Source organism: Bifidobacterium avesanii (assembly GCF_009299475.1).
Lineage (GTDB): Bacteria > Actinomycetota > Actinomycetes > Actinomycetales > Bifidobacteriaceae > Bifidobacterium > Bifidobacterium avesanii.
On the sequence record NZ_WBSN01000008.1, the window covers coordinates 1 to 103216 of the forward strand.

The window sequence follows — 103216 nt, forward strand, 5'->3', positions numbered from 1 at the left end:
GGCTGGGACTGGGCGGCTTCGGTTGTGAATGCGGCTGCGAATGCGGTTGCGGATTTGGCTTCGGTCATGGCGGATCCTTTCTTCCGTGCGGGCCCGGAACGCCGCATTATTCATGCGCGGCTGCTTGCGCACGCTTTGCATACGCATTGCACGCGCTGTTGCGTACGTCGCGCGCATCAAACGCACCGCGCTCGCCACATGCAACGCGTATCCCATGCGCACATCCCGCGCACATCCCGCGTGCCGCACCAGCTTGCCGCGTTTGACGCGCCCAACGCGTTGCCGCATCCGGGCCCTGCACCGTTTTCGGCCGCACCCTTGAGGTACAACCTTGTACTTATCAGTCTCAACCAATCTATCACGCGACACACCGGACAGACAGACCACGGGCTTCCAGACCGGGCGCAATTTTCCGGACCGGGCGCGGGCACTCCCCGTCCAGCATCATCGCAAACCGCCATTTTCCAACGTTTTGTCCCTCGCTGGACAGGGAGCGGGCACTCCCTGTCCGGGAATGTCCGGGAAAGCGCTCCCTGTCCAGAAAGGCGTTTCCCATCCGGGAAACACTCGCGTCGGGAAACCGCTCCCGGTTCGGAAGATCACACCCCGCCCGGGAAATCACGCCCCAGTCCAAACAACCGCTCCCGGTCCGGGGAACCGCCCGCCCTGCAGCCCGGCCCGCCGCCAAACCCAAAATCACCCGAAACACGACACGCCAAACATCCGTCAAGCCATGCCGGCTTCCAGTAATTGCAAGGGAATAACACGTTCGACCACCGCCCCTGCTGAAATTGCCCCACATTGCGGGACGGGATAGGTTCGGCACATGAATGGGTCATCGCAAGTACACGCCACAACGCCAGCACCGGATGATCAGCGGACGGTTCCCCGGGATTATCTGGCCCGTTCGCTTGCGCAGACGCAGAAGGAAACCCTGAGCCGATGCGCCGATCATCTGCACGCCGCCACGGCAATGCACGCCATCACCTACACCGGCTTCACCGCACTGAAACTCTGCGGCATCGAGACGCCGCACTGCCCCCGACTGCGCGATACGGAGTTTCATGTGCTCTATACCGCCCGCCAGCAGCGGCCCAGAAGGCTCAACACCCGGTATCTGAAACTGCCGGACGCGTTCCGGAATTGCTCGGTCATCATCTTTCGCCACGGTGAAACCACCGTTCGATGCACGCATCCCTTGGTCACTTGGGCCATGCTCGCGACATTCCTCACGCAAACGGAAACCATCGCCTTGCTCGACGCCATACTGCGCGCGGGCTCCCGATCGGCTTTCCCCAACGGAATCCCCCTTACCATGGGCAACGTCTCCGCATTTCTCGACAACGCCGGCGATTTCCCCGCGCTGAAACGCTGCCGCGCGGCCGTCCCGTTCATCGGCGTCGTCACCGATTCCATCATGGAATGCCGCACTCTGCTGGCGCTGCTGAGGTATGGATTGCCGTATCCGTCGGTCCATCTGCGTGTGTACATCGCATCGCTGGACCTCACCGTACCGGTGGATATGGCGTACGGGAACGGAAAGGTAATCGTCGAGTATGACGGCGACGCGCATCGGCAGGACCAACGCCAATACCGCTGGGACGAGCGCAAGCGTCAGGCGTTGCGCGCTCAGGGCTGCACGGTGATTGTGGCCTTTGCCGACGATGTGACGACGGCGTCGGGACGATGGGCGCTGGCCGACCGTGTCGCCGATGCGCTTGGCGTGACGCTGGACGGCTGGCCTCAGACCCCATACCGGGTGCTGATCGACGATGACCGCAGGGCCGAGGACCGCGACCGCAAACGTCGGGAACGCCGTAAGGCCCGGGCGGAGGGACTCGCCTGACGACTCCGGTAACGGACCGGGAGTGACTTTTGGGACAGGGAGCGCCCACTCCTTGTCCAACGGGATCAAAATCGTTGAAAAATGGCGGTTTTTGAGAGTGACGGACAAGGAGCGGGCGCTCCCTGTCCGGAAATCCGCCCCACACGCCCCGCAACCGACCCGCTCAGATGAGGCGCATGTTGTAGCGGGCGGCGAGGGCAGGGATGTCCGGCACGCCCCACTTGGCCACCAGGTCGAGCCACTCGCGGCGGTTGGACTCGCCGAAGCGGGCGGCGCGCGCGGTGTAGGCGTCCACGGTGAGGAACTTGGGCGGCACCGACTTGCTGTGGAACTTGTCGGCGTACATGACGACCTCCTGCTCGAGGTTCACGGGCACGTAGTCGTCGGGCGGCAGCGGCAGGCCCTGTTCGAGCACCGCCGCGCACGTGAGCCCCACGCCGGTGTGGTTGCGGGCGAACTGGGCGATCGACTCGTCCACGCCCTCCTTGAGCAGCAGCTCGTAGCCGTTGAGCCCGTGCAGGATGTAGCGCTTGTTGCTGAACTTGAGCGGTTCGCCGTCGGTGCCGTCGTGCTTGAGGACGGTGTAGGTGCCGATGTCGTGCAGCATGCCGCCGATCACCGCCAAGTGCTCATCGATGAGACGCGGCGGGACCGTGCCGCCCTTCACCGCGCCGGAGTCGAAGCCGCCGTTGCGCTCCGGGGCGTCGGCCGGCAGCGTGCAGCGGCGCATGAACAGCGCGTTCGCATGATGCGCCACCTGCCGGGCGATCGTGGCGACGATCACGCAGTGGGTGTGGATGAGGTCGTACGCCGCTTCGCTCGGCGCGTATTTGCGATGGAGTTCGTCGATCTGCTCGACGGTTGGAATCATGCCCATGCGGCCCATCCTAGTAGGGTTCCGACGGGGTCGGACGGCGGCGGACGCGCGCGGGCGCAGACCCCAGCATATGGCATGAATCGAACACGCGCGGGTGTTTGCCCGTACAATCGGGAGCGTCTGTGTTTATCGCAACGTTTATTGCGACGTTCATGTGCGACACGATTGTGTGCAAGGAGGGGATATGGCTTGGACCAATCCGCTGCGCGACCCGCGCGACATGCGCCTGCCGCGCATCGCCGGCCCGTGCAGTCTCGTGATCTTCGGCGTCACCGGCGATCTGGCCAAGAAGAAGCTGCTGCCCGCGGTGTACGATCTGGCCAACCGCGGCCTGCTGCCGCCGAGCTTCGGCCTGATCGGATTCGGCCGGCGCGAGTGGAGCAACGAGCAGTTCGCGAACTTCGTGGAGGAGCACGTGCGCGAGCGCTGCCGCACGCCGTTCAACGAGGACACGTTCGCACAGCTGAGGAAGGGCCTGCGCTTCGTGACCGGCACCTTCGACGACGCCGACGCGTTCACGCGCCTGTCGGACACCGTCTCCGAACTGGACCGAGATCTGGGAACCCGCGGCAACCACGCGTTCTACATGTCCGTGCCGCCGCGCGCGTTCCCCGTGGTGTCCCGCCAGCTCGCGGCCTGCGGTCTGGCGCATTCGACCGAGGGCGCGTGGAGGCGCGTGATCATCGAGAAGCCGTTCGGCCACGACCTCGCGAGCGCCAAGGAGCTCGACCGCGTGGTGTCCGAGGTGTTCGCGCCCGAATCGGTGTTCCGCATCGACCACTATCTGGGCAAGGAGACCGTGCAGAACCTGCTGGCCCTGCGCTTCGCGAACACCATGTTCGAGCCGATCTGGAACGCGAACTATGTGAGCCACGTGCAGATCACCATGGCCGAGGACATGGGCATCGGCGGCCGCGCGGGCTACTACGACGGCATCGGCGCGGCGCGCGACGTGATCCAGAACCACCTGCTGCAGCTCATGGCCCTCACGGCCATGGAGGAGCCGGTCTCGTTCACCGCCGCGGACCTTACGGCCGAGAAGACCAAGGTGCTTTCCGCCATCCGCGTGCCGCACGACCTCGCGGCTCACACCGCCCGCGGCCAGTACGCGGCCGGCTGGCAGGGCTCCGAGCGCGTGGTCGGCTACTTGGACGAGAAGGGCATCGACCCGTCGTCCACCACCGAGACGTACGCGGCCGTCCGTCTGGACGTGGACACCCGCCGCTGGGCCGGCGTGCCGTTCTACCTCAGGACCGGCAAGCGTCTGGGCAAGCGCGTCACGGAGATCGCCGTGGTGTTCAAGCGCGCCCCGCACCTGCCGTTCGAGACGACCGCAACCAAGGAGCTCGGCCGCAACGCCGTGGTGATCCGCGTGCAGCCGGACGAGGGCGTGACCATGCGCTTCGGCTCGAAGGTGCCGGGCACCGCGATGGAGGTGCGCGACGTGAGCATGGACTTCAGCTACGGCCGCTCGTTCACCGAGGCGTCGCCGGAGGCCTACGAGCGCCTGATTCTTGACGTGCTGCTGGGCGACCCGCCGCTGTTCCCGACCACGCGCGAGGTGGAGCTGAGCTGGGAGATCCTCGACCCGATCGAGGAGTTCTGGTCCACGCTCGGCCAGCCGCAGCCGTACCGCGCCGGCACGTGGGGCCCCGAGGAGGCCGACGCCATGCTCGCCCGCGACGGACACCATTGGAGGATGCCATGATTTTGGAACTGCCGGACACTTCGACCGGCGCGATTTCGCGCAAGATCGACGAACTGCACGAGGAGCGCGGCGAGGCGGCCCTGGGCCGCGTGCTCACGCTGCTCATCACCACGGACGCGGCGAACTTGGAGAATTCGCTCGAAGTGGCCAACGCGGCGAGCCGCGAGCATCCGTGCCGCGTGATCGCCATCGTGACCGACGGGCACGTGGACACGGACATCTCCGACCACAGCTCCACGCTGGACGGGCAGATCCGCTTCGGCGCGGACGCGGGCGCGGGCGAGATCATCGTGCTCAAGCCCACCGCGGCGCTGACCCGTCATCTGGACACGCTGGTCATTCCGCTGCTCGTGCCGGACGCGCCCGTGGTGGCGTGGTGGCCGACGCGCGCCCCGGAGAACCCGGCCGCCGACCCGATCGGACGCATGGCCCGCAGCCGCATCACCGACGCCATGCGCGCCCCGAACCCGGAGGCCGCGTTCACGGCCCTGCGCGCACACTACAGCGAGAAGGACGTGGACCTTTCGTGGACCCGCCTGACCATTTGGCGCGCGCTGCTGGCCACCATGCTCGACCAGCCGCCGCACCTGCCCATCGAGTCCGTGCGCGTGGTGGGCCCCACGAACGACATCCCCACCGAGCTGCTGGTCTCGTGGCTGGCGCTGCGTCTTGACGTGCCGGTGCGCGTGGAGCGCGACCCGGACGCGAAGGCCGTGCAGGGCGTGTACTTCCAGCGCGAGGACGGCGAGGTGGCGCTGCTGCGCCCGGCCGACGACCAGGCGACGATCCGCCAGCCCGGTCAGGCCGACCAGACCATGTCCATGCCCGCCCGCCCGCTCGAGGACTGCCTGAGCGAGGAGCTGCGCCGGCTCGATCCGGACGAGATCTACGCCGAGGTGGTCACCAAGGGCTGGCCGCTCGTCGATCACGAATAGGCAGCCACGAATAGGCACTCATCAGCCAAGGAGCCGCAATCATGTCTTCGTCCGTTTCTTCCGCGCCCACCGCGCTTGCCGCGCCGCGCACGGTCGTCGTCTATCCGGACCGCGTCACCCTGCATCAGGCCGTGGCGTCCCGTCTGCTGCTGGCACTGTCCGACCGACTCGCCGTGGCCGACCGGGCGGACATCGCGCTGACCGGCGGGCGCGACGGCAACGCGATTCTGGCCGCCCTGCCCGCCCATCCGCTCAATCCGATCGTCGATTGGTCGCGCGTGCATCTGTGGTGGGGCGACGAGCGCTTCGTGGCCGCGGACGATCCGGACCGCAACGCCCGTCAGGCGCGCGACGCATGGTTCGGCGCACTGGTGGCGTCCGGACTGATTCCCGAATCGCACGTGCACGAGATGCCGGCCGACGCTCGTCCCGCCGAGGAGGTGGCCGCCGCCACGGACGCGGAGAACGACGCGATTCTGGCCCGCGCGGCCACCGACTATCAGGCGGAGATCGAGCGCGAGCTCGGCCCGGACGGCGCGTTCGACGTGGCCATGTTCGGCATCGGCCCGGACGGCCACTTCGCCTCGCTGTTCCCCGATCATCCCGAGGTGCTGGTTGACGACCCGGCCGCCAAGGTGATCGGCGTGAACCACTCCCCCAAGCTGCCGCCGCTGCGCGTGAGCCTGACGGTGCCGTTCATCCACGCCTGCCGCGCGGTGTGGATGATCGCCTCCACACCGGGCAAGTCGGACGCGGTGGCCGCGGCCCTCGTCGGAGCGGCGAACGGCGGCGATCCGCACGTGCCGAGCTCCTTCGCGGCCGGGCGCGACCAGTCCCTGTGGCTGCTCGACGCCTTCGCCAGCGCCAAGCGGGGCTGAGAGGATAGAATCGCCGCCAATCCGAAATGGAGGCGATTCCGGACTCATCCGCGCCCTTCTGTGTCTCAATCCGCATCCGGTTTCTGAATTGGATGCGATCTGAGACACAGGAGGGCCTTTTCATGTCCGGCATCACCACCAAATATGGAAATGGATGCGATCGCGGACAAAAACGCCCCTCGCCGTGTCCCGATTCGCATCCGATTCCAGTAATGGATGCGGATTGAGACACAGACGAGGGGCATATGGCAGCAGCCAATCAGCAGCCGGTCAGCCGTCGCCGTCAAACCATTCAGGCCTGCTTGATCTCCTTGCGGCCCGGCTCGGCCCACAGGGTGTGGAACACGCCCGGCTCGTCGACGCGGCCGTAGGTGTGCGCGCCGAAGAAGTCGCGCTGGCCCTGAATCAGGGCGGCGGGCAGGCGCTTGGAGCGCAGGCCGTCGTAGTAGGCCAGGGAGCTCGAGAACACCGGAACCGGGATGCCAGCCTCGGCGGCGCGGGCCACCACGCGGCGCCACGACGCCTGAGCGCCCTCGACGGCCGCCTTGAAGAACGGGTCGAAGAGCAGGGAGCCGAACTGCTCGCCGGAGTCGTACGCATCGGAGATGCGGTTGAGGAACTTCGCGCGGATGATGCAGCCGCCGCGCCAGATGCGGGCCACGGCGCCGAGGTCGATCTTCCAGTTGTATTCCTTCGCGCCCTCCTCGATCTCGTTGAAGCCCTGCGCGTAGGCGACGATCTTGGAGGCGTACAGAGCCTGGCGCACGTCCTCGATGAACGCGGCGCGCTCCTCCGGGTCGGCGGCGATGGCGCTGAACGCACCCTCCGGCTCCGGGCCGGCGAGGCCCTTGGTCTGGGCTTCGGCGCGCAGGTCGGCCTCGGAGGACAGGCCACGGGCGAACACGGCCTCGCCGATGCCGGTCACGGGGGTGCCGAGGGACAGGGCGGTCTGCACGGTCCACGTGCCGGTACCCTTCATGCCGGCGCGGTCCACGACGATGTCGAGGAACGGCTTGCCGGTCTTGGCGTCCTTGTGGCGCAACACCTCGGCGGTGATCTCGATGAGGTAGGAGTCGAGGTCGCCCTTGTTCCACTCGGCGAACACGTCGGCGAGCTCGTCCACGCTCAGGCCGAGGCCGCGGCGCATGAGGTCGTAGCTTTCGGAGATGAGCTGCATGTCCGCGTACTCGATGCCGTTGTGCACCATCTTGACGAAGTGGCCGGCGCCGTCGGAGCCGATGTGGGTGACGCACGGCTCGCCCTCCGCCTGCGCGGAGATGGTCTTGAGGATCGGGCCGAGGGTCTTCCAAGACTCCTCGGTGCCGCCGGGCATCATGGACGGGCCCTTGAGAGCGCCCTCCTCGCCGCCGGAGACGCCGCAGCCCACGAAGTGCAGGCCGCGGGCGCGGATCGCCTTCTCGCGGCGGATGGTGTCCTTGAAGTACGCGTTGCCGGCGTCCACGATGATGTCGCCGGGCTCCATGAGGTCCGCAAGCGCGTTGATCATCTGGTCGGTCGGGTCGCCGGCCTTGACCATGATGATCGCAGTGCGCGGCTTGGCGAGCGACGCCACGAACTCCTCGAGCGTCTTGGAGGGGATGAACTTGCCCTCGTCGCCGTGCTCGTTGATGAGCGTTTCGGTGCGCGAGTAATGACGGTTGTAGACGGCCACCGTGTTGCCGTGGTGCGCCAGATTGCGCGCCAGGGACGCCCCCATCGCGGCGAGGCCCACCACACCGATGTTTGCCAGTTCTTCAGCCACAGCTCCACCTTTCGTGTCGATTGCTGATTGCTCCACGACCAGTGTACGGGACATGCCACATGTTGGGAACGGGATATTTCGATGGGCGGAGCGCGGGCGGGAGTGCCTCAGACGAGCTGATGGCGGGTCCAGCGTCCGGTGCGGTAGCGCAGGTAGAACAGGAACGCGCGCACGCCCCATTCGGTCAGCCATACGGCCCACAGGCCCACGATCTGGTAGTTGAGCACCACGGAAACGAGGTAGCCCACGCCGATGCGGTAGATCCACATGGAGCTCAGCGAGCAGATGGTCGTCCACTTGCCGTCGCCGGCGGAACGCAGCATGGACGGCAGCACGGACTGCGCGGAGAACAGGAGCGGATAGGCGACCACGTTCATCCACATGAGGGTCCACAGGATGCCGTACGTGGCCGGGTCGGCGTGGTAGAACGACGTGATGGCCCACGGGAACAGGCCGGCGAGCAGCAGGCCCATCACGCCGGAGACCGCCGAGCCGGTGAGGATGAACGATCGCATGATCTTGCGCGTGTACTTCACGTCGCCCGCACCCATGGACGCACCGGCGATCGGCACGATGGCGGTGCTCAGCGTGCGCGGGACGATCTCGATCAGGTGGCACCACGAGCCGATGATGCCGTTCGCGGCGAGCTGAAGCGTGCCAAACGGGACGATGAACATCTGGATGATGAGCTTGCCGCCGTTGAAGAACAGGTCCTCGAGGATGAACGGCAGGCTCACGGACAGCACGTTGCCGACGCGCTTCGCGTCCACACGCAGCAGCATGGCCCGCTTGAGGTACAGCTGCGGCGCGTAGCTTTTCAGCAGCACGACGCCCATCACCGCGCCGACGAGCTGCGAAAGCACCACCGACCACGCGAGACCCGCCACGCCCATACCGGCCCACATGACGAACACGATGTTGAGCAGCATGTTGGACCCGTTCGCCACCACGGACAGGGCGAGCGTGACGCGCGTGCGCCCGATGCCCCTCAGCGCGCCGGCGATGGCGTTGTACAGGCCGCGCAGCGGGTAGCTCACCAGCAGGCCCAGCAGGAACACGTGGATGTTGGCGAACACGTCCGGCTCGGCCGACCCGAACAGGAACGTGATGATCCGGTCCTCGAACGCGAGCACGAGCGCCGAGTACACGATCGTCACGGCGAGCATGGCGTGGATGGCCGCCGCCGTGACGCGCCCGATCTGCTCGCGGTGCCCGGCGCCGAAGTGCTGCGCGACGAGCACGCAGGTGCCGAGCGCGATGGAGTTGAACGTGCCGAACATGAGCCAGTGGACCGCGTTCGCCGTGTTCACCGCGCCCACGGAGGCCGGGCCGTCGGAGCTGATGATGCCGGTGTTGCAGAATTCGACGAGCGTCATGAAGACGGTGTCCACGAAGATGGGCAGCACGAGGTTGTAGATGTCCCGCGCCGAGTAGTGCTCGCCGCGGAAGGCGTTGAGGACATGCTGGTAATGGACGTTGGAGGCGAAGTCCGGCCGGTGCATGCGTTGCCACGCTCCTCTGGTCGTCGGCGGGGGGCTGTGCGTGCCGGGCCGCCGTGCGGTCGTCGTTGACGGAAGATTTGGTGTGTTGTGGGGTGCCGTTGGGGACGGTCATCCATTGTAGTGCAACGTTGTGCCAACCGACGCGCCGGTTGCCGCGGGTTGCTGGGACTGCTGAGGTTGCCGGGACCGCTGGGGCGACGGCGACGCGACTGCGATCGTGACCGCGACCATGACCGCGACCATGACCGCCCATGTGGCAAAGTCCGTGACGGAGACCGGGCGGCCATCGTCACACGCGCCCGCAACCGTTGGAATACCAGGGATCCTGATCATGGGGCCACTGCGATGAACGGTCTCCGTCACGGTCTCCGCCACAATCCGGTCACCGTCACGCCCAGAGTCCCAAGCCGCGGCGAACGGCACGGCCGCACGGGCACCGCGCCAACGCTAGCGCCAGCACCAGCGCCACGGACCGGGAGCGGCTTCCCGGACAGGGAGTGCCCGCTCCCTGTCCGCACGAGTTCAAACCGTTGAAATTCCGCCGATTTGCCGCCGACCGGACCGGGAGTGGGCACTCCCTGTCCAAACAAGCGCTCCCTGTCCGGGCCAAGCGCACTCAGTCCGGAGAAGCCTACCCCGTCCTAGCCAGACACTCCTCGCCCGGGCAAAACGCGCACAGAACCCGCGGCCACCACGCCCTACAGGGTGCGCAGACGGAACGCGCCCGTGCGGTTGGAGGCCACGATCATGTGGTCGTTCGGCAGCTCGGTCCACCCGTATTCGGCGGGCTGGTCGAAGCCGGAGGACGCGGCCACCACGCCGCCGGTGTTGAGCTTGCGGTAGCGGATCACGCGGTAGTCGTGGGCGTACTGCTCCATGCCGTAGGACTCGTACAGCTCGATCACGCGGTGCGAGACCTCGGTGCGCTTGCACGCGCGCAGGACCACCAGCTCGTTCTCGCTCTGCAGCATGCAGTTGTATGAGCTCAGCGGGTAGTACCGGCGCAGCAGGGCCACGGCCTGGGAGACGGATTCGGGCAGAGTGCAGCCCATGCGCACGCGCTCGAGGATGAGCGCGAAGTAGATGGCGGAGTCGCTGCGGCCGCCGGTTTCCGCGAGGATGTCGCGGTCGACCGGGAAGTCGTGGTTGGTGACGATGTTGAGGCCGGTCTCGTCGGAGGAGATGTCGCCGTTGTGCATGAAGCTCAGCCCGTCGCAGAAGAACGGCTGCTGGTTCTCGATGATGAGCGGCAGTCCGGAGGACGCGAGGCGCAGATGGTAGATGCCGCCGCGCGCGCCCTGACGGGAGACGATCGGGTAGATCTGGTCGAAGCGGGCCGCCACGGTGGACTTGTACACGCGCGTGGCGGTCTCCGGCGTGCGGGCGCCGCCATCGGAGAAGTGGCGGGTCACGGTCGGCTCGGTGACGAGCGCGCAGCCCCAGCCGTCATTGTGGATCATCGACTGCTGACGGTACTGTTCGGCCAGCCGCGTCCCCAGCACATCCTGAAGGCTGAGGTTGCGGCCCGACGTAGCGTACCCAAGCAATCTGCACATAATCCTCCACTCTAACGGCCGATCGACGATCGGACACGCACCTCGTTATAACAACTTTTTATTACCCCGTATTCGGCGCCCCGGCCAAGCGGCCAAGCGGCCAAGACCGGCCGAGCCCGCAGCGCATCACCGCCGACCGTCACCGCCGCACGCCCACGCGCACCAGGCCGGGCACGCGCCGCGTGGACACGAACAGTGGCTGCGTCTCCACGAGCGGATTGTACGGCGCCAGACCGAACCACTTGACGGGCGAGCCGGCCACGTGGCGGATCGCGTACTTGATCTGCAGCGAGAGGGCGCCGCGCGACGAGATCTTCGACTCGGGCATGAGCGCCTTGTGGATCAGCACATAGCGGATCGTGCCGATCTTCGGGTCGGCGTCCACCTTCGGGTAGATGGACTTCTGCTGCGGCAGTTCGCCGGAGCGCGACAGATCGTGCATGATCTGGTGCAGGTACGCCGGGATGGACTGGTTCACCTTGAAACCGAGGCGGATGCGCACGCGGAACAGGTAGTTGGTGCCGAAGTTCTCCACCGAGTACTCGCGCGTGAACGGCTCGTCGGTGGTCTGCACGGACACGGCCCACCACGCGCGCGCCCGCTTGGGGTGGTCGGCGAAGATGGAGAAGAAGATGTCCGTGTCGAGGCGCTTCATCTCCGCGTCGGACGTGAGGTACACGATGTTGTCCGCGAAGTACGGGATGCGGAAGTCGCCGTGCAGGCGCTCCAGCGCGGGCAGGCAGTCCTTGGGGGCCATGTGCCGGCGCTGGGCGCGCTCGAGCTTGGTGCCCTCGTTCCACGTGTACATGATCGTCAGGATCGCCACGGTGAGCAGCAGCGTGAACCAGCCGCCGTGCAGGAACTTCGCCATGGATGCGATGAAGAACAGGATCTGGATGGCCAGGAACACCACGGTGAACACGACCGCGCCGAGTCGGCTGGAGTTGTGCCACAGGTAGACCGCGAGCAGGATGGTCGTGGTGATCATGGTGATGGTCAGCGCGAGGCCGTACGCGGCGGAGATGTGCTCCGAGTCGCGGAAGATGGCGAGCACGACCAGCGTGGCCGCGCACAGCACCACGTTGATGGTGGGGATGTACAGCTGGCCGCGCGTGCGGGCTGGGTAGCGCACCTGCAGGTGGGGCATCCAGTTGAGGCCGGTCGCCTCGGAGACCATGGTGAACGCGCCGGTGATGAGGGCCTGCGAGGCGATGATGCCGGCGGTGACGGACAGGATCACGGCCGCGTAGCGCACGCCCGGGGTCATCATCTGGAAGAACGGGTTGACGGTGGGCAGGTTCGCGAGCGCGGGATTGTCCTGGTTCCTGAGGATCCACGCGCCCTGGCCGAAGTAGTTGAGCACGAGCGCGACCTTGATGAACGGCCAGGTGAAGTAGATGTTGCCGCGGCCCACGTGGCCCATGTCCGAGTAGAGCGCCTCGGCGCCGGTGGTGGACAGGAACACCGTGCCCATGAGCGCCACGCCGGCCGCGTTGTGCGGGCTGAACAGGAACTCGACGCCGTACACCGGGTTGAGCGCGGCGAGGATGCTCCAGTCGCCGCCGATGTTCGCCAGCCCCGCCACGGCGAGGAAGCTGAACCACACGAGCACGAGCGAGCCGAACACCTTGCCGATGCTCTCCGTGCCGCGCGACTGCACGGCGAACAGCGCCACGATGATCACCACGGTGATCATGAGCGTGAGGTTCTCGTTCTCGCGGAACAGGCCCTCGAGCTGCGGCAGGGTTTTGAGGCCCTCCACGGCGGAGGATATGGACACGGCCGGGGTGAGCACCGAGTCGGCCAGGAACGCCGCGCCGCCGAGCATGGCCGGGATGGCCAGCCACGCGCCGTAGCGGCGGATCAGCGAATACAGCGCGAAGATGCCGCCCTCGCCCTTGTTGTCGATGCGCATGGCGATGAGCACGTACTTGACGGTGGTGATGAGCGTGATGGACCAGAACACCAGCGAGAGCATGCCGTACACGGACTCCTCGTTGGCATTGGCGAGCCCGCCCTGACCGGACAGGAACGTCTGGGCCGTGTACAGCGGCGAGGTGCCGATGTCGCCGTAGACCACGCCGAGCGCCACGATCGCCATGGAGAACGTGACCTTGTCGGGCCCGGACTGCACGCGCGCCCACCAGCGGCCGATCGGCCCGCGGGACTCGGCCTTCGCGAGTCGTTCGGCCTCCCTGCGCTGCTGCTCCTTCTGCTTGGTGAGCTCGGCGCGCTCCTCCTTGGTGAGCACGCGGCGGGACACCTTGGGCGCGTTGGTGAAGTTGCCGCGGGGCAGCACGACGGTGTCCGTGATGTCCGCCTTGGTGCGCTTGTGGGCCTGCGGCGCTCGAGGCGCGGCCTTGCGGTCCCACGCGGGGTGGTCGCTGGCCGGCTGCTGCGGTTTGGGCTGATTCTGCCGATCGTCCCGCGGCTTGGCCTGCCGGGACTCGGTTTGGGACTGAGCCGCGGGTCTCGGTTCGGACCGCTGGGGGCCGTCCGGCTGAGGCCCGACATGATCTTGTTGTGCTGCGGCATTCCGCGGGTTCTCCCGCCGCGCATCCCGCCGATCATCCCGCCGAACCATGGGTCTGACGTCGGACGGTTTGGCCGTCGCACCCGGCTCGGCATCCGCAGTCCGCTCCCCCCGCGCTGCGTGCTGTTGCTCTTGCACCATGACCCCTTTCGCGTGCCCTTCACGATACACACACATATTGCAGTGCGCGATGTTAGTACGCTTCGGCGTCCTTGGGAAATCGGGAGCGTGAATGCCAGCTGAATTACGGGCCGAAAAGGACGAAATCCGGGATTCCAAGCGCCAAACCCCCGCCGGGGCGTCCGTTTCAGCCCGTATGTTGCGCGCGCAGTACGGTTGCGCGCGCAGTACGGTCACACGCCGTAGACCGCGCGCACGGTCCGGCGGGTGGCCTGCGCGACGGTCGTGAGCGGCAGGTCCATCGCGTCGGCGAGCGCGGCGAGCGTGTACGGGATCATGTACGGCGCGTTGGTGCGCCCGCGGTACGGCATGGGCGTGAGGTACGGGGCATCGGTCTCCACCATGATGTGGTCGAGCCCCACGAGCCGGGCCGACTCGCGGATGCCGTCGTTGCCCTTGTAGCTCACCGTGCCGGAGAAGCTCAGGTACCAGCCGTGTTCGCGCGCGATCTCGCCCATCTCCGCGTCGCCGGAATACGAGTGGAACACCGTGCGTTCGGGGGCGCCGTCCGCGAGCAGCGTTTCGATGACTTCGCGGTGCGAGTCTCGGTCGTGGATCTGCATGGGCAGGCCGAGCTCCTTGGCGAGCGCGATGTGCGCGCGGAACGCCTCGCGCTGCAGCTCCTTGGCGCCCTCGCCGGTGCGGAACAGGTCCATGCCGGTCTCGCCGATCGCCACCACCTGATCGGGGTGCTGCGTGGCGAGCCGATGCACCTCCGCGAGCGCGTCCTCGAAGGGGACGTCATGCCATGGCTTGTACTTGAGTTCCAGACCGTCCGGCCCGGGCACGCCGCGGTGCCCGTGGAGCACGGATTCGTTGGGATGGATCGCGAGCGCCGCGTGCACAAGACCCGGGTGGTCGACGGCCATCTGGACCGCCGTCCTCAGGTTCGGCAGCTCGCAACCCACGTCGATAATACCCTCGACGCCGACAGCCCGCGCCTGTCCCAGAATTTCATCCACATCGTAGACCGGCACGGGCGGCTGGCCCTTCGCCTCGGCCTCGTGGCTCATGGCCCTGGAGAACGGGACGACGGAGGCCACGTGCGTGTGGTCGTCGACCGTCCACGCCTCGCGCGGCAACGGTTCGGGGGCGGGCGCCCAGCTGCGGTCGCGGTGATGATGCTTGCTCATGCCACCCACCTTAGCGGGTGGGTCGCCGTCTCTAGGCCACCGCCGCCTTGATCATGGCGTACTGCGACTCGTACAGCCGCCAGTACGCGCCCTTGCGCCTCAGCAGCTCGGCGTGCGAGCCGCGCTCCACGATCTGCCCGTGGTCGATGTACAGGATCTCGTCCGCGTTCTCGATCGTGGACAGGCGGTGGGCGATGATGAAGCTCGTGCGCCCCTTGAGCAGGTGGGCGAGGCCGGCCTGCAGCGCCTCCTCGGTGCGCGTGTCGATGTTGGAGGTGGCCTCGTCGAGGATGAGGATGCGCGGGTCGGCGAGCAGCACGCGCGCGAACGCGATGAGCTGGCGCTGGCCGGCGGACAGGGTCGAGCCGCGCTCCTCCACCACGGTGTCGTAGCCGTCGGGCAGCTCCATGATGAACTCGTGCGCGTGCACGGCCTTCGCGGCGGCCTCGATCGCCTCATCCGTGGCGTCGAGTTTGCCGTAGCGGATGTTCTCGCGCACGTTGCCGGAGAAGATGAAGGTGTCCTGCAGCATGACGCCCATCTGGCGGCGCAGGGAGGCGAGCGTCACGTCGCGCACGTCGTGGCCGTCCACCTTCACCGATCCCTCGGACACGTCGTAGAAGCGCGACAGCAGGCTGATGATGGTGGTCTTGCCGGCGCCGGTCGGGCCCACGAGCGCGATCGTGCGGCCGGGCTCCACGTGGAAGTCCACGAGGTTGAGGATGTTGCGCCCGTCGTCCTCGTAGCGGAACACCACGTCGCTGAAGTCCACGCGCCCCTCGATCGGCGGCAGGTCGCGCGCGCCCGGGCGGTCCTGGATTTCGGGGACCACGTCGAGCGTCTCGAAGATGCGCTCGAGGTACGCGGAGCAGGTGATGAGCTGGTTGTAGAAGTTGCCGATGTTGATCACCGGGTTCCAGAAGTTGTTCGCGTAGCCCACGAACGCGATGAGCACGCCTGTGGTCACGTCCACGCCGCCGAAGCCCATGACGCCCACGAAGTAGATGAACGAGATGGTCATCACGGAGATGGTCTGCACGCCCGGCCACATGAGGAACTGGATGTGCACGGCCTTCATCCACGCGGCGCGCACCTCGCCCTGCTGCTCCTGGAAGTTGCGGAACTGCGCCTGCTCCTGCGCGAACGTCTGCGTGGTCTTCACGCCGGCGATCGACTCGTGGATGTACGCGTTGAGGTTCGACTGCTTGTTGGAGAGCTTCTGGTAGGCGCGGCGCTGGAAGATCTTGAGCCCGTACACCCACGCGAGCAGGGCCGGGAACAGCACAAGGCTCCACAGGGCCAGGCGCCAGTCGATCGCGAACATGACCACCAGCGTGATCACGAACGTGAACACGTCGGAGATCACGTTGATCAGGCCGGAGGACAGGGTGTCGGACAAGGTGTTCACGTAGTTGACCACGCGGATGAGGATCTTGCCGTGCGGGCGCGAGTCGAAGTAGCTGAACGGCAGGGTCTGGATGTGCGTGAAGATGTCGCGGCGCATGTCCTTGAGCATCATCTGGCCCACGCGCGTGATCGCCACCGTGCGGTAGCGCAGGGCGAACTCGTAGACGAGGATCAGCGCGGCGAGGATGCCGGCGAGCAGGCCGAGCTGGCCCAGATCGCGGTGGGGAATGGCCTCGTCGATCGCCACCTTGGTCAGGTACGGGACGGACACGAGGATGCAGCTCATGGAGATGACGACGGCGAGGATACGGGCGACCTGCCCCGCGTACGGCTTCAGGTACTTGCCGACGCGCAGGATGTCGTGGACGTTGATCGACTCCTCGAGCTCCTCGTCCTCGCGGTAGGTGTTGCGTTGCTGTGCCATGCGAAAAGTCCTTACGCTCCCTGTTTGCCTAGAATCGTTTCCCTAGAATCCCTGCGCCGAGCCCGACTGCATGCCGAGCTGCTTGTGGTAGATCTCCCAGTACCGCCCGTGCGCGGCCACGAGCTCCTCGTGCGTGCCGCGCTCCACGACCCGCCCGTGCTCGAGCACGAGGATGAGGTCGGAGTCCTTCACGGAGGAGATGCGGTGCGCGATGGTGATGATCGTCTTGTCGCCGTCCATCTCGCGCAGGTGGCGCTGGATCTCCGCTTCGGTCTCCATGTCCACGGCGGAGGTGGTGTCGTCCATGATCAGGATGGCCGGGTCGTCGGCGAGCGCGCGGGCGAGGCTCAGGCGCTGCTTCTGCCCGCCGGACAGGCCCACGCCGCGTTCGCCCACCACCGTGTTGTAGCCCTCCGGCATGGAGCGGATGAACCCGTCCGCGCCGGCGATCTCGGCCATGCGGCGGATGTAGCGCTCGTCGCGGGCCGCCTGCTCGGACGCGCCGAAGCCGATGTTGCTGCCGATCGTGTCGGAGAAGAGGAAGGTGTCCTGCGCCACGATGCACACCTGCGAGCGCAGCGTGGCGAGCGGCCAGTCGCGCGCGTCGATGCCGTCGATGAGCACATGGCCCACGGTCGGGTCGTAGAAGCGGGCCACGAGGTTGACGAGCGTGGACTTGCCGGAGCCGGTCTCGCCCAGAATGCCGAGCTTCGCGCCGGCGGGCACGGTGAAGTCGATGTCCTTGAGGATGGGGGTCTCGGGGTCGTCGGGGAACGCGAAGCTCACGTGGTCGAAGCGGATCTGGCCGCGGATGCGCTCGGGGGTGATCGGATGCGCGCCGCCCACCTGCTCGGCGATCGCCACGGCCTGCTTGACGGCCGCCTCGGCGTCCGGCTTCTCGGTGATGTGCGATTCGGCGGTGAGCAGCCTGCGGATCTTGATGCAGCTGGCGTTGAAGCGCTGCCAGTCGTTGATGAGCCAGCCGGACTGGCGCACCGGGCCGTCGATCATCCACAGGAAGGAGTTGAAGCTCACCAGGTTGCCGAGCGTCATGTCGCCCCTGATCACGAGGAAGCCGCCGAGTCCGAGCGTGATGAGCTGCAGCGCGAAGCCCAGCCCGTCGAGCCACGGCAGGTACTTGCGCGTGTTGTAGGCGAGGGCCATGTTGCGCTGCATGTAGTCCTCGTTGCGCTCGTCGAACTTCTCGGTCTCGTACGGCTCGCGCACGAACGCCTTGACCACGCGGTTGCCCTCGATGTTCTCCTCGACCATGGAGTTGAGCGAGGCGAGCGAGTTGCGGATCGCGTAGAACAGCGGGTGGGCGTGCGACGACAGGCCGCGCGTGAGCACGAACAGGAACGGCGTGACGCACGCGAGCGCGAGGGCCAGACGCCAGTCGATGGAGAACATGACGCACAGCGCGCCGACGAACATGACCACGCAGTCGAGCACGTTGTAGCTCACCCAGCTCAGCGCGTGGCGGATCGCATCGGTGTCGGAGGTCATGCGGCTCATGATGTCGCCGGTGCGCGTGTGGTTGAAGTAGGTGAAGTCAAGCTCGTGCAGCTTCTCGTACTCGTCGGAGACCAGACGGTACACGGAGTTCTGGCCGAAGCGCTCCATCCACATCTGGTAGCCGTAGCGGGCGCCCACGCGCACGATCGTCATGCCGATCATGAGCATGCACAGCTTGACGAGCAGGTCAGTTTCGCCGCCCGTGATCACCCGGTCCACGATCATGCCGCTCAGCAGCGGGATGCTCAGGGCCATCGCGTTGTTGAGGCAGAACAGCACGAGCGCGCCGGCCACGCGCGGCAGGTCGGGCTTGCAGTAGGGCAGGATCCACCGGAGGTTGCCCTTGTCCTGATTGCGGTTCGGATCGACGTACATTGGGGGAATCCCTCGCGTTCCTTGGCTTCTTCTCCGGCCTTCTCAGGCCTGGTCTTCTCTGGCTTCCGGGCGCCGGGGCTTCCTCGCCGTCCACCGCGCCCGGCCCGCCGACGGACGCCGACCAGTCTATTCGCCGCCATACCCAGTGCAACCTTGTACCGGTGCGGCGTGTTGTGGGACCATGCGACGCCGGGGCTGGAAGACCGGTCCTCCGCCCGTCCGTCAACCCCGTCCATCACCCGATGCGCCACCTGCGTCTACGCAAATGGGCGAGGCATTTCCGCCCCGCCCATTCAGTCTCACAACTTCTCAGTCTTTCTCAGCCTCTCAGCTCAGTCCGCAGGCCGTCGCCTCACTCGAAGTCCGCGCCGAGCTGGTCCAGCTTGCCGCGGAAGTCCGCGTAGCCGCGGTCGATGAGCGAGATGCCGTGCACGTCGGACGGGCCCTTGGCCGCGAGCGCCGCGATGAGGTGCGAGAAGCCGCCCCTGAGGTCCGGCACGTCGATGTCGCGACCGGTGAGCGGGGTGGGGCCGAAGATCACGGCGGAGTGCTTGTAGTTGCGCTGCTGGAAGCGGCACGGCAGGGAGCCGAGGCATTCGCGGTACAGCTGGATGGTCGCGCCCATCTGCACAAGCGGCTTGGTGAAGCCGAAGCGGTTCTCGTACACGGTCTCGTGCACGATGCTCAGGCCGTTCGCCTGGGTGAGGGCCACCACGAGCGGCTGCTGCCAGTCGGTCATGAAGCCGGGGTGCACGTCCGTCTCGATGGCCACGGGCTTCAGGTCGCCGCCCGGGTGCCAGAAGCGGATGCCCTTGTCCGTCACGTCGAACTCGCCGCCCACCTTGCGGAACACGTTGAGGAACGTCATCATCTCCGGCTGGGTGGCGCCCTTGACGAAGATGTCGCCGTGCGTGGCAAGCGCCGCGGACGCCCAGCTCGCGGCCTCGATGCGGTCCGTGAGGGACGTGTGCGTGAAGCCCTTGAGCTCCTTGACGCCCTCGATGCGGAACGTGCGGTCCACGTCCACGGAGATGATCGCGCCCATCTTCTGCAGCACGGCCACGAGGTCCATGATCTCGGGCTCGATCGCCGCGCCGGACAGCTCGGTCTTGCCCTCGGCGAGCACGGCCGCGAGCAGGGTCTGCTCGGTGGCGCCCACGGACGGGTACGGCAGGTGGATCTTCGCGCCCTTGAGGCCGTTCGGGGCGGTGATGTGGATGCCGTCCTTGTGCTCCTTGTCCACCGTGGCGCCGAGCTTGCGCAGCGTCTCCAGATGGAAGTCGATCGGGCGCCCGCCGATCGCGCAGCCGCCGAGGGCCGGAATGAACGCCTCGCCCAGACGGTGCAGCAGCGGTCCGGAGAACAGGATCGGGATGCGCGACGAGCCGGACAGCGTGTCCACGTCCGCCACGGACGCGAGCTTGACGTGCTTCGCGTCGATCGTCACCACGCCCTTGTCGCCGTCCACATTCACGGTCACGCCGTGCAGGCGCAGCAGGTCGGAGACCACATGCACGTCGCGGATCTCCGGCACGTTCTTGAGCACCGAGGTTCCGGGGGCGAGCAGCGCGGCCACCATGGCCTTGCTCACGAAGTTCTTGGCGCCACGAACCTTGATGGTGCCGTTGAGCGGTTTGCCGCCGTTCACATGGAGGATGTCCTTGGAATCCTTTGCCACGTCGTTTCTCCTCTGATGACTCTGATGATCTTGCTCTTGCGATCTTGCTTCAGTCTGCCACAGCGCGTGTGGGGACATGGTGAAATGCGCCCGTAGCCGAACCGGGAATGATCACTCCAGCGACGCCTTGATCTCGCGCGCCAGATTCGCGTCCCACATCGCGCCCGTGGCGGACATCACGGCATCCGCGCCGGCCGTGCGGTAGGCCGCGTAGTCGCCCGGCTCGATCACGCCGCCCACGCCCACGATCGCGAAGTCGAGGCCCATCCGTTCGCGCACGGCGGCGAGGCGGCGGACCATGTCGAGGCCGGCCGAGCGGATCGCCGCGCCGCACACGCCGCTGCGCTCGCGCCCCTCGCCCGGCAACGCCTGGTTGCCTTGCGCGTCCACGAGCTTCGCGCTGATGGTGTTGATGGTCGCGAATCCCTGCACGGTGCCGCGGGCGGCGGTTTCGCGGACCATGCGTTCCACGTCCAGATCGTCCGGCAGATAGGCGAGCTTCACGATGAGCGGGCGGTCGCCGATCTCGTTCTTCACGGCTTCGGTGATCTCGCCGACCAGATGCGCGTCGTGGCACAGCAGGCGGTTGTGGCCCTCGTTCGGGCAGCTGGTGTTCATCTCCATGAGTCCGGCGCCGGTTTCGCACACCAGCCGGGCCGTGCGCACGTGGTCGGCGATGTAGTCCTCGCGGCTCATGCCCTCCACGCGGGAGCCCTGGAAGCTGGGGACGAGCAGCTGGCCCGGGCCGGCGGCGGCGATGGCGTCGCGCATGTCCGGCTGCCACACGTCCGGGTCGCGGCTCGGCACGCCGAAGGAGTTCGAGATGGAGATGGGCAGCTGGTAGTTGGTGTCCGCTAGCACGCCTTCGTCGAGTTCGGCGCTGCCGGGCGCGAGCTCGCCGTTCGCGGCCTTGGGATGCACGGCCAGCACGTTCGGGAACGGGTTGCAGCCCCACGCGCGGGAGCGGACGGTCTTGTACACGGCCAAGTCGAAGCCCATGCGGAACGCGGCCGTGGTGAAACGGGAGTTGAGCAGCGGGCCGGCGGGAATGCCAAACGGCAGGTTCACGTCGAAGCCGAGGAATGACTCGCGGGCTTTATCGGGGGCGGCGGCATCTTCGGCGGCGCCGGCCGGGGTCCCCGGCTCCTCCCGCAAAGCCGTGGCGAACGCCCCGAACGGACCGTCCGCGTAGTTCTCGTCATAGGTGCGGTTCACATCGTAAAACGGCTCGAAATCACTCATGCTTCAAGGGTACGCGAGCCCGCGGTCACCGTGGTGGCCCCTGCATTGATTCTGCATACGACGTTTCTTCCCCCTATTCCGCCTTCCGAGGGCAGATTCAGGGTTTTGCGGACATCTACTCCACTTTCCGAGGGCACTTCGCAACGCAGCAAATCCCATATGCGCCCATATATGCCCCGAAATTCCGCGTAAAATGAGGCCTCCCCGCCGGATTGTTCGCCGTCGAGGTGCCCTAGAAAGGCGGAGTAGATGTCCGCATATGGAAAAATCTGCCCTCGGAAGGGAGAGTAGCCTACGCCGCCAGCGCCAAACCGATCAGCGACATCGCGATGACCAGCGACTCCAACGCAATGAACACGATGAACCACGGGGACGTCCAACCCCAATAAGTGCCGTGCGGCGAGCGGTTGAACCGCGCGTAGGCCCGCATCTCCCGCCCGTGGCGCACGAACACCACGATGCCGCCGACGATGCCGACTCCCAGCAGCGCCAGCCCATACACCACACCGCCCGCGTCACCGTACCGCGCGGCAAGCTGGGGCAGCGCGCCGCCCAGCACGGCGTTGTTGAACACGTGCAGTGCGATCGACCACGTCAGCGAGTACTCCATGGCGACGAATCCCAGCAGCAATCCCATGAAGAACGCGAACGTTCCCTGCGCCAGATCGCCGTGGTAGAACGCGAACATGGTCGCGGAAGTCACGATGGCGAAGTTGCGCCCGTACGGCGCGAGGGACTGCATGAGCACGCCGCGGAACAGGAGCTCCTCGAACACCGGCCCCACAAGGCCGATGTACAGCCACATCTGCCACGTGACCGCCGAGTCGTCGAGCGACTGCAGCGCCGGGGACACCGTGGTGACGCCCAGCGCCGCGAACAGCGCCTGCGTCAGGCTGAACACGGCCTGCGCGCACAGGGTGAGGCCGAGGAAGTCAAGCGCCCAGCCGGCCCGCATGCGGCGGACCTCGCCGCGTTCGCCCGTCCAGAAGCCGCGCCGGAAGACCATGCGCCGATTGGCGATCAGCAGGAACACCATGGCCGTGCCGAACCCGATGAGGCTGATCACGCCCGCATATTGCACGCCGCTGCGCACCGCCTCGCTCATTGAGGCGGCCCCGGCCCCGCTCTCCATCCGCCTGATGGCCTCCATCGCGCCCACCACGCCCATGAGTATGAAGGCGAGCCCCTGCGCAATGGCCCAGCACGCCAGCACCATGCCGGCCGGCCGGTTGACGGCCCGGCGCATCGTGCGGCGCGCGGCCTTGACCGGGGAAAATGGGGAGACCGGCGGAAGCGGCGGGTACGGATATGGATACGGGGCGTAATGCGGCGGCTGTGGCATCGACATGACACCAGCCTACCGGGCGGTTCCCACAAACGTGTGATTCATGCCCTCTGACGATGACCGAACCGCCGTTTGAGCCGTCAGAGGGCATTTTCGACAAACTTGCGACGTATGGCCGCCGCCGCACCTACGCCTCGGCGCGGTGGGCCTTCCAGATCATGTAGGAGGCGAGCGTGATACCGTCCATGATGCCGCCGTCCGCGATCATCTGGTCGATCTCCTCGGGACGCAGCCACGCGAACGTGGATTCGGTGGTGCGCGGGATGCCGGCGTCCTCGGCGGGGTCGACGGTCACCTCGACCACGGCCACCGAATCGCGCAGCTTGCACGTGTCGGCGTGGATCATCTGCAGCAGACGGCGGCCCGTGGCGTGCACGCCGGCCTCGTCGAGCAGCTCGCGTTCGGCGGTCGCGCTGGCGATCTCGCCGGCCTCGCCCATGGCGCGCGGAAACTCCCACTCGAACGAGTTCGTGGCGATGCGCCAATGCTGCGCCAGCAGCAGCTTGCCGTCGCGCACGGCCACGCACACCGCGCTCGGCTGCCCGCCGCGCACCTGCGCGAACAGGATCGGATACGTCTCCTCGTCGTTGCCCGGCGCGCTCACCGTGGCCTCGATCACCGTGAACGAGGCGTCGTCGCCCCCGCGGAACACCTCCTTCTCCTCGTGCACGAGCAGCTGCGGCTCCAGACCGCTGCGGATCGCGGAGACGGGATTGGCGGGACCGTTGGCGGGCACGGCATTGGCGGAATCGCCGGCCATGGCGTTGTTGGCGTCGACCATACTGGATATACCTCACTGACGTAATTACGTAACTTTCCTCATTGAGTGCGTATCAGCCTACCGCATACCCCCGCACCCGTCCACCCGAAGGCGGTGCAGGCGATGACCGGGGCGGCGGTGCAGGCGACGACCGCGTGGTCGTTTGTATAATGAATGCCATGCCGAACGTCAAGAACGCCAAGGATTCGCAAGCCCCCCAAGCCGCGCAGGCCCCCGAGTGGGAAGTCGTCAACCGCGTGGTCTATCCCGTCAAGGACCAGGACCTCACCATGCCGCTCTACGTGGTCGAGTGGACCCGCCCGCATCTGACGGATGCCGTGTTCGACCCGCGCGTGGACATCCACCGGATCGACTTCCAATCCATGAACCCGTCCGGATTCCAGCGACTGGTGAACGAGAGCGTGGTGCCGCGCTCGAACGTCTCCGCGAAGGGCGTCTTCATCGTTGACGGCCGCAACAGCATGACCGTCCAACCGGGCAGGCACGTCTCGCTGTGCACGTTCTTCAACGCGTTTCCGGCGAGCTACTGGAAGCGCTGGACACGCATCGACGCGGTGCGGTTCACCGCGCGAGTCAAGGGCCGCGGCGAGATCACGGTGTTCAAGTCCAGCGGCCGCGGACTGTTCTCCCCCGTGCAGACCATCGCGGTCGACAGTGCCGAAAACTTCACCACCGTCGAAGCGGTCATCCCCATGACGGGCCTGATCGACGGCGGCTACTTCTGGTTCGACGCCGAGTCCGCCGACGATGCGCCGCTTACGGTCGAAGAAGCCTCCTGGGCCGCGCCGCGGGCCGCACGAACCGCCGATCACCCCACCAAGCTGTCCATCGCCATCACCACGTTCAACCGCGCGCCCTACTGCATGAACCAACTGCGCACCATCGCGGCGGAACAGTCGGTGCGCGAGCGCCTCGACACGATCTATTGCACGGATCAGGGCACCGATCTGGTGCAAAACCAGCCCGGGTTCGATGAGGTGAGCGAGGAGCTTGGCAGTCAGCTCACCTACATCCGGCAAGCCAACATGGGCGGCTCCGGTGGCTTCTCCCGTGGCATGTACGAGACGGTCAGGGCGGGCCGCAGCGACTACGTGCTGCTGCTGGACGACGACGCGATCAGCGAGCCGGAGGCGATCGTGCGCGCGGTGCAGTTCTCCGACTACGTGCGCACGCCAATGCTCGTGGGCGGCGGCATGCTGCACCTCGACAACCGCACGGTGCTGTACACGCAGGGTGAGCGGTTCAACATGGCCACGATGTGGATGTACGGCTCGCAGGGTCTCGGCTACAACCACGACTTCGCCTCATCGCCGCTGCGCGACGCATCCGAACGCCACCGCCGCATCGACACGGACTACAACGGCTGGTGGATGTGCCTCATCCCCGCCGCCGTGATCCGCGACATCGGTCTGTCGCTGCCGGTGTTCATCAAGTTCGACGACATGGAGTACGCGATCCGCGCCCGCGAGCACGGGTACCCGAGCGTGTGCCTGCCCGGCGTCGCCGTGTGGCATCAGGCGTGGCACGACAAGGATCCCTCGCGCACATGGGAGGAGTACTTCTTCCAGCGCAACCGCTGGATCTGCGCGTTGCTGCACTGCCGCAAGCCGAGCCTGCGCTTCGCGTACGAGATGCTCTACGGCGACGTGAACGTGGGTCTGAAGTTCGTATACTCCGCGCTCAAGCTGCGGCACATGGGCCTCGTCGACATCATGAGGGGACCGGGCTACATCGTCGATTCCATGCCCGGCAAGCTCGCCGAGGTGCGCAAGGCCCGCGAGGGGTTCGCCGACACGACCGTCAGCAAGGACCAGTCCGACTTCCCCGAGCCGAAGCGCGAGTTCGTCTCCCGCGCCACGCCCAAGACCTCCCGCGCGGTGCAGCTCGACGGACTGAAGGCGATCGCCAAGGCCGTGGTCTCCCGCGGCGACGGCACGCACGACGAGACTCCGGACATCGCCATCCCCGCCAAGGACGCGATCTGGCGCTCGTTCGTGGGCGTCAACTCCGCGCTGGTGACATCCCCCGACGGCAACTCCGTCTCGTGGTGCCGTCGCGACAGCAAGCTGTACCGCCGCGAGCTGCGAGAAGGTCTGGCGCTTTCCCGCAGGCTGCTGCGCGACTGGGAGCGCCTCAGCAAGGCCTATCGCAACTACGACATGGCCAGTATGAAGGTGTGGGAACGAGTCTTCGAGGAGACCAGCGCGGACAGGGATTAAAGCCTCATCCCATGGTTTCCTGCCTCATATATCGCAAAGATGATGCAGAAAACCATGGGATGATGCAGAAAATGAGGTAGAAAACACAAATGGGGAGTGGAATCCGGATGATTGCGCCGAATTCCACTCCCCCTGCAGTTTGATGCACAGTCTGATGCGATTGACGCCTCAGCCGCGGTTCACTCGGCCTCACCGGCGTTGATGCGCAGCTGGGCCAGCAGACCCGGATCCACAATCTCCACGCCGCTTTCCTCGGCGGTCGGCGTGATCGTCATCGCGCGGTCGCTCAGCAACGCGTAGTCGCGGTTGCGCTCGTCGCGGATCACGAAGGTGCAGGCGTTGTCGTCGATCGCCACGGCCACCAGATCGGTGTTGTTGGGGTCGACGGCGCTTTGCGTGCGCAGCGAGGTGAACAGGCGGAACTCGCCGTTGTTGAACAGGTTGAGCGGCATTTCGAAATGCACCGTCTGATGTCCGTGCTTGGTCATCTTGAACGTCTTGGCGCCCGTGTCGTACGTGATGCCGCCGCGCGCGATGTCGTGCAGGGCAATGGCCAGATAGAAGTCGCCCGGTTCGTCGTACTGGTATTCCACATCGAAGCGGAACGTGTCGGAGCTTTTGCAGATGAGCGGCGAGACGTTGATCGTGCGCAGCAGCGGGCAGTGCTCGTTCAGGCCGTTCGGGTACAGGCCCTTCTGTTCCTCCTTGGCGCGCTGCTTCTCGGCCTTCTTCTGCTCGGCCTCGAGGTTGGCGAGCGTGTACTGGTCGGCCACGGACTCCTTGTCGCCGATGGCCGCGACCTCGCCGTCCTTGATCATCATGGCGCGCGTGCAGTATTTCTTGACCGATCCCATGTCGTGGGTCACGAGGATCACGGTCTTGGTCGGATCCTTGCGCACGTCGGTGAAGAACTGGTCGCACTTGCGCTGGAACGCCTCGTCGCCCACGGCGAGCACCTCGTCGAGCACGAGGATGTCGCCCTGCGCCTTGATGGCCACCGAGAACGCAAGGCGCACCTGCATGCCGGACGAATAGTTCTTGAGCTTCTGGTCCATGAAGTCCTCAAGCTCGGCGAACTCGACGATGTCGTCGTACATCGCGTCGATCTCCTCGTTGGTGAAGCCGAGGAGGCAGCCGTTGAGGTACACGTTCTCGCGGCCGGTGAGCTCCGGGTTGAAACCCACGCCCAGCTCGATGAACGGCACGAGCTTGCCCTTGACGCTCACCGTGCCCTGATTCGGGTAGTAGATCTGCGAGATGATCTTGAGCAGCGTGGACTTGCCGCCGCCGTTGCGCCCCACGATGCCGAAGAACTCGCCCTGATGCACCTGGAACGAGATGTCCTTGAGCACTTCCTGGGTCTTGTAGCCCTTGATGCCGCGCGTCCAGTTGATGAACGCCTGCTTCAGGCCGGTGGCCTGCTCGGTGGGCAGCTTGAAGTTCTTGTAGACGTGGTCCACGGAAAGGACCACGGGCTTGTCCTCGAACGTCATCGTCTTCGTCGTCATTTCCTCGCTCATCACATGACCTCCGCGAACTTCTTGCTGTTCCTGCGGAACACGTACACGCCCACCACGATCAGCACCACGGTCAGCACGATCGGGAACAGGCGGGGGATCCAGCCGCCGAACTGGTTCCACACGGTCGGCTGGGTGGCCGGCGCGATGAAGTTGTGGCGGATGTCCTGAATGGACTGGGCGATCGGGTTGAGCAGCTCCAAGCGCGCAAACTTGCCGATCTCGCCGCCCTTCTCCTGCGCGTAGCTCAGCGGGTAGATGATCGGCATGCCGTAGAAGATGATCTGCTGGAGCACTTCCCAGATGTGCGCGATGTCGCGGTAGTAGGCGTACATGGTGCTGAAGATCAGGCCGAAGGCGAGCGCCAGCACCCACAGCTGGAACACGTTCAGGGGCAGCAGGAGCACGCGCCACGTGAACTGCACGTGGTTGAAGAACGCGAAGACGAGTACCACCACGTAGTTGATGCCGAGGCTGATCATGGAGCCCAACGTGGCGGAGACCACCACGATGTAGTTCGGGAAGTGGATCTTGCGCAGCAGGTCGCCGCGGTCCACGATCGAATGCAGGGCGATCGACGTGGCCTCGCCGAAGAAGTTCCACGAGCAGATGCCGAGCAGCAGCACCACCGGGTAGGTGGGCGTACCGTCCGTCATGCGCAGGAACTTGCCGAACACCACGTACATCACGGCGAACAGCATGAGGGGCTTGAGCACGGACCACGCCACGCCCAGGAACGAGCCCTGGTAGCGCAGTTTGAAATCGGTCTTCACCAGTCCGCGAAGGATTGTGAGCCCGTAGCTGTATCGATCGCGCAGTTGTTCTATCGCCTTCATCACGGGGATTATCCTATCAGCGCCGCCCCATATCAGCGAATTCGCCGCATTGCGTCTCCACCGCCGCTGATAGAATTCTGCCCATGCCGAAACTTTCCATCATTGTGCCGATCTACAATACCGAGGCTTTTCTGAGGCAGTGCCTCGACTCCATCAAGAACCAGACCTTCACGGATTGGGAGTGCCTGCTGTTCTCCGACGGCAGCAAGGACCACTCCATTGACATCATGAAGGAATTCGCCGCCGCGGACGACCGCTTCAAGGTGATCGAGAAGCAGAACGAAGGCTACGGCGCCACCTGCAACCGCGGTCTCAACATGGCCACCGGCGAATGGGTCGCCATCGTGGAGCCGGACGACTTCCTCGACCCGAACATGTACCGCCGACTGCTCTCGCGCACGTCGTCGCCGAACGGCAACCTCGACATCGTCAAGGGCGCCTATTGGGAGTATTACGACGCCAACGGCAAGTATGAGGAGGCGCTGCTTTCCCCCAACCTGTCGAACTTCATGCCCAAGCGCCGCTGCGAGTTCAGCCTCGAGGAGTTCCCGGCCCCCTTCTACCACCATCCGTCCATCTGGTCCGCCGTCTACCGCCGTGCGTTCCTCGACGGCGACAACAAGAACGGCATGAAAATCCGCTTCAAGGAGGTTCCGGGCGCCGGTTGGACCGACAACCCGTTCTTCGCGCAGACCATGGTGCTCGCCGACCGCATCGCGTGGATGCCTGGCCGTTACTATTACTACCGCCAGACCAATCCGGGCGCCTCGGTGTTCCTCAAGGACTACCACCTGCCGTTCGACCGGCTGCGCGAAATGCGCGAGTTCCTCGAATCCCAGCACGTGTCCAAGGAGATCATGCGCGCCTTCTACTCGCGCGAATTCGACTACGTCACATCCGTGATCGGCGAGTTCGGCTACACGGACAAGGGCTCGGACATCCGCGCGCTCATCCATGAGGTGTTCGCCTCGATGGACCGCAAGGAGGTCTTCCTCATGGAGGGCCTGCGCCCGGAGTTCCTCGACTATTACATGGACTTCATGGGCGACTCCTACGACGTGCATGAGCATGACGCCGAGGAACACCCGGACCTGTCCATCGTGCTGCTCATGAAGGACGCCCGTTCGTGGATCGTGGACACGCTCGAGGCGTTCACCAAGTACTCCAAGCTCAAGTGCGAGTTCATCATCGCGGACGGCGGCTCCTCCGACAGCACCATGACGGTGGCGCGCGAGTTCGCCAAGAAGGACCATCGCTTCGTCATCGCCGGCGGCCCGGACGACGGGGACCGCTCCATCACCAGCCGCGCACGTGACGCCATCGGCTTGGCCCGCGGCGCGTACACGATCTTCGTGCCGTCCAACTTCATCATCAGCGAGGACATGCTCGTGGCCGCCTGCTCCGGCGCGGAGAAGGCGAACGCCGACGTGGTCCTGCTGGACGCGGGCAGCGTGCACTACGACTATCTGGCGGAGAAGCTCATCGACCGCGGCGTCGACCCGGAGTACTTCATCGACCGCGCCGACCGCGAGCACGGAGCCATGTACGGCCCGTTCCAGGCGGGAGAGCTCAACGACACCGCGCTCATGTTCGATTGGGACTACGGCTGGCGCAAGCTGTTCCGCACCGACTTCCTGCGCGACAAGGGCATTGCCGCCGGCCCGCACGACATCGCGGACAACATGTACGAGTTCGGCGCACGCGCCCTGCTGGCCGCACAGTCGCTGTACGTGCTGGACCTCAAGTTCGACTGGGGCATCGACAACACCAAGCGTCAGCGCGTGGGCTCCGCGTTCTGGCTGAGCCTGGTCAAGAACATCCCGTACACGAGCCAGCCCCAAGCCGACATCGACTCGGTGCTGTCCACCGGCGAGTGGCTCAGGGAGACCGGCGCGTACGGCGAATACGAGAAGGGCTACCTCAACGCCCTGCTCAGCAGCTTCATGTACGGCCTGCGTTCGCGCTACACGCCCGAGGGCATTCAGGCCTATCTGAACGCCTATAAGGACAAGGTCAGCGGCATGCTGGACATCAAGAGCCGCGGCGCCCTGTACTTCGACGACACGGACGCGTTCAACGACTTCCAGAAGATCACGCTCGGCGGTTCGCTGGACCTGTGGCTCGAGGAGCGCGCGCTACGCGACGAGGACGGCCTGTTCGACCGCGACAAGCGCATCCGCGACTACGAGAACTCCGCCCGTCTCAAGGCCGGCACCGCGATCATCGCCGCCGCCAAGAAGCTCTCGCCGTCCTGGTTCGTGGCCAAGGCACAGGAGAAGGCGCATATGATGAAGCGCACGCGCTGATTCATTTACGAATACGCGCTGCACCAACACGGAAACGGGGTTGCCGCACATGAATGTGCGGCAACCCCGTTTCCGTGTCCCGGTACGTTGTCTCAAAATGCCATGAACATGTTGGAGAAAATAAAATACAGCTGCGGACGTGTGTCGATCAGACTGTAATAGCGGTTCTCCATGAACAGCATGAGGAGCTGAACGATGAGGGAAAGCACCAGCAGCGCCATGAAGCAGCGGAACGTCAGGCGTGAAACCTGTGCGCGTGACACCTCTTCGCTTTCCACGCCTTCAACAGCACCATCGCGAACGCTGCGCTGGGTGTCCGCATCGATCCGGTACATAACGAAAACAGTCGGGATCATGAACAGCCACGCGAAATCCGTGTAGTACCGCCAGCTCGATCCGCCCAGCATCCCGTCCGCGGCCAGCACGGCCAAAGCGCAGGCCAGAGCAAGCCACGACAGAGCCAGCGGAGTGCGGTCCTCCAACCGCTTCAATTGCATGATCAGTGCCGCCGCCAACATGAAGGGTGCAATCATGAGGATGCCGCCGGGCAGGGGCTCCGTGGGCACCCATGTACGGTACGTGGCCACCTCGGCCGAGAAGAACGGGAAATAGCCGGTGAAGTTCAACGGCTGCAACAGATAATAGAAGACCATCGGGAGCAAGCTGGTCCATGAGATGACCGGTGAAGTCGCATCGAAGCCGGTGAGATTGTACTGACTGCCAAATGCCAGAGGATTGCCGAAGCGCATCTGGTTGTATGCCAGAATCGGAATGAAGACCAGCAAGAACGGCAACAGAGCGGCAAGCGTAGCCTTCCATCCCCGAACGGACAGCAGCAGACGATCCCTCACCAGTTCAGTCCAGAACAGCGGGATCGAGAGCAATGCCACGAGGATGAATTGGGGTCGACAGCCCAGATTGCAGGCAATGCACAGACTGCCCAGTGCAACCCAGCCCGAGGATAGACGTCCCGGAACGCGTTTGGCTCGCAACCACGCCCATAGACCGGTCAGGCTGAAGGCCAGCGACGCCATGACCGGCACGGCGTAAAAATTCGGCGAGAACATCTGACACAGCATGTTGGAGCCCAGAACGAACGCCAGCGATAGTGCAGTGGTCATACCGATGCTGGCAGTGCCCTTGAACCAAGCACGGGCGACGCGCACCAGCAGCAGGTTCAGCGCGATCACGGAGATCATGGCGAACAGCCACACCACATACGTGGTGGGTAGCATCCGTCCGCGCAGCAACTGATAGGGAACAAACACCAACACGGCCGGGATGACGCCGAAATATGAGTAGTATTTGCCGCCATAGTAAGCGTAATCCCAGTAGATGGGACCGTCGCCGTTTGCGATGGCGGCGTAACGGGTTGCCGGACTGTACGGATTACTCAACTGACTAAGCCCGTCGGAAACCGGAATATCCAGATACGCACGTCCATGAAGCAACGATTCGGCGAGATGACCATACTGATCCCAGTCCACGGTATGGCCACCCACACCGGTCGTCACGCCACGGTACCCATGAATGCCGTTGCCGGCAAACATCCAGATCGCCGTCAGCACGAGCATTTCCGCCATGGTCAGACCGGCCATCCACACCCATTGCCGCCATTGCGACTGACCGCCGTCCTGCAATCGCCATGCAAACAGTTCGGACTTCGGACGCAACAGCACGGCAAGCCACAACAGACCGATCACCAGCGCCACACGCACCGAATTGATGCGGAACGGCACTTGCGGATTAACGGTGATGTCGGTGATCGGAATGTTGTCGCCCACGTTCTTGGGCTGCAGCAGCAGCTTGACGATGCGGGATTTGCCGCCGACCTTGACGTAGCCGGATGTCGGCGACACGGGCGCGTAGTGAATCGATCTGCTGCCGGAGTAATAGCCGGAATCCGTCTCCTGCTGAGTGGACAGCAGGAAGGAAATGGTCTCATTGCCGAACTGCGCGGCATTGTCCGTGCTCAACAGCAGGTAGTCGATGTCCTCGTCGGAGGTCACTTCCAAGTAGGTGTTGCCGCTGAACGCCGTAACGTCATACGTGCCGTCGGCGCGGGGATCCAAATCGGCCCCCACATCAATCGTCGCGGCCTGACCGACGTTGCCGCGAGTATTCCAATAGGGAGCGTTGAAGACGCCGACCTCCAACAGTCCGGCCAAAAGCACCGCCACCAGCATGAGGACCGTCGTCATCGATCGACGGCTGTGTTTCATGAGCTTCGTTTCCATATCGTACCGTCACCTCCCGCACATCACATCATCAGGAACCAGTCGGCCACTTGGAAGTAGGCCACGGGGTTCAATTCCATAACGCTGTAGTACCTGCTCGTCATGAACAGCAGGCCGAAATGCGCGAGCGCCGCCACGAACAGGGACACCACCAGAAACGTCATCACGCACTTGGCATAGGGCGTCCACGACACGGCATCGCGATCCTTCCGCTCCGCATCGATGGAAAACACCACGAACGTCAGCGGCAGCAGCAGCAGCCATGTGAAATCCAAATAGTACCGCCATGAATAGCCACACATCTCGGCATCCACGAACACCACCGCGGCCGCAAGCACCAAGCATGAGATAGCAACGGCGAACATCGTACGGTCTTCCCGCTTGCGCAGGCGCGCCACCAGCAGCACCGCGAGCAACGCGGGCATGAGCATGATCACGCCGCCCACAGCCGGTTCATTTGGCGCCCACAGATCCAGCGGAGTGCCGGGAGACGAGAAGAACGGGAACATCCCCTGAATGCTGGGGGGCTGGATCAGGTAGTACATCGCCACCGGCAACATCAAACGCAATGGACGGTTGATGTTGGTCATGTCAAAACCCGTGAGATTGTAGTTGCTGCCAAAGTCCAAGAACGATCCAAAACGCGCGTAGTTGTAGGCGAGCAACGGCAGAAAGACCAGGAAGAACGGCACGATCGCCATAACCGTGGGCAACAGCCCGCGTTTGGAGAACAGCAGGCGTTTGTGCACGATTTCATTCCAGAACAGCGGCAGCGCCAGCGCGCATGCCAGAACGAACTGCGGTCGGCAGCCCAGATTGCACGCCATGCACAGAGATCCCAAAAACACCTTGGTCGAAGACACTCCGCCCGATCTGGTTGGGCGCTTGGCTGAGATCCACAGGCTCAGGCCAATGAGCGTGAACATCATTGACGACAATCCGGGCACCGAGTAGAAATTCGCGCCGGTGACCTGACACATCATGAAGGTGCCCATGGTGAACAGGAAGTACATCATGACCGTTGCGCCCACGGAAGCGGTCTCCGGGAAGAAGGAGCGAGCGATTGCGACCATCAGCGCCATGGCGGCGACCAGCACGATGACGGCGAACACCAGCACGGCGATGGAGGTGACAAGCCACTTCCCGGTGATCAGCTGATACGGCATATAGGCGATGATCGCCGGAATCACGCCGAAGTAGCTGTAATACTTGCCCTGATAATACGCGTGGTCCCAGTACACCGGCGTCATGCCGGCGCTGATCGCGTCATACCGGGAGGGAGCATCATACGGATTCTCGAGCGCGCTTAACTCCGGCGGCACTTCCAACGAGAGATTGGTATGGCCATGGATGAGCGCATCCGCCAGATTGGCATATTGGTCCCAGTCGAAATCATGCCCGCCGATGGCGCTCTGCTCCTGAATGCCTCGGAAAGAGTCAGAACCGCCCGCCGCTTGCCACGCCACCACGCACAGTAGGATCTGAACCGCCACGGGCACGGCCAGCATGGCACAACGCCGACGGGAGCCATCGAACAAACGCATCCGATATAGTTCCGATCCCGGGCGCAGCAGCACCATGGCCGCTAATATGCCCGCAACCAGCAATGCACGCACCGCATTGAACGCGAAGGGAATGCGCGGGTTCACCGTAATCTCATCAATGCCAAGCGGCTGATCCGCACCCGCATGGAACCGCAATCTGACCGCTGAAGAGCGCGCCGCAACATGTACGTAGCCGGCGCGATCCGTCGCGTTGGAAACGGTGGATTGGGCCGTGGATTCATACCATGTGGTCGTGGTTCCGTTTCCCTGAGCCGTCAGCACGTCGAAGGACACCACATCCGGCTTGGATTTCGTCTGCCCGTGATGATCGGTTTCGGTTGCCCAACGTTCGGCGTTCAACGGCAATACGGTGACGTTGAGGTAGTCGATGCTGGCGCCGGAATCCGTGCGGATCTCCACATATTGTTCGTTGCCTTCCGCCTCTTCGGCGCCAACGAGGCGCCCATCGTCTCCATAAGAGACGCCAGACCCCAAAATGATCTGTGCAGACGGTCTCTCGTCAAAAGCCGTTTGCCATGTAGGCAAATTGAACACGAAGATTTCAAGGGTTAGCGCAACCAACACAGCAACGGCCAGCAAAGCACCCGTGACGGTGCAGCGTACAGGACAACGCGGTCCCGGCACGTGGCCATCGGTTCGACGCGGCAATGCCATTCACGTCACCTTTCACAACTCTTCAGGCCACGCAAGGATGCTCCGAGCCTGTCTCCTAACCGGCTGGCAGCCGACTCTCGTGTGGACATCATACAGATTTCACCAGATCGTCTCATCCCCATCATGTCAATTTCTTGCCGTCTGTCTACATTAGAGAAAAAGAGCATGATGTTCGAGAGAAAGAGAAAACCGCGATGAGGCCGCGCGCCACTTCGTTCAAGCGTTTATCCGTAACCGTAGTTTGTCTGTTTACCGTGTGCGCGACGTTGTCGCCCGTAGCGGCGCAAGCCGCCGATTCCGGCACTGCGCAACGGCAAACGCAAACACAGCAGACGCAAACGACAACGCCGTCAACCAAGTCAACTGCCACTGCCAAGCCCACTTCAAAACCCACAACCACGGCGAAGCCAAGTACAAAGCCGGCGCAGCCGACATATGCGGTCAGCGGCGCAATCGCGAAGAAATACCAGTCGCTCGGCGGGGAGAAGGGCAAACTCGGCAAGCCCACGGCCAACATGAAAACCGGTCTCAAGGACGGTGGTATGGCCCAGCAGTTTGAGCATGGCCGCATCTACTGGTCTCCGAAGACCGGCGCATGGGCAGTGACCGGAGCCGTGCAGGATCATTGGCGCGACTTGGGCTGGGAGAACGGACAGGCCGGATACCCCGTCGGCGACGAAACCAAAACCGCCAACGGCGTCTACCAGCTCTTCCAGCACGGCACCATGTACTGGACCCAGAAAACCGGCGCACACTACGTGCACGACGGCATCTTCGTCGCCTACCGCAACCACGGATTCGAACACGGCCAACTCGGTTTCCCCACCACCGACGAACGCAAGATCAACGGCGGAACCACCCAGAGCTTCGAACACGGCGAAATCCACTGGACGCAAAGAACCGGCGCACACGCCACAACAGGCGCAATCCGCGATTACTGGGCGGCAAGTGGCTGGGAGAATGGCTGGCTCGGCTATCCGATCGGTGACGAGCTCACGAGACTGCGCGACGGCGGCGCCTCCCAGACGTTCCAATACGGCATCGTCTTCTGGTCCCCCGCCACCGGTGCGCATGCCACCAGCGGCGGCATCAATGACCAGTACGCGGCGCAGCGCTGGGAGGGCGGCAACCTCGGCTACCCCACCAGCGACGAATACGATTCAGGTCAGGGCCGCGCCCAGAACTTCCAGCACGGCACATTGCATTGGTACGGTTGCGGCAAGAAGGGCTGGCAGAACCCTGGCCAGTACTTCCAAGTGAGCTCCTGCAACGTATCCGTGCCGAACCGCAGCATCTTCGGTTATGCCTCGCCATCGCGCATTGGCATGAGCGCCACGCGCGAGCAGGCCATCGAGGCCATGATCAGCCGCGCCTACGACTATCTGGGCACCCGCTACGTGTGGGACTACGCCCTGCAGCCCGGCGTGGGCGTCGACTGCGCCGGCTTGGTGATGCAGTCGCTCTACGCCACCGGCATGGATCTCAAGGAGTACAACCCCACCAACCACTGGTACGACCCGTGGCACAGCCACGACGCCAACAACATGGCGGCGGATTCGCGCTTCAAGCACGTCTCCCTTGCGGAACGCCAGCGCGGCGACCTGATCTTCTGGCCGGGGCACGTGGCGATTTACCTCGGCAACGACCAGATCATCGAGGCCAACGTGCCGTCGGTGCGGCTCAACAACATGTGGAACAACGGCTCCCCAACCGCCGTCGCGCGCCCGTTCGTCTGATCGTCTGATTGTACGGCGTCTTCATACAAGGCGCCGTACAATCGCTATAAAAGAAAGGTTTGACTCATGGACGAGCATTCCCATAACGGCAAATCCCGCACGAGCGCGGTGATCATCTGCGCGGTGGCCGCGGTGGCGATCATCGCGGTGGCGGTGGCATGGTACGTTCTCGCCGGTGGCAACAAGCAGCCGGCCGCCGAGCCCACCACGCCCGTTCCGTCCTCGCAGACCACGACCACGTCGCCGTCATCGACCGGCTCCGCGTCCACGTCCGCACCCGTCGAGACGCCGTCGCCTTCGCAATCCGAATCGTCGCAGGTGCCGTCGTCCGCCCTCGCTCAAACGGATGCCTCGTGCAACCCGCACAACACGTTCAACGCGGAGGATCCTTCCAAGGAGACACTGGTCTACGACGAATCCTCGAAGTCGCTCACGCTGTTGTCCGGCAGCGGATCGGATTTCTCGACGTTCTCGTGCGTGGCGGACGCGCTGCAGATGCCCGCCGAGGATCGCACACAGATCGAGGCCAAAGCCGACCAGCCGGTGCAACAAACTGCCACGTGGAATAATTTGACCGCCACATGGAGCTACAACCAGCACAGCGGTCTGAACCTGTACGTCACGGAACAGTGAGACGCCAAACACCGTTGATGCCACAACGATCATATGTCATGCCGCATCGTTCAGTAAGATGGGATCCTATGCAAGAAAAGACTGAGAAGCCGACTGTCGCGGTGTTGTTGCCGTGTTATAACGAGGAGGTCACGATCGGCAAGGTCGTCCAAGACTTCCAGGCCGCCCTGCCCGGCGCGGACATCTACGTGTACGACAACAACTCCACCGACCACACCGCCCAAATCGCCCGCGACGCCGGGGCCATCGTCCGCAAGGAGCCCCGCCAGGGCAAGGGACACGTCATCCGCGCCATGTTCGAGGAGATCGACGCCGACGTGTACGTCATGGCCGACGGCGACGACACCTACCCCGCCGACGCCGCCCCGGCCATGGTCCAAAAGGTCCTCGAGGGCTACGACATGGTCATCGGCGACCGCCTGTCCTCCACGTACTTTAAGGAGAACAAGCGGCCCTTCCACAACTTCGGCAACCGGCTCGTGCGCGGGTGCATCAACCGCCTGTTCGGCGCGAACGTGCGCGACATCATGACCGGATACCGCGCGTTCTCGTTCACGTACGCGAAGACCTACCCCGTCCTCTCCCGCGGCTTCGAGGTCGAGACCGAGATGACGATCCACAGCCTCGACAAGAACGTCCGCCTGTACGAGACGCCCATCCAGTACCGGGACCGGCCCGCCGGCTCGGTGAGCAAGCTCAACACCGTGGGCGACGGGATCCGGGTCATGGGCACCATCTTCCGCCTGATCCGCGAGTACAAGCCCCTGCCGTTCTTCACGGTCCTGGGCGGCCTGATCGGCCTGGCGGGGGCCGGGTTCCTCGGCTCGGTGGTCGCGGAGTTCTGGGCCACGGGCCTGGTGGCCCGGTTCCCCACGCTGATCGTGTCGGTCCTGCTGATCATGGTCGGGCTGCTTTTGATCGTGTCGGGCGTGATCCTCGACGTGCTCGCCAAGAAGGACCGCAAGCAATACCTCATCGACAAAAACCTCTTCGCATACCAAAAACGACACACACACTGAATGATGTTTTAGGACGAGATATTAGGGGCCTGCATCCACAGATCGGATGCAGGCCCCTAATTCGTATGCACCGGCGCACGCGCTTACTTATTGCGCCAACGCAGCCGTCCGTCACTCGCAGTGGCACACACCAGAATGCGGTTGTCCTGATCGCCGTTGCCAACGGCACCGTTTGCGGAGCAGAACGCGCCACGATGGACACGTCCCACATAGGCGGATGTGTATACATGACCATCAGATCGGCGCCAATGCACGGCGCCATGCTGGAAGATCTGTGTTACGCCTTCATTGGTGTTCTGTTCGCCGCTGGTCGGATACCCGAGCCAACTGTTCTCCCAACCGGTGGACGCCCAATAGTTCTGGATGCCACCGCGGGTGAAATGTGCGCCGGCCGTCGGAGTCCAGTGAATCTGACCGTTCTGGAACGACTGCGAGGCGCCGTTGTTCAGTCTGCGTTCCTCCGACGTGGGGAACCCGAGGATGCCCTGCTCCCAGCGCAAGTTCGCATATTCACTCAGGATGCCGCCCTTGACGGCCTGTGTGCCGGTCGAAGGGCTCCAGAACTGCGTACCGCCTTGGAAGGTCTGCGAGGCGCCGCCGCGGACGGTCAATTCGTCACCGGTCGGATACCCGAGCCAACCGTTTTCCCATCCAAGGGCCGCCCAATGGTCCTGAATCGCACCGCGGGTGAAATGCGCGCCCAGCGCTTGGGTCCAGTGGATCTGGCCGTGCGCGAACGACTGGGACGCGCCGCCGCGCAGCTGGCGCTCGTCGGAGCTCGGGAACCCGAGGATGCCCTGTTCCCAGCGCAGGCTGGCGTATTCGCCCTGGATGCCGCCCTTGGTGGCGTACGTGTTGCCGGTTGCGGACTCCCAGAACACCGTGCCGTTCTGGAACGACTGCGAGGCGCCGCCCTTGACCTTCAACTCGTTGGCCGTCGGAGAGCCAAGCCATGCGTGGGCGTTGCGATAGATGCCGATCGCTCCCTTGGTGGTGTAGGTGGGTTTGCTGACATTCGGCTTGCTGTTGTTCGGCTTGCTCGCCGACCCGCCCGAATTCGAGTTCCCCGAGCTCGTCACGGTCCGCTGACCGAACGCGTTCACGTCCACGCTGCCGCCCACGCCGTTGATCGAGCCGACGGACGTGTACTGCCAGCCGCGCCAGTTCGAGGAGAACGCGGTGTAGGTGATGCGGCTCGAGTACTGGGCGACCCACGTGGTGCGCTCGTGGATGTAGCTCGCGTTGAGCGGGCCGTTGAGGTAGCTCGTGTACGAGTAGATGCCCAGATGGCTGCCGTAGCCGGCGTTCTGTAGCTTGGCGTACCAGGCGCGCGCGATCTGCTCGTAGGCGGACGGGCTGGTGGGCGGCTTGTGGCCGGTCCACGTCCATTGCTCGAGGTCGTAGTAGACCGGATAGGAGAGGTTTGACGGGGAGACGCCGAACTTCTTGAGCAGACGGACCGTGTATTCGCCCTCGTCGGCGGCCATGGCGGTGGTGTCCGCGTAGGAGTAGAGGTACACGCCGAACGGGATGCCGAGGCGCTTGCATTCGCTGATGTTGCGCTGTGCCTGCGAGTCCATCTGCGCGGTCACGTTGTCGTTGCTGGCGCCGAAGCCGATGCGGATGATCGCGCCCTCCACGCCGGCGTTCTTGGCGGCCTGCCAGTCGATCGTGCCGTTGTGGCGGGAGACGTCGATCACCTTCTTGGCCCGCTGCACGAACAGCTGTCCGTCGCCCTGGAAGAACGCCTTGGAGCCGTTGTAGGTGCCCCAGTAGGCGCTGGAGGCCCTCTCGGCGGCGGGCGTCACGGCGAACTGGTCAAACTGACCGGACTGCCCGTTATCCACGTAGCTGGCGAAGCTGACGACCGGTTCCGCGGTGGCCACGATGGCGTCCGCGGTGCCGGCCCCATTGGCCTCGGCATCCTTGGCCTCTTTGGCGTCCTGCACGCTGACCGGGATGTACGTCTTGCCGTCGGTCTTCTCCAGCGGGTCGGGCGGCGTCGCCTCGGTGCCCACGAGCCGCGGATCGGTCACCGTGTCGCCGGTCTTCACGTCCTTGACCGTACCGTCGTTCGTGACCGCCAGATCGGGCGACACGATCGTGGCGTCGTCCGGGATCGCCTCGCTCACCGTCTCCGGCAGCTCCTGTGCAGCGGCCTGATCGGATTGCGCCTGATCCGTCTGACCGGACTGATCCTGCGCGGAGACGACCCACGCGGCCCCGTCGAACGCGTCGGCCGACGCCCCGGACAGACCGAAGCCGGCCGTCATGCACACCGCGACCGCCGTCGCGCCCAGCGCGGTCAGTCTCGCACCCAAATTCTTCTTCATGATTGTTCTTTTCGCCTTCCCGCCCGGCAAACTCGCACGGCATCGGATCGGTGGACACTCCCAACCATCCAACCTACCGCAACACGCCGTCAACGGCCACCGGTCGTGACGCTCCGGTCGCACATCTCCGCGCGCCATTGTTTCCGCCACCGCACCCGAATGTGAACGACGCATGTACCGCACGCCGATCCACGCCCATTTCGTAATTGGCCGGTTACCCGACGAACCGTCAGCGGTTACACAACGCTGATTACATAATGCTTACCGAAAACGGGAAGACTTGCCCCACTCTTCAACAAACGGAGGGCTGGTCTTCCCGTTTGTTGTATTTCGGGAGAAAGGGAGCTGCGCATCATGCGAGTCGACGATCTGCAAGTAGGGGACACGATCAGCGGTTTTGCCAACGCCACCGACGTCAGGGACCGGCCCCTGTCCTTAAGCATTGCCAACGGCGTTGTCACGGCCGATGAGACGTACGCAGGCTCCCCGCGCCCGGACGCCTCAGGCTGGGCCGCCCTGCCGCCAATGGCCGACGTGCATGCGCACATCGACAAGGCTCTGACTTGGAACGAAGCCGGACGTCCTCAGGGCAGTCTGGAGGACGCATGCGCCTGCTGGTTCCGCTTCGCCCCCACCCTCACGGACGAGCAGATCGTGGTCCGCGCCGAGCGCGCGCTGCGCAAATACATTGCGGCGGGAGTCACCGCGCTTCGATCCCACGCGAATTTCGGTCTGGGCAAGGACCCGCTCGCCAACGCCAAGGCTCTTGTCTATCTGAAGAACAAATACAAGGATCTGATCGACCTGCAGATCGTCGCGCTGAGCCATGACGGCTTGCCCGTCGAAACGGTCAGGGAAGCCATCAAGGCGGGAGTCGATCTCGTGGGCGGCGCCCCGCACCTGAGCGAGCATCCCGTCGAGGATCTCAACAGGCTGCTGGACGTGGCCGAGGAATTCGGCGTCGGCGCGGACATGCACACCGACGAAACCCTGGACCCCGGCATGCTCACCATTCTCGACTATGCGAAGCGGGTCCGGGACTGGGATCCCTCCCTCATCCGCTCCGCGGGACACTGCGTCAGCCTGTCCGTCCAGCCACTTGACAAGCTCGACGACATTCTCGAGGTCGCCCGGGAAGCCGGCATCACCATCATCACCAATCCCCAGACCAATCTCTTCCTTCAGGGCTGGGACCATCCGGTCGCCACACCGCGCGGCATCACCCCCATCAATCGCATCCGCAAACACGGCATCACGGTTGCCGCGGGCGGAGACAACATGCAGGATCCGTTCAACCCGTTCGGGCGCGGCGACATGCTGGAAATGGTCTCCCTCATGGTCGTCGCGGGACACGTCGATCCCGTCGACGCCTACCTCATCGCCAGCGAGGAGGGACGCAAGGTCATGCATCTTCCGCCGGCATCCCTGCAGACCGGCCAAACCGCCGACTTCGTACTCATCAAGGGACAGACCCTCTCCGGCATCATCGCGTCCGGCGGCCCGGACCGCATCGTCGTCCGACGAGGGAAGGTCATCGCCAAGACAACGTCCACCGCACAAATCCTCGACCTCTAAACCTCATCGCACACAAGGAGCATCCCATGACAGCAACCAAGACCATGCCGGACACGCTGCATCGCACCGGATCCATCACCTTCGACCACATCGGCAAGCAATATTCCAACGGCGTCGAAGCGCTGTCGAACGTCGACTTCACCATCAAACCCGGACAGTTCGTCACCATCGTCGGCCCTTCCGGATGCGGCAAAAGCACGCTGCTGCGCATCGCCGCCGGACTCAGCTGGCCCACCAGCGGCAAGGCGGTCGTCCCCAAGACGAAACCCGGCGTCGTATTTCAGGACGCGACCCTGCTTCCCTGGAAAACCGTGCTGCAGAACGTCGAACTGCCCGGCAAATTGGACGGCCTCAAGCAGGACGACTACGAGAAGAAGGCCATGAACGTCCTGTACAACGTGGATTTGGACAAGTTCGCGGACAGCTATCCCGGCCAGCTGTCCGGCGGCATGAAGATGCGCGTCAGCATCGCCAGGGCCCTGTCCCTCGAACCGTCCGTCATGCTGTTCGACGAGCCGTTCGGCGCGCTGGACGAGATCACGCGGCTGCATATGCAGGACGAACTCCAGAAGATCATCGTCAACAACCCGTTCACCGGCATGTTCATCACCCACAGCGTGAGCGAGGCCGTGTATCTGGGCAGCCGGGTCATCGTCATGGCCGCCCGTCCCGGCCGCGTGATCGACGACATCACCGTTCCCGCCCCTTACCCGAGGCCGGCATCCTACCGTTATCAGCCAGAATTCCAGCAAATCGTCGAACGCATCACCAACGCCCTCATCAAGGGCAGCGCCATGAGTGACCCGGAGCACGGGTCCCCCAGCAAGTAGGCCACCGAGGAAAGAAGAGGATCATGACCGCCATCACCATTCCCACGCTGACACGCAAAACAACCATGGCAACCGCCGCCGCCACGCGCAAGAACATGAAGGAGGGCAGCATGGCCGACACCGACATGGCGGACGTCACCGTCTACACGAAACCGGCGGAGCCCAAAATCAAGGTTCCCAAATTCGTCACCAACGTCATTCCCGGCCTCATCTCCCTGGTTTGCGGTCTGGCGATCTGGACGTTCGTCAGCACCTACGTTCTGGGACAGCGCGCATTCCTGCTGCCCGCCCCGGCCAAGGTGCTCACCGGCTCGCTGATGCTCCCCGACCATTTCGCCCCGATGATGACCGCACTGCTGCTGACCACGAGGGTCGCCCTGTTCGGTCTGCTGCTCGCCTTCATCATCGGCGTCGTCACGGCAATCATCATGAAGCACTCCAAGCTCGCGGAAAAGGCGATCTACCCGTACGCGGTGATCCTCCAGACCATCCCGGTACTCGCCTTGGTTCCGCTGATCGGCCTCTGGTTCGGATACGGGTTTGCGTCCCGCACCACCGTGTGCGTGCTGTTCACCCTGTTCCCCATCATCTCCAACACGCTGTTCGGCCTGCAGAACATCGATCAGGGCATGGTCGACCTGTTCCAGACCCGCCAGGCTTCGTTCCGCCAACGTCTGTGGATGCTCGAGCTGCCGGCCGCGTTGCCGAGCATCTTCACCGGTCTGAAGACCTCCAGCGGCCTGTCCGTGGTCGGCGCGGTTGTGGCCGACATGTACTTCACGCAGGGAACCCCGGGCATCGGCACGCTGATCACCGTGTACACCAGCCGTCTGCAGTCCACGGACCTGTTCGCCGCCATCGTCATGTCCGCCGTGCTCGGCCTGATCGTGTTCGAGGTGTTCAACAAGCTCAGCGACATGGTCATCGCCCACTGGCACCTGACCCGCAGCCACGAATAACGCCAACCACCCGCCACATAACGCACGTTGAGAGAGGAAACAACCATGCGCAACCACAACATCACCAACATCATGAAGCAAATGCGCACCTTCGGTGCGGCGTCCCTTGCCGTCGCTGCGCTCGTCGGCTTGGGGGCATGCGGCTCCGAGACGGCCAGCGCCAGCGGCGCCCCGGCCCAGCTGTCCGAGAACATCCCCGACGCCTACAATCTGCAATCCGTATGTCCGTCAAACGTGGTGATCCAGATGGACTGGAAGCCCGAGGCCGAATACGGCACCGCGTGGAATCTGCTGGGCGACGACTACTACATCGACACCAACAAGAAGGAAACCTCCGGCACGCTTACCGTCGATGGGTACAAGACCGGCGTGAAGGTCACGATTCGCAACGTGCCCAGCAGCCAGACCGCGGCGACCATCGGCTATGTCAATACGGACACCCTGCTGACGTTCATGAACACCGACCAGTTGATCTCCGCGGCCGCCGCGGGCACGCCCTACACGGCGGTGGCGGCGCCGCTGAAGCAGTCGCCCCAGATCATCATGTGGGATCCGGCCACGTATCCCAACGTGAAGACCATCAAGGACCTCGGCACCACCGGAGCGACCATCCTGTCCAACCCGGCCGCGGTCTGGGCCCCGCTGCTGGAATCCAAGGGCATCATCAAGGCCTCGCAGATCGACCCGAGCTATACGGGCGACCCGGCGCGGTTCGTCTCCGACCCCAAGGTCGCGCAGCAGGGCCTGGCGACCAGCGAGCCCTATCAATACAAGAACGAAATCCAGTCGTGGGGCAAGGACATCGCCTATGAGAAGCTGTCCGACTACGGATACAACGTGTACCCCGAAATGTACTCGGTGCGCACCGCCGACGTGGAGAAGAACGCCGGCTGCCTCGCCAAGCTCGTGCCACTGATCCAGAAGTCCGCGGTCAACTACGCCAAGGACGGTTCCACGACCGTGAAGCGCATCGCCGAAGCCGCACAGAAGTACAACGACGGCTGGGTGTATTCGGAAGGTCTGGGCAACTTCACGTGGGACGCGCTGAAGAAGGAGGACATCATCGGTGACGAAGCCGGCGCGGCGGCGGGCATCGACATGAACCGCATCCAGAGCATCATCGACACGTTCGGCCCGATCTTCAAGCAGACCGGCACCGCCGTGCCGGATTCGCTGAAGGCGTCCGATCTGGCCACGGACAAGTTCATCGACAAGACCATCCAGTTCGGAGCCTGACGGTCCCCGTCCTCCGTATAATCCGATAATCCGGCATATGCCTGACGCACGGGTCTGTGCCGGATTTTTCATGCCCGCAATCGAAGGTGCAATATGCGAACCCCAGTCATTCCCCTGTTCCTGTTCTCCGACTTCATCACCCAATTCGGCGCGGGAGTGCTGCTCACGTCAACCAACTGGTATGTTCTGGACATGACCGGCAGCAACACGCTGGTGGCGCTGGTGTCCGCCGCGAACACGGTCAGCGGGTTGGTCGTCTCGCTGTTCGGCGGCATGCTGGTGGATCGATACCGGGCGCAGAATGTCGCGCTGGCGTCGCACATCATCCGCACTATCCTCGTGGTCATCCCGCTGCTGTTGCTGATCGCTTTCGGATTCCGCATCGAGTTCATGGTCCTGCTGGTACTGAACAACGGCATCGGGTGGAACCTGTATTACCCGTCCTCCAAGGCGCTGATACAGGCCATCACCAACAGGCGCAATGTAACGCGGGTGAATTCGGCGGCGGAAGTGTCCATGCAGATCGGATTGTTCGCATCGGGGGCGGTTGCGGGCCTGCTGTACCGCTATTGGGGATTCATTCTCATCATGGTCGTGAGCGCGGTCATGTTCCTTGCGGGCATTCTCTCCACGATCATGCTGGTCGCATTGCTGAAAGGCGGCGCTCAGGCCGTTCCGGCACGGAACGAGGGCATTGTGGCGGGCATGCGCGGCGGCATCGCCTACCTGTGGCACAACATGGTCATCACCGGACTGTGCATCGTGCTCTACACCCCGTTCGTCATCGGCAACGTCAACCAAACGCTGCTGCCGGGGTTCGTGCAAACCGGGTTGCACGCCGATTCAATCGCGTTCGGGGCCATACAGAGCCTGTGGGGCGTCGGCGCGTGCCTGGCCGGGCTGACCGTGAACCTCATCGGGCGCAGAATCGCCGCGGAGCGCATGCTGATTGCCAGCATCGCCGCATTGATCGTCTTCGGGCTGGCGCTGTTCCTGTGGCAGTCCCTGCCGGTGACGGGCGTGCTCACCTTCATTTCCGGCTACGCCGACGCGGTGATTCGCATCACGCTGTATTCGCGTTTGATGGGCCTCATACCCTCCGCCTATTTCGGGCGGACGCTGTCGCTCATGAACGCCATCAGCCTGATTCTGCAGACGCTGCTCTCCCAAGTCGCCGGCGTCATGATGGACGTCGTCTCCGTGGCGTCCGGATACGCCCTCATATGCGCGGCTTCCGTCATCACGCTGCTGGTGTTCCTCAGAACACGCAGCGCGATGACGGAGGCCGCGGAACCCGCGAAAGCCACCTACCCCAGCACGCGGTAGCGGAAGTCGCGGAAGGTGGCTGCGGAGGCGTTGCGGCGGTCCATGTCGATCACGTCGAGGCCGATGAAGTTGCCGGTGTAGCCGCCGGACAGGAACGTGACGTCGAGCGGGGCGAACCGGGTTTCGCCGGTGCCGTCGCCGACCGTGAACCATGCGCTGTTGCCGTTGAGGCGGACCGACAGGTCATAGCCGCCGCCGTCGGAGACCGGCATGACCTCAACCTGCGAGAATTCGCCGCGGACCGACTGCTGGAGCACCGCCACCGGGCCGTCGTCGCCGGCGGTGACCATGAACAGCACGTAGTTGGCGTCGTTGAGGTACAGGGTCAGGCCGGCGAGCTTGAGGTAGCCCACGGCCGACCGGTCGGGTACGTAGTCCATCGTGACCGAAGCCGTGCAAGCGAGCGCGGTCTGGCGCGTGCCCACGATGTGCTGGTCGAAGAACGACTGGGGCGACTGGCCGCCGCGGATGGTCAGGCCCGCACCCGCGAACTCCAGCCATTCGCCATCCGGCAGCTGCCGCAGCGTGTTCCAATGGTTGGGGTTCAGCGACGGGCCGGTCAGCGGGTCGTCGAACCCGGGATCGCTCAGGCCCACGACCGGATTGCCCACGTTCAGCGACGGCGACGGAACGATCGGCGACGTCCCGCCCGAATCCGCGCGGTCCACGCAATCCGCGCAATCCGTTCGGACGCCGGCGTCCGGCACCTCCACGACCTCCTGCGGGTGGTGCCCGCCGTCCGCCAGACGCAGCCAGCCGTCGTCGGTCCACCGCACCCGCTGGATGGCGGTTTCGCGTCCCAGGATCGAGAACCCGTCGTTGTTCTCGAACGGCCTGCTGCACAGGTAGGCCAGGTACCAGTCGCCGCCGGGGGTTTCGACCAGCGACGCGTGGCCGGCGCACTGCAGCGGCAGCGTCGGGTCGTCGGCGGCGGTGATGAGCGGCGTTTCCGGATCGGCCTCGTACGGCCCCCACACGCTGCGGCTGCGCGCCACGGTCTCCTGATGCCCGGATTCCGTGCCGCCTTCCGCGGTGAGCAGGTAGTACCAGCCGTCGTGCTTGTAGATCTGCGGCGCCTCGGTCTTGCGCGCGGCGGTGCCGGGGAAGATCACCCGCGCCTCGCCGATCAGCTCCAGCGTGCGCGGGTCGATCTCCTGCATCACCACGCCGGCCGACTTGTTGCGCGTGTCCATCCGGTAGTCCCAGATCGCGTTGAGAAAGTAGGCGCGGCCGTCGTCGTCGAAGAACAGCGACGGGTCGAATCCGGAGCTGTTGACGTAGACCGGCTCGCTCCACGGGCCGTTCAGGGAGGTCGCGGTGACGACGTAGTTGTCGCAGTCCTTGTACGGCACGCGGGTGGATCGCACGTTGGTGTAGGCCACGTAGTACGTGCCGTTCCGCCACACGGCGAAGGGTCCCCAGATGGAGCAGGCGGCGGGGTTGCCGCGCAGTTCGGGAGCGGCCGGGCCGTCGAGCACGGCGGTCTCGTAGCTCCAGTGGGCCAGATCGTCCGACGAGTAGACGCGCAGGCCGGGCAGCCATTCGAACGTGGAGACGATGATGCGGTAGCGTTCGCCGTCGCGGAAGATCACCGGGTCCGGGTTGAAGCCGGGGAGCACCGGGTTGTGGATGAGCATCGCGGGCACCTCACTGCTTGACGGCGCCGGCGGCGAGGCCGGACTGCCAGTACTTCTGGAGGAACAGGAACGCGATGATGAGCGGCACGATCGCCACCAGCGAGCCGGTGAGGATCATGTTGTTCGGCACCACGTGGTAGCTGGCGTCGCCGGCCATCTTCATCCACACGTTGAGGCCCACGGTGAGCGGGTAGTCGCGCACGTCGTTGAGCATGATCAGCGGCAGGAAGTAGTTGTTCCACACGCCCACGAGCGCGAACAGCAGGGTGGTCACGAAGCCCGGGGACAGCAGCGGGAAGGCGATCTTCCAGAAGATGGTCCACGTGTTGGCGCCGTCGATGCGCGCGGCCTCCACGAGGGAGATCGGGATGGAGGTCTGCGCGTAGATGATCATGAGGTACAGGCCGAACGGGTTGCTCAGCTGCGGCAGGATCACGGCCCACGGCGTGCCGGTCAGGCCGATCTTCGAGTAGAGCAGGAACAGCGGCACGGTGATGACGGTGGCCGGGATGGACATGAAGATGAGCGTGATCCACAGCAGCGCCTTGCGCCCGTGGAAGCGCATGGTGGCGATCGCGTAGCCGGCGAAGGTGGCGAACAGCGTGGCCCCGAGGCCGGCGACCACGGCGTAGACGAGCGTGTTGAGCAGCCAGCGCGGGTAGATGCCGCCCTCGAAGGTGAACGTATCCACGATGTTCTGCCAGAACGCCATGTTCTTGCCGAACCACATGCCGTTGGAGGTGTACAGGTCCTCGTTGGTCTTGGTGGAGGAGAACATGAGCCAGACCAGCGGGATGAGGCAGTAGACCACCATGAGCAGCATGACCACGTGGATCAGGACGTTCATGACCTTCTGCGTGGGCGTGAGCTCGACCGGGATGCCGGACTGCATGGCGGCCTTCTTGCGTTCGCGCAGCTTGTGGTCCTTGGCGGCGAGCTTGGCGTCGCGGCGCCTGAGCGAGGCGGAACGGTTTGCGGACGACATCTTACTTCTCCTCCCACTTGTTGCCCAGCGTCTTGACGACAGTGACGATGACCATGGTGAACAGGCCGACCACGAGCGAGACGGCGGCCGCGTAGTTCACGTCCTGGCCCTGGAACGCGAGGCTGTAGGTGTACAGGTTCGGGGTGTAGTAGCTGGTGACCACCTCGGGGGCGATGGTCTGCATCATGCTCGGGGTGTTGAACAGCTGCAGCGCGTAGATGATGTTGAACAGCAGCGTCATGACGACCGAGGAGCGGATCTGCGGGATCTTCACGCTCCAGGCGATGCGGAACTCGGTGGCGCCGTCCATGCGGGCGGATTCGTACAGCTCCTCCGGCAGCGCGCGCAGCGACGAATAGTAGATGAGGGTGTTGTAGCCCATGGACACCCAGGTGGAGATGTTCACGAAGGCGAAGACCATGAGGTCCGCGCTCATCATGTCCGGCGACTCGGCGCCGAACAGGGCGAAGAACTGGCCGAACAGGCCGTAGTCGGTGCCGTAGATGTAGCTCCACATGAGGGCGGCGATCACGTTCGGCACCGCGTAGGGCAGGAACAGCAGGATGCGCGGGATGGCGACGTGCTTGATGCGCTGGGAGTCGAGCATGAGCGCGGCCAGCAGCGACAGGGCCGTCATGAGCGGCACCTGGATCACGCCGTACAGCAGCACGCGGCCGAAGCCGTTCCACAGCAGCGGGTCCTTGAGCGCGCGGATGTAGTTGGACAGTCCGGCGAAGGTCTCGCCTCCGATCATCCGCTGCTTGTACAGGCCCAGATAGAAGGCGTAGACCATGGGGATGATGGTGCCGCCCAGGAAGACGATCACGTACGGCAGGCACCACAGCATGCCGATGTGCTGCATCTTCTCCTTGCGGGGCTTGGCGGCCGGAGCCCCGATGCCGGCATGCGCCGATACGGCGGTCATAATGTGCTCCTTAGATGACGATCGGAAAGGCGACGGGCGGGGAGGCGGGAAAGGGAAGGAGGAACGGCCTCCCCGCCGTCGCTTGCGGTCACGGACGATTCGTGCGGGTGAATGCGCGGCCGATCAGCCCTTGGTGGTGATGGTGAAGCCCTGGCCCTCGGCGTAGGTCTTCAGCGAATCCTGCCACTTGGCGAACGCGGCGTTGAGGTCGCCGCCCTTCTTGAGCTCGGGGACGATGATGTCCTTGTACGTGGTGGCGTACTGGGAGTTGAAGGGCAGGACGCTCCAGCCGGAGGACAGCTTGGAGGCGGCGTCGAAGTAGACCTTGTTGGCCGGCATGCCGAAGTAGTCGTTGACGACCTCGGCCTGGGCCGGATCCTCCTGGAAGCTCTTGGCGGCCAGGAACACGGAGCCCATGTCCTCGACGATCTTCAGGGACGCCTCGTCGGAGCACAGCCAGTTGACGAACGCGATGGCGGCGGCCTGCTTCTCCTTGGCGGTGGCGGAGGTGACGGCGATCATGGAGCCGCCGACCTCGCCGGTCTTCCAGTCGCTGGTGCTGTTGCCCCACGCCGGGGTGAGCGCGGGCTCCATCACGCCGGCGAGCTGCGGCTGCTGGGACTTGAAGGAGGTGCCCTTCCAGCAGCCGTCGAACTGGACGGCCCAGCGGCCCTCGGCGAAGCCGCGGTTGTACTCGTCGGACTTGTTGGCGACCGGCTCGAGCACGTCCTCGTCGATGAGGCGCTGGATGAAGTCGACGGCCTCCTTGACCTTGCTGTCGGTCATGGACAGCTCGACGTTCTGCACGCCCTCGACGGTCCACGGGATCGCGCCGGAGGAGCGGATGATCTGGGCCATGTAGCGCACGTCGGTGGTGTCGATGAAGCTCATGTACTTGGTCGGGTCGGCCTGGTGCAGCTTGATGCCGGCCTGCTCGAACTCCTCCCACGTCTTGGGGATCTCGATGCCGTACTTGTCGAGCACGTCATGGCGCACGAACATGATCTCGGGGCCCTGGTCGAACGGGGTGCCGTACAGGCCGCCGGCCACGTGGCTGTTCTCCCATGCGGCGGAGTTGTACAGGGCGCCCATCTCGGATTCGATGGTCGGGTCGGAGAAGTTGAGCAGCGAGCCGGTCACCGCGTACTGCGGCAGGTAGTCGTACTCCAGCTGGACCACGTCGGGGATGTCCTTGCCGGACTTCACCACGTTCTGGAACTTGGTGTAGTGGTCGGACGCGGCGCCGGTGGCGGTCACGTTGATCTTGATGTGCGGGTACTTGGCCTGGAACGCGTCGATGCTGTCCTGCTCGATGTCGGTGCGCCACGTCCAGTAGTTGAGCGTGATGTCCTTGTCGGACTCCAGCGCGGCCTTGACGTCGGCCATGGTGATGCCGCTGGACGCCGGGGCGGACGTACCGCCGTTGTCGTTGCCGCCGCCGCAGGCCGCGATGCCGGTCATCATGGCGAGGCTGGCCACCGCGGCCATTGCCTTCACGCACATTCCCTTGAACTTCATTGTCGAACCTTTCAATAATCTCCATTGATTTTGCGGTATTTCCATACCGCTTACCGAAAAGTATAACGACCGAACTATTGGCACGTCAAAGCATCCACTTTGCCGGAAAAATGCCGTTTCAACACCACAAATCGGCTTAATTCCAACGATTTGATACGATTCGACGAAATGCGACAAAACCGCACACAATCATCCAATCTCATACTTTTTTGCGAAAAACGAAAGCTTTCGTACTATGCTGGCTGTATAAGCTTTTCGTAAGTTTTCGAAAACACAAAGAGGTGTTGCACATGCAGGAAGACATCGCACCGAACCACCGAGGAAGAACCACGCTCAACGACATCGCCACCGCGGCCGGCGTCTCCATCACCACCGTCTCCAAGGTGGTCAACGGCAAAGCTGACGTGGCCGCGTCCACCCGCGAGCGCGTCGAACAGGCCATGGAGCGCCTCGGCTACTTCAAGACGCTCGGCAGCACCAAGCCCACGTCGAAGCTCATCGAGATCGCCTTCCAGCATCTCGACAACTCCTGGACGATCGACCTGCTGCAGGGCGCGTCCGAGCATACCCAGCCCGACGGCATACGGCTGGTGCTCTCCATGCTCGGCGAAAGCGAGACGGCGGTGGGGCCGTGGGTGGAGGAGGTGGTGGTGCGCCGGCCGCTCGGCGTGATCGTCGTCTTCTCCAAACCGTCCATGTCGCTGGCCAAGCGGCTGGCCTCGCGCCAGATCCCCTGCGCGTTCATCGACCCGTGGGGCAACCCGACGACCGGCACCATGTCCGTGCAGGCGGACAACTGGTCGGGTGGCCTGTTCGCCACGAGGCATCTGATCGAACTCGGCCACCGGCGCATCGCCACCATCACCGGCCCGGAGAACGCCATGTGCAGCGCGGCCCGACTCGACGGATACCGCGCGGCCCTGCGCGAGGCCGGCATCGAGGCGGACCCCCAGCTCGTGCGCCACGGCCGCTTCCAGGTCGAGGACGGCGAGCGCCTCGCCACCGAGCTGCTGTCTTCGCCGCGACGCCCCACCGCGATCTTCGCGCAGAGCGACTTCATCGCCATGGGCGTGTACCGCGCGGCCAAGGAGCTCGGCCTCACCATTCCCGAGGACCTGTCCGTCGTGGGCTTCGACGACATCCAGACCGCCGCCTACATGGGCCCGGCACTGACCACAATCCACCAGCCGCTCAACGAGATGGCCTCCGCCGCCACGCGCATGATCCTCGACGCGCACCACGGCCGGCCGGTCAGCGACCGTGTGATCCTGCCCACTTCGCTGGTCGTGCGCGAAAGCACCTGCCCGCCGAAGGAATAGGAGGAGCGGGAGACGCCGGAGCCCCGCGCGACTCGGATTATCGTCACTGAATCGTTCGGATTTTGGCAATTTGTCCTTTTAGGCTCCCTCATCCCGCTACGCGGCTTCGATCCGCACGTTCTCGCACGTCACGGAGGCGCCGTTGAGCATCAGGTCGTCGCCGTCGCACACGACCTTGCGGTCGCCGCCCTTCCACGGGCGCACGTCGAATTCGGCCGCGGAGCCGAACGGATTGGCGGCCCTGAGGCTCACGTCGCGCAGCACGACGTTGCGGATGGCGCGCGGATCCTCGGCGCAAGCGAACAGGCCGTAGCCGCAGTCGCCACTGATGCGCTCGAACGTCACGTTTTCGATCACGCAGCCGTTCAGGTCCGTATGCTCGTCGCGCGGCAGCAGCGTGAGGTATAGCGCCTCGGCCGACCCCCACCATTCCTTGCTGAACGTCCTAGTGGTGATCGTCACGTCGCGGAACGCGATGTTGCGGGCGCTGCCGCGGTCGCGCAGCTGGAACGCCAGCGCGCGGTTGGAGTTGCGGATCGTGATGCCCTCGAACGAGCAGTTCTCGAAGTTTCCGAAGCTGCTGCTGCCGAACTTGATGGCCGAGCTCTGCGACTCGATGTGGCAGTCGCGCACCCACAGGTTGCAGCAGTCGCCGTATCGCGCGGTCTCCTCGGTGCACTTGGGGCAGATGCCGTCGTCGCCGGTCAGGATGATGCAGCGTTCGATGACCGTGTTCCTGCAGCGGTCCACGTCGATGCCGTCGGTGTTCGGCATGCGCATCTCGTTGCGGATGGTCACCTCGCGGATCGCGGTGTCCACGCAGCCGACCAGATGCACGGTCCAGAACGGCGCGTTGCACAGCGTGACGCCGTGCAGACGGCTACCCTCGCAGTGCTCCAGATACACGGTCATCGGGCGTGGATACGCGTAGAACTTGAGGTGCGGCTCATCACCCTGGTCGGGCAGGATGAACCGCTCGTAGTTCCCGTCGATCGCGCCGGCGCCGGTGATGGCCACGTTGCGGCGGTCCTTGGCGTAGATGAACGCGCAGATCGGGGTGTTATTGGCGTTGAGCTCGAACGGGCCGGGCCGGTGCCGGTAGGTCGTCTCGTCGCCGCTCGCCTTGAGCGTGACGCCGTCCTCCAGCACCAGTTCCACGCCGTCCTTGAGCTCGATGCCGTCGCACACATGCACGCCGGGCCGGTCGAGCACGACCCTGCCTCCGCCGCTCGCCGCGCACTCGTCGATCGCCCGCTGGAGACGCCCGGCAAACGCGCGGGCGTCCGGCGCCTCGCCGTTGAAGGCCTCAAAAATCCGGATTTCCATGGTCATGCATTCATTATCCTCGCGCCTTCCTGAACGAAGGAACCTGCAGGGGCACGGCCGCGCACAATGTCAAGTACACCCTGCATCGCGGGCATTTTCGGCCACGATTTACACCATACTGAAAATCAGGCGTCGCACGTCGCCACCGCCCTCAACGAATCTGCCAAAGATGCAACGAATGTGACATGCCATGTCCCGCGGCGGCTTTCTATCATGGCACGCGGTAACGCGCCGGGCCGGCCGAGGACAGAAGCCGGCGGCGCACAGGAAGATGAAGAAGGAAGCATTTCCGATGATCTACAACGACAGGGATCTGGCTCTGGCCCGCTCCATGACCGTCGCCGCCAACGAGCATCTCGCGCACCCCGATCTGGCCCGCGGCATCGTCCGTCTGATCAAGCGCATCGTGCGCAAGTAGTCCGCGGCACGGCAAGCGCGACCACACAACGCGCAATCGTATAAACCGCATAAACCCGACGTCATCGTTCAATGCGATGGCGCCGGGTTTTTGTTGCTCACGGGTAGATTTCCCGCCCGCGTTCGTCCGGGACGCCGCTCATGCGGTGGAAGAACGTGTTGATCTGATCCCTCCATGCAACGGCGTTGTCCAGCTGCATGCGCAGCCGCTCGGCCACATTCTCGAACCGCGGCCCGTCGATCACGCCCCGCAGCCCATCCCACGCGGCCACGTATTCACGCACGCGCTCCACGCCGGCGAAGTGCGTGTCGTAGATGTGCTGGACCACGGTCTTGCCGCCGTGCAGCACATGGCCGTACGGCACCCAGTGGAAGAACAGCAGCAGCTCGTCCGGGCATCGCGCGGGATCCGCGTACAGGTCGCGCAGCGCGGACGGGTACTGTTCGGTCAGGCCGCTGCCCGTGGACGTGCGGTCGACGCCCACGCCGTCTCGGTCGGCCCGGTTCACGCCGCCCCACCGGTCGTATTCGAACGCGCAGACCGACGGCCCGTAATGGTCCTCGCGCGCGAACATCCAGCCCACGCCCAGCGGTGCGGTGTAGTCGCGGTACGTGCGGTTGGAGCTCTTGAGGATCGCGGCGATCTTGCCCTGCGCATTCCTCCCCGCGCCGGGGAACGTGAGCGCGGCCCATTCGTCGGCGATGTGCTCCGCCGAAAGACCGGCGTCCCAGCACATGCGCCCGAACCCGTACAGGCTGGCCTGCGCGAACACGCCGCCGGTCCAGTGCGCGCCCATGCCCACGTTGGCCACGCCCGCATAGCCCACGTTTGCCGGGTCCAGCGCCCGTGCGCGCAACGACCGGGACAGCGGCACACCATCGGAGCCGCCGTCCACCGGCTGCCCCATCACGTCTATCCACTGCGCAGGAGCGAAGTTCACGTCGATCTGATGGCCCAAGTATTCGGCGGCGATCTGGAATTCGACCACGATGTTCGTCGCGCGCAGCGAGTGCAGCAGCGGATTGGCCGGCTCGCACGTCTGGAAGTCGACCGGCCCGAACTTGATCTGCAGGCACACGTTGTCCGCAAAGGCGCCGTCGAGCGGCTGGAACGTCTCGTACGCGCCCACGGCCCGGTCGCGCGTGCGGTCACGCCAGTCGAGATGGCAGTCGTAGACGAACGCGCGCCACACCACGCGCCCGCCGTACGGCCGCAGCGCCTCGGCGAGCATGTTCGCGCCGTCCGCCTGCGTGCGCCCGTACTCGTGCGGCCCGGGTTCGCCCTCGGAATCGGCTTTGACGAGGAATCCGCCGAACTGCGGGATTCGCTCGTAGATGGCTTTCGCGGTGTGCATCCACCACGCGCGCACGTCCGGATCACACGGGTCAGCGCTGGAGAGCCCACCCACGCTGATCGGCGCCGCGAAGTGCACGGACAGGTAGACGGCGATGCCGAAGCCGTCGAACAGGTCGGCCAGCTCGGCCACCTTGTCCAGATACGGTTCGACGATGAGCCGCCGCGCGCCGCCGCGCACGTTGACGTTGTTGAGCACGATGCCGTTGACGCCCACGGACGCCAGCAGCCGCGCGTACCACGTGAGCCGGCCGAGGTCGTTGCGGAACGGGTCGGCGTGGTTCCACGGCCGTTCGTGCTCGTAGGACCCGTTGTCGTTTTCGCCGGGGATGCCGAAGAAGATCGACGCGCCGCCGTAGCCGCGTTCCACCGTGCCGTCGATCTGGTCCCAGTGGTCGATCATGCGCATCGGGTGGGAGGGCGACTCCGTGCGACCGTCGCCCTCGCGCACCACGCGCCCGAGCACCAGATCGCGCAGATAGGCGTAGAAGCCGTACAGCAGCGCGAGGGACGTGTTGCCCTCGATGCGCAATACGCCGTCGGCGCGGCTCATTCGGAACGCGTCGTCGTCCGCGAGCCCGCAGCCGCCCGCCGCCAGCACGACGTTGGGTCGCACGCCGCCATCATCGCCCACGCCGGACGCCAGCCGCCCGCCGGTCAACTCCAGAATCTCGCCGCGCAGCCTGATCGAACGGCGGTCCTCGCCGCCGCGCAGATCGAGCGCGTACACGTCCGTTCGGGTCAGCGGCCTGAGCACGGCCGGATCGAGCCACATGTGGTCCTGGACGTTCATACCGTCTCCTTTCAATGCAATCCCATCGCGCAATCAGCGAAAAGCCGCGGCGGATGCACGCGCATCGGCGTCAAGCGCGCATCCGCCACGGTTTACTGCCATGCAACGGGACCGAAGGGTCAGTTAGCCTCGTCGATGGCCGCCTGCACTTCCGCGATCATCGCCTTGGCGGCGGCGTCCGCGCTCTGGTTGCCGAGCGCCACGTCCTGCTGATAGCGGATCATCGTGGTACGGATGCTCGAAGCGCCGTTCGGCGGGATATTCGGGGCCTCGCCAAGGGTCTTCGAGTACTCCTCGGCGTATTCGAGCACCTTCTTGTTCATGCCGTCGGCACTTGCGGTGAGCTTCTTGAGGATGGAGGAGTTGGCCGGAATGCCGCGTTCGGTGCCGAAGATCTCGCCGACGCCCTCGTTGTTGATGAGGTAGTCGATGAGGATGGCCGCCTCGGCCGGATGCTCGCTCGTCGAGGAGATGCCCCAGTACATGCCGGCGGGCATGTAGGTGTAGGCGTCCTTGGTGTCCGAAGGCAGCGGCTCGATGCTCATGTTCTCGGTGCCGGCGGACTTGGAGTAGCTGTTGACCATGGTGGCGGTGGCGAACTTCATGGCCTGGCGGTTCTTGGCGAAGTCGGTGTCGTCGGAGCCGCCGGTGACGTTGTTGTTCTCGATCCAGCGGTTGACGGTGCCGGAGACGCCGTTGTGCGTCCAGTCGTAGGTGAGCTGGAGGAATTCGGACAGCGTCTTCTCGCTGATGGCGATCTTGCCGTCCTTCCACAGCTGCTCGCCGTGCTGGCGGGCCCACAGGGACAGGCCGAGCTCGCTGTCGATCGATTCGATGCCGGTCGCCTCGCCGCCGGACTTCTCCCACACCTGCTTGGCGAAGTCGTTGAATTCGTCCCACGTCCACGTGGAGGTATCCGGCAGGGTGAGGCCGTACTTGTCGAGCACGTCGTGGTTGACGAGGATGGCGTACTGGGACGAGGAGATCGGGGCCGCGTACTGCGTGCCGTTGAACTTGCCCATGTCGCGCATCGAGGAGCTCATGCCGTCGAACTTGAGGTAGTCGCCCACCTTGCCCAGATCGTACAGCGCGCCCTGCGAGGCGTAGGAGGCGAGGTACTGGGCGTCCATCTGCATCACGTCCGGGGCGTTGTTGCCGGCGATCAGCGTGGCCAACTGGTCCCAGTAGCCGCTCCAGTCCTTGTACTGAAGCTCCACGTGGATGTTGGGATGGTCCTTTTCGAAGTTCTGGATGGCCTCCTCGGTGAGCTGGACGCGGGTGTTCGAGCCCCACCAGTCGAGGCTCAGGGTCACGTCCCCGCCCGAGGTCTTCACGCCGCCGGCGGCCGTGTCGCCGTTGCCGCCCGTTCCGGCGCCGCAGCCCGCGAGCGCGAGCGCCGTCGCCATGGTCGCGGCCAACGCCGCCTTATGCATCCTGCGATTGGTCCTGATCATCTTCGTTCTCCTTTGAATATGTGCCGCGCGAAATATGCGCCGCGCGCGCCGACGATCGCGTGGTCCCGTTCGGCCCGCCACGCCACGGCCCCCCGAGATTGTTTTACGAAATTTTTTAGTTATTTCGTAAAAGATGGTTTGAGTATACGCCCAGCCAACATGCAAGTCAATATGGCAACACACCGATATTTTCAGTGAAAAATGGCCATTCTGCACAACTCCCGGCTTTCGCACCACGATGTTATTATTTTACGAAAATTCTGCTATGCTGTTCGCTATGACAGCATCGCAAGCACCGCGCCGAAAGCAGGCCAAACCGCAGCTCTCCCAACTGGCCAGAGAGATCGGCGTCTCCGCGGCCACCGTGTCCAAGGTGGTCCACGGACACCCGGATGTCTCGGACAAAACCCGCGAAAAGGTCGAACAGGCACTGGAACGCGCCGGATACCGCAGGCCGGCCACCGCGCGCCCGCATTCCGGCTATCTCGAAATCGCGTTCCGCGAGCTGGACGAGCTATGGTCGATGGAAATGCTGCGCGGCCTGCAGGCATGCGCGAACGAGCACGGCATGAACGTGTCGATCTCCGAACTGCACACGTTGGGCACCCCCAGCGACGACTGGGTTGAGGGACTCATCAAGCGCAATCCGGTCGGCGTGCTGCTGGTCTTCACCGATCTGACTGCCGAGCAGGCCGCCAAGCTCGCCCGCCGGCACATCCCCCACGCGGTCAGCGACCCTCGCGGAAACGCCCTGCCCGGCAGCGCGATCCTGCGCTCCGACAGCTGGAACGGCGGCGTCACCGCCACCCGCCACCTCATCGCCCTCGGCCATACCCGCATCGCCTGCATCTCCGGCAATCGCATCGCCGCCGGCGCCCGCGCCCGCGAAGACGGCTACCGCTTCGCCCTGGACGAGGCCGGCATCCCCTTCGACCCAGACCTGTGCCTGCCCGGCGAATTCACGTCGAAAACCGGCTACGAGCAGGCGCTCAAGCTGCTGCGTCTGCCAAACCGCCCCACCGCCATCTTCACCGGCAACGATCTGCAAGCCCTCGGCGCCTACAAAGCGGCCCGCGAATGCGGGCTGCGCATCCCCGAGGACCTCTCCATCGTGGGCTTCGACGACATCCCCACCGCGGCCATGATGGCCCCGGCGCTCACCACCATCCGCAACCCCATCGCGCAGCTCGCTCACAAGGCCGGCGAACTGCTCATCGCCATGCAGCAGGGCCAGCCCGTGCCGCACGAGACAGTCTTCCCCACCTCACTGGTGGTCCGCGAAAGCACCACCGCGCCACCCACACAAGCGTGAATCCGTGTGAAACCGGGTTAGAATGGCTCCCATGGCAGCAGAGACTTCCCCCGCAAATCCCAGCAATCCCGGCAACCCCAGCAGCACCGGCAACGGCACGGCGCAGCTCATCCCGGCGCAGCGCCAGCAGATCATTCTGGAGCAGCTGCGGGCGTCCGGGGTGGCGACCATCAAGACGCTGGTGGCGCAGTTCGGAGTCTCGCACATGACCATCCGCCGCGACATCGCGGCCCTCGAACAGGCCGGTCAGGTGATCTCGGTGCCGGGCGGCGTGCAGCTCGCCTCGCTGCCGGTCAAGACGCCGCCGCGACAGCGCGAGGAGCGCGCCAAGCTGGAGATGCCGCGCAAGCAGAGCATCGCCAGACTCGCGGACGGACTCATCCACGACAACATGACCATCATCGCGGACGCGGGCACCACCTGCCAGGCGCTGGCGCCCTACCTTGGGCAGCGCCGCAACGTCACGGTCATCACCAATGACTTCTACACCGCCGAGGGCCTGTTCGCCTACCCCGGCGTGCACATCATCCACACGGGCGGCGAGGTGGACCCGGAGAGCTACTCCACCATGGGACTGCTGGCCACCACGATCCTCAACACCATCAACGCCGACGTGTACTTCATGAGCACCGGCGCGTGGAGCGTCGACTGCGGCGTCACCACGACCAGCGTGGACAAGGTGGAGTTCAAGAAGGCCGCCATGCGCTGCGCGGACGCGACGTTCCTGCTGGCTGACAGCACCAAGTACGGCGTGCGCGAGACCTACCGCGTGGTGGGGCTCGACGAGCTGGACGGCATCGTCACGGACGAGGAGCTCACACGGGAGGCCCGCCAGCGCATCGAGGAGAACATGGGCGTCGACCTGCGTTTGGCCCCGCTGGACTGAGGCGGATCCGGGCCATCGAGCCTATCCGGCTGTTGGAGCCCACCGGACCCATACGCCAAAAGGGGCGGTTGCCCGACCGCATAGCCATCCATGCGATCGGGCAACCGCCCCTCAGTCAATAGTCAATACCTTCAGCCGAGCTGCGCAAGCACCTCGTCGGCCACGGATTCGCCGCTCTCCGTGTCGGCGTTGTTGTCGACCGTCACGTGCTTCGCGCCGACCCACGCGCAGGTCGCGCCGGAGGCCTTGGCCCAGAACTCGTCCCAGTGCTCGAGCTTCCACGCGTCGCGGCTCAGGCCACGGGCGATCAGGCGGGTGCGCACGGTCTCGCCGTCCACCTTCACATGCACCACCACGGGCTCGGCGTCCTCGGGCCAGCTGAATTCCGCGCGGACGTTCTCCACGAACGCGTCGTCCGCGAAGTAGGCGCCGAACGGGGCGTCGAAGATGACCGGCGTGCCGAGGGCGAGGTTGTCCGCGCCGATGCCGAGCAGCGTGCGGTACTCCATCGGCATGAGGTCATCGCGGTAGTAGTCGTTGCCGTCGCGCTCGGAGGCGTCGTAGCCGCGGGACTCGAGCAGCATGCCGGTGAACCCGTTGCACACCACGTCCTTGTCGAGGTACAGGCCGCCGACGCGCTTGGCCAGCTCTTTGGCCACGCGGGACTTACCGGAGCCCGCGGGACCGATCACGAAGAACGCCCGGGTCATCACGCGGCCGCCTTCACGGACTGGGTCTTCGCGGAACGGTCCTTGACGAAGAACAGGTAGGACGCGGCGCCCACGAGCAGCAGCACGCCGGCCACCACGAAGGCGAGGGTGAAGTTGTGACCGGTGGAGTCGAGGATGTAGCCGGTGAGCATCGGGGCCATGGCGGCGCCCATGAAGCCGCCGAAGTTCTGGATGGCGCCGAGGGAGGAGACCTGGTCGGGCGCGGCCACGTCGGACGCGAGGGTCCACATGCAGCCGATCGGGACCTGGGAGGCGAAGTAGCCGATGCACAGCAGCACCATGGACAGCGCGGTGTTGTCCACGTAGCCGACCGGGAGCACGGCGATCGCGGCGAGGAAGGCGCCGCCGACGATCGGGACCTTGCGGGCCACGATGGTGGAACGGCCGGCCTCAAGCAGCTTGCCGGACAGCCAGCCGCCGGTGAGGACGCCCACGATGCCGCACAGGTACGGCAGGGCGGCGAGCCAGCCGGAGGTCATCAGGTCGAAGCCGCGGGCGGTCTGCAGGTAGGTGGGCAGCCAGGTGAGGAAGACCCACACGGTGTAGAAGATGCCGAAGGCGCCGATGATCATGAAGTAGGTGTTGGCCTGCTTGAACAGGGACAGCCAGCCGTTGCCGGACTTCTTCTTGCCGTTCTCGCCGGCCTTGTTGGCCTCGGCGTTCATCTCGGCGGCGAGCTTGGCCCACTCCTCGCCCTTGATGGCGGCGGTTTCCTGAATGGTGGGGTTGCGGTAGCAGATCACCCAGATGAGGGTGACGAGCAGGCCGATGCCGCCCACGATGAGGAACATGCCGCGCCAGCCGGTGGCGATGAGCAGCATGGTCAGGACCGGCGGGGCGATGGCGTTGGCGATCTGCGAACCGGTGTTCACGATGGAGACGGGCAGGGCCTTCTCCTTCTCGTCGAACCAGTTGTCGCACACCTTGAGGCCGGCGGTGAAGAACGGGGACTCGGTCACGCCCAGCAGCACGCGGAACGCGTAGAAGGCGCCGTAGCTGCTCGCGGTGGCGGACAGCAGGGAGACGATGGACCACAGCGTGGCGGCCCAGGAGTAGACGCGCTTCGGGCCGAGCTTGTCCACCAGGTAGCCGGCGGGCAGGTTCGCGATGGCGTACGGCCAGGAGAACGCCGCGAGGATCAGGCCCATCTGCGTGGAGCTCAGGCCGAACTCGTGGGCGATGGTGGTGTTCGCGATGCTCAGGTTGCTGCGGTCGAGATAGTTGACGACGCCGCCGATGACCAGCAGGGCGACGAAGAACCAGCGCAGGCGCTTGCTCTTGGCGACCTCGCCGGCCGACAGGCTCTTCGCCTGCGGCTGCGCGGTGGAGGACACGGTTTCACTCATGATGCACCTCATCGTGTAGTGGGTATGGGAATGATTGACGGGAAGTCCCCGGCGGGCGCAGGGTGGGCGTCCGCCGGGGGATTTAGGGGTTATCGGAAGGAGAAGATTGGTCCGACCGGCTCGGCGCTTCGACGCGCCGGGACGCTCAGTGCTTGGCGGCTCGGGCCTCGCGCACGGCCTCCAGCATGGTGCGGGCGGCCTCGGTCACGTGGGCGTAGTCGCCGTCGGCCTTGGCGGCCTTGGTGATGTAGCTGCCGACGCCGAGCACCAGCGAGCCGGCGTTGATCCACTCGGCGGCGTTCTCGGCGGTCACGCCGCCGGACGGCATGAGCGGGGCCCAGGCCAGCGGGGCGGACACGCTCTTGACGTAGGCGCGGCCGGTGACCTCGGTCGGGAACAGCTTGACGATGTCGGCGCCGGCTTCGAGGGTGTCGACGATCTCCGTCGGCGTCATGGCGCCGGTGATGGAGACGACCTGGTAACGGTTGGCGGTGCGGATCATCTCCGGGTTGAGGTTCGGGCTGATCAGCATGCGCGCGCCGCACTCGATGGCCTTGAAGGCGGCGGCCGGGTCCAGCACGGTGCCGGCGCCGACGACGACGTCCGGGTACTTGGAGGACAGCTCGCGGATGATGTCGAAGGCGCCCGGCGTGGACAGGGTCACCTCGAGGGCCTTGATGCCGCCGGCGATGGCGGCCTCGCAGACGTTCATGGCCTCGTCGCGGTCGTTCAGACGGACGATGACAAGAACTCCGGTATCAACGACAGCGTCAAGCGCTGAGATCTTGTAGTTGTTAAGCATGACTCACATGCTATCCCACAGTTTCACAGCAAGCAACACGGATTCACACTACGGCGTTTCCATTGCAATTTCAACGGTTTTATAGTGTTTTCATTGGGACAATTCCGGGAAATTTGTTCACATGGAATCACAAATCTCAAATTTGGCTCATGGAATCACATCCATGTGACCCTGCACGGACCGGCGGGCGACAGGAGCGGCGCGCTGGCATGCGCCCGGCATGCGTTCGGCTGGCATGCGCGTATGGCACATGGGTGCGGCGCGCGCGACGACGAGATCGGCATCGCCACCAGCGTCAACACAACGTCAACAGCGTCAACAGCGGCGCCACGCTTGGCAAAGGGCTGTATTTCGGCCAAGACCGCCCGTCCCGGCGCCCGTTCACCCGTCTTCTCTTCACGCCGGCCCGCGCCCACGCACGTCAAGCCGAACGAACCCGGTGCGATACAGCCACGTCCGACGTCGCCCCGCACTCAATCCGCTCAATTTACCGTCCATCTCGATCAGATTGAGCGAATCCAGTGCGTGACGACGCAAAATCGCCCCTCCCCGCACTCATCCTGCTCAATCTTCAAACCAACCTGGTCAGATTGAGCGAATCCAGTGCGATACAGCCCCGTCAGGCATCGCGCCACACTGGATTCGCTCAATCCATGAACCAATCAGACCAAAATGAGCGAATCCAGTGCGTGACCATGTGAAATCATCCAGTTACGCATCCGATTCGCTCAATCCTTGACTTCCGACAACAGGATTGAGCGAATCCAGTGTGCGGCAGCGCAAAACCAACCCGTCCACCGATAGCGCACGCCACCGCGAGAGCAGATTGAGCAGCCATTTCATAGTGGTTCGCACATGGCTCGACCATCCGGGGGCTGCGGTCCAACGCATGGGACCGGCTCATGCCGTTTCTTGGCTACGACGTGGAGATCAGGCGGGCGATCCGCTCGACGAACGCGATTCGCACGTCTCAGCGCGAGGCTCCGCCGCGGCTCCCGTCAGAGCTCGCGACCACTTCCCCGCCGGGAAAATAACACCCCGACGCGCCTACTCCCGTAAGGCCAAACCCCGGTTATAAACACCACAAAAGTTCCCATAGACCACCGGCGGGGGGCAAGAGCAGGGACGACGGGGCCGCACGGCGGAAGCCCGCGTTGAACGCATTCGCCGTCACCGCCGCCGACCGCCGGCCGGACAACAGGAACTGACAAATGAAAAACCGCCAGTTACACACTTAATGAGACAGTCCCCGCCGGCCGGGCGACTGACAGATGAAAACCGCCAGTTGCGCACTTGCCGAGACAGTCCCCAGAAAAGCACCCACAAAAAGAAGAACCCGGCGGGGGAAGCCGCCGGGTGAGAGAGAAGAGAGAAGAAGGGTTCAGTTATGGGGTTCTGCGGGAACCTCGCCTGCGGTGCTATCCGCTGACATCACCTATATAACCGCGGGTTCCTTGGCAAAACGATGCGGAAACCTCAAAGAATCCTGAAAATTGCGACGCCCTTCGGCATCCGGCGCCGGCCCATCATCGCAAACTTGCGAAAATGCGCCCCTGAGCGGCCGAATCCATCGGAAATCCGGCCCTCGGAAGCGCATTCTCACAAATTTGTGACGGTGGCACAGCAGGCACTGCACGGGCGGAAAGACCGCAGGCGCCGGCCACGACTCCCATCGGTCACGATTTCCGCAATTCCCCGAGATCCCAGCGCACAGCCAGCGATCCGACCGCCACCACGAGGGTGAGCGCCGCGCCGGCCAAGAACAGGATGCGAAGCCCGACGGCGTCGGCCACGGCTCCGCCCACCGCCATGCCCAGCGGCTGGGACACCGTGGTGAGCGCGAGCAGGGCGCCGCTCACGCGACCCAGCATCTCGTTCGGCACATAGGTTTGGACGATGGTGTACAGCGCCACGTTGACGATTCCGCCGGCGAAGCCGACCAAGGCGTTCGCCGCCAAGCTCACGGCGAAGGACGGGAACAGGGACATCACCCCGACCGCGAGGCCCATCAGGAACAGGGCGCCGAGCATCTTGGCCTTGAAGGGAACCTGTATGTTGCCGGTCAGCACGCTGCCCAGAATGGCACCGACGACGAACGCCGCCTCGATCCCGCCGAAGGCCGACGAGGACAGATGCAGGTAGTCGCTCACCCAGAGCGCATCCATGCTCAGAATGGGACCGAGCGCGAAATTCACGATGACGGCAAGTGCGACGATGTGCATCAGCACGGCGTGCTTCGATATGAACACCAGACCGGCGTACCAATGGCCCTTATCCTCGTCCTCGTCGTCCATGCGCTCCCGGTGCATGGAGCGGACGACGACGAGGCAGATCAGGGTGACGGCGTACAGCGCCATGTTGACGATCAGGAACACGGCCGGGGACATCGCGGAGACGAGGATACCGCCGACGACGGTGCCGAAGATCTGGCCGATCAGCATCACACCCTGATTGATCCCGTTGGCCTGCTGCAGGGCGTCCTCGTCCACCAGCTGCGGAATCAGCACGGTCAATGCGGGGTCGAAGAAGCACCCGGCGATCCTGCACGCCACTTGTATGGCGATCAGCGCGGCCACGACGGGCAGGGACGAGAACTGCAATACGGCGACGCCGACGCCAAGCACGGCGATCTGGCAGACCGTCACCGACAGCATGATGGGCAGCTTATGATGACGATCGGCGAAGGCGCCCGTCAGCGTATTGCACAGTGGAATGACGTTGAACACGGCGGTGACAACGCCGATCAGCAGTGGGTTGCCCGTCAGATCGGCCAAATACCACGCGATGGCAATGCTGAAGAGATTGTCGCCGAACTGGGAGAAAAACTGTCCGAATACGACGATTGAGAACTGTTTGGTCATGCCCCCCAAAAAACCATTCCCGCGCCCCTTGTGCGGGAATCGCATACCACACTACCCCGCATACTCCCCAAACAGCGATCGGGCCGGTCCGGGAGCCATTTCCCCGGACCGGCCCGATCATAGTACACCGGCCCATCATCGCAAACCTGCGAAAATGCGCCCCTGAGCGGCCGAATCCATCGGAAATCCGGCGCCCAGAAGCGCATTTTCACAAGTTTGTCGAAACCGACCGGATCAGTTCTCGGCGAGCTTGGCCTTCTCGGCGGCGAGGCGCTGGGCCTCGGCCTCGCGGCGGGCGGCGAGCTCGGACTCGAAGCGGTCGAGCTCCTCCTGCACGGCCTCCTGCGGAATCTTCGCGAAGATCGGCGTCGGCTTGGCCACGGGCGCGCCCACCTCGATCGGCTCGCTCTTCCACGGGTGCACGGTCACGCCCAGCCTGTAGTCGCCGGTGATGATCGGGTAGCGGAAGCCGGGCTTGTCGAGGTCCTCGACCTCCTCGATGCGCGGCAGCGGCGAGAACGTGCCCTTGCCGCCGAGCGCCTCCCACACCTTCTGCGCGGAGTGGGGCAGGAACGGGGCGAGCAGGTGGTTCGCGTCGGACACGGCCTGCGCGGCCACGTGCAGCACGGTGCCCAGACGCGCCGGGTCGTCCTTGATCTTCCACGGTTCGGTGGCGGAGATGTACTTGTTGATGTCGCCCACGATGCGCATGGCCTCGCCGAGCGCGGCCTTCTGATGGTGCGTCTCGATGGAGTGGCCCACGGTCTCGAACGCGGCGGAGGACTCGGCGAGCAGCGCACGGTCCTGATCGGTGAGGGACGCCTCGTCGAGCGCCGGAATCTCGCCGAAGTTCTTGGCGATGAGGTTGGCCACGCGGTTGACGAGGTTGCCCCAGGAGGCGGCGAGCTCCTCGTTGTTGTGGCGCACGAACTCGGCCCACGTGAAGTCGGAGTCGGAGGACTCGGGACCGGCCACGGAGATGTAGTAGCGCACGGCGTCCACGGGGTAGCGGGCGAGGATGTCCTTGACGTAGATCACGATGCCGCGGGAGGAGCTGAACTTCTTGCCCTCCATGGTCATGAACTCGCTGGCCACCACCTGCTCGGGCATGTTGAGCGGGCCGAGCGGGCCGGTTTCGCCGCCCTTGGAGCCCTGGCCGTTGTAGGCGAGCATCTCGGAGGGCCAGATCTGCGAGTGGAACGTGATGTTGTCCTTGCCCATGAAATAGTAGGCGGGCGAGGCCGGGTCGTTCCACCACTTGCGCCACGCCTCCGGGTCGCCCTGGCGGCGGGCCCATTCGATGGAGGCCGACAGGTAGCCGATCACGGCGTCGAACCACACGTAGAGCTTCTTGTTCGGGTTGTCGATCCAGCCGGCCACCGGCACGGGGATGCCCCAGTCGATGTCGCGCGTGATGGCGCGGGGCTTGACCTCCTTGAACAGGCCGATGGAGAAGTTGATGACGTTGGTGCGCCAGCCCTCGCGGGTCTTGAGCCATGCGAGGTTCGCGTCGGCGAGCGCCGGCAGGTCGAGGAAGTAGTGTTCGGTCTCCTCGAAGCGCGGGGTTTCGCCGTTGATCTTGGAGACGGGGTTGATGAGCTCGTCCGGGTCGAGCTCGTTGCCGCAGGCGTCGCACTGGTCGCCGCGCGCGCCCTCGGCGTGGCAGATCGGGCATTCGCCCTCGATGTAGCGGTCGGGCAGGGTGCGGCCGGTGGACGGGCTGATGGCCACGCGCTGGGTGCCCTTGTAGATGTAGCCGTTGGCGAGGCACTGCTTGAACAGCTCCTGCACCACGTGCTCGTGGTTGCCGGTGGTGGTGCGGGTGAACAGGTTGTAGCTCAGGCCGAGGTCGCACAGGTCCTTGGCGATCACGCGGTTGTAGCGGTCGGCGAGCTGCTGGGCGGTGACGCCCTCCTTCTCCGCCTCCACGAGGATGGGGGTGCCGTGCTCGTCGGTGCCGGAGACCATCAGGACGTCGTTGCCCTTCATGCGCTCGTAGCGCGCGTAGACGTCCGACGGCACGCCGAAGCCGGCGACGTGGCCGATGTGGCGGGGGCCGTTGGCGTACGGCCATGCAACGTTCACAAGAATATTCGTCATAGTCCCCGATTATCGAGCGCGGTGGAGACACTGGGCGGTCTCGCGCCCCGTCTCGCGGCCCGTCCCGCGTCCCGGCGAAGTTATCCACCGCGACGCGAGTTATCCACTTATCCACCGCCGCACGTCCGCGACTGGATTCCGCGCCCCGCACGCGCCTACCGTGCTGAGCCATGAAGACCACCGCAACGGCGCCGGTCATCCCCTCCGGCGCGAACGACTCCATCATCCCCGCCAGCGAGCTTCCGGGCCCGCTCGGCGCCGCCGCCCTCGCCCGCATGGGCATTCTGGTCCCGCTGGACGGCACCGGCGGCTACCTCGCCAGTCAGGCGCGCACCGTGCACGGCCGCGCGGGCATCATTCAGGCCATGCTGCCCTCCGCCTCCACCGCCTGCGCCACGCTCGCGCTGTGGGTGTGGATCGGCGGCGAATTCCCGCCGAACCTCCAGATCGTCTCGCATTCGCATTTCCGCGCCGCGGTGTACGGCCGGCGCATTCAGGTGTACGACCGCAAGCTCGACGACCGGGACCGCTCGCGCCTCGGGCGCCTGTGGGTCACGTCGCCCGCGCGCACCGCATGCGATCTGGCCTGCGCGAAGCCCGGACGCTTCGATGGGCTGAACGTGCCCAACGCGATCGTCGAGCTCATCCGCGAGTTCGGCGTGACCGTGGACGAATGCCTGCAACTGCTGTGGGACAACCCGCGCTGGCCGGGGCACGCGCGCGGCATCGGCCTGCTCACGCGCATCGGCGACACCCAGCCGGACCTCAGAAGCCCCGAATTCAGGGACCCCATGTTCAGGGACCCGGAATTCCCGAAACCCGCAGGAAAGACCTTAGGAAAGGACCCGTCATGACCGCGATTTCATCCCTCCCGGCACGCCCGCTGCCGCAGCGCGACCGCATGCGGCACAAAGCCGTCAGCCCGGCGGCGCGAGCCAACGCCGGCGTCTCCCGCGCCTTGGACGCCAACCCGCCCGGCGGCTTCTTCACTCGGCACGACGACCGCCGCGGCAGACACCGGCGCCTGCGCGTGGGAGAGGTGAGCCACGACCGGCTCATGAGCCTCAAGGCCGAAGCCGACGCGCAGCGGGACCGGGACATGCCGTCGATGGCGCTGCCGCCCGCTCCCCCGATGCGTCTGACCGCGGCCGTGGCGTGCGATCCCGCAACCGACGAAGCCGTGCTGTGGCACATCGCCCGCACGGCCCCGGAGCTGCGCCGATGGCTCGTGGCGAACCCGCACTCCGGCCCGGAACTGCTCGAATACGTGGCACAGGCCGGCGGACCGGGCGTGCGCGAGGCCATCGAGGTGCTGCTGGAGCTACTGGACCGGCGGCTATAGCCATCCAGGCCTCCGTCAGGCCTTCATTTCCAGCACCGCGGCGTACACCTGCTTGCGGTTGGCCAGCGACCCGTCCGGCAGCGGATGCTCCTCGATCACCTGGCTGATCGCCTCCTTGATCCGCAGCCCGTCCTCAAGCGCGCGGTCGATGGACAGCACGGCCAGATCCTCCACGCTCAGCGCGCTGGGGGCCGCGGCCTGCGCCTCGTCGTCGGACGCGCCGCCGATCACGAGCACCATTTCGCCGCGCGGCGGATCGGTCTGCACGGATTCGCGCACGGAGGCGATCGTTCCGCGGCGCACCTGCTCGTAGTCCTTGGTCAGCTCGCGGCACAGCGCCATGGGCCGGTTCGGGCCGAACGCCTCGAGCAGGTCGTCCATGGACTCGGCGATGCGGTGGGGCGTCTCGTAGAACACGATCGTGCGGCGCTCGGGCTGCAGCATGCGCAGGTGCTGCATGCGCTCGGAATGCTTGCGCGGCAGGAAACCCTCGTAGCAGAAGCGGTCGGTGGGCAGCCCGGAGATCGCGAGCGCGTCCAGCACGGCGCTCGGCCCGGGGGCGCACGTGACCGGCAGCCCGCGTTCGATCGCCCGGCGCACAATCGCCATGCCCGGGTCGTTGATGGTGGGCATGCCCGCGTCGGACACGACCGTCACGCACGCGCCGGCGGCCACCTGGTCGAGCAGCGCGTCGGCCTTGTTGCGCTCGTTGTGATCGTGGTAGGCGATCACGCGCCCGTTGACGTGCACGCCGAGGCGGTTCGCCAGATCGTACAGGCGGCGGGTGTCCTCCGCGGCCACCACGTCCGAGTCGGCCAGCAGGGCCACCAGACGGGCCGAGGCGTCGCCCACGTTGCCGATCGGGGTGGCGGCCAGCACCACGGTGCCGCGCGGGATCGGCACGGCGACGGCGTTGCGGGCGGCCGTCGCGGCGGACTCGGCGGACTCGGACGTCGCTCCGGCGGCCTGCTCCCCTGTTTCGGCTGTAATTTGTGATGATTGCTCGGCTACGGTCTGCATGATTCTTAGTATCCCCTAATCTGGGCCTTGATGAAGTTAGGGCGCGTGAATTCTTGGAAAACGTCGGCGACCGCGGCTCAGCTGCGGCTGATGGGCTGGGTGCTGCCGCTGCTCATGGCCGTCTTCGGCGGTCTGCTGCGGTTCATCCGGCTGGGCAGCCCGCGGGCGGTCGTGTTCGACGAGACGTACTACGTCAAGGACGCCTACACGATGCTCATGACCGGCGAGCCGCGCAACTGGCCCAAGGACGTGGGCACGGCCGTCAGCGGCGAGAATCAGGTCAACGCCCTGTTCGCGGCCGGCGACACCGATCATTGGCTCAGCTCCGCGGAGTACGTGGTGCATCCGCCGGTGGGCAAGTGGTGCATCGCGCTCGGCCTCAAGCTGTTCGGCGGCGCGGGCAACCCGTTCGCATGGCGCGCGGCCACAGCCGTCGCCGGCACGCTCGCCATTCTGGTCCTGTGCCGCGTGGCGCTGCGCCTGTTCCGCAACCTGCCAATCGCCCTCATGGCCGGCTTCCTCATGAGCGTGGACGGTCTGGGCATCACCATGAGCCGCACCGGCCTGCTAGACGTGTTCATCATGATCTTCACGCTCGGCGCGCTCTCCCTGCTGCTCATCCACCGCGACTGGGCGCGCGGGAGGCTGCGGGAGGCCTACGCGCGCGACAGCCGGCGCCGCGACGCCCGATGGCTGCCCGGCCGGGACGGATGGGCGCTCGACACGCGCGGGCCGTTCATCGCGCTCTCCCCGTGGCGGGCCGGAGCCGCCGTGCTGCTGGGACTGGCCACCGGCGTGAAATGGTCGGGCACGTACTTCTTCGCCGTGTTCTGCGTGATCTCGGTCGTCTGGGACGCGTGGGAGCGCCACAAGGCCGGCTACCGCGGCTGGCTCGGCACCGGCATCTGGAAGGACGGCCTCGCGGCGGCGCTCTACATGGTGCCGATCTACGCGCTCACCTATCTGGCCGGATGGACGAGCTGGTTCATCCACCCCGATTCGTACATGCACAACTGGGCCGCCAACCACCCCGGCGAGGGCGTGACGTGGCTGCCCGAGGGGCTGCGCTCCTTCGTGGAGTACCACCGGCAGATGTGGGAGTTTCACACCACGCTCACCGCGCACCACGACTACATGGCCAACCCGCTCACCTGGCCGCTGCAGGTGCGCCCGACCAGCTTCTACTGGGAGGACCATCTGACCGGCGCCCCGGGCCTGTGCGCGCTCAGCCCCGAGAGCCGCTGCGTGGCGGCGATCACGTCGATCGGCAACCCGTTCCTGTGGTGGCTGGGCTCGCTGTGCGTGATCATCGGCATCATCGTGGCGGCGTTCGTCAAGCGCGGCGACTGGAGGATCTGGGCCGTGCTCGCCGGTCTGCTGGCCGGTTGGCTGCCGTGGGCGCAGTACCTCAACCGCACCACGTTCACGTTCTACGCGATCGTGATTCTGCCGGCCATGGTCCTCGCGATCTGCTACGTGGCCGACTGGCTGCGCGACATGCTCTCGCCGCGCGCCTACCACGTCACCTGCGGCGTGGCCCTGGGCGTGATCGGCCTCGCCGCCGTGTTCTGGTACCCCATCTGGACGGCCATCCCCGTGCCCTACGAGTTCTGGCTGTCCCATATGTGGTTCGACTCGTGGATCTAACGATCCGCTGAACCACATATGGGACCGTCGCGGCCGTGGTGGCCGCTCCCGGAGCCTACGGGAAATCCACCGGATTCCCCGCTTCACGGCTCCGCATATGTGGTTCGACTCGTGGTCGCGCGCGGCGGGGTCCAGCGAGGCTTTGGCTTTTCTGCTTCCTGTCGCCGTTCCGCTCCTCGGCTCCGCGTGACATTGACCGTGACCATACGTGACCATGACCGGCTTGTGACCGTGACCGTGACGCCGCACGCCCGGCCACGGTCACACCGCGCCGGAATCGTTGGAATTCCAAGGATCCTCATCCGCCGCCCAATCGGCGCCCCGGCCACGGTCACGCGCACTGTCACAGGCCGGTCACGGTCACGTCGCATTTACCCGCGGCTCGCCCCGCGGCATACGGCCCCGGACGAATCATTCGGCGGCCGCTCTAAAACCGGACCGTTCCAAGCCCGGACCGCTCTAAGACTGCTTTAAGGTTTGTAAGGATTTCGGTGGGCCGCGGGGCTCCGGCGGCATGCACGATCAACGAACTGCTAGGGTGGTGTGCGGTTTAGGACAATCAAACAATCGAACAGCAAGGATCTTCAGGACTCATATGGGATTCGTCAACTTCATTCTCGAACTGCTCAAGGACCCGCGAGCGGCCATCGCCAGCTGGATCGCGATGGGCGTGGCCCCGACGCTCGGCTTCATCTTCCTCATCGTGTTCATCGAGACCGGCGTGGTCTTCTTCCCATTCCTGCCGGGCGATTCGCTGCTCTTCGCGGCCGGCTTCTTCGCGGCCCCCGACGCGGCCACCGGCGCCCCCGGCTCGCTGCCGCTCATGTTCCTGCTGCCGACGGTCTGGCTCGCCCCGATCATCGGCGACCAGTGCAACTACTTCATCGGCCACTTCTTCGGCCGCCGCATCATCGCGTCCGGCAAGGTCAAGGCCATGACCCCGGAGCGCATCGCCAAGACCGAGGGCATGATCGAGAAGTGGGGCCCGCTCGCCGTGTTCCTAGGCCGATTCTTCCCGTTCATCCGCACGTTCATGCCGTTCATCTCCGGCATCTCCGGCATGCGCTGGAGCCGCTTCACCCCGTTCTCGGTCCTCGGCGGCCTGACCTGGTCCACCCTGTTCACGCTGCTCGGCTACTTCTTCGGCGGCATCCCGGCCGTGCAGGAGCACTTCGAGCTCGTCATCATCCTGATCCTCGTGATCTCCCTGCTGCCCACCATCATCGGCCTGCTCAAGGCGAAGTTCGGCAAGAAGAAGCCCGCCGCCGAGGCCGACGAGGGTGCCTCCGCCGCTTCCACCGTCGACTCCCAGCTCGACCTCATGCAGTCCGGCATGACCAACCTCGAGGGCGACGGCATCGAGTCCGGCATCTCCAAGGCCGCGCATCACCGCCGCTGAGCTTCGGGTATCCGGGCGTTTCGATTACCATCAGCTCCACGCCGGGAATGACCGCAAATCCGCGTCATTCCCGGCGTGTCTTCCAAATTGCAAAACCCGGAACGCTGTACTAAGCTAACGAGAGTTGTCCTGCGAAGCAAGGCAACATCCAAGGGGCTGTAGCTCAGTTGGTAGAGCGCTTCGTTCGCATCGAAGAGGTCGTGGTTTCGATTACCATCAGCTCCACGAAGGCCGATTCCATTCCACCGGGATCGGCCTTTTTTCATATTCGGACACCGCCGTCCACCAAGGGACCGTCACCCCCACCGTTGCCAATCCCCGGGAAGCTATGCTGTGGACAGGGAGCGGGCACGCCCCGTCCGCAGCATGGCAAATCGTTGGAAAATTGCGGATTTCACCGTACGTGGACCGGGAGCGGGCACGCCCTGTCCGGGAATCCGCTCCCCGTCCGGGGAACCGCGCCCGGTCCAGAGGGAACCACCCCGGTCCGAGGAGCCTCGCGGTCGCGCCCGCGCCCCGAGATCACCGGTACTTGTAGAAGCCCTCGCCCGCGTTGATGCCGGTCTTGCCCTCGTCGATGTACTTCTTGAGCATCGCGGCGATCTTGCCCTGCACAGTGGTCGGGTCGGCGGCGCGCGGGTCGAGGCGGCCGATGTTGTACGCGGTCGTGAGGCCCACCACGTCGAGGATGCGGAACGGGCCGAGCGGGGCGCCGGTGGCGAGCTGCCAGGTTTTGTCGATCGTCTCCACGTCGGCCACGTCGTTGGCGAGCAGCGCCTCGGCGGCGGACAGGAACGGCACGAGCATGGAGTTGAGGATGTAGCCCGGCTGCTCCTTCCTGAGCTTGAGCGGGATCATGCCGATCTGCTCGGCGAAGGCGACGACCTCGTCGTACGCGGCCGGATCGGTGGCGGGCACGCCCTCGGCGCCCGGGTGTCCCATGATCTCGGCGGTGTTGTTGCGCCAGATCTCGTTGGCGAAGTGCAGGGCGAGGTACTTGTCCGGGCGGCCGGTGTACTGCGCGAACGCGCTCGGCAGCATGGTGGACGAGTTGGTGACGACGATCGTGCGCTCGGGCAGGTGCTTGGCGAGCTCGGTGTAGAACGCGACCTTCTCCTGCGGGTTCTCGGCGATGCACTCGATCACCAGATCGGCGTCGGCGGCGGCCTCGTCGTAGCTTGTGGTGAGCGTCAGGCCGTCGTACGCCTCCTCGACCTTGGCCTTGAGCGCGTCCAGTTCCTCCGGCGTGGCGTCCTTGGGCGCAAGCCCGCGGCAGTAGGCGGCCGGATTGGTCTTCATGGCCTCGAGCGTGCTGAGGTAGATGCCCTTGAGACGCTCGAACTTCGGCTTGGCGCGCTCGATCGACCCCTCGGAACGCAGCCACACCTTCACATTGCAGCCCTTGTACGCGCTCTGGAATGCGATCTGGCTGCCCAGCACGCCGCCGCCCGCGACCACCACGTTCTTGATGCCCATGTGTATCCTCCTTTGGATGCTTGGACGGGAGGCGGATCGTTGTCGACCGGCCGTCCCGGTGCTTACAGGTTAGCCGTGACGGCGGAATGCGGCGAGCCCGTTTCCAAGCATTGCCGGAAGGACGACGCCCGAAAGACAGCGCCCGAAAGCGGAATCAGCGCAGCGAGGCGAGCCGGCGCTCCACGAACGCCTCCAGCGTCGCCGGGGTCACGCCGTCGTAGTCGTGGATGGCGTCGAACTGCGGGCCGCCGGTGGCGTCGGTGCGCGTGTAGCCGGTCAGCGCGATGGTGGTCGCCCCGGACGCGGCGCCGGCCTGCAGACCCACGCCGGAATCCTCGAGCGCCACGCAATGTGCCATGGCGTCCGCGTCCGCCGGATCGATGCCGATCTTGCGGGCGGCGGCCTGATACGGCTCAGGCGACGGCTTCTTTGCGGTGTTGTCGTCGCCGCACACATACGCGGCGAACGTGCCCTCGCCGGCCTGCCGCAGCACGTTCTCGGCCATCATGCGCGGCGACGCGGTCACGAGCACGTTGGGCACGCCGGCGTCCGCGAGCGCGCGCACCAGTTCGAGCGCGCCCGGAATCCACGGCAGCCCGGCGAATTCGCGCTCCTTGACGTATTCGATCATCTGGCGGCCGATCTCCTCCTCGGACAATTGCGTGCCGGCCTCCACAAGCATCCGCGCGACCTTGGGCACCGGCGTGCCGGACATCTTCCAGCCCAGCTCCTCGTTCCACGTGCCGCCGTTGTTGGTGGCGATGGAGATCTCGGCCTGATGCCACAGGGGCTCCGAGTCGATCAGCGTGCCGTCGAGGTCCCAAAACACCGCTCGCAGCTCCATTGCGGTCTCCTTCCGGTTCACCAGTTTCGGGCTTCATCATCCTGCGAACCGGCGGGTTATTCGTTCGCGCACGCCAATTCGCGGGATCAAACCAATATCGAGTATCGCACATGTTCGGTCGTGTGCGTTTCCGGTTCACACGATGAAGGGGCGAAAATCGCGTGAACGGGAGATGAAGTAGTACGGCACCTCGAACAGCAGCATCGCGGCCCAGCCGATCGCGCACGCGAAGCTGATGCCGTACATGCCGAGCCGCCCGATGAGCAGCCATGTGAACGCCGCGCGCAGGGACGCCTGGATGAACGTGGAGACGAGCGTGACGGACATGTTGCCCATGCCGCGGAAGAATCCCTGAATGCCGTTGGTGAACGACGGGAAGATGTAGAACAGCGCCATGGTGGTGAGGTACTGGCAGCCGAGGTCCACCACGCGCGTCTGGTCCGCGGTGACGAACAGGCGCATGATCGGCCGGTTGAGCAGCAGCACCGCAAGCCCGATGAGCACCCAGTAGGCGAATTCCAGCCGCAGGCCCGCGCGGAATCCGGGACGGATGCGCTCCGTCCGTCCGGCCCCGCGGTTCTGCGCCACGTAGGTGGTGATGCCGTGGGAGATGCTCTGCTGCGGGGTGAACGCGAAGTCGTCCACGCGCGTGACGGCGTTGAACGCGGCGACCACGTCCACGCCGAGCGTGTTGACCGCGCTTTGGATGATGAGCTTGCAGATCGGTTGGATGGACTGCTGCAGCGCGGTGACCGACCCGTACTTCCAGATCACGCCGAGCAGCGCGCGGTCCACCCGCCATTCGTCCCGGCGCACGCGGAAGCGCGGCATGCGGCGGATCATGACGATGCCGGTGGCGACGAAGCAGAAGCCCTGCGCGAGCACGTCGGTCAGCGCGGCCCAGTCGATGCCGAAGCCGAAGCCGCCGATGAACACCGCGTCGAGCGCGGCGTTGGCCACGATCGCGACGCTGAGGTACTTGAGCGGCGTCTTCGAGTCGCCGGCCGACTTGAGCGCGGCCATGAGCGCGTTGAAACCGTAGACGAGCGGCAGCCCGACGAACGTGATGCGCAGGTACGTGCCGGTCATGTCGAACGCCTCCGCGGGCACGTTGAGGAGCGTGAGCAGCGGCCCGGCGAAGAGGATTCCGGTTGCCGCGACCACTACCGAGGCGATCAGGCCCGTGATGAGCGTGGTGGCGAGCGCCCGGCGGAACCGGCCGAAATCGCGCGCGCCGAAGCATTCGCTCATGAGCACGCCGGCGCCCATGGTCAGCCCGGAGACGCCCAGAATGAGCAGGTTCATGACGGGGCTGGCCATGCCGGTGGCGGCGAGCGCCTCCTTGCCGATGAACCGCCCGACGATGATCGCGTCGAACGCGTTGTACGACAGTTGCAGCACGTTGCCGAGCACGAGCGGCACCGCGTAGTTGACCAAATGCCCGGTGGGTTTGCCCTGGGTCATGTCGATGACGGCCATGCGCATCTCCTTCCGGCATCCGCAGTCTCCGGCATCCGAGCGTAGGCGCGTTCGGGACCGACGGCGCCGACGTTGCCCCGGTTTTCCGGGAAGATCCCGGAAATGAGGAACCCTCCCGCGGGGTGAATCGCGGGAGGGCGGGGAAACAACCTCAATCACGGAAGGACGATGGTTGAGGAAGCGTTGCGGAGGCGGTCAGCTGATCGACCGGTTGATCGCCCGACCGGATGATCAGCCAATCAGCCAATCAGTCGATCAGCCAACCGGCCGGTCACTTGGCGGATTCGCCCAGCTCGGCGGCAGCGGCGGCGTGGCGCTCGGCCAGCTCGGCCTTGATCTGCGGCTCCATCTTCTCGAAGCGACGGTAGAAGCACATGATCACGCCGACGATGATGTAGACGATCACCGGCAGCCAGATGAAGCAGAAGCTGATGGCGTCCTGCGCGGACTGGGACTGCTGTTCGAGGTTGGCGTCGTAGCCGGCGGCGCCCATGATCTCCAGCGGCAGGAAGGCGCCGAAGCCGGAGCCGACCTGGATGCAGAAGGCGGAGCCGACGGCGGTCAGGAAGCCGGCCGCGTGGACGCCGGTCTTCCACTCGCCGTAGTCGACGGTGTCGGCCAGCATGCCGAACGGCATGCCGATGGCGATGGCGGCGCCGAGCACGCCGACGGTCCAGAAGACGACCAGCAGCGGCACGTTCTGGCCGGCGAGCGGCATGAGGGCCTGGCCGATGCCGCCGATGGCGAGACCGATGAGCATGGTCAGCGTCTTGTTCTTCGTCTTGTTGGCGATGATCGGCATGGCGATGGTGCCGAGCAGGCCAATGACCTGCACGCCGTTGAAGATGGAGGTCAGGTCGCGGTTGTTGAGCACGTACTGGGCGTAGTAGGTGGACACGCCGTTACGGGTGGACTGGGCGATCCAGTAGATGAGGAAGGCGACCACGAGGATGATCCACGGCCAGTTGCCCTTGGCGGCCTTGAGGGAGTCCTTCAGCGGGATCGGCTTGTTGAGTTCGGGGTGGTAGTTGTGCTCGGTGAGGTTCCTGAAGGAGAACAGGAGCAGGACGATGGCCACGATGCCCCAGATCGCGGTGACGATCATGAAGCCGGTCTTGTCGCCGCCGCCGAAGTGGACGCCGAACCAGCCGACCAGCGGGATGGTGAAGGAGGAGGTGATGAAGGAGCCGATCTGGCCGCCGGCCATGCGGAAGGAGTTGGCGTTGTTGCGCTCGGTCGGGTCGTCGGTGAGGTTCGGCAGGATGGCGGTGATCGGGGTCTGGATGCCGGTGTAGACGGCGCCGGCGGCCAGGATGTAGGTGATCAGCGCGTACCAGAACTTCGGGGCGCCGTCGGGCAGGCTCGGGGCGGTGAACGCGATGAACACGGTCACGGCGAACGGGACGCACAGCCACAGGAACCACGGGCGGCTCTGGCCCCACTTGGTGTTGGTGTGGTCCACGACGGAGCCCCACACCACGGCGGAGATCGCGTCGGCGAAGCGGGCGACCAACAGGATGGTGCCGGCGCCCAGCGCGCCCGCGGCCGGGATGTGGAACACGTTGGTGTAGAAGTACATGATGTACGAGGAGATCGTCACGTACAGCAGGTTGCCGGCCATATCGGTGAAGGAGTAGGCGACCTTCTCCTTCGTGGTGAGTTTGATCGCCGGGGCGGTCTGGGTTGCGGTGCTCATAATTCCCTTCTTCGTTGATTGATGGTTTATGAGATTGGGTTGACTTGTCAACCCTGTTGGTGGTGTTGGTTTGGGGTATAGGGCCCCCTTACCCCCGCGGCGGACAACGGCAAAAAGTCGGCGGGGATGAGGGGTCCAAATCTTCGGTTATGCGCGGGATGCGGATCGCGGGCCGCGGATCGCGGTCAGCCGGCTCAGAAGTCCGAGTCGAACCAGACCTGCATCTGGCCCACCTCGCGGTTGGCCCACGCGTAGTACGGCACGAGCTTCAAGTCGTAGGACTTCTCCCCCACCGGGTGCTCGCTCACATCCGCGTACAGCGGGAAGTCGGCGTCGTCGTGCGTGCGCTTGACGGCCGGCAGCGTGATGACCTCCACGCCGTCGAGCTCGCCGAAGTGGTACTCGGCCTTCGCCTTGTCGGCGCTGTGACTGTCGATGCGGTAGTTCCACAGCGGGGCGGAGTTGTCGGCTTCCTCGGCGCAGAACACGATCGGGCCGCGCATCACGGCGACCTTGCCCACGTCGTGGCGGGTGAGGGTCTTGGAGCGCATGAACTTCACGGCCATGTCGAGGTCCAGCGTGATCTCGGTGGTGCCGGCGGTCACCTCGACGGAGACGAAGCCGTTGTCGACGGGCAGGCGGCGGGCGTCCTCGCCGTTGACGGTCATCTCGTGCTTGGAGGCGGACCAGGACGGGATGCGCACCAGGAACTCCACCGGGTCGGCGCCCTCGGGCACGGTGACGGTGAACTCGATGTGGCCGTCCCACGGGAAGTTGGACTTCTGCGAGACCTTCACGCCGTCGAAGAACTCCGCGTCGTTGGCGATGAACTGGTGCGCGACGATCTCGCGGCGGTCCTCGTGCACGGTGTACAGATAGCGGTCCACCGAGGCGATGAGGCGCGCGATGTTCGCCGGGCAGCAGGCGCAGCCGAACCATTCGGCGCGGTGCATGAGCACGTGGTAGCGGTCCGGGTTGTGCTCCGTGGCCTCGGGATCGGCCTCGAGCGCGTTGACGTAGTAGAAGTGCTTGCCATCGAGCGCGATGCCGGCGATCGAGCCGTTGAACAGCTCCTTCTCCAGCACGTCGGCGTACTCGCCCTTGGTTTCGAGCTCGAGCATCTGGCGGGCGAGGAAGCTCATGGCCACTGAGGCGCAGGTCTCGCCGTACATGGTGTCGTTCGGCAGGTCGTAGTCGTAGGTGAACGCCTCGCCCACGTGCGTGGAGCCCACGCCGCCGGTGATGTACATGCGGCGGCGCACGATGTTGGCCCACAGACGCTTGGCGGTCTCCTCGAGACCCTTGTCGCCGGTCAGGCGCGCCACATGGGCCACGCCGGTGAGCATGTAGCCCACGCGGACTGCATGTCCCTCGGCGGTCTTCTGCTCGCGGATCGGGCGGGCGGTCTGCGTGTACTCGTGGGTCCAGCCGCGCATCTGCGGGAAGATGTCGGTGGAGCCGTCGCCGATCTTCGCGTTCTGCTTGTCGTAGAAGCTCGGGTCCTTGCCGCGCACGTCGATGAAGAACTGGGCGAGCTTGAGGTACTTGCCCTCGCGGGTGGCCTCGTAGAGGCGAGCCAGGGCCAGTTCGATCTCCGGATGGCCGTCGGCGCCGGGGATCTTGCCGTCCTCCTCGCCGAAGTTGGCGTCGAGGCAGTCGGCCATCCTGCGGGCCACGTCGAGAGCCTGCTCGTTGCCGGTGACCTCCCAGTACGCCACGGCCGCCTCGATGTAGTGACCCATCACGTACATTTCGTGGGACTGCTGGATCTGGGTGAACCGCTCGCGGTTGGCGAACGCGCCGGACTTGATGATGTACGGGGTGTCCAGATAGCCGTCCTCGCGCTGGGCGCGGGCGATGAGGTCCACGAGGTCGTCGCACAGGGCCTTGAGCTGCTCGTCGGGCTCGTAGGCCAGCGAGTAGGCGGCCTCCTCGAGCCACTTGTACACGTCGGAGTCCTGGAACACGAAGCCCTTGAACTCGCCCTGCTCGTCGCCGGCGGCGATGCGCAGGTTGCGCACGGCACGGCTGTAGTGGTAGTCGATGTCCTGCTTGGCGCCCGAGGGGTCGCGCGGGATGTCGATCTTCTGCTCGTCGTTGATGACCGCCCACTGGTAGGGGATCACCTCTTTGGCGACGTTTTCGCGATACCTGCGCCAGAATGGCGAGGTCACCGTCACCTTGGTGCTCATGCGTGCCGTCCTTTCCACATTGATCGGTCGTTTGATCGCTTCCGCTTTCGCTTTCGCTTTTGCTTCCGCCGGCTCCAGAACTTGCAGCTGCGCAACTCCTTGCCCCTGACCGGCATCTGCAAATGATGGTATGAGCCCGGCGCGCGGCGTTTGCGCGGGTCGCGCGAATGGGAAAATTTTCCCAAAACGACGACGGCAGGTAGGATTTCCCCTGTGAAGGGAACGGCATCGAACACATCGAACGCATCGGACAGATGCGGGGACGGGGACGCGCGCGGCGGGCGACGAGTCACACTGCTGGACGTGGCCGAGGCGGCCAGCGTGTCCGTCGCGACGGCGTCGAAGGCGCTCAACGGCACGGGACGATTGTCCGCAAAGACCCGGCGGATCGTGCAGACCGCGGCGAAGGAACTGGGATACCGCAAGACCGCGGCCGATTCGGACGGCTATGCCAATCCGACCGCGGCGGGAGCGGCGGCCAGACCGGGCGCATCGGGCGCGAACCGGGCAGCCGCGGCGCGACAAACGCAGCGGTCGGGGCTGGTGGGGCTGATCACGTCGGATTACAACGGCCGGTTCTCGCTGCCGCTGCTCATGGGCGCGGAAAACACGCTGGGCGCGTCCAACCACGCGGCCCTGCTCATGAGCTCGCACGGCCGGGCCGCCTTGGAACGCAGCCACATCGACCAGTTGGCCGCGCACGGCGTGGACGGGCTGATCGTGGTGGGCGACACCTCGAACCCGCGCCCGCCGCTCAATCCGAACACCACGATGGGACTGCCGGTGGTCTATACGTATGATCCGTCCACCGACCCGGACGACTGTAGCGTGGTGTGCGACAACATCGGCGCCGGTGCGCAGGCGATCGAATACCTGCTGAGCCTGCGTCGCCGCTACATTGCGGTGATCGCCGGACCGGAGGACTTTCAGGCCGCGCACGATCGCGTCAAGGGCGCCTGGCGCACGTTCACGCTATATGATTTCCGTCCGGTCGCGGTGCTGTACGACTCGTGGAGCGAGGAGTGGGGAGAACGGGCGGCCCGCGTGCTGGTGGACCGATACCCGCATCTGGACGCGATCTACGCGCTGAGTGATGAGATCGCGCGCGGGGCCGTGCGCGGGCTGCTGGCGATCGGCAAGCGCGTGCCGCAGGACGTGGCGGTGATCGGGCACGACAACTGGTTCGTGTTCTGCTCGAACGCGCATCCGACGCTCACCACGTTCGACAACAACATCACGCTGATCGGCAAAACAGCGGCGAAATATCTGCTCGACGCGATCCGCGGGCACCCGCATCACGGCGTCATCACGGTGGAATGCCCGATGATCGTACGCGAGTCCACCGAGCCCGAACGCCGGACCGCGCTCAACAGCTCCGACCGCATCTTCCGCCGCAACAACGCATGAATGGTCAGCCGCGCCAGACGACCATGGTGGCGGCTTCGGCGGCGGGGCGGATGGCGGGCGGCAGGGATTGCGCGGGCCCGGCGGTGATTTCGCGGGCGTGGGCGTGGATTTCGTGGCGCCACATGCGGGCGCGGCGGGAGCGTTGGACCTCCACGATGTCGCCGTCGGCGTCGGCCGCGAAGATGGACGATCCGGCGGGCTTGCGCAGGCGGCGGACCTGCCGGCGCAATTGGCGGTTTTCCTCCTGCAGCGCGAGGATGCGGGTGATGCCCGCGAGGTTGATGGACTCGTCCTGACTCAGATGCTGGGCCTGCACGAGCCGGTCGAGGTCGCGCAGGGAGTAGCGGCGGGCGCCGCCGCCGGTGCGCCGGGGCGTGACGAGTCCCACGCGGTCATACTGCCGCAGGGTCTGCGGGTGGACGCCGGCGACCGTGGCGGCCTGCGAGACGGTGAACACGGACAGGTTCACGTCGAATCCCATGTCGTCGAGCTCGTCCAGCTCGGCGCGCCCCTCCACGAGCATTTGGGCGCACAGGGCGTACGCCTTGCGGATCTGCTGCGCTATGCGGGCCATCCGTGCGCTCCTTTCCGAACGTATGACGATGGAAGATGATGAAAACGGGTATGGGAATTGAAAACGCCATCCCGGACGGAGTCCGCGGGGGCGGAATCGAAGGAGCCCCTTCGACCGCGCCTTTCGGGCTCCGCTCAGGATGACGGGAAAACGGAAAGCGGGCGGAAACCGCCGCCTCGGGCCTACCGTTCCGAAGCCAGCTCCCCGGCGAAGTCGCCGGACGCCTTGTCGAACTCCTTGGCGGCATGCTTGACGCCCAGCCCCGGCTTGGCGGGCACGTGGATCATCACGCGGCCGACCAAATCGCCCGGCGTATTGCCGCGCTGGACGCCGGCGCCGCCGATGCGCACCTCGGTTCCGGAGGACGAGCCGGCCGGCACCTTGAAGGTGACCTCGTTGCCGTCGATGTCGTGCGCGACCACCTTGGCGCCGCCCACGGCCTCGGCCAGCGTGACGGGCAGGTCCATGACGATGTCCCGCCCGCGCATGGCGAACTTCGGGTCGGACTTGACGCTCACGTTGAGATACAGGTCGCCGTGCGCGCCGCCGTTGAGGCCCGCGTGGCCCTTGCCGGCGAGGCGGATCTTCTGACCGTCCCTGACGCCCGCGGGAACGTGCGTCTTGAACTTGGAGCCGTCCACGCTCAGCGAGACGGTCGCGCCCTTGATCGCCTGACGCAGGGTCAGCGTGATCTTGGAGTTGCGGTCCTCGCCGCGTTGCGGGCGCGGGGCCTCCTCGTAGCCCTGATAGCCGCCGTAGCCGCCGGCCGACTGCGGGCCGCTGGCCGCACCGGCGCCGCCGAACATCGAGAAGATGTCGTTGAGGTTGGGGTTGCCGCCGCCGGAGGTGCTGAAGCGGATGCGCGAGCCGCCGTTGCCGCCCGCGCCGCCGCCGAACATGCCGCCGAACATATCGGCGAAGCCGGAGGCGTCGAACCCGCCCTGGCCGGAGCCGCCGGCGAAGCGCGCGCCGCCCATGCCGAACTGGCGGATGGCGTCGTACTTCTGGCGCTGGTCCTTGTTGCTCAGCACGTCATAGGCTTCGGAGATGTCCTTGAACTTCTCCTCGGCCTCCTTGGTTTTGTTGAGGTCCGGGTGGTACTTGCGCGCGAGCTTGCGGTACGCCTTGGTGATCTCCTGATCGCTGGCGTCCTTGGAGACACCGAGGACCTTGTAGAAATCCTTGCTCAGCCATTCATTCTCAGCCATCCCATGTCTCCTTTCCTACGAATGTTCATTCAGTCCTTATGAAAGGCTCCCCTCGGGTTGGGAGGGGAGCCGATGTGCATGTCAGTTCTGCGGGGAGGCCACGACGACACGGGCGGCGCGGATCACGCGGTCACCGATGCGGTAGCCGGCCTCCACGACCGTGTCGACGGTCTCCTTCTCGGCCGACGCGTCCGGCTTGTGCAGGATCGCGTCGTGGCGGGTGGGGTCGAAGTCCTCGCCCTTCTCGCCGAACTTCTCGACGCCGAACTTGCCGAACGCCTTGTCGATCTTCGCTGCCACGGCGCTCATCGAGTCGCTGAGCTCGCCGTGTTCGCGGATGCGGTCGATGTCGTCGAGGGCCGGCAGCAGCGCGGTGAGCACGTCGATGATGCCGTGCTGGCGGAAGCGCTCCTGCTCCTTGGACGCGCGGTTGCGGAAGTTGATGAACTCCGCGCGCTCGCGCTGCAGGGCCTCGAGGTATTCGGCGGCCTCCTTCTTGGCCTTGCCGAGCGGGGTCAGCTCGTCGGCGGGGGCGTCGGATCCGGCCTTGCCGTCCTCGGCGGGCTTACCGTCCGCGGCGGCCTTGGCATCCGCTGCCGCACCGGCACCGGCTTCAGGCGCGGCGGCCGCCGCATCGGCACCCTCTTCGGGCGTCTTCGCGGCGGCGTCGTCGGCGTTCGGCAGATCGTTCAGGTAGTCGTCCTTGTTGAACTCAGCCATGGCGAGGAACCTTACTTGTTGTCCTTGTCGTCGTCGTCCACGACTTCGGCGTCCACCACGTCGTCATCGTCCTTGGACGCGGAGCCGGAGGCGGCACCGGCAGCACCCGCGCCCGCGGCGGCACCCGCATCGGCGGCGCCGGCCTGCGAGTACAGGGCCTGGCCGATCTTCTGGGCGGAGGTCATGAGCTCGCTCTGCGCGCTCTTGATCTTCTCGATGTCCTCGCCCTTCAGGGCCTCCTTGAGGGCGTTCACCTTCTCGGTGACCTCCTTGGCGACCTCGTCGGACAGCTTGTCCTTGTTGTCGTTGACGAGCTTCTCGGTCTGGTACGCGAAGGACTCGGCCTGGTTGCGGGTCTCGGCGTCCTCCTTGCGCTTCTTGTCCTCGGCCTCGTGGGCCTCGGCCTCCTTGACCATGCGGTCGATCTCGTCCTTGGGCAGGCCGGAACCGCCGGTGATGGTCATCGACTGCTCCTTGCCGGTGCCCTTGTCCTTGGCGGACACGTGCACGATGCCGTTGGCGTCGATGTCGAAGGTGACCTCGATCTGCGGGACGCCACGCGGGGCCGGCGCGATGCCGGTCAGCTCGAAGGTGCCCAGCGGCTTGTTGTCGCGGGCGAACTCGCGCTCGCCCTGGTAGACCTGAATCAGCACGGACGGCTGGTTGTCCTCGGCGGTGGAGAAGACCTCCGAGCGCTTGGTCGGGATGGCGGTGTTGCGGTCGATGAGCTTGGTCATGATGCCGCCCTTGGTCTCGATGCCGAGGCTCAGCGGGGTGACGTCGATGAGCAGGACGTCCTTGCGGTCGCCCTTGATGACGCCGGACTGCACGGCGGCGCCGACGGCCACGACCTCATCCGGGTTCACGGACTGGTTGGCTTCCTTGCCGCCGGTGAGCTCCTTGACGAGCTCCTTGACGGCGGGCATACGGGTGGAGCCGCCGACCAGCACCACGTGGTCGATGTCGCTCACGCCGATGCCGGCGTCGTGCAGCACGTTGTTGAACGGCGTGCGGCAGCGATCCAGCAGGTCCGCGGTCATTTCCTCGAAGTGCGCGCGGGTCAGGGTCTCGTCCAGATGCACCGGGGTGCCGTCGGGCGTCATGGCCAGATACTGCATGGAGATGGACGTGGAGGTGGAGGAGGACAGCTCCTTCTTCGCCTGCTCCGCGGCTTCCTTCAGACGCTGCAGGGCGATCTTGTCCTTGGCGAGGTCGACGCCGTACTTGTTCTTCACTTCGCCGACGAGCCAGTCGATGATCTTCTGATCCCAGTCGTCGCCGCCCAGGTGGTTGTCGCCGTTGGTGGCCTGCACCTGAATGGTGGAGAAGCCGTCGTCGTCCTTGCCGATCTCCAGTAGGGAGACGTCGAAGGTGCCGCCGCCGAGGTCGAAGACCAGAATGCGCTCGTCCTCCTTGCCCTTCTCCAGACCGTAGGCCAGAGCGGCCGCGGTCGGCTCGTTGATGATGCGCAGGACGTTCAGGCCGGCGATGGTGCCGGCGTCCTTGGTGGCCTGACGCTGGGCGTCGTTGAAGTACGCCGGGCAGGTGATCACGGCGTCCGTGACCGGCTCGCCCAGGTACGCCTCGGCGTCCCTCTTGAGCTTCATGAGGACCTGCGCGGAGATCTCCTGCGGGGTCCACTTCTTGCCGTCGATCTCGACGGTCCAGTCGGTGCCCATGTGGCGCTTGACGGAGGAGATGGTGCGGTCGACGTTGGTGACGGCCTGACGCTTGGCCACCTCGCCGACGAGGATCTCGCCGGACTTGGAGAACGCGACCACGGACGGCGTGGTGCGAGCGCCCTCGGCGTTCACGATGACGGTGGGCTGGCCGCCTTCCAGCGTGGCGATGCACGAGTTCGTAGTACCCAGATCAATGCCTACTGCGCGTCCCATAATGTGCTCCTTTGTTGTTCGTTTCGTTCTTACGTTCTTCGCTCAGGTTCCGGTTGGTTTCCTTCGCCTTCCAAAACTTGAGCCTACATCACTCAACTTTCGTTCGCAACTTTTTATTCCCGCCCGGCGGGGGATTTTCCGGCGAATTTTCCCGGACACGCATTTGCAGTCATTCTGCCAACGTTTGCAGTATGATGGTGCGGTACGAAAACGCACATGGCAGTACGCATCCAACATGCATGCAACGGGAGGGAACATGGCAAAAGCGGACATCCACGCAGTCGCCAAGGCGGCGGGCGTGTCCATCTCCACCGTGTCGCGCACCTTCACGCGCCCGGAACTGGTCTCCGCCAAAACGCGCGCCAAGGTGCTGGAGGTGGCCGACCGGCTCGACTTCAACATCTCCCGCTCCGCCACCGCGCTCAAGTCCGGCCAGACCTACCGCGTGGCGCTGCTCATGAACGAGGAGATCACCAGCTGGTTCAACACGCAGACCTTCGCGGGCATCGAATCGGTCATGCACCCGGCCGGATACGACATCTCGCTCTTCCAGCACATCGATACGCCGGAGACCCGGCACAAGTTCTTCACCGACCTGCCCATCAGACGCAACGTGGACGCCGTGTTCGTGGCGTCCTTCGCCATCGACCCGCATGAGGCCGAGCAGCTCCAGCGCATCCACGTGCCGATCGTCGGCATCAACACCCCGCCGTCGGACGGCCTCGACGCCACCGTGTGCATCGACGACGAGAAGGGCATGGCCACGGCCACACAGTACCTCATCAATCTGGGGCACCGCCGCATCGTCTACACCTGCTCCGAGGCGGCCGCCATGGGCGCCTCCATCGACGCGCGCACGCAGGGGTTCATCAACGCCTGCCGCGACGCGGAATCCAAGCACGACATCGACTGGAAGGTGCTGCCGGTGGCGCGCGGCCCGGAATTCGCCGACTCCGCGCTGGCCGCGCTGCTCACGCTGGACGAGTTCCCGGACGCGATCTGCTGCCAGATGGACATGATGGCCATCCCGCTAGTGCTCAAGCTGGGCCGCTACGGGCACATCACGCCGCGCGACTATTCGATCGTCGGCTTCGACGACAGCCCCTACGCGGACACCATCAACCTGACCACCATGCGCCAGAATCCGTACGACATGGGCCGCCGCGCCGCGCTCAAGGCGCTCAAGCTCATCAACGGCGACGCATTGGACACCCCGCACGAGACCGTGGAGGCGCAGCTCGTCCCGCGCGGCACCGCGGCGCCGTTCGATCAGGAAGTGCCGTTCACCCCAGCGGCGTGAGCGCCGTCAGCGCGGCGCCGGCCAGCAGGAGTGCGGGATAGACCGCATACCACGCCCACCGCGTCCGCCACGGCCGTCGCCCCGCGCCCGCGTCCCCGCCGACGCGGTCGTCACGGTAGTGCAGCACGGCCACGCCAACCGCCGGCGTAACGCACAGCACCGCACCCAACAGCCCCGCGGTGAGCATCATCGTGTTCTCGCGGGCGCGCAGGAACCGAAACACCAAGGCGAACAGCAGGGTGGCCACGCCCACGAACATCACGCGCTGGCGCACTCCCACGCCCAGCAGCAGGTTCCACAGCAACCCGGCGACCACAATCAGCGCGGACAGCGCCCACCGCGCGGCGCGGCCGGACGCCCCCGCGTACCGCCGCGCCGCCCAGTCGAGCAGCATGAGCACCGCCAGCGCGATCGCCAACCCCCACACCGGGTTCTGCGAGCGCGGATCGAACGCCATGCCGGACGCGACAAGGTCATACGGCACCTCACACACGGCGGCGAGCGCGACCAGCCGGCCCAGATACGCGCCCGCGTGGCACGTGACGCGGCTTCCCTCGACCAGCAGCCATGCGTAGATCGGGATCGCGGTCCAGGAGACGGCCTCGCACAGCACCGCGGCGGTCAGGGAGCCCATGTTGTCCGCGGAGGGCGCGCCGAGCAGGGCCGGCACCACGGTGGTGGACGCGACGGACAGGGCCATGCAGACCGCGCCGACGAGCTTGAGACGGAAGGCGTTCATGGCTTCAGCCTACCGCCGCGTCCGTCGCCACACGGTGAAGCTGTGCGGCGGCAGCACGAGCGCGCGACCCCTCACGCGCGCCTCGTCGCTGCCCTTGCCGACCTGTCCGTTTCCGGCTCCGGCTCCGGCCGAGCAGTACACGCACGTCCACGCCCCGGGGTCAATCCGCTCAAGTTCGCCGTACGGCTCGGGCGTCTCCAGTTCGACCGTCAGCTGCATACGCGCTTCGTCGGTCGGATTGACCGCCACGCAGTCGCCGCCCACGAGGAACACCACCACGGCGTCGTTCCGCGGCACGACCGTCCGCGGGCCGCCGAACCACGCCGGGTTCCCGCGGCGCAGGCGAATCAGCGACGCATAGTGCCCGGCCAGCGAGCGCAGCCGCCGCGCGCGCCTCCAGTCGAGCCGATTCAGGGACGCGGGGCTACTGTACGAGTCGGCATCGCCGCGCTTGGTGCGCGCGAACTCCTCGCCGCCCAGCAGGAACGGCACGCCGGCGGCGGAGAACACGATGCCCGCGGCCAGACGGTTGGCGGCCATGAGGTCGTCGCATGCGGGCCCGTCCGCGGCGTAGTCGGCGTCGGAGGGCATGCCGCGCATGGTGGCGCACAGCTTGTCCCACAGGGTCAGGTCGTCGTGCGCGGACACGTACTGGATCACCTGCCCCACGCCGGCCGTCTCATGCGGGGTGCCGCGCCACGCGTCCTCGGCGTGGCGGATGTCCACTGCGAAGTCGTCGGCGGCGCCGCTCAGGTAGCCGGGCACCTTTTGATAGAACACATGGCCGCGCACGGCGTCTCGCGTGGAGTCGCAGAACGCCCCGATGCACGGGTCGAGGTACGGCAGGCCACGCTTGTCCGCAAGCACCACGTCGGCGGCGGGGTCGAGCGCGGTGGAGCGGGCCGACCATGGTTCGCCGTGCATGAGGATGGACGCGCCGTCCGGCAGCTCGTCGAGCGCGGCGCGCACCGCGTTCATGGTGTCCACGTCGATGAGCCCCATGAGGTCGAAGCGGAATCCGTCGACGTGGTATTCGCGCGCCCAGTAGGCCACCGATTCGACGATGTACCGGCGCATCATGGCCCGTTCGGTGGCCACGTCGTTGCCGCAGCCGGACCCGTCGGCGAGGGTGCCGTCCGCGCGGCGGCGCAGCGCGTAGCCGGGGACCATGCGCTCGAACCAGTTGTCGGCGGAGAACATGTGGTTGTACACCACGTCCATGATCACCTTGACACCGGCGGCGTGCAGCGACTGGATCATGCGCTTGCATTCGCGGATGCGGACCTCGCCGTGGAACGGGTCGGTGCTGTAGGAGCCCTCCGGCACGTTGTAGTTGAGGGGGTCGTAGCCCCAGTTGAAGCCGCGCGCGGGGTCGTCGGCCGGCAGCGATTCGTCGATCGACCCGTAGTCGTAGAACGGCATGAGCTGCACGGCGGTGACGCCCAGCCGGTGCAGGTAGTTGACGCAGGTGGGGAATTCGCCCTCGCCGTCCACGGTGGTGTCCGCGTGCGTGAAGGCCAGATAGCGTCCACGATGTTCGGCCGGCACGCCGGAATGCGGGTCGTTGCTGAAGTCGCCGATGTGGGTCTCCCAAATGACCAGTTCATTCGCCGGCACGCACGGGCGGCGGTCATGCCCCCAGCCGTCGGGGTCGGTGCGCCTAAGGTCCACGACCATACTGCGCCGGCCGTTCACGCCGGCGGCGCGGGCCCACGGATCGGCGGTGCGGTTGACCGTGCCGTCGGGGAAGCGGACCACGTAGTCGTAGTAGACGCCGTGGCCCACGCCCTCGCAGCGGACCAGCCATGTGCCGCCTTCGGAGGGGACGAGTTCGTGGGTCTCCGCGGGTTCGGCCCCACCGGCTTCGGCGGGCGAGCCGGCGGCGAACAGACGCAGGGTCACGCCCGCGGCGGTCGGCGCCCACACGCGGAAGGCGGTGCCTTCGGCATCGGGGCGGGCGCCGAGGTCGTCGCCGGCGTAGGTCGGCACGTCCGGGCACGGCATGCCCTCCTCGGCCGGGGTGCGGTTGATGGCGGCAACCTGCCGTTCCATGCTCTGTGTCCTTTCTTGATGATGCGCGTGGCGCGCGCAGAAGTTGCATATTCAGGCGTTTACGGCGGGTAAATCGCCACGCATGCGCACGGATCTGCAACTTTTGGGCAGTCGAAGCCCACAGGGTTTCCTTGATGGCTCGCCTCCGGCCCCTGCAATTATGGGCTCGCCTTACGGCGAGGCTCAATCCGGCCTTCGCGTCCTTGGCGGACGCTCAGGCTGAAGCCAGTCGGAAGCCCACAGGGCTTCCTTGATGACTTCAGCCCTTGACCGAACCGCTCATCGACTCCTGGTAGAAGCGCTGCATCACGATGAACAGGATGGCGATCGGGATGGAGACCACCACCGCGCCGGCGGCGAAGCGTGCGTACCAGTCCTGGATGTACTCCTTGTCGAGCATGAGCCACAGGCCCAGCGCGACCGTGTAGTTCGACTGCGTGCGGCAGATCACCTTCGCCATCACGAAGTCGAGCCACGGGGTGAGGAAGCCGGTGATGGCCTGATAGACGATCATGGGCCGGGAGATGGGGATGATGATCTTGGTGAACACCTGCCAGCGAGTGCAGCCGTCGATCAGCGCGGCTTCATCGAGCGACATCGGAATGGTGTCCATATAGCCCTTCATCACGTAGAATCCAGCGCCCGAACCTGCGGAATACACTAGAATCAACGCGATGAGCACCGCGGCGGAGCCCTCCGTGAGCTGCATGGCCTTGAGGATGAAGTAGATCGCGGTGACGGCCATGATGCCGGGGAACATGCCCAGGATGAGCGCCACGTTCATGAACGTGCGGCGGAAGCGGAAGCGCAGGCGGGACATGCAGTACGCCACGGACAGCACGAAGAACACCGAGATGAGGCACACGAAGCACGCCACGACGAGCGTGTTCATGAACATTTTCGGGAAGTTCATCACCGTGCGGTCGGTGAACAGCGTCACATAGTTGTCGAGCGTGTACTCCTTGGGGAAGAAGGAGTCTGTGTAGGGGGCGGTGTTCCTGTTGAAGCTCTCGAAGAACACCCACACGATCGGCACCAGCCAGATCACCGCCATGACGGCGAGGAACAGGTGCGCGGCGATGTCGCCGGCGATGCGGCGCTTCTTCTGGTCGTGCAGCAGGCCGTGGGATTCGCCGCGGATTTCGCCGCGGAGCTGAGCGTCTTTCATCGGAACGCCTCCTCGTTCTTGTAGGACCCGGAATTGCGGTAGGTAAGCAGTGCCACCGCCGCGAGCACGATGAACGTCATGATGCCGATCACGGCGCCGAGGTTGTAGTCGCCGCGGTCCACGGTGAGCTTGTACAGCCAGGTGATGAGCAGGTCGGTCTTGCCGGCGGACTGGCCCACCTGGCTCGGTTCGCCCTGCGACAGCAGGTAGATCACGTTGAAGTTGTTCACGTTGCCGGTGAACGTGGTGATGAGGTACGGGGTGAGCACGAAGAAGATGTACGGCATGGTGATCTTGGAGAAGATCTGCCACCAGTTCGCGCCGTCGATCTTCGCGGCCTCGTACTGCTCGGCGGGGATGTTCTGCAGGATGCCGGTCACCTGCATGATCGTGTACGGGATGCCCACCCACAGGTTGATCACGATCACGGTCACGCGCGCCCACGTCACGTCGGTGAAGAACGGCAGCGCCTGGTCGATCCACCCCCAGTTGATGAGCATGCGGTTGATCGCGCCCTGCGGCTGCAGCATGGTGCGCATGGTGAGCAGGGAGACGAACTGCGGCACGGCGATGGACATGGAGAACACCGCGCGCCAGAAGCCCTTGCCGTGTGTGGTCTTGCGGTTGATGACCATGGCCATGAACAGGCCGAAGAAGAAGTTGAGGAACGTGGCGAAGAACGCCCACACCAGCGTCCAGCCGAGCACCGAGAAGAACAGCTTGGCATTGACGTCGCCGGAGGCGCTGCCGGAGAACACCGACTTGAACGCGTCGAGCCCGGTCCAGTCGAACAGCAGCACATGGTTCTGGTCGTAGTTGGTGAAGGCCATGGAGATCATGAAGATCAGCGGCAGCACGGTGAACACGGCGATGCCCAGCGTGGGCAGGGCCATGAGCAGGTTGGAGACCTTGCCGTCCTTGAGCTCGCGCAGGTCGTCGGCGAAGCTCGGGGCCTTGCCGCCGTTGGCGCGGGCCAGGCATTCGGCCTTGTACGCGCTGCGCACGGCCATGGCCCACCACAGCAGGAACACCGCGCAGATGGCCACGGTGCACACGCCGTACAGCAGGATGACCACGGAGTTGTCGCCCTGCACGTACTCCCAGAAGCCGTCGACGAGCTGCTGGCCGCCCTCGTTGTCGCCGAGGGACGGGAGCATGGCGAGGTTGTGGGCGCCGGAGGAAATCATGAACGCGATGAAGGCGATCTCGCCGGCGAGCAGGATCAGCCCCTTGATGATTTGCCGATGCGCGAAGTTGCCGAGGCCGAAGACCAGCGCGGACAGTTTGGTGAGCGCGTCGCCGTCGGCGAGCGCGGCGCGCAGGGTATACGGCGATGGCGCCACGTCGTCCGGGTTCGGCTTGCGGCGGCGCTTCGCCATCGTTGACATGGTCGCAGTGGACATGGTTACCGCCTTGGTGTGGATGGAATGGTGATGCGATGGGATGATGGGCGAACGGGAAAACCGCCCGTCCCGGCGGGGAGAAAGGGGAAACGCCGGGATGCGGGACGGAGTGGAAGCGGCGGCCCGGCAAGGAAGCGGAGTGCCGGACCGCCGACGTGGGGATGGCTACTTGACGGCCGCGTCAAGCTGCGACTGGAACTCTGCGAGCTTGTCGGCCGCGTTGGCGGCGGTGACGTCCTTGTTCTTCAGACCGTTGCCGAAGGTGGTGGCCGGATCCCAGAAGTTGTTCATCGCGGAGATGATCGGCTGGGTGACGGCGATCTTGGCGATGGTGTCCATCTGGGCCTTGGACGCCGGGTCGGTGGCGATGGAGGCGAGGGACTTGTCGGACGGGGTGACGCCGCTCATGGTGTAGTGCGACTTCTGCGAGTCGGTGGAGCCCAGGAAGGCGGCGAACTGCGCGGCGGCCTTGGCGTTCTTGGAGTTCGGGTTGTAGGCGGCGGCCTTGGAGCCGGAGAACGGGGTCATCGGGATGGATTCGCCGTTGATCGTGAAGCTCGGAGCCGGGGCGGCGGCGTAGTTGTCGCCGAGGGCGGCCTTGGCCTTGGACGCGTTCCACGTGCCGTCGAAGTAGGCGTCCACGGTGCCGTTCTGCAAGCCGGCGATGCCGGTGGTGCCGTCGTCCACGACGAAGTTCGGGTTGTTGGCGAGCTCGGCGAGGTACTTGGTCACGTCGGTGGCCTTGTCGCCCAGCTTGATGCCGTCGGAGGCGGTCATGCCGTTGGAGCCGAAGAACTTGGCGCCGGCGCCGGTGTAGAACGCGGTGTAGTACCAGGGGCCGCCGATCTGGAAGGCCACCTTGCCCTTGGCGAGCATGGCGTCGAGGGACTTGACGTCGTCGGCGGAGAACTTGGACTTGTTGTAGTACATGAACCAGGTGTTGCCGGTGTAGGGCACGCCGTAGAGCTTGCCGTCGGTGGAGGTGACGGACTGCAGGGTGGCCTCGTCGGACTGCTCCTTGACCTGCTTCTCGGCGTCGGTGCCGAGCTGGCCGATGGCCTTGGCGTCGATCAGGGTGCCGAGCTGGTCGTTGCCGAACATGTACACGTCGGCGGCGGAGGCGGCGTCCTGCTTGACGGTCTTGGAGGCGTCGTCCTCACCGACCACGTCGTTGGTCCACGTGATCTTGTACTCGGGATGCGCCTTCTCGAAGGCCTTCTCCACGGTGGTGAGCCAGGAGTCGCCGCTGGTGGACGCCTGATCGGCCTGCGGGGACCACACCTTGAGCGTCACGTCCGTGGCGCCGCCGGACGCGGAGCCGGTGGAGCCGGAACCGGAACCCGTGGAGGAGCCGCACGCGGCGAGCGGGGACAGCATGGCCACGGCGGCTGCGAGGCCGACGGCCTTCTTCCAATTGATCTTCATCGATCTTCCTTTCCTCAAAAGATCCGCCGAGCGACCCATGTCGCCCTGCAAACGTTGTGGATGCCTGCGGGCTGATATTGCATACGTTCACTTCAGCGTGAAAACCGTCTGTCGAGTACCTGTGCAATGTCTTGCGCCGCATCAACAATTCTGACTATAACACGCTTTTTGCAAACGTTCGCAATCCGTGTCACAATGAAGCCACCGATCGCTTCCGCCACGGTGGCGGAACGCTACGGAGCACAAGGATCGTGAACCATGAACCAACCGCGACACGCCGGACGCCCATACCCCTCGCCAAGCTGGCTGGACGACGCCCGCTTCTACGAGATCTACCCCCAGTCCTTCGCGGACTCCAACGGCGACGGCATCGGCGATATCCCCGGCGCCGCCGCCAAACTCGACTACATACGCGGCCTCGGCTGCAATGCGCTGTGGCTCAACCCGTGCTTCGACTCGCCGTTCCGCGACGCGGGCTACGACGTGCGCGACTACACCACGGTCGCCCCGCGCTACGGCACCAACGAGGACCTCGCCGCCCTGTTCGCGGCCGCGCACGAACGCGGCATGCACGTGCTGCTCGACCTCGTCCCCGGCCATACCAGCGAGGAGCATCCGTGGTTCGCCGCGAGCGCGCGGGCCGATCCGGCCGACCGCCGCACCGCAACCGGCGAGGACGTCTCCAACCGCTACATCTGGACCGATTCGTGGATCTCCGCCGCCGACGGCCTGCCGTTCGTCGCCGGCGAGACCGAGCGCAACGGCACCTACGTGCTCAACTTCTTCAAGTGCCAGCCCGCCCTCAACTACGGCTTCGCGCACCCCCGCCGCGCATGGCAGTCCCCGGCGCTCGGCCCGGACGCCCTCGCCACCTGCGGCGCGATGCTGGACGTGATGCGCTTCTGGCTCTCGCGCGGGGCGGACGGATTCCGCGTGGACATGGCCGACAGCCTCGTCAAGGGCGACGACGAAGGCAAGCCATACACCATCCGCACTTGGCAATATCTGTTCTCGCGCATCCGACCGGAATTCCCCGAAGCGGCGTTCGTGTCCGAATGGGGGCGGCCCCGCGAGTCGATGGAAGCCGGGTTCGACATGGACTTCTATCTCGACTGGCGATGGGACGGCAAGCCGAACGGCTACAACCGCCTGCTGCGCGACACGGACGACCCGCTCTCGCGCGACGGCGACCGCAGCTACTTCAACGCCGACTCGGGCGCGTCCATCCGCCCGTTCCTCGACGACTATCTGCCGCAGCTGCGCGCCGCGGAGGCGCACGGCGGACGCTTCGACCTCATCACCTGCAACCACGACACGCCCCGCACGGCCCAGCGCCTCACCGAACGCGAGCTCAAGGTGGCGTACGGCATGATCCTCACCATGCCCGGCTGCCCGTTCATCTACTACGGCGACGAGATCGGCATGCGCTACCGTCCCCTGCCCACGTTCGAGGGCGGCTACGCGCGCACCGGCAGCCGCACGCCCATGCAGTGGGGCGCAGGCGGCGGCAAGGACGGCATCGGGGATTCGCGCTATCTGTCCGCCGACCCCGCGCCCGACGCGCCCACGGTCGCATCGGAATCCGCCCGCGACGATTCGCTGTACCAATGGGTGCGCGGCGTGCTCGCCCTGCGCGAGGCTCATCCGGCGCTGCGTTCGTCGGCCGGATTTGAAGTCGTCGCGACTCCGGAGCGTGGCCGGGCGTTCGCGTTTCTACGGACGCGGACGGCCACCGGGGACGCCGACGCCGACGATGCCGCCGGCGAGCGTCTGCTGGTCGCCATGAACCCCGGACGCGGACGGGAGACGATCGCGGTCCCCTCCGGCGAGCGCGGCCCCGGACGCGGTGCCTCGTCCGGCCCCCTGCTCCAATGCGGCGACGCGCACGCGGCAATCGGAGCGGACGGCAACGGGCGGCTGACGCTCGGCCCGCAGAGTTTCGCGGTGTTCGCATGGTAGCGGCGGCAGAGGCGGCGGCTACTCGCTCGTTGCCATACGACGCGGTGTTCTTCGACCTGTACGGCACCTTGGTGGACATCCGCACCGACGAGGGGATGCCGGCCGCGTGGAATGCGCTGGCCACGGCGATCGGCACGGCGGACCCCACGTCGCCGTACCGCGCCGCGGAGGATGCGCGCGACGCGTTCGAATGCGCGATGGCCCTGCACGAGCCCGCGGCGCCCGGCCCCGACTACGAGCCGGACGTGCTGCCCGCCTATCGGGCGCTGCTGCCCGGACTGTCCGGCGCGGAGGGCGACCGGGCGGCCCGCGCGCTGGCGTGGACGTTCCGCCGGGCCAGCACGCTGCTCTTGCGCCTGTACCCCGGCGCCCGGGACCTGCTGTCGTCGCTTCGCGGCGCGGGCGTGCGCGTGGTGCTGCTCAGCAACGCGCAGTCCTGCTACACGCGCCCGGAACTCGCGTCGCTAAGACTCGTGGGCGCGTTCGACCGCATGATCATCTCCAGCGAGGAGGGCGTGCGCAAGCCGTCCCCGCTCCTGTTCCGCCGTGCATTGGCCCTGGAGGGGCTCAACGACCATCCCAACCGCGCGCTCATGGTGGGCAACGATATCCGCTGCGACATTCTCGGCGCGCGGGCGGTCGGCATGGACGCCGTCTATGTGCACACCGCCATTTCCCCGGCCGGCGACCCGCCGACCTGTCCCGAGGCCGCGCTGTCCCTGCCCGGCGAGCCGAATCCCGACTATCACATACTGAAAAAGCGATTCCTGACCTAGCCTCCCGGATATCCCGCCCGAAAACCGGAATGGGACCGGCGGAATTCCGCCGATTTGCCATTCCGATCCGGACGGGTTGCCGGGCCGGTTAGGTCAGAAATCGCTATGCTTTGCGGGGCGGAACGCTCAGCGCTTGCCGAACACGCCCTTCTTGGCGGCGACCATGAGGCCACCGGCCACGAGCAGGGCCGCGGCGGCGAGCACCACGCCCATCACGGTCGCGCCGGTCTTGCCGAGCTTGCCGGCCACGGGGGCGGGCTGCTCGACCTTGCCGGAAGCGATCGGCTTGTTGGCGTTCTGGCCGTTCTCACCGGCGCCCGGCGTCACTTCGCCGGACTGGTTGCCCTCGGTGCCGGTGGGGCCGGCGAAGTTCTTGATCGTCACGGTCTTGCCGGACTGGCGGCCGGTGACGGTCAGGGTGTACTTGCCGTCCTGCTTGACGTACTGGCTCAGGTCCAGCGTGGTGGTGCCGGCGGTCTGGACGCGCACACCGGACAGGCCGGTGGTGTCGGCAGAGGCGGCCACGGTCTTGCCCTGGTCGTCCGTGAGCTTGTAGGAGAGCACGGCGTCGCCGTTGAACCCGGTCGCGTCGAAGACCTGGTTCTTGTTGTCCTGCGCCTTGACCTCGGCCTTCGCGGACAGCGCGTCCTGGTCGGCCTTGTCGGTGGCCAGGCCCAGCGCCTTGGCGATGGTGTAGAAGTTGTCGGTCTGGTCGGTCAGGCCGTCGACGCGGGAGGCGCCGGGGCCGGAGGCGGCGATGCGCAGCTGGGTGCCGGTGTGGCTCATGTTGCCCTGGGCGCCGTCGAACTTCTCCTCGGTGTTGGCGTCGCCGTTCTCGCCCTGCGTGTACTCGTCGTTGTCGATCGGGTCGCCGTTCTCGTCCTGGTAGACCGGGGCGTCGGAGGTGCCGTAGGAGACGACCATCTTCTCGCCGAGCTTGTTCTTAAGCACGGTGCTCAGCGCGTAGTACGGCTGAGCCTCGACGATCTGCGAGGTGTGGGCGTGGTCGGCGGTCACGATGATCAGGGTGTCCTTGAGGTCCACCTTCTTCAGGGCCGCGGAGACGGCGGCGTCGAGGTCGTCGGTCTCGCCGATCTGGCCGCAGGCGTTGGCGTTGTGATCCTGCTTGTCGATGGACGCGCCCTCGACCTGCAGGAAGAAGCCGTTGCTCTTGCCGTTCGGGTTGCCCTGCAGCAGATCCAGCGCCTTGTTGGTGAAGTCGGCCAGGGAGGCGCCCTGGTTGCCGAGCCACTTGTCGTTCACGGTGCAGGTGGTCGGGTTCTCGTCCTTGGCCGGGTCGGCCTTGGTGGCGACGGACGGGTTGAACTTGGTGGGCAGGTTGCCGTCGCCGAGGAGGGCGAGCACCGGGCTGTTCTGGTCGGCGGACTTCAGGTTCTTGAAGCCGTTGACGTCACCGGACTGGACGGTCTGGAAGCCGCGGTCCTTGGCCTGCTGCCACAGGGTGTTGCCGTTCTGGTCGAACTGGTTGAAGTACTTGGAGCCGCCGCCGATGGTGACGTCGGCGCGGGTGTCGAGCAGCTGCTCGGAGATGGAGCCGATGCCGCCGTTGACCTTGAGCTGGTCGGCAAGGCAGTTCTTGGCCTGGTTGCCGTCGGTCGCCGGATCGATCTTGCCGTCGCCGTTGGTGTCGGTCTTGCCGTCCCACTTGCCCTGCGGGCCGTAGCAGGCGCGCTCGGAGGAGTGGGATTCGAGGACGGCCGGGGTGGCGTCCTGGATCTCGGCGGTGGTCACGTTGCCGGTGGCCTTGCCGGCCGCCTTGGCGAGCTCGATGAGGTTGAGCTGCGGGTTGCCCTTCACGTCGATGTCCACGGCGTTGTTGTAGGTCTTGGTGCCGGTGGCCCAGCTGGAGCCGGACGCGGAGGAGTCGGTGACCGGGGTGATCACGCCGGCGGTCTTGGAGCCGGCCAGCTTGCCGGTCTTGTCCTTGGCCACGAGGCTGTCGTTGGAGTTGGCGCCCAGCGAGAAGGTGGTGTACTGGCCGGTGCCGACCTCGGTGTCGCCGAGGGCGCTCGGCTGGCCGATCTTGTCGATGCCGTCGAAGCTGCCGTTCACGCCGTGCAGGTAGTTGCGCGCGACGGTGATCTCGGAATCGCCCATGCCGTCGCCGATGAAGAGGATGACGTTCTTCGCGCTCTTGGATCCGATGGTGGCAATGCGCTGGGCGCCGCCGTGCACGGAAAGCGCGTCCACGCCCTTGCCGTCGGCCGCGTTGGCCATGCCAGGAAGCGCCGCCAGCATGGCGAGCGACGCGACGGCCGCGCAGGCCGCCTTGAGTCCCTTGTGTTGCTTCACTTCAGTTTCCTTTCAACGTCGGGCTCGTGCCGTCCCCCGAAGGTGTCGACGGTGGGGACCGCATCCAGCGGCCTCCGGCCCAGACACGACCAGCTTCGACCAGCAACGCAACCGGAAGGCGACCGCAAACGATCATGTCCGGTAACTTCCGGTGAACTTCCGGCAAACACGCTCGATAACAACAACCGTTCTCAAAGCGTTACGTAGATCGGCGTCCGACGACGGATTCGCCGCGTGGGATCAGCCGCGTGGGATAATGGGACGCATGACCGATTACCGTTACGACGACGAGCCTTCCGCCGCGGACCACGTGGTCGCGCAGCTGGAGCGCGTCAACGCGAAGGTGGATGAGATGCGAGCGAAGATGGAGCAGGACCCGGATTCCATGGGCGACAAGATCCTCAAGGCGGCGCTGCCCTCCGTCGCGGGACTGGTGGCCGGCAAGCTGTTCGATATGGCATGGAACCGCGGCACGGCCAAGCGCTTCGGCGACGTGCGTCAGGAATCCGCCAAGGGCCTGCTGCTCTCCGTCGCGTTCGCCGCGCTGTCCGCCGCAGTGGGCGCCGCGGTCGCCACGCTGTCCACCCGCAGCTCGCAGGCCATCGTCGATCGTCGCCACCGTCGCGCACACCGCTAGCGCCGTCTGCGTTGCTCATTGCGCCGTCTTCGACTCTGATGACGTCGCACCCGCATCGTCTACGTCATCCGCGCCGTTTGCGTCACTCGCGGCGCTGATGGTGCCACCGCCGCATCGTCGCCGCCGCTCGTTCGCCACGGTCTGCACCTCCGCTGATCGCGCAACCACTGGCTGCACACCCACTAGCTGCGTCGTCATCATCGTCCATTCGTTCCAACCTGCGCCCCGAAATCGCGGCTTGGAACAATCACCCTGTTTTTTCCACTCCGTTGGCGCCCAATTCGCCGTCATTCGTTCCAATCCGCAATGTCAAGGACGCAGGTTGGATCGAATGAGGGTTCCGCAACGGGCGCAAACGTTGGACACGGGCTCCGGCCGGCGCGATACTTGAGCCATGACACTGATTTCCAACGGCACCATCGATGCCCTGCTCAACCGTCGTTCCATTCGCGCCTTCGCCCCGGACCCCATCGACGCCGACACCGTCGAAACGCTGGAGACCGTGGCCCAGCACGCCGCCTCCAGCCAGTACCTCAACGACTGGTCCGCGATCCGCGTCAAGGATCAGGCGCTCAAGGACCGCATGGCCGAGATCGGCCGGCAGCCGTACATCGCCACCGCCCCGCTGCTGTACGTGTTCGTGGCCGACGAGCACCGCAACGCCCTGATCGCCGACGCCAAGGGCGTGCCCACCGATCCGGACGCCTACGGTCTGGCCGCCAGCTACCGCTTCACGCAGGCGCAGAACGACGCCGTGCTCGCCCTGCACGCCATGGAGACCGCCGCCTATTCGCTGGGTCTCGGCTGCGTGATCCTCGGTTCGCTGCTCAACGATGTGCCCGGTCTGATCGACGCACTGCACCTGCCTCAGTACACCTACCCGGTGCTGGGCCTCGCGATCGGCAAGCCGGCGCAGGATCCGGCCGTCAAGCCCCGCATGCCGCGCGACCTGCAGTTCTTCGACGACGCCTATCCGACCGACGACGAGGCGACTGCGGCCATTCGCGAACGCATCACCGAGTTCGACGCCACCGTGCACCAGTACTACGATCTGCGCCATGCGGATCGTCCGGTGGATGCGTTCAGCGACCAGATCGCCAAGCTCGCCGCCCAACAGATGGACGACGCCCACAAGGTCCTCCCCCTCGCCGCCGCCCAAGGCTTCCGCCTCGACCGTTAGTCCCAGCCCTTCCTTATCCCTTCAAGGGGCCTCACAAGCCTAGGCGCGACAGTTGTTCCGCAAAGGTTTGTGGCGGCGGACACGATGCTGGACCGTAAGCTAGCGAGCGTATGCGAGCGATGGCCGAACGGCCTCGAGTGTGTCCAGCATCGTGTCCGCCGCCACAAACCGTAGAGTCATATGACTAGCGCCGCCGCGGCTTGTACCCCTTCTTGCGGCTGTGCGGCTTGATCTGCTGATTCAACGGCACATAGGTGTGCGCGTTAGCCGGATCATGGCTGGTCAGATGCCACGATCCGCAATACTGGCACCGGTACACCCACAGCTCCGATCCCCGCTCCGTGAAGCACTGGTCCGCGGCATGCTGCGCCTGCACCTTGTCGTGATACATGATCTTGTTCGACGTGGCGCAGCGCTTGGGAATGAAATAGTGGGCCATAACAAGCCCCGAGTCTAGCCTCGCTTGGTGACACCCGCAGCAAAGGCGCGCAGGTTCGCCAGGAACGCGCATGCGACGCATACGGTCAGCGCCAGATATCCCCAGTGCGCGCCCTGCTGCGTGGCCGCCACGAAGGTTTCGGATCCGCGTTCGCCGGCGCCGGTCTGGGCCACGGACAGGAACAGGGACATCAATCAGTGTGAGATCGGTCCTGCTCAGTCAGACGGCCGCGCACGCCTCCGGATGCGATCCCCGTGGGAAACGGCGATCGGCCCGTATGGAACCGACCCGCGCGAAGGCCGGCCGGGTAAACCCGGCCGGCCGGTGGATATGGGAACACCCCGGGTGAAAACGAAAAAGGCCCGGAGGGGAATCCCCTCCGGGCCAAACACGAATAATTTGCGGCGGCGTGCTACTCTCCCGCACCCTATCGAGTGCAGTACCATCACCGCGCCAGGCCTTAGCTACCGGGTTCGGAAAGTAAACCGGGCGTCACCCCTGG

Annotated in this window: 77 protein-coding genes and 1 tRNA gene; 29 read left to right on the forward strand and 49 right to left on the reverse strand. The window is 65.4% G+C overall.

Going from position 1 to position 103216, the window contains the following annotated elements; genetic code table 11:
• Positions 1-216, reverse strand: a 216-nt coding sequence (locus DSM100685_RS10855) for a hypothetical protein (protein WP_205730732.1), incomplete at its 3' end; no start/stop codon positions are given.
• Positions 217-826: 610 nt separating this feature from the next.
• Here DSM100685_RS10855 and DSM100685_RS05565 point away from each other — a divergent pair.
• Positions 827-1846: a PDDEXK family nuclease gene (locus tag DSM100685_RS05565; RefSeq protein WP_152350369.1), complete on the forward strand. Its 1020-nt coding sequence runs from the start codon at positions 827-829 to the stop codon at positions 1844-1846.
• 163 nt (positions 1847-2009) lie between these two features.
• Here the strand turns inward: DSM100685_RS05565 and DSM100685_RS05570 are convergent, their stop codons facing one another.
• The gene (locus DSM100685_RS05570; RefSeq protein ID WP_152350370.1) at positions 2010-2732 is read right to left on the reverse strand and encodes an HD domain-containing protein; all 723 of its coding nucleotides are present in this window, start codon (positions 2730-2732) and stop codon (positions 2010-2012) included.
• Positions 2733-2907: 175 nt separating this feature from the next.
• On the opposite strand from DSM100685_RS05570, the gene zwf reads away from it, so the two are divergent.
• The 3 genes from zwf to pgl are packed head-to-tail and all read left to right on the forward strand — an operon-like array spanning position 2908 to position 6244.
• The gene (gene zwf, locus DSM100685_RS05575) at positions 2908-4431 is read left to right on the forward strand and encodes a glucose-6-phosphate dehydrogenase (protein WP_152350371.1); all 1524 of its coding nucleotides are present in this window, start codon (positions 2908-2910) and stop codon (positions 4429-4431) included.
• Positions 4428-5366 carry a glucose-6-phosphate dehydrogenase assembly protein OpcA gene (locus DSM100685_RS05580; RefSeq protein WP_152350372.1) on the forward strand — a complete coding sequence of 313 codons (939 nt, stop codon included), beginning with the start codon at positions 4428-4430 and terminating at the stop codon, positions 5364-5366. Before zwf ends, DSM100685_RS05580 begins: the two co-directional genes overlap by 4 nt.
• A 41-nt stretch (positions 5367-5407) precedes the next feature.
• Positions 5408-6244 carry a 6-phosphogluconolactonase gene (gene pgl, locus DSM100685_RS05585; protein WP_152350373.1) on the forward strand — a complete coding sequence of 279 codons (837 nt, stop codon included), beginning with the start codon at positions 5408-5410 and terminating at the stop codon, positions 6242-6244.
• Between the two features lie 292 nt (positions 6245-6536).
• On the opposite strand, the gene gndA is transcribed toward pgl, so the two are convergent.
• From gndA to DSM100685_RS05640, 11 genes are all read right to left on the reverse strand, one after another.
• Positions 6537-8006 carry an NADP-dependent phosphogluconate dehydrogenase gene (gndA, locus tag DSM100685_RS05590; protein ID WP_276608022.1) on the reverse strand — a complete coding sequence of 490 codons (1470 nt, stop codon included), beginning with the start codon at positions 8004-8006 and terminating at the stop codon, positions 6537-6539.
• 107 nt (positions 8007-8113) lie between these two features.
• The gene (locus DSM100685_RS05595) at positions 8114-9508 is read right to left on the reverse strand and encodes an MATE family efflux transporter (RefSeq protein ID WP_152350375.1); all 1395 of its coding nucleotides are present in this window, start codon (positions 9506-9508) and stop codon (positions 8114-8116) included.
• A gap of 698 nt (positions 9509-10206) precedes the next feature.
• Positions 10207-11064: a class II glutamine amidotransferase gene (locus tag DSM100685_RS05600; RefSeq protein WP_152350376.1), complete on the reverse strand. Its 858-nt coding sequence runs from the start codon at positions 11062-11064 to the stop codon at positions 10207-10209.
• A 139-nt stretch (positions 11065-11203) separates the two neighbouring features.
• On the reverse strand, positions 11204-13648 hold the full coding sequence (locus tag DSM100685_RS05605; protein ID WP_239512673.1) for a KUP/HAK/KT family potassium transporter: 2445 nt from the start codon (positions 13646-13648) through the stop codon (positions 11204-11206).
• A gap of 302 nt (positions 13649-13950) precedes the next feature.
• Positions 13951-14910 (reverse strand): TatD family hydrolase, encoded by a 960-nt coding sequence (locus tag DSM100685_RS05610; protein WP_152350377.1) that lies wholly within the window; start codon positions 14908-14910, stop codon positions 13951-13953.
• Between the two features lie 31 nt (positions 14911-14941).
• Positions 14942-16741, reverse strand: a complete 1800-nt coding sequence (locus DSM100685_RS05615; protein ID WP_152350378.1) for an ABC transporter ATP-binding protein — start codon at positions 16739-16741, stop codon at positions 14942-14944.
• Between the two features lie 42 nt (positions 16742-16783).
• Positions 16784-18631: an ABC transporter ATP-binding protein gene (locus DSM100685_RS05620; RefSeq protein ID WP_163200985.1), complete on the reverse strand. Its 1848-nt coding sequence runs from the start codon at positions 18629-18631 to the stop codon at positions 16784-16786.
• Positions 18632-18983: 352 nt separating this feature from the next.
• Complete coding sequence (gene murA / locus DSM100685_RS05625) at positions 18984-20309, reverse strand: UDP-N-acetylglucosamine 1-carboxyvinyltransferase (protein WP_152350379.1); 1326 nt, start codon at positions 20307-20309, stop codon at positions 18984-18986.
• Between the two features lie 111 nt (positions 20310-20420).
• A complete protein-coding gene (locus DSM100685_RS05630; RefSeq protein WP_152350380.1) occupies positions 20421-21551 on the reverse strand; it encodes a beta/alpha barrel domain-containing protein in 1131 nt (376 codons plus the stop codon).
• A 292-nt stretch (positions 21552-21843) separates the two neighbouring features.
• Positions 21844-22899: a CPBP family intramembrane glutamic endopeptidase gene (locus DSM100685_RS05635; protein ID WP_152350381.1), complete on the reverse strand. Its 1056-nt coding sequence runs from the start codon at positions 22897-22899 to the stop codon at positions 21844-21846.
• A gap of 124 nt (positions 22900-23023) precedes the next feature.
• Positions 23024-23677: an NUDIX hydrolase gene (locus DSM100685_RS05640; protein WP_152350382.1), complete on the reverse strand. Its 654-nt coding sequence runs from the start codon at positions 23675-23677 to the stop codon at positions 23024-23026.
• Between the two features lie 158 nt (positions 23678-23835).
• Between DSM100685_RS05640 and DSM100685_RS05645 the strand changes: the two genes are divergently transcribed.
• Positions 23836-25896 (forward strand): glycosyltransferase, encoded by a 2061-nt coding sequence (locus DSM100685_RS05645; RefSeq protein ID WP_239512672.1) that lies wholly within the window; start codon positions 23836-23838, stop codon positions 25894-25896.
• 179 nt (positions 25897-26075) lie between these two features.
• Here the strand turns inward: DSM100685_RS05645 and DSM100685_RS05650 are convergent, their stop codons facing one another.
• Positions 26076-27416 (reverse strand): ABC transporter ATP-binding protein, encoded by a 1341-nt coding sequence (locus DSM100685_RS05650; RefSeq protein WP_152350384.1) that lies wholly within the window; start codon positions 27414-27416, stop codon positions 26076-26078.
• Positions 27416-28249, reverse strand: coding sequence for an ABC transporter permease (locus tag DSM100685_RS05655; protein WP_152350385.1), 834 nt, complete (start codon positions 28247-28249; stop codon positions 27416-27418). Before DSM100685_RS05655 ends, DSM100685_RS05650 begins: the two co-directional genes overlap by 1 nt.
• A gap of 83 nt (positions 28250-28332) precedes the next feature.
• Here DSM100685_RS05655 and DSM100685_RS05660 point away from each other — a divergent pair, with 83 nt between their 5' ends.
• Entirely contained in the window at positions 28333-30555 is a 2223-nt protein-coding gene (locus DSM100685_RS05660) for a glycosyltransferase (protein WP_152350386.1), read from the forward strand.
• A gap of 92 nt (positions 30556-30647) precedes the next feature.
• Here DSM100685_RS05660 and DSM100685_RS05665 read toward each other — a convergent pair whose 3' ends face one another.
• The 3 genes from DSM100685_RS05665 to DSM100685_RS10725 all read right to left on the reverse strand — a co-directional run bounded on the left by DSM100685_RS05665 (position 30648) and on the right by DSM100685_RS10725 (position 35519).
• The gene (locus DSM100685_RS05665) at positions 30648-32792 is read right to left on the reverse strand and encodes a hypothetical protein (protein ID WP_152350387.1); all 2145 of its coding nucleotides are present in this window, start codon (positions 32790-32792) and stop codon (positions 30648-30650) included.
• 23 nt (positions 32793-32815) lie between these two features.
• Entirely contained in the window at positions 32816-35011 is a 2196-nt protein-coding gene (locus DSM100685_RS05670; RefSeq protein ID WP_152350388.1) for a hypothetical protein, read from the reverse strand.
• A 145-nt stretch (positions 35012-35156) separates the two neighbouring features.
• Positions 35157-35519 (reverse strand): hypothetical protein, encoded by a 363-nt coding sequence (locus DSM100685_RS10725; protein ID WP_163200983.1) that lies wholly within the window; start codon positions 35517-35519, stop codon positions 35157-35159.
• A gap of 34 nt (positions 35520-35553) precedes the next feature.
• On the opposite strand from DSM100685_RS10725, the gene DSM100685_RS05675 reads away from it, so the two are divergent.
• From DSM100685_RS05675 to DSM100685_RS05685, 3 genes are all read left to right on the forward strand, one after another.
• Positions 35554-36747 (forward strand): NlpC/P60 family protein, encoded by a 1194-nt coding sequence (locus DSM100685_RS05675; protein WP_239512670.1) that lies wholly within the window; start codon positions 35554-35556, stop codon positions 36745-36747.
• 66 nt (positions 36748-36813) lie between these two features.
• Positions 36814-37380, forward strand: a complete 567-nt coding sequence (locus DSM100685_RS10730) for a hypothetical protein (protein WP_163200979.1) — start codon at positions 36814-36816, stop codon at positions 37378-37380.
• A gap of 68 nt (positions 37381-37448) precedes the next feature.
• Positions 37449-38399, forward strand: coding sequence for a glycosyltransferase family 2 protein (locus tag DSM100685_RS05685; protein ID WP_152350390.1), 951 nt, complete (start codon positions 37449-37451; stop codon positions 38397-38399).
• An 83-nt stretch (positions 38400-38482) separates the two neighbouring features.
• On the opposite strand, the gene DSM100685_RS05690 is transcribed toward DSM100685_RS05685, so the two are convergent.
• A complete protein-coding gene (locus tag DSM100685_RS05690; protein WP_152350391.1) occupies positions 38483-40732 on the reverse strand; it encodes a GH25 family lysozyme in 2250 nt (749 codons plus the stop codon).
• A gap of 354 nt (positions 40733-41086) precedes the next feature.
• On the opposite strand from DSM100685_RS05690, the gene DSM100685_RS05695 reads away from it, so the two are divergent.
• The 5 genes from DSM100685_RS05695 (at position 41087) to DSM100685_RS05715 (ending at position 46658) form a co-directional block, all read left to right on the forward strand.
• Entirely contained in the window at positions 41087-42307 is a 1221-nt protein-coding gene (locus tag DSM100685_RS05695) for an amidohydrolase family protein (RefSeq protein ID WP_152350392.1), read from the forward strand.
• A gap of 26 nt (positions 42308-42333) precedes the next feature.
• Positions 42334-43137, forward strand: a complete 804-nt coding sequence (locus tag DSM100685_RS05700; RefSeq protein WP_163201067.1) for an ABC transporter ATP-binding protein — start codon at positions 42334-42336, stop codon at positions 43135-43137.
• 23 nt (positions 43138-43160) lie between these two features.
• Positions 43161-44096: an ABC transporter permease gene (locus DSM100685_RS05705; protein WP_152350393.1), complete on the forward strand. Its 936-nt coding sequence runs from the start codon at positions 43161-43163 to the stop codon at positions 44094-44096.
• Between the two features lie 45 nt (positions 44097-44141).
• Complete coding sequence (locus DSM100685_RS05710) at positions 44142-45332, forward strand: ABC transporter substrate-binding protein (RefSeq protein WP_152350394.1); 1191 nt, start codon at positions 44142-44144, stop codon at positions 45330-45332.
• A 93-nt stretch (positions 45333-45425) separates the two neighbouring features.
• Positions 45426-46658, forward strand: a complete 1233-nt coding sequence (locus DSM100685_RS05715; RefSeq protein ID WP_152350395.1) for an MFS transporter — start codon at positions 45426-45428, stop codon at positions 46656-46658.
• Here the strand turns inward: DSM100685_RS05715 and DSM100685_RS05720 are convergent.
• The 4 genes from DSM100685_RS05720 to DSM100685_RS05735 all read right to left on the reverse strand — a co-directional run bounded on the left by DSM100685_RS05720 (position 46640) and on the right by DSM100685_RS05735 (position 51723).
• Complete coding sequence (locus DSM100685_RS05720; RefSeq protein WP_152350396.1) at positions 46640-48295, reverse strand: family 43 glycosylhydrolase; 1656 nt, start codon at positions 48293-48295, stop codon at positions 46640-46642. The genes DSM100685_RS05715 and DSM100685_RS05720 overlap by 19 nt on opposite strands.
• A 10-nt stretch (positions 48296-48305) precedes the next feature.
• Complete coding sequence (locus DSM100685_RS05725) at positions 48306-49280, reverse strand: carbohydrate ABC transporter permease (RefSeq protein ID WP_152350397.1); 975 nt, start codon at positions 49278-49280, stop codon at positions 48306-48308.
• 1 nt (position 49281) lies between these two features.
• A complete protein-coding gene (locus DSM100685_RS05730) occupies positions 49282-50205 on the reverse strand; it encodes a carbohydrate ABC transporter permease (protein ID WP_152350398.1) in 924 nt (307 codons plus the stop codon).
• Between the two features lie 123 nt (positions 50206-50328).
• A complete protein-coding gene (locus tag DSM100685_RS05735; protein ID WP_239512716.1) occupies positions 50329-51723 on the reverse strand; it encodes an ABC transporter substrate-binding protein in 1395 nt (464 codons plus the stop codon).
• A gap of 290 nt (positions 51724-52013) precedes the next feature.
• Between DSM100685_RS05735 and DSM100685_RS05740 the strand changes: the two genes are divergently transcribed.
• Positions 52014-53042, forward strand: coding sequence for a LacI family DNA-binding transcriptional regulator (locus DSM100685_RS05740; protein ID WP_152350399.1), 1029 nt, complete (start codon positions 52014-52016; stop codon positions 53040-53042).
• Between the two features lie 96 nt (positions 53043-53138).
• On the opposite strand, the gene DSM100685_RS05745 is transcribed toward DSM100685_RS05740, so the two are convergent.
• A complete protein-coding gene (locus tag DSM100685_RS05745; RefSeq protein WP_204314348.1) occupies positions 53139-54374 on the reverse strand; it encodes a glycoside hydrolase family 28 protein in 1236 nt (411 codons plus the stop codon).
• A gap of 286 nt (positions 54375-54660) precedes the next feature.
• On the opposite strand from DSM100685_RS05745, the gene DSM100685_RS11095 reads away from it, so the two are divergent.
• Positions 54661-54786 (forward strand): hypothetical protein, encoded by a 126-nt coding sequence (locus DSM100685_RS11095; RefSeq protein ID WP_275576232.1) that lies wholly within the window; start codon positions 54661-54663, stop codon positions 54784-54786.
• Between the two features lie 97 nt (positions 54787-54883).
• On the opposite strand, the gene DSM100685_RS05750 is transcribed toward DSM100685_RS11095, so the two are convergent.
• Both DSM100685_RS05750 and DSM100685_RS05755 read right to left on the reverse strand, forming a co-directional pair.
• A complete protein-coding gene (locus DSM100685_RS05750) occupies positions 54884-56932 on the reverse strand; it encodes an alpha-glucuronidase (protein ID WP_152350400.1) in 2049 nt (682 codons plus the stop codon).
• Positions 56933-57051: 119 nt separating this feature from the next.
• The gene (locus tag DSM100685_RS05755) at positions 57052-58386 is read right to left on the reverse strand and encodes an ABC transporter substrate-binding protein (RefSeq protein ID WP_152350401.1); all 1335 of its coding nucleotides are present in this window, start codon (positions 58384-58386) and stop codon (positions 57052-57054) included.
• Positions 58387-58663: 277 nt separating this feature from the next.
• Here DSM100685_RS05755 and DSM100685_RS05760 point away from each other — a divergent pair, with 277 nt between their 5' ends.
• The gene (locus DSM100685_RS05760; protein WP_163201069.1) at positions 58664-59698 is read left to right on the forward strand and encodes a LacI family DNA-binding transcriptional regulator; all 1035 of its coding nucleotides are present in this window, start codon (positions 58664-58666) and stop codon (positions 59696-59698) included.
• Between the two features lie 31 nt (positions 59699-59729).
• On the forward strand, positions 59730-60584 hold the full coding sequence (locus DSM100685_RS05765; RefSeq protein WP_152350403.1) for a DeoR/GlpR family DNA-binding transcription regulator: 855 nt from the start codon (positions 59730-59732) through the stop codon (positions 60582-60584).
• A gap of 131 nt (positions 60585-60715) precedes the next feature.
• Here the strand turns inward: DSM100685_RS05765 and DSM100685_RS05770 are convergent, their stop codons facing one another.
• From DSM100685_RS05770 to metG, 5 genes are all read right to left on the reverse strand, one after another.
• Positions 60716-61294, reverse strand: a complete 579-nt coding sequence (locus DSM100685_RS05770) for a P-loop nucleotide/nucleoside kinase family protein (protein ID WP_204314349.1) — start codon at positions 61292-61294, stop codon at positions 60716-60718.
• Positions 61294-62661, reverse strand: coding sequence for an MFS transporter (locus DSM100685_RS05775; RefSeq protein ID WP_152350405.1), 1368 nt, complete (start codon positions 62659-62661; stop codon positions 61294-61296). Before DSM100685_RS05775 ends, DSM100685_RS05770 begins: the two co-directional genes overlap by 1 nt.
• Before the next feature lie 145 nt (positions 62662-62806).
• The gene (locus DSM100685_RS05780) at positions 62807-63463 is read right to left on the reverse strand and encodes a bifunctional 4-hydroxy-2-oxoglutarate aldolase/2-dehydro-3-deoxy-phosphogluconate aldolase (RefSeq protein WP_152350406.1); all 657 of its coding nucleotides are present in this window, start codon (positions 63461-63463) and stop codon (positions 62807-62809) included.
• A 1676-nt stretch (positions 63464-65139) separates the two neighbouring features.
• Complete coding sequence (locus DSM100685_RS05785) at positions 65140-66324, reverse strand: MFS transporter (RefSeq protein ID WP_163201071.1); 1185 nt, start codon at positions 66322-66324, stop codon at positions 65140-65142.
• Positions 66325-66558: 234 nt separating this feature from the next.
• Positions 66559-68424 carry a methionine--tRNA ligase gene (gene metG / locus DSM100685_RS05790; protein ID WP_152350408.1) on the reverse strand — a complete coding sequence of 622 codons (1866 nt, stop codon included), beginning with the start codon at positions 68422-68424 and terminating at the stop codon, positions 66559-66561.
• 170 nt (positions 68425-68594) lie between these two features.
• Between metG and DSM100685_RS05795 the strand changes: the two genes are divergently transcribed.
• Entirely contained in the window at positions 68595-69278 is a 684-nt protein-coding gene (locus DSM100685_RS05795; RefSeq protein ID WP_152350409.1) for a hypothetical protein, read from the forward strand.
• Positions 69275-69766 (forward strand): variant leucine-rich repeat-containing protein, encoded by a 492-nt coding sequence (locus tag DSM100685_RS10965; protein WP_239512717.1) that lies wholly within the window; start codon positions 69275-69277, stop codon positions 69764-69766. The genes DSM100685_RS05795 and DSM100685_RS10965 overlap by 4 nt, the downstream gene beginning before the upstream one ends.
• 15 nt (positions 69767-69781) lie before the next feature.
• Here the strand turns inward: DSM100685_RS10965 and rsmI are convergent, their stop codons facing one another.
• Positions 69782-70786 (reverse strand): 16S rRNA (cytidine(1402)-2'-O)-methyltransferase, encoded by a 1005-nt coding sequence (rsmI, locus tag DSM100685_RS05805; RefSeq protein WP_152350410.1) that lies wholly within the window; start codon positions 70784-70786, stop codon positions 69782-69784.
• 90 nt (positions 70787-70876) lie between these two features.
• Here rsmI and DSM100685_RS05810 point away from each other — a divergent pair, with 90 nt between their 5' ends.
• The 3 genes from DSM100685_RS05810 to DSM100685_RS05820 all read left to right on the forward strand — a co-directional run bounded on the left by DSM100685_RS05810 (position 70877) and on the right by DSM100685_RS05820 (position 74057).
• Positions 70877-72433, forward strand: coding sequence for a dolichyl-phosphate-mannose--protein mannosyltransferase (locus DSM100685_RS05810; RefSeq protein WP_239512718.1), 1557 nt, complete (start codon positions 70877-70879; stop codon positions 72431-72433).
• Positions 72434-73028: 595 nt separating this feature from the next.
• On the forward strand, positions 73029-73832 hold the full coding sequence (locus DSM100685_RS05815; RefSeq protein ID WP_152350411.1) for a DedA family protein: 804 nt from the start codon (positions 73029-73031) through the stop codon (positions 73830-73832).
• A gap of 152 nt (positions 73833-73984) precedes the next feature.
• Positions 73985-74057: transfer RNA gene (locus DSM100685_RS05820), tRNA-Ala, on the forward strand.
• A 297-nt stretch (positions 74058-74354) separates the two neighbouring features.
• Here DSM100685_RS05820 and DSM100685_RS05825 read toward each other — a convergent pair.
• The 5 genes from DSM100685_RS05825 to DSM100685_RS05845 all read right to left on the reverse strand — a co-directional run bounded on the left by DSM100685_RS05825 (position 74355) and on the right by DSM100685_RS05845 (position 81519).
• Positions 74355-75308, reverse strand: a complete 954-nt coding sequence (locus tag DSM100685_RS05825) for a 3-hydroxyacyl-CoA dehydrogenase (RefSeq protein WP_152350412.1) — start codon at positions 75306-75308, stop codon at positions 74355-74357.
• Between the two features lie 154 nt (positions 75309-75462).
• The gene (locus tag DSM100685_RS05830) at positions 75463-76152 is read right to left on the reverse strand and encodes an HAD family hydrolase (RefSeq protein WP_152350413.1); all 690 of its coding nucleotides are present in this window, start codon (positions 76150-76152) and stop codon (positions 75463-75465) included.
• 135 nt (positions 76153-76287) lie between these two features.
• On the reverse strand, positions 76288-77631 hold the full coding sequence (locus DSM100685_RS05835; RefSeq protein ID WP_152350414.1) for an MATE family efflux transporter: 1344 nt from the start codon (positions 77629-77631) through the stop codon (positions 76288-76290).
• A 271-nt stretch (positions 77632-77902) separates the two neighbouring features.
• A complete protein-coding gene (locus tag DSM100685_RS05840) occupies positions 77903-79327 on the reverse strand; it encodes an MFS transporter (RefSeq protein WP_152350415.1) in 1425 nt (474 codons plus the stop codon).
• Positions 79328-79521: 194 nt separating this feature from the next.
• A complete protein-coding gene (locus DSM100685_RS05845; protein WP_152350416.1) occupies positions 79522-81519 on the reverse strand; it encodes a glycoside hydrolase family 127 protein in 1998 nt (665 codons plus the stop codon).
• A 303-nt stretch (positions 81520-81822) separates the two neighbouring features.
• Between DSM100685_RS05845 and DSM100685_RS05850 the strand changes: the two genes are divergently transcribed.
• Positions 81823-82926: a LacI family DNA-binding transcriptional regulator gene (locus DSM100685_RS05850; RefSeq protein WP_240811892.1), complete on the forward strand. Its 1104-nt coding sequence runs from the start codon at positions 81823-81825 to the stop codon at positions 82924-82926.
• 4 nt (positions 82927-82930) lie between these two features.
• On the opposite strand, the gene DSM100685_RS05855 is transcribed toward DSM100685_RS05850, so the two are convergent.
• From DSM100685_RS05855 to dnaK, 4 genes are all read right to left on the reverse strand, one after another.
• Positions 82931-83500, reverse strand: coding sequence for a heat shock protein transcriptional repressor HspR (locus tag DSM100685_RS05855; protein ID WP_152350418.1), 570 nt, complete (start codon positions 83498-83500; stop codon positions 82931-82933).
• A 182-nt stretch (positions 83501-83682) separates the two neighbouring features.
• A complete protein-coding gene (locus DSM100685_RS05860; RefSeq protein ID WP_152350419.1) occupies positions 83683-84708 on the reverse strand; it encodes a DnaJ C-terminal domain-containing protein in 1026 nt (341 codons plus the stop codon).
• Between the two features lie 81 nt (positions 84709-84789).
• A complete protein-coding gene (grpE, locus tag DSM100685_RS05865; RefSeq protein WP_152350420.1) occupies positions 84790-85428 on the reverse strand; it encodes a nucleotide exchange factor GrpE in 639 nt (212 codons plus the stop codon).
• A gap of 11 nt (positions 85429-85439) precedes the next feature.
• On the reverse strand, positions 85440-87323 hold the full coding sequence (gene dnaK, locus DSM100685_RS05870; protein WP_152350421.1) for a molecular chaperone DnaK: 1884 nt from the start codon (positions 87321-87323) through the stop codon (positions 85440-85442).
• Positions 87324-87579: 256 nt separating this feature from the next.
• On the opposite strand from dnaK, the gene DSM100685_RS05875 reads away from it, so the two are divergent.
• Positions 87580-88623, forward strand: coding sequence for a LacI family DNA-binding transcriptional regulator (locus DSM100685_RS05875; RefSeq protein WP_152350422.1), 1044 nt, complete (start codon positions 87580-87582; stop codon positions 88621-88623).
• Here the strand turns inward: DSM100685_RS05875 and DSM100685_RS05880 are convergent.
• From DSM100685_RS05880 to DSM100685_RS05900, 5 genes are all read right to left on the reverse strand, one after another.
• Positions 88607-89362, reverse strand: a complete 756-nt coding sequence (locus DSM100685_RS05880) for a TraX family protein (RefSeq protein WP_152350423.1) — start codon at positions 89360-89362, stop codon at positions 88607-88609. The two genes, DSM100685_RS05875 and DSM100685_RS05880, sit on opposite strands and share 17 nt — an antisense overlap.
• A gap of 9 nt (positions 89363-89371) precedes the next feature.
• Complete coding sequence (pulA, locus tag DSM100685_RS05885) at positions 89372-91414, reverse strand: type I pullulanase (protein WP_152350424.1); 2043 nt, start codon at positions 91412-91414, stop codon at positions 89372-89374.
• A 259-nt stretch (positions 91415-91673) separates the two neighbouring features.
• Entirely contained in the window at positions 91674-92582 is a 909-nt protein-coding gene (locus tag DSM100685_RS05890) for a sugar ABC transporter permease (protein ID WP_152350425.1), read from the reverse strand.
• Positions 92579-93985 (reverse strand): carbohydrate ABC transporter permease, encoded by a 1407-nt coding sequence (locus DSM100685_RS05895; RefSeq protein WP_152350426.1) that lies wholly within the window; start codon positions 93983-93985, stop codon positions 92579-92581. The genes DSM100685_RS05890 and DSM100685_RS05895 overlap by 4 nt, the downstream gene beginning before the upstream one ends.
• 165 nt (positions 93986-94150) lie before the next feature.
• Entirely contained in the window at positions 94151-95410 is a 1260-nt protein-coding gene (locus DSM100685_RS05900) for an extracellular solute-binding protein (RefSeq protein WP_152350427.1), read from the reverse strand.
• A 258-nt stretch (positions 95411-95668) separates the two neighbouring features.
• Between DSM100685_RS05900 and DSM100685_RS05905 the strand changes: the two genes are divergently transcribed.
• Together DSM100685_RS05905 and DSM100685_RS05910 are read left to right on the forward strand one after the other, a co-directional pair.
• A complete protein-coding gene (locus DSM100685_RS05905; protein ID WP_152350428.1) occupies positions 95669-97369 on the forward strand; it encodes an alpha-amylase family glycosyl hydrolase in 1701 nt (566 codons plus the stop codon).
• On the forward strand, positions 97363-98145 hold the full coding sequence (locus DSM100685_RS05910) for an HAD family hydrolase (RefSeq protein ID WP_163201073.1): 783 nt from the start codon (positions 97363-97365) through the stop codon (positions 98143-98145). The genes DSM100685_RS05905 and DSM100685_RS05910 overlap by 7 nt, the downstream gene beginning before the upstream one ends.
• A gap of 126 nt (positions 98146-98271) precedes the next feature.
• Here the strand turns inward: DSM100685_RS05910 and phoA are convergent, their stop codons facing one another.
• On the reverse strand, positions 98272-100458 hold the full coding sequence (gene phoA, locus DSM100685_RS05915) for an alkaline phosphatase (protein WP_152350430.1): 2187 nt from the start codon (positions 100456-100458) through the stop codon (positions 98272-98274).
• A 265-nt stretch (positions 100459-100723) separates the two neighbouring features.
• Between phoA and DSM100685_RS05920 the strand changes: the two genes are divergently transcribed.
• Both DSM100685_RS05920 and DSM100685_RS05925 read left to right on the forward strand, forming a co-directional pair.
• Positions 100724-101095, forward strand: coding sequence for a DUF4235 domain-containing protein (locus tag DSM100685_RS05920; RefSeq protein ID WP_152350431.1), 372 nt, complete (start codon positions 100724-100726; stop codon positions 101093-101095).
• 400 nt (positions 101096-101495) lie between these two features.
• On the forward strand, positions 101496-102275 hold the full coding sequence (locus DSM100685_RS05925; RefSeq protein WP_152350440.1) for a nitroreductase family protein: 780 nt from the start codon (positions 101496-101498) through the stop codon (positions 102273-102275).
• A 184-nt stretch (positions 102276-102459) separates the two neighbouring features.
• On the opposite strand, the gene DSM100685_RS05930 is transcribed toward DSM100685_RS05925, so the two are convergent.
• Positions 102460-102714, reverse strand: a complete 255-nt coding sequence (locus DSM100685_RS05930) for a hypothetical protein (protein WP_152350432.1) — start codon at positions 102712-102714, stop codon at positions 102460-102462.
• A 14-nt stretch (positions 102715-102728) separates the two neighbouring features.
• Positions 102729-102905, reverse strand: coding sequence for a hypothetical protein (locus tag DSM100685_RS10735; RefSeq protein ID WP_163201075.1), 177 nt, complete (start codon positions 102903-102905; stop codon positions 102729-102731).
• Positions 102906-103216: the final 311 nt, after the last annotated feature.

What these genes read in the sequence shown, in the direction of transcription:
- DSM100685_RS05905 (WP_152350428.1), top strand. Translation starts at nt 95,669, where the DNA reads ATGAACCAACCGCGACACGCCGGACGCCCATACCCCTCGCCAAGCTGG.
- DSM100685_RS05685 (WP_152350390.1), top strand. Translation starts at nt 37,449, where the DNA reads ATGCAAGAAAAGACTGAGAAGCCGACTGTCGCGGTGTTGTTGCCGTGT.
- DSM100685_RS05630 (WP_152350380.1), bottom strand. Translation starts at nt 21,551, where the DNA reads ATGAGTGATTTCGAGCCGTTTTACGATGTGAACCGCACCTATGACGAG.
- DSM100685_RS05830 (WP_152350413.1), bottom strand. Translation starts at nt 76,152, where the DNA reads ATGGAGCTGCGAGCGGTGTTTTGGGACCTCGACGGCACGCTGATCGAC.
- pulA (WP_152350424.1), bottom strand. Translation starts at nt 91,414, where the DNA reads ATGGAACGGCAGGTTGCCGCCATCAACCGCACCCCGGCCGAGGAGGGC.
- DSM100685_RS05670 (WP_152350388.1), bottom strand. Translation starts at nt 35,011, where the DNA reads ATGGCATTGCCGCGTCGAACCGATGGCCACGTGCCGGGACCGCGTTGT.
- DSM100685_RS05785 (WP_163201071.1), bottom strand. Translation starts at nt 66,324, where the DNA reads ATGACCAAACAGTTCTCAATCGTCGTATTCGGACAGTTTTTCTCCCAG.
- DSM100685_RS05610 (WP_152350377.1), bottom strand. Translation starts at nt 14,910, where the DNA reads ATGAGCAAGCATCATCACCGCGACCGCAGCTGGGCGCCCGCCCCCGAA.
- DSM100685_RS05780 (WP_152350406.1), bottom strand. Translation starts at nt 63,463, where the DNA reads ATGCTTAACAACTACAAGATCTCAGCGCTTGACGCTGTCGTTGATACC.
- DSM100685_RS05655 (WP_152350385.1), bottom strand. Translation starts at nt 28,249, where the DNA reads ATGAAGGCGATAGAACAACTGCGCGATCGATACAGCTACGGGCTCACA.
- DSM100685_RS05835 (WP_152350414.1), bottom strand. Translation starts at nt 77,631, where the DNA reads ATGGCCGTCATCGACATGACCCAGGGCAAACCCACCGGGCATTTGGTC.
- DSM100685_RS05570 (WP_152350370.1), bottom strand. Translation starts at nt 2,732, where the DNA reads ATGGGCCGCATGGGCATGATTCCAACCGTCGAGCAGATCGACGAACTC.
- DSM100685_RS05890 (WP_152350425.1), bottom strand. Translation starts at nt 92,582, where the DNA reads ATGAAAGACGCTCAGCTCCGCGGCGAAATCCGCGGCGAATCCCACGGC.
- DSM100685_RS05895 (WP_152350426.1), bottom strand. Translation starts at nt 93,985, where the DNA reads ATGTCCACTGCGACCATGTCAACGATGGCGAAGCGCCGCCGCAAGCCG.
- DSM100685_RS05845 (WP_152350416.1), bottom strand. Translation starts at nt 81,519, where the DNA reads ATGAGCACCAAGGTGACGGTGACCTCGCCATTCTGGCGCAGGTATCGC.
- DSM100685_RS05770 (WP_204314349.1), bottom strand. Translation starts at nt 61,294, where the DNA reads ATGACCCGGGCGTTCTTCGTGATCGGTCCCGCGGGCTCCGGTAAGTCC.
- DSM100685_RS10965 (WP_239512717.1), top strand. Translation starts at nt 69,275, where the DNA reads ATGACCGCGATTTCATCCCTCCCGGCACGCCCGCTGCCGCAGCGCGAC.
- DSM100685_RS05660 (WP_152350386.1), top strand. Translation starts at nt 28,333, where the DNA reads ATGCCGAAACTTTCCATCATTGTGCCGATCTACAATACCGAGGCTTTT.
- DSM100685_RS05675 (WP_239512670.1), top strand. Translation starts at nt 35,554, where the DNA reads ATGGCCCAGCAGTTTGAGCATGGCCGCATCTACTGGTCTCCGAAGACC.
- metG (WP_152350408.1), bottom strand. Translation starts at nt 68,424, where the DNA reads ATGACGAATATTCTTGTGAACGTTGCATGGCCGTACGCCAACGGCCCC.
- DSM100685_RS05580 (WP_152350372.1), top strand. Translation starts at nt 4,428, where the DNA reads ATGATTTTGGAACTGCCGGACACTTCGACCGGCGCGATTTCGCGCAAG.
- DSM100685_RS05665 (WP_152350387.1), bottom strand. Translation starts at nt 32,792, where the DNA reads ATGGAAACGAAGCTCATGAAACACAGCCGTCGATCGATGACGACGGTC.
- DSM100685_RS05740 (WP_152350399.1), top strand. Translation starts at nt 52,014, where the DNA reads ATGCAGGAAGACATCGCACCGAACCACCGAGGAAGAACCACGCTCAAC.
- DSM100685_RS05635 (WP_152350381.1), bottom strand. Translation starts at nt 22,899, where the DNA reads ATGTCGATGCCACAGCCGCCGCATTACGCCCCGTATCCATATCCGTAC.
- DSM100685_RS05600 (WP_152350376.1), bottom strand. Translation starts at nt 11,064, where the DNA reads ATGTGCAGATTGCTTGGGTACGCTACGTCGGGCCGCAACCTCAGCCTT.
- DSM100685_RS05650 (WP_152350384.1), bottom strand. Translation starts at nt 27,416, where the DNA reads ATGAGCGAGGAAATGACGACGAAGACGATGACGTTCGAGGACAAGCCC.
- DSM100685_RS05815 (WP_152350411.1), top strand. Translation starts at nt 73,029, where the DNA reads ATGGGATTCGTCAACTTCATTCTCGAACTGCTCAAGGACCCGCGAGCG.
- DSM100685_RS05620 (WP_163200985.1), bottom strand. Translation starts at nt 18,631, where the DNA reads ATGTACGTCGATCCGAACCGCAATCAGGACAAGGGCAACCTCCGGTGG.
- DSM100685_RS05900 (WP_152350427.1), bottom strand. Translation starts at nt 95,410, where the DNA reads ATGAAGATCAATTGGAAGAAGGCCGTCGGCCTCGCAGCCGCCGTGGCC.
- DSM100685_RS05920 (WP_152350431.1), top strand. Translation starts at nt 100,724, where the DNA reads ATGACCGATTACCGTTACGACGACGAGCCTTCCGCCGCGGACCACGTG.
- DSM100685_RS05875 (WP_152350422.1), top strand. Translation starts at nt 87,580, where the DNA reads ATGGCAAAAGCGGACATCCACGCAGTCGCCAAGGCGGCGGGCGTGTCC.
- dnaK (WP_152350421.1), bottom strand. Translation starts at nt 87,323, where the DNA reads ATGGGACGCGCAGTAGGCATTGATCTGGGTACTACGAACTCGTGCATC.
- DSM100685_RS05725 (WP_152350397.1), bottom strand. Translation starts at nt 49,280, where the DNA reads ATGTCGTCCGCAAACCGTTCCGCCTCGCTCAGGCGCCGCGACGCCAAG.
- DSM100685_RS05595 (WP_152350375.1), bottom strand. Translation starts at nt 9,508, where the DNA reads ATGCACCGGCCGGACTTCGCCTCCAACGTCCATTACCAGCATGTCCTC.
- DSM100685_RS10735 (WP_163201075.1), bottom strand. Translation starts at nt 102,905, where the DNA reads ATGTCCCTGTTCCTGTCCGTGGCCCAGACCGGCGCCGGCGAACGCGGA.
- grpE (WP_152350420.1), bottom strand. Translation starts at nt 85,428, where the DNA reads ATGGCTGAGTTCAACAAGGACGACTACCTGAACGATCTGCCGAACGCC.
- DSM100685_RS05755 (WP_152350401.1), bottom strand. Translation starts at nt 58,386, where the DNA reads ATGATCAGGACCAATCGCAGGATGCATAAGGCGGCGTTGGCCGCGACC.
- DSM100685_RS05645 (WP_239512672.1), top strand. Translation starts at nt 23,836, where the DNA reads ATGCCGAACGTCAAGAACGCCAAGGATTCGCAAGCCCCCCAAGCCGCG.
- DSM100685_RS05605 (WP_239512673.1), bottom strand. Translation starts at nt 13,648, where the DNA reads ATGGTTCGGCGGGATGATCGGCGGGATGCGCGGCGGGAGAACCCGCGG.
- DSM100685_RS11095 (WP_275576232.1), top strand. Translation starts at nt 54,661, where the DNA reads ATGATCTACAACGACAGGGATCTGGCTCTGGCCCGCTCCATGACCGTC.
- DSM100685_RS05730 (WP_152350398.1), bottom strand. Translation starts at nt 50,205, where the DNA reads ATGACCGCCGTATCGGCGCATGCCGGCATCGGGGCTCCGGCCGCCAAG.
- DSM100685_RS05745 (WP_204314348.1), bottom strand. Translation starts at nt 54,374, where the DNA reads ATGACCATGGAAATCCGGATTTTTGAGGCCTTCAACGGCGAGGCGCCG.
- DSM100685_RS05705 (WP_152350393.1), top strand. Translation starts at nt 43,161, where the DNA reads ATGACCGCCATCACCATTCCCACGCTGACACGCAAAACAACCATGGCA.
- rsmI (WP_152350410.1), bottom strand. Translation starts at nt 70,786, where the DNA reads ATGCAGACCGTAGCCGAGCAATCATCACAAATTACAGCCGAAACAGGG.
- DSM100685_RS05715 (WP_152350395.1), top strand. Translation starts at nt 45,426, where the DNA reads ATGCGAACCCCAGTCATTCCCCTGTTCCTGTTCTCCGACTTCATCACC.
- DSM100685_RS05765 (WP_152350403.1), top strand. Translation starts at nt 59,730, where the DNA reads ATGGCAGCAGAGACTTCCCCCGCAAATCCCAGCAATCCCGGCAACCCC.
- DSM100685_RS10730 (WP_163200979.1), top strand. Translation starts at nt 36,814, where the DNA reads ATGGACGAGCATTCCCATAACGGCAAATCCCGCACGAGCGCGGTGATC.
- DSM100685_RS05795 (WP_152350409.1), top strand. Translation starts at nt 68,595, where the DNA reads ATGAAGACCACCGCAACGGCGCCGGTCATCCCCTCCGGCGCGAACGAC.
- DSM100685_RS05735 (WP_239512716.1), bottom strand. Translation starts at nt 51,723, where the DNA reads ATGAAGTTCAAGGGAATGTGCGTGAAGGCAATGGCCGCGGTGGCCAGC.
- DSM100685_RS05910 (WP_163201073.1), top strand. Translation starts at nt 97,363, where the DNA reads ATGGTAGCGGCGGCAGAGGCGGCGGCTACTCGCTCGTTGCCATACGAC.
- DSM100685_RS05840 (WP_152350415.1), bottom strand. Translation starts at nt 79,327, where the DNA reads ATGAGCACCGCAACCCAGACCGCCCCGGCGATCAAACTCACCACGAAG.
- DSM100685_RS05855 (WP_152350418.1), bottom strand. Translation starts at nt 83,500, where the DNA reads ATGGCCCGCATAGCGCAGCAGATCCGCAAGGCGTACGCCCTGTGCGCC.
- DSM100685_RS05810 (WP_239512718.1), top strand. Translation starts at nt 70,877, where the DNA reads ATGGGCTGGGTGCTGCCGCTGCTCATGGCCGTCTTCGGCGGTCTGCTG.
- DSM100685_RS05700 (WP_163201067.1), top strand. Translation starts at nt 42,334, where the DNA reads ATGACAGCAACCAAGACCATGCCGGACACGCTGCATCGCACCGGATCC.
- DSM100685_RS05775 (WP_152350405.1), bottom strand. Translation starts at nt 62,661, where the DNA reads ATGAGTGAAACCGTGTCCTCCACCGCGCAGCCGCAGGCGAAGAGCCTG.
- pgl (WP_152350373.1), top strand. Translation starts at nt 5,408, where the DNA reads ATGTCTTCGTCCGTTTCTTCCGCGCCCACCGCGCTTGCCGCGCCGCGC.
- DSM100685_RS05825 (WP_152350412.1), bottom strand. Translation starts at nt 75,308, where the DNA reads ATGGGCATCAAGAACGTGGTGGTCGCGGGCGGCGGCGTGCTGGGCAGC.
- DSM100685_RS05615 (WP_152350378.1), bottom strand. Translation starts at nt 16,741, where the DNA reads ATGGCACAGCAACGCAACACCTACCGCGAGGACGAGGAGCTCGAGGAG.
- DSM100685_RS05720 (WP_152350396.1), bottom strand. Translation starts at nt 48,295, where the DNA reads ATGCTCATCCACAACCCGGTGCTCCCCGGCTTCAACCCGGACCCGGTG.
- DSM100685_RS05880 (WP_152350423.1), bottom strand. Translation starts at nt 89,362, where the DNA reads ATGAACGCCTTCCGTCTCAAGCTCGTCGGCGCGGTCTGCATGGCCCTG.
- DSM100685_RS05690 (WP_152350391.1), bottom strand. Translation starts at nt 40,732, where the DNA reads ATGAAGAAGAATTTGGGTGCGAGACTGACCGCGCTGGGCGCGACGGCG.
- DSM100685_RS05860 (WP_152350419.1), bottom strand. Translation starts at nt 84,708, where the DNA reads ATGGCTGAGAATGAATGGCTGAGCAAGGATTTCTACAAGGTCCTCGGT.
- DSM100685_RS05640 (WP_152350382.1), bottom strand. Translation starts at nt 23,677, where the DNA reads ATGGTCGACGCCAACAACGCCATGGCCGGCGATTCCGCCAATGCCGTG.
- DSM100685_RS05710 (WP_152350394.1), top strand. Translation starts at nt 44,142, where the DNA reads ATGCGCAACCACAACATCACCAACATCATGAAGCAAATGCGCACCTTC.
- DSM100685_RS05695 (WP_152350392.1), top strand. Translation starts at nt 41,087, where the DNA reads ATGCGAGTCGACGATCTGCAAGTAGGGGACACGATCAGCGGTTTTGCC.
- DSM100685_RS05760 (WP_163201069.1), top strand. Translation starts at nt 58,664, where the DNA reads ATGACAGCATCGCAAGCACCGCGCCGAAAGCAGGCCAAACCGCAGCTC.
- DSM100685_RS05565 (WP_152350369.1), top strand. Translation starts at nt 827, where the DNA reads ATGAATGGGTCATCGCAAGTACACGCCACAACGCCAGCACCGGATGAT.
- zwf (WP_152350371.1), top strand. Translation starts at nt 2,908, where the DNA reads ATGGCTTGGACCAATCCGCTGCGCGACCCGCGCGACATGCGCCTGCCG.
- DSM100685_RS05750 (WP_152350400.1), bottom strand. Translation starts at nt 56,932, where the DNA reads ATGAACGTCCAGGACCACATGTGGCTCGATCCGGCCGTGCTCAGGCCG.
- DSM100685_RS05930 (WP_152350432.1), bottom strand. Translation starts at nt 102,714, where the DNA reads ATGGCCCACTATTTCATTCCCAAGCGCTGCGCCACGTCGAACAAGATC.